We start from the raw sequence: 112,441 nt of genomic DNA, 5'->3' as shown, positions 1-112,441 counted from the left end.
GGCCTTTCACTTCCCTGGCAGCACTGCTAGCGCTGGACGGCTCCACAGCGTTCGGCAGCAACAGCCACCGCAGCTGACCGGGCCTCTGAAGCTTCATCTGCCGTCAGGGTACGGTCATCAGCGCGGAAGCGCAGTCCGAAGGCCAAAGACTTCTTACCCTCTTCGATGCCCGGCCCCGAGTAGACATCGAACAGTGCCACGTCTTCCAGCAGCACTCCTGCGCCCTCCCGAAGCGCGGCAAGGACGTCATCGGCGGGCACATCCTGCGGGACCACCAAGGCCACATCCTGGGTGGCCACGGGGAAGCCCGAGATGTGCTTGGCGACGATCACGTCAGCAGCAGCCTCAAAGAGCGCTTCGACGTTGATCTCCATCGCCACGGAGCGCGCAGGCATGTCGTGGGCGGCCAAAAGCTTGGGGTGCAGTTCGCCGGCGTAGCCCACGACGTCACCGCTGCGCAGTGCCAGACGGGCAGCCCGGCCCGGGTGGAAGGCCTGGTGGCTGCCCTGGCTGACTACCAGCTCAACCCCAAGGACGTCGGCAATCAGCCGCGCAACATCCAAGGCATCGGCCCAGTCCCAGGCACGCGGCGTGTGCGTCGCGGCAGCCGGCGAATCATGGCCGGTCAGGACCGCCGCGATGTGCAGCGGCTGGTGCGGAACGCCGTCGAACAATCCCTCCAGAACCTGATCCGCAGGCCTGACGCCCAACGGCGGGATGCTTTCGGTACCGATTTTCCCTTCCGGCAAGAACACCGAACCGGCCTCGTACAACGCTACGTCGCGGAAGCCCCGCGAGTGGTTCCGGCGTGCGACCTCGATCAGTCCCGGCAGGATCGACGTGCGAAGGAAACCCTGCTCTTCGCTGATCGGGTTGGCGAGCTTCAGTGCCGGCCGTTCGGCGCCTTCCTCGGCTACCCCGAAGGTATCGTTGGCGGCCTTGGAGACGAACGGGTAGGACAGAACCTCAGTCAGGCCTGCATCTGCCAGGGCCTGCACCACGCGACGCTTCTGCTGCTGGGTCCGGCTCAGGCCACGGCCCGGAGGTGCCACCGGCAAGGTGGCGGGAATGTTGTCATAACCGACCAGACGGGCGACTTCCTCGGACAGGTCTTCCTTGGTTTCGAGGTCGTGGCGCCAGCTTGGAGCCGTAACCCGGTAGCCGCCGTCGTTCTTTTCCACGGTGGCGCCAAGGTCAACGAGGGAAGTGGTGACCTGCTCCTCCGTGAAATCGATGCCGATCCGCTTCGAGGCATAGTCGGCAGGCAGTTCGATGGTGACGGCGTCCGGCGCGGTTCCGACGTCCGTCCCGGTCGCGTCAGCGGTGCCGCCGGCCAGTTCCACCAGCAGGTCCACGACGCGCTGGGCGGCGACGTCGGCCACGTGCCAGTCCACGCCGCGTTCGAAGCGCTTGGAAGCCTCGGACGGCAGCTTGTGCCGGCGGCGGGAGCGGGCAATCGAAACCTCGTCGAAGTGTGCCGCTTCCACCAGGATGCTGGTGGTTGAATCCGATACCTCGGTGTGGGCGCCGCCCATGACGCCGGCAATGCCGATCGCACCGGAATCGTCGGTGATCAGCAGATCCTCGGGGTGGAGGGTCCGCTCCTTGTCATCGAGCGTGGTGATCTTCTCGCCGGCTACGGCACGCCGCACGACGATGTCACCGGACAACTTGTCTAGGTCATAGCAGTGGTTCGGCTGGCCGAGTTCCAACATGACGTAGTTGGAGATGTCCACCGGCAGGGAGATGCTCCGGATGCCGGCAAGACGAAGCCGGGATGACATCCACGGCGGCGTGGGACGCGTCGGGTCCACACCCCGGACAGTCCTGGCGACGAAACGGTCGCAGCCGGGCTTGCCGTAGATCGGAACGTCGTCGTTGAGCTTGACGCCGTATCCGCCTTGGAGCCCGGCAGGTGCGTTGACCTTGGATGCCGGATCCGTGAAGGCGGTACCCGTGGCGTGGGCGTATTCGCGGGCCACTCCTCGGATGGAAAAGGCATAACCGCGGTCGGGAGTGACGTTGATTTCCGCTGCTTGGTCGTACAGGCCGAGCAGTTCCATTGCGTCGGTTCCAATTTCCGGGTCCAAACCGATCCGGGACAGCACCAGGATGCCGTCGTGGTCGTCGCCGATGCCCAGCTCGCGGACCGAAGCGATCATTCCAGCAGACATGTGACCGTAGGTCTTGCGGGCAGAGATGTGGAAGTCCCCGGGCAGCACGGCGCCCGGCAGGGTCACAACAACCTTGTCCCCCTCCACGAAATTGTGCGCGCCGCAAACAATGCCCTGGACGCCGGAGGGATCGATGCCCTTGCCGGTGAGGGTCTGTTCCTGCCCTTCGGGAACGACCCGGACCTGGCACCAGTTGATGGTCTTGCCGTTGCTCTGCGGTTCCTTGACCAGGCTGAGCACCTGCCCGACGACGACCGGCCCCTTCAGGGTGTCCGTGGGCCGGTGGACCTCTTCTTCTTCGAAGCCGACCTTCACCAGGTCAGCCATGACGTCTTCGGCCGTAGCATCGGCCGGTACCTGTGCGAACTCGCGCAACCAGGAAAGTGGGATACGCACTGTTAGATCTCCATCCCGAAGTGCTCGCTGAAACGTACGTCGCCTTCGATCATGTCGCGCATGTCGCCAACCTCGTTGCGGAACATGAGGGTGCGCTCGATGCCCATGCCGAAGGCAAAACCTGAATAGACTTCCGGGTCGATGCCTGCTGCCCGGAGGACGTTGGGATTGACCATGCCGCAGCCGCCCCACTCAATCCATTGCGGGCCACCCTTGGCGCCCGGGTGCCAGATGTCCAGCTCCGCCGAAGGCTCCGTGAAGGGGAAGTAGTTGGGGCGCAGGCGGATGGAAGCTTCGTCGCCGAACATCTGCCGGGCGAAGTGCTCCAACGTTCCGCGCAAGTCCGCCATGCTGAGGTTCTTGTCGATGGCCAGGCCCTCGAACTGGTGGAACACCGGCGTGTGGGTCGCATCGAGCTCGTCGGTCCGGAACACCTTTCCGGGGCAGAGCACGTAGATGGGAACCTCGCGCTCCAGCATGGAACGCACCTGCACCGGTGAGGTGTGGGTGCGCATGAGGAGATGCGCCTCCGGCGGCTCCACGAAGAACGTGTCCTGCATCTCGCGGGCAGGGTGGTCCGGCTTGAAGTTCAAGGCGTCGAAGTTGAACCACTCGGACTCCACCTCCGGGCCTTCGGCGATTTCCCAGCCCATCCCGACGAAGATGTCCGAGACGCGGTCCTGCAGCGTGGACAGAGGATGGCGGGCGCCTGCGCGACGGCGGCGCGGAGCGGCGGTGACGTCTACTGTCTCTTCCACCAGGATGCGGGCGTCATTCTCCGCTTCGAGGACCTCGTTGCGGGCTGCGAGCGCCTGGTTGACGCGACCCCGGGAGGAGCCCAGCAGCTTGCCGGCGGCCGCTTTGTGTTCCTTCGCCAAGCCGCCGATTTCGCGGTTGGCAAGGCTGAGCGGCGACTTCTCGCCGGTGTGCGCGAGGCGGACGGCCTTGAGTTCTTCGAGGGAGGTTGCGCCGGCAATGGCTGCTAGGGCGTCCTCAACGGCAGCGGTGATGGCGGCTTCGTCCAGAGGGTTCGGGACGGCGGCGCCTGGCAAAGTGTCAGTCATCTACTGTTCTTAGCTACGAGTCGGAAGCGGCCGGCGTGGCGGCTGCAGGACAAACGGTGGTGGACGCCACATGGCGAACACCGCCTTCCAGTCTAGTTGAACCGCTCCGCCTTGCCGGTCTTTGCCCTGCTGCCGGGCAAGGCCCGGGGGTTAGCATGGCTTCATGACTCCCGGGCAGCGCCTGCGCCAGATCGCGAACGTCGTCAATCTCAGCACGCCGCTGGGCCTGGTGATAGCGGTCGCGTCCAAGTCGCCGCGGCGTCCCGGTCCACGCGGACTGATCATCGCTTCCGACTATGCATGGAAACTTCCCAAGGCGGGGGCTTTCACCATGGGGAACGTCGTCCTCTACAGGGCTGGTCGCGACGTAGCCGGCCGCAACGAAGTGTTGCTTGGCCACGAGGAACGTCACAGCACCCAGTACGCCTACTGCCTGGGCCTGCCCTTCCTGGTCTTCTACGGGGCGGCTGCCTGCTGGTCCGTACTGCGTACGGGCAACCCGGGCTTGGCCAATATCTTCGAACGCCAGGCCGGACTTGAGGCCGGCGGCTACATCAGCCCTCCTGGCCAACACCGGCATGCCGGAGAAGGAATCGAGGCAGCATGAAACGCACCATGACGGTAACGGGAACGGGAAGTGCTTCGGCAACTCCGGACACCGTGACATTGACGCTCGGAGTCGAGACCCGCCGTGACACGGCGGAAAGGGCCTATTCCGACGCCGGAGCTGCCGCCACCGCTGTTGCCGCAGCGTTGCGCTCCGAGGGGGTACTGGAGGCCGATCTGCGCACGAGCGGACTCAATCTTCGCGCGGATTCGGTGTGGGCCGAAGGCCAGGGACAGAAGGTGACGGGCTACGTGGCCACGGCGGCCCTGCACGTGGGCCTCCGCTCACCATCAAGCGCTCCCGCCGTCATCGCTTCTGCGGTTGCCGCAGGCGGCGACGCCATCAGGATCAACGGCCTTGAACAGGGCTTCGCCGATGTGTCAGGCCTGATCGCTTCAGCGCAGCAAGCTGCCTGGTCCGATGCCTTGGCCAAAGCACAGCGCTACGCACGGCTGGCGGGAGCTGAGCTCGGCGGGGTCATCTCCGTTTCAGAGCAGGCACCGGCCGGCGCACCCGTCCCGGTGGGTGGGCTGGTACGTGCCTACGCTGCCGAGACACTGCCCGTGGAGGCCGGCACATCGTCGGTGTCCGCAAGTGTCAGGGTGGAATGGGACTTGGTAGCCGGCTAAGGCTTAGTGGATCGCCCCGGCAGCAAACTGCTCATCAACCGTAGTTTGAAGGGCAGTGCGGACAACCACGGAAATCCCCCGCACCATGTCATCCAGGGCCATGGTGGGGATGCTGCTGCCGTTAAGCACCTGCTCCGGCAGGTAGGGAACATGGATAAAGCCCGCCCGGATTCCGGTCTTCCCTGCCGCCGTCTTCATGAGCGAGTAGAACACGTGGTTGCAGACGTAGGTCCCGGCCGTCTGCGAGACCTCCGCCCTGATGCCCTCAATCTGCAGGTTCCGCAGGGCCGCTTTGATGGGCAAGGTGGTGAAGTATGCCGCCGGCCCGCCCCGGACTATGTCCTGGTCGATGGGCCTGTTGCCTTGGTTATCCGGTATTCGCGCGTCATCGACGTTGATGGCCACGCGTTCAAGGGACATCCGTGAACGGCCTCCGGCCAGTCCTACGGCCACGACAATCCGGGGGTGGATCGCATCAATGGTTGCCTCCAGGACGCGCGCCGATTCGCCGAACACGCACGGCAACTCCAGAGTCTCAACATCAAGGCCGTCGCCGCGCAGCAACGCAGCCGCGCCCCCTACTGCCTGCCAGGAAGGATTCACGGAATCGCCGCCAAAGGGTTCGAACCCGGTCAGGAGGATCATGGGGCAACAGTAGCAACCCGGGGATGCTCCTGCGGACGCTTGACTTAAATTCGAACATACCTTCGAATTGAACCCATGAGATGGAACGCACAAGCACTTTCACCTACCAGTGACGGCTTGTCCGGGAACAGTGACGGCGGAACTCCAGGCCCTGCCCCGGTCACGGATGCCCTGCTGCCACTGGCCGGGCTGGTGCGTTCCATCTCAACACCCGAGTTTTCCGGAGTCACCTTCCACGAGGTCACCGCCAAGTCAGTGCTCAACAAGGTGCCATCCGGTTCAAACATGCCCTTCGAATGGACCGTCAATCCTTACCGTGGCTGCAGCCATGCCTGCGTTTATTGCTTTGCCCGCAAGACCCACACCTACCTGGATTTCGACTCCGGCCGGGACTTTGATTCCCAAGTGGTGGTGAAGATCAACGCAGCAGAGGTGCTGCGCAAGGAGTTGGCGAAGCCGTCATGGCAGCGGCATCAGGTTGCGCTGGGGACCAACACCGACCCCTACCAGCGTGCCGAGGGCCGGTACGCGTTGATGCCGGGAATTATCCGTGCCCTGGCCGACTCCGGCACGCCGTTCTCGATTCTGACCAAGGGCACCCTCCTGGCAAGGGACATTCCCCTCCTCAAGCACGCAGCAGCCCAGGTTCCGGTGGACCTTGGGATCTCACTCGCAATGACCAACTCGGACCTCGCCGAACTGATGGAGCCTGGAACGCCGTCGCCCCGGGCACGCCTTAAGCTCATAGCAAGGCTGCGCGACGCCGGCCTGGGCTGCGGCGTCATGGCGATGCCGATCCTTCCATGGCTGACCGACTCCGATGAAGCACTCGACTCCCTTTTTTCGGAACTGGCGGCTGCCGGTGCCACCGGGGTCACAGCCGGCGCCCTCTACCTCAAGCCAGGCACCCGCGAGTGGTATCTGAAATGGCTCGCCGCCAACCATCCGGAGCTGGTGGGCCGCTACCGCCGCCTCTACGGTCAAGGCGCTTACGCCCCGAAAGACTACCGGGTGTGGTTGTCCGGTCGGATCATTTACTTCAAGGCGAAGTACGGATTCAAGGGCACGTCCGGATTCAGTCACCGGAACGCCAAACCGGCGGCTTCCAGCCGCACTGATGCCGAGCATCAGGCTGCACACACTCCGGACCAACAGCCGCTGTTCTAGAACGCCAGTTTTTGCAGACAACCCCGCCTGCGCCGTGGCTAGCCCGCCGCTGCGACCCGGTCCAGCAAGGCCCGGACAATGGGTAGATCCGCGGGGATCCATGGAAGCTCCATGACCTCCTCATGCCCGTCAAGACGCACCCAGCGGAGCTCGTCATGATCCTCGAGCGGTTGCGGCTCCCCCTCTGACACTTCCGCGAACCAGACCCGCATCACCGCCTGCTCGTTCAGTGGCCAGCCGGATGGACTTCCGGAGTCCACTTCACGGCCAAGACGCACGGTGATGCCCAGTTCCTCGCCCAGTTCGCGATGCAGGGCGGCCTCAGCGGATTCGCCCGCCTCGACTTTTCCGCCGGGGAACTCCCACATCCCGGCGAATTTAGGCGGCGCGGTACGCCGGGCGGCCAACAGCCTGGAGGGTTGTTCCAGGGAGTCGACGACGGCCGCCCCCACGACATTGATCATTGCAGTCACCGCACCAGTCTAGGGTGGCCGGGTCCATGGGGATTATCACATAACACGGCTGCGAACCCTCCGAAGCACTAAGCTTGACTCTGGACTTTCTCCACTTTCCCAGGCCCCAAGGCACCCTCAAGAAGCAGGCTCATGACTACAACCATGTCTCCACCCGTCCAGCGATCCGCCAAACGCCACCTTGGTCTGGCCATACTGTCGCTGGCCATGGGCGGATTCGCCATCGGCACCACAGAGTTCGCCATGATGGGCCTGCTGAAGGAAGTTGAAGAAGGGCTTGCGATCAGGACCCCCGAGGCCGGCAACCTGATCTCCGCCTACGCCCTTGGCGTGGTCATAGGAGCGCCGGTCTTTGCGGCCTTCGGCGCCAAACTGCCAAGGAAGCACCTGGCCCTCGGTCTCATGCTGTTCCTCTCGGTGGCCAACCTGACGTCCTTCATCGCTCCCGACTACGGGCTGATGCTGGTGTCGCGCTTCGCCTCGGGACTACCCCACGGCGCCTTCTTCGGCGTCGCGGCCGTGATTGCAGCGAGCCTCGTGGCGCCCACCAAGCGCGGCTGGGCGATTTCCATGGTCATGGCCGGGCTGACCGTCTCCAACGTCATCGGCGTCCCGCTGGCCACGTGGGTTGGTCAGACGTTCGGGTGGCGGCTGCTGTTCGTCATCGTGGGGGCCATCGGCCTCGGCACGGTGGCAATGGTCTGGAAATTCGTGCCCTTCGAACCCGTACATCCGGAGGCGAGCATCCGTCGCGAACTCGGCGCCCTCAAGCGGCTGCAAGTCTGGCTGGCACTGCTGATCGGCATCATCGGCTTTGGCGGGTTCTTTGCCGTCTACACCTACATCGCCCACACCATGACCAGCGTCGCAGGCATACCGGAGAACTTCATACCCGCAGTCGTCGCCCTGTATGGCGTGGGCATGGTGGTGGGCAACATCATCGGCGGGCGCATCGCCGACCGGTCCGTCATGGGCACCATCTACTTCGTGATGCCGGGCATCGCTGTTGCCTTGGTGGTCTACGCGATTGCGGCCAACTGGGCCTGGTCCGCGTTCCTCATGGCCTTCGTCGTCGGTGGCATCGGCTCCATGCTGACTCCCGCCCTGCAGACGCGGCTCCTCGACGCCGCCCCCGGCGCGGCTTCCCTGGCGTCCTCTTTGAACCATTCCGCGCTCAACATCGCCAACGCCCTGGGAGCTTTCCTCGGCGGCACCGTCATCGCCTGGGGGTGGGGCTACGTGGCACCGGCGCTGGTCGGTGCAGTGCTCGCCGTTCTCGGCCTGGGCGTAGCCGTGATCAGCGGGCTCGTGGAACGCAGGAAGCCCCTGGCCTGAGCCTTAGGGCCTCCGAACCCCGGCATCTTGCTGGGAGCGGGCGCTGGCGTAGAGGCAGACGGTAGCTGCAGTACCCAGGTTCAAGCTCTCTGCCGCCCCGTAGACCGGCACAGCAACCCTGTGGTCAGCCAAGGCCAGCTCGGCGTCGGACAGTCCCTGTGCCTCATTCCCGAAGAGCCAGGCGGTGGGCGCTTCCAGCGCGTAGTCGGATGCTACGTCGGTATTGCCCAGGCGACGGGCTGCATTCTCATCCTGCAGCTTGTCAAGGTTGACGGTGCCGTAACCATCAGCGGCCAGGATGCCGATCCCCCGGGCCTTGCACAAGGCCACCACTTGCTCCACGTCAGCGCCCAGCACCACCGGGAGGTGGAACAAAGACCCCGCGGTGGACCGGACGGCCTTGGGATTGTAGATGTCCACGCTTGATCCCGTGAGGATCACCGCGTCGGCCCCCGCAGCGTCTGCTGCGCGCAGTACTGTGCCGGCATTGCCGGGGTCCCGCACCTGGCACATCACGGCGAGGAGGCGTGGACCGGCGTCGAGCACTTCCTCAAGGGGCACGTCCACGAAGCTGCACACCGCAACGATCCCCTGGGGGTTCACGGTGTCCGCCATGGCGGACAGGACCTCATCGCTCGCGAGGCGAAGCAGGGTGCCCTTGGCAAGATCGGCAAGTTCTGGCAGCCGGTCCAGACACGCTTCACTGGCAAAGACCTCATGGACGACGGCGGCGCCCCCTGAGGCGAGCCGCTCACGGTGCAGCGTCAGAGCCTCCCGTACGGCCTGGGGACCCTCTGCGAGGAACCTCTTCCGCTTTAAACGCGCCGGGCGCCCGGCAAGCTTCGCGACATCCTTCACCCGATCGGCTCGGGGGTTGGTCATCGGAAAATCTTGCGGGCGCCCGGTTTCGTTCATATAAAGAACTTTAGTGGCAGTTGCGACTAGTTCTTGATCTGCTGGCGTGCTTCGCCACCGGCAGGCTCAAAGCCTGCAGCCTTTGCAGCTTCAACGGTGGAGAACCAGTACTCAGCAGCGGTGTTGTCGTACCAGGTGGAACCCGGAACGTGGTACTTCTTGGACTCGGCGTTGCCCTTGATGGCGTAACCCTCCGGAGCATCTTCGCCGTCAACGGCAGCAACAGCACCGTCGATGGCCGGCTTCTCGGAAACAACAGCCTTGACAGCCGTAGCGGTAGCGGCGGCCGGAGCAACCTTGGCTGCCTTGGGAGCAGCAACTTCAGCCTTGGCGGCCGGAGCGGAGGTGTCGGACGGCAGTGCAGCCTTGGCAACGTTCACCAGAGCGGTGAAAGCGTTGGCATCGGACACGGCAAGTTCTGCCAGCATGCGGCGGTCAACCTCAACCTCAGCGGCCTTGAGGCCCTGGATCAGGCGGTTGTAGGTGAGGCCGTTGGCGCGGGATGCAGCGTTGATGCGCTGGATCCAGAGGCGACGGAAGTCACCCTTGCGCTTGCGGCGGTCGCCGTAGCTGTAAACAAACGAGTGCAGCAGCTGCTCTTTTGCCTTACGGTAAAGGCGCGAACGCTGACCGCGGTAACCCTTGGCGCGTTCGAGGACAACCCGGCGCTTCTTGTGGGCGTTGACCGCCCGCTTCACACGTGCCACGTGCGTACTCCTTCAGAAATCTTTATCCCAAGCTGCTACTACCGGAATTCCCGGCGGGCCTGAGAAGGCTTTTGGTGTAGTTGGCAACTGCCGGTTGGCAGCCGCCGAAGAACTTGGAACTTAGACGCCGAGCATCTTCTTGATGACCTTGGCATCGCCCTTGAAGACGATCTTGTCGCCTGCAAGGCGACGGGTCAGCGTGGAAGCCTTGTGCTCAAGGTAGTGGCGGCGGTTGGCCTGCTGGCGCTTCAGCTTGCCGGTACCGGTCAGCTTGAAGCGCTTCTTAGCACCGCTGTGGGTCTTCATCTTCGGCATGGGAACCGATCTCCTTACGTCTCCGCGGACAGTATCCGCAGTTCTTTCGTGCAGCCGGCCTACGAGGGCCGGCGTGCTGGTTGCTTGCCCTTGGAAGCAAAGCTCCAAGGGCGTCGAACTAGTTGGTCTTGCGTGATGCAGGCTTCGGCGTGGCCTTGGGAGCCGCCGGGCGTGCTGCCGGCTTCGGAGCTGCAGGCTTGGCCATCGGCTTCGGCGCTGCCGGAACGGCAGGCTTCGGCGCCGCCGGAACAGCCGGCTTGGGTGCTTCCTGGGCCGGGGCCTCAGCTGCGGGAGCTTCCTCGGCCACAGCCGGGGCGGCTTCCTCAACGGGGGCTTCCGCTGCAGGTGCTTCTACTGCAGGGGCTTCCTCGACCGGGGCTTCAGCTGCGGGAGCTTCCTCGGCCACAGCCGGGGCGGCTTCCTCAACTGCCGGAGCCTCAACTACCGGAGCTTCGGTTTCCTGCACCGGCTCTTCACCGGCCGACCGGAGGCCTTCGGGCAGAAGGTCTCCGAGGGACTGGGTCATCGGAGCCTGGCCGCCGGAGGTATCCACGCGGGCAGCTGCCTTGGCTTCGTTCTGGGCCTTGGCCTCGGCACGCTGGGCAGCGCGCCGCGCTTCTGCCTTGGCTTCGGCCTTGTTCTTCAGCGGACCGATCACCATGACCATGTTGCGGCCATCGATGCGCGGGCTGGACTCCACAACGCCGACCTCGGCAACGTCTTCAGCGAAGCGCTGCAGGAGGCGGATGCCCATCTCGGGACGCTGCTGCTCGCGGCCACGGAACTGGATCATGGCCTTGACCTTGTCTCCGGCACCGAGGAAGCGGAGGGCATGCCCACGCTTGGTTTCGTAGTCGTGCTTGTCGATCTTCAGGCGGAAACGGATTTCCTTGAGAACCGTGTTGGTCTGGTTCTTGCGGGCCTCGCGCGCCTTCACTGCGGCCTCGTACTTGTACTTGCCGAAGTCCATCAACTTGCAAACAGGGGGCTTAGCCTGCGGGGCAACTTCAACGAGATCGAGATCGGACTCCGCAGCCAGACGCAGGGCGTCCTCGATACGGACAATTCCTACCTGTTCGCCGGCAGGGCCGACCAGCCGCACCTCGGGGACGCGGATACGCTCATTGATTCTTGGCTCGCTAATGTTAAAGCTCCTGTGGTTGTGGTGATTTCGCCGGCAAAAAGAGAAGGCCTCCAATTGCCGGTGCAATCGAAGGCCTCGAAGATCGGGAGCAGTCCCCCACATAAGGGGGCTACGCATTTCAGGGCAGTGCCCGGAAATGTCCGACCAGGTACCCGGCAACCTCTGGTTCCCGAAGGAAAACGGCTGACGCGGGTGGGAGAGAACTCCGCTTGCAAACTGAAAGTCAATTCTACAGAAATAACCCGCCAAGCGCACATTCACGCGGCGGGAGGACTCATGCTGAATAACGACTTCCAGTCGGTCTGTGACAAGCTTACCAGTATGAGCACTGAAGACAGCAATTCCCGGAACTCCTTCGGCAGCGACGCCGCCGCCGGTGTTTCCCAGCAGATCCGAGACATCGCCGAGGTCCCCGCGGTGGAGGTCATCACCACGGGCGCGGTACACCTCATGAGCGCAGCCGCCGTGAAGGTGGGCCTGGCCGATGATCCACATGCCGAAGACCTCAAGGACCTCGATGAAGCACGCAAGCTCATCACCGCCCTTGCCGGGCTCGTGACCGCCGCCGCTCCCGAGATCGGATCCCAGCATGCCGGACCGTTGCGTGACGGCCTGCGTTCCCTTCAACTGGCCTTCCGTGAGGCCTCCCTCATTCCCGATGCCCCGGGCAAGGGCCCGGGCGAGAAGTTCACCGGACCGGTGAACTGACTCCCCCACAAGGTTGATCACGACGACGGCGACCCCACCTCGCAAGGTGGAGTCGCCGTCGTCGTTAACCCGGCTGCGCTGTCATCGGCAAACGCTGAACCTTCGGAAACGTCCTTCCGGCAGGCGCTCAGCGCGGTACGCGGGCAGCGCGCCGCCGCAGGGAGAGCAGCAGCAGTCCGGTCAGGCAGAGCACAACGCCGCCGATTCCGACGGCGGCGAAACCACCCCCTGGGCCGACAGTGTCAATAAAGATGCCCGCCATTGGTGCGCCCAAGGCAACGCCACCTGTGAGTGCGGAGCCGTACCAGCCCATGGCCTCGCCGCGCCGTTCTTCGTCCACGAGGTCGGCCACTTTTTCCGATGACGCAGACAACACCGGAGCACACAGCAGACCCGGCAGGATAGCCAGGAGTGCCAGCGACCACGTGTCCGTGGCGAAGCCCATGGGAATAGTCAACGCCGCCATCCCCAGCAGCAGGAGCATGGGCGGAATGGGGCGGTTCATGGCGCCGTATACCAGCCCGCCAACAACGGAGGCCGCGCACCAGAAGAAGAAGACAATGCCGATCTGGTTCTCGTGGCCGCCGCGTTCCAAGAGGCCGACGATGCTGACATCCGAACCGCTCAGGACCATTCCGGCGCCGGCTGCTACGGCGAACAGTGCCGCCACGGAAACTGTGAACCACGCGAAGTTCCGCGCAACCCGGCTCCGAAGTCCAGCGTTTCGGGACACCGCGGGGGCCATCTCCGATGCCGCCTCCTGGACGTGGCCGGGCGCCGAGGCAACCATTGCAGCCTCGGCGGCGGAAAGCTCATCAGCCGCACGCTCCGCTGACTCCTCAGGGCTACATGCCGTTTCGCTGCGGGTGGGCGGGTTGAACCAGATGAGGAAGAGTCCCGCGGCTGAGACGGACAGGCCTACCGCAGTCAGGCCCAGGGCCGAAAGGCCGCTCGTGGCGATGACGGCACCCACCGCGGGGCCAATCATGAACACAAGTTCCGTGGCGATGGAATCCAGGGCGAACGCTCCCCTGCGCTGTTCGCCGTCCACCATGACGCCCAGCGACTGCCGTACCACACTGAAGATCGGCAACGTGAAAAGGCCTCCGACAAACACCAGGGGCAACAGCCAGGCGTAGGACACGTGGGGCACCAGCGACCAGATGACAGCTTCGGACACGATCGAAGGGATCAGGGCTTTGCGAAGGCCCACCATGTCCACGCGGCGTCCACGCCACGGTGCACCCAGGGCGATGCCGATGGTCATGATCGCCGCGGCAGCGCCCGCAGCCGCGTAGCCCTGGCCCAACGTGAGGACGATGTGAAGCGTCAACAGCACGCCTGCTGCCGAGTGCGGGATGCGGGCAATCATCCCTACCAGCAGGAGCCTCCGCACAGGGCGGTTGGCCAGCATCTCTTTGTAGAGAGCAAAGTTCACAGCTTGGTTCCTCGTGTTCCCCCGGGGCAGTCCCCGGAGAACGGGTCCTGCCTTTAGTGCAGCCCGGGCTTCTGCGCCGCGCGCTGCAGTTTAACTTCGATGGAATCGACGCCTTCGGCGAATGATTCCAGGTTGGCCCACGCTTCGTTCAATCCGGCCACCAAGGACTGCACGGCCGCTGCGTCGAGTCCGTCCTCGAGGTACAGCACGACGCGAAGTTCGGGGCCGGCACCGCCGCCGGCAACCTGGCGTCCGTCCGCCGTGAATGAGGCGACTCCGGCACCGGGCCGGGTCTCCAGGCCCCGGACAGCCGGGAAAGCGGCCGCAGAAGAAGCGAGAGCCGTCTCCAGTTGATCATCCTGGTACGACGGCGTCCAGTCCCGCTGCTGCGCCAATGCCCACACGGCCGGACGGCGGACCACGAACGTGAATTCCGACCCGGGATCCAGGACCAGCAACTGGGCATCCTCGGAAACTGCGGAAAGGGCAGCACGGGCAGCGTAGACAGCTACCGGCCGTGCCCCCGCATGCCACTTCTCGAGTGCAGCGGACGAGGTGAACACGGGCATTGCCGTGCGCCCGTCCGGCGCCTTGAGGGTGACCAACGCCATGTCGGCCTGCTTGTCGGCGTGGAGGCCATCCACCCCTTCAGCTTCCTCGGCGAGCGTGGCGACCACCGGAACGAAGACCCTCGCGGTCGCGAGCGATGCAACGACGGCCGCCTCGCTGCCCGAACCGTCAAGAAGGGACCGGACAGCGGCAAGGTAGCCGGCGTCGGCTGATCCGTCGTCGTCCTCGAAGTTGTGGATTTTCGCGGCGTCCCCGCTCAGGCTGCGCCCGGCCCACGGTTGCCCTGCGGAATCAGTCGCTCCCCCGGCACCTGCCAGTGCCGCGGCGATGTGGCCCGGCAGTTCGCGTCGGGGTGCTTGGTTTTCCGGCATCAGCGGCGGCCGGCAACGTCCAGGGCTTCGGGCAGGGTGAAGGCGCCGGCGTACAGAGCCTTACCCACGATCGCGCCCTCAACGCCCAGCCGGACCAATTCTCGGAGGACCCGGAGGTCCTCCAGGCTGGAAATGCCGCCCGAGGCAACCACCGGTTTGCCGGTCTTTTCGACCATCTGGCGCAGGAGGTCGACGTTGGGGCCCTGCAAGGTGCCGTCCTTGGTGACATCGGTCACTACGTAGCGCGCGCAGCCGGCATCTTCCAGTCGGCCCAGTACCTCCCAGAGGTCACCGCCCTCTTTGGTCCAGCCGCGGCCTGCAAGGGTGGTTCCGCGGACATCAAGTCCGACGGCGATCTTGTCGCCGAAGCGCTCAATGGCGCGGCGGGTCCACTCCGGGTTCTCAAGGGCGGCCGTGCCGAGGTTGACCCGGGCCACCCCGAGGCCGAGTGCCCGTTCCAGCGATTCGTCGTCACGCAGGCCGCCGGACAGTTCCACCTTTACCGTCAACTGCGAGACAACCTCGCTGATGAGGTCGGCGTTGTTCCCGCGGCCGAACGCGGCATCCAGGTCCACCATGTGAACCCATTCGGCGCCGGCTTCCTGCCAGTTCAGGGCAGCTTCCAGCGGCGTTCCGTAACTGGTTTCGGATCCTGCTTCGCCTTGGAGGAGGCGGACCGCCTGGCCGTCGACGATGTCGACGGCGGGCAGGAGTTCCAGTACAGGCTGGGCGGAGGAAGTCATGAGTGTCCTTGAAGTTGGTGGGAGCGCGGCTTATTTACCGGGGAGCGTCAAGAGATACGCAGCGAGCAGGGACATCCCGGCCAGCACGTAGAAAGATATGGAAACCCAGCGGGGCTTCTTCTGTTGGTGGAAGGAAATGCCGCCACCCACCAGAAGCCCGGCCAGGCCCATGAGGACTACGGACCACATTCAGGCGGCGCCTTCGGATCCGTCGCTGCCCGCGGGCGCGGTGCTTTCGGCCTGCGGCTTCCTCAGGCCGTCCACCCAGTTGCGCAGCAACCGGGCCCCGGCGTCGCCGGACTTCTCCGGGTGGAACTGCGTAGCGCACAGCGGCCCGTTCTCCACGGCGGCAATGAAGCGGGCACCGTGTTCGGCCCACGTCACCTTCGGTGGTGCCATCCGCGGCTGGACGACGTCGAAGTTCCATTCCTGGACGCCGTAGGAGTGGACGAAGTAGAAACGTTCGCCTTCCACGCCGTCAAAAAGCCTGGACCCCTCGGGCACATCCACAGTGTTCCATCCCATGTGCGGAACAACCGGGGCCGGGAGGAGTTCCACCTTGCCCGGCCACTCGCCCATGCCTTCGGATTCGGTGCCGTGCTCCACGCCTGCCTCGAACAGGACCTGGAGGCCAACGCAAATGCCCAGCACGGGACGTCCGCCTGCCACACGACGGCCGATCATGCGGATACCGTCAACGGCCTTCAATTCCTTCATGACGGTTTCGAAGGCACCCACACCGGGGACCACCAGGCCGTCGGCATTAAGGACATCTTCCGGCTTGGAGCTGAGGATCACATGCGCTCCGGCGCGTTCGAGTGCACGCACGGCCGAGCGCACGTTGCCGGAACCGTAGTCCAGTACCGTAACTGTCGGTTTACCCTCGGGAGACTCCGGCTTGGCCGTAGCCGAGGCATCGGCTACGGCTCCGTCCTTGAGGATCTGGTTGCTCATAGTGCTCCCTTCGTGGAGGGTATGCCCTCCACGCGCGGATCGGACTCAACGGCGGCACGCAGCGCGCGGGCGAAGGCCTTGAACTGGGCCTCCACGATGTGGTGGGGATCCCGACCGGCCAGGACGTTCATGTGGAGGCAGATGCCGGCGTGGAGAGTGATGGCCTCGAAGACGTGACGTGTCAGGGATCCAGTGAAGTGTCCGCCGATCAAGTGGTATTCCTGCCCGGCCGGCTCGCCGCCGTGGACGAGGTAGGGCCTGCCGGACACATCCACGACCGCGTGCGCCAGCGCTTCATCGAGGGGAACGGTGGCTTCGCCGAAACGACGGATTCCGGCCTTGTTGCCCAAGGCCGTGCGCAGGACCTCTCCGAAAGTGATAGCCACGTCTTCCACCGTGTGGTGGGCATCAATGTGGGTATCGCCCGTAGCCTTCACGGTCATGTCGATGAGCGAGTGCTTGCACAACGCCGTCAGCATGTGGTCGTAGAACGGCACCGATGTGCTGATATCGGAGACGCCGGAGCCGTCGAGGTTGATCTCCACCAGCACGGAGGATTCGCTGGTGGTGCGCTCCATGCGCGCGGTACGGGCAGCGGACGGCGTTGAACCGGTTTCGCTCATGGGGGGAACGTCCTTCAAACAGAGGGGTGGATCTATGGACAAGTCTAGTTGGGCCAGGGACTACTTGGATTCCAGAAGGGACTCCAGCGCTTCCAGGAAGGCCGTGGTTTCCGCCTCGGTCCCGGCCGTGACGCGCAGGTGGCCGGGGATACCGACGTCCCGGATCAGCACGCCGGCATCAAGCAAGCCCTGCCATACCTCGTGCGGGTTCTCCAAGCCGCCGAAGAACACATAGTTGGAGTCCGACGCCGCGGGCTTGAGGCCCATTCGAAGGAGCTCCGTCACGATCCGGTCCCGCTGCACCTTGATATCCTCGACGTCGGCCATCAGGGCCTCGCGGTGACGCAGAGCGGCGAGGGCAGTAGCCTGCGTGACGGCAGAGAGGTGGTAGGGCAAGCGGACAAGCCTGATCGCATCGGTCACCTCGGGAGCAGCTGCCATGTAACCCAACCGGGCTCCGGCAAGAGCGAAAGCCTTGCTCATGGTCCGGGAGACGATCAAGCGCTCCCTCCCGGGCAACAGGGTCAAGGCGCTCGGGGTGTTGTCGTGGGCGAACTCGTGATAGGCCTCGTCCACGATCACGATTGCCTGGCTGGCTTCACCCGCTTCATAGACGGCCTCCACGACGTCCAGCCCAAGGCCGGTACCCGTCGGGTTGTTCGGGGAGCAAAGGAAGACGATGTTGGCGCCGGTTTCGGCGACCTGCCTGGCCGCTGAGGCTGCATCCAGACCGTAGTCATCCGCCCGGACACCGAGGACGTATTCGGTATCGGTTCCGCTGGCAAGCAACGGATACATGGAATACGTGGGCGGGAAGCCCAACGCTTTACGGCCGGGGCCCCCGAAGGCCTGGAGTATCTGCTGCAGAACTTCGTTTGAGCCGTTGGCCGCCCAGATGTTGCCGGGAGTAAGTCCATGGCCGAGGTACTCTGCCAGCGCTTCCCGGAGTTCGGTGAATTCACGGTCCGGGTAGCGATTGAGCCCGGTGGCCGCCGCCGCGACGGCTTCGGTGATGGCCGCCTGAACATCGGCAGGAACACCATGGGTGTTTTCGTTCACGTTGAGCAAAATCGGGACATCAAGCTGCGGAGCGCCATAGGGGCTTAGTCCACGCAGGTTGGTCCGGAGGGGAAGTCGGTCGAGTCGCTCAAGCTGGTCAGTCACTATAACAGTTTAAGGGTCCGGCCGAAGTGCCCTGTAACTGTGACACCGAGCCTGGCCCTTGGGAACCTTTCCGGTGGGCTAGCCGGCAGGGACTAACAGCTGCTGGCCGGGCTGGATACGGCCTCCGCGGAGATCATTGAGCTCGATGATTTCCGCAATCACGTCACGGGGGTCACGTTCCGGCGCGGCCGCTCCCGCGATTCCCCAGAGGGACTGACCCGGCTGGACGGTCACGCTCACTGCGACAGGAGGCTGAAGCTGCGCCTGGCTGTCCGATGCCTTTGCCGGCGAGTTGAGGAAGCCCGCCAGGCTGAGGAAGGCGGCAACGAGGAGCATTGCGGGAATGCCGAAGAAGACCATCCTGCCGCGCCGCGTCAGCCTGATGCGCGCCGGGGCGGGGATGGAGTGGAAATCGTGGAACGTAACAGCGGACATGAGCCTGAGCCCTCCTGAAGGATTGCCTGCGCCGGCGGAACCGCGCAGGCTTGCCAATTCTCTGTGTGCACTCCGCGCCGGCGTTCGAACATCCTTCGAACATCGACAACGGCTTATAGAACACATATTCGAACCTTGCTATGACATTTTTAGCACTTATCAACGAATGGTGTCGAGACTCGCTAGAACAAATGTTTGATAAACGCCCGTGCCTGACCTACGTTTGAGTGAAGAAACAGGCACAGATTCAGTGCATCAGGAGGGTCTGACATTTTTGGGCCCGGCATCTTCGGGCATCAACGGACCAGGCCCGGGGCGGAACGGAAGGGCATTGGCGAACATGGCAGCAAAAGCCACAGGAGGCAGGGCATCCCTGCGCAGCCAACAGGCCCCCAAAGCCCCGAAGAGCCTCACCGTCAGGCAAAAGAAAATCCTCGAGACCATCCAGCGGTCGGTCAATGACAACGGGTATCCACCCAGCATGCGCGAGATCGGGGATACCGTAGGCCTCGCCAGTCTCTCCAGCGTTACCCATCAGCTATCCCAGCTTGAGAAGCTTGGTTACCTCCGCCGTGATCCCAAGCGACCGCGTGCCATGGAAGTCCTCATGCCCCTGACGTTGGACAGCGGCGCCGGCATTCCCGGGGTGGAGGCTCCCGGCACACTGCTCAGCAGCGGCGGCTTGGATGTCACCTCGCTGGCAACTGCCAGTGACACCGCCATGGTGCCCTTGGTAGGACGGATCGCGGCCGGCGGCCCGATCCTCGCCGACCAATCCGTCGAGGACGTCGTCCCGCTCCCCCGGCAATTGGTTGGCCACGGCGAACTGTTCATGCTCAAAGTCGCAGGCGACTCGATGATCGATGCCGCGATCTGCGACGGCGACTGGGTGGTGGTCCGCCGTCAGAACGACGCCGTCAACGGCGACATCGTGGCAGCCCTTCTCGATGACGAAGCGACCGTTAAGACCTTCCGCCAGCGCGACGGGCACACCTGGCTGCTCCCCCAAAACACCCAGTACGAACCCATCCTCGGCGATCAAGCCACCATCATGGGCAAGGTCGTTTCGGTGCTGCGCTCCCTCTAGGGGTCCTGCTTCGCCAACCGCCCCAACGCTCCCTGCACTACCTTGCGGTCCGTCGTCGTCCAGAATGGCGGGAGTGCGGCACGCAAGAAGCCTCCGTACCTTTCCGTGGAGAGCCGGGAGTCGAGAACGGCAACCACGCCTTTGTCCCCTGTCGACCGGATGAGGCGCCCGGCGCCCTGTGCCAACCGAATGGCCGCATGCGTTGCTGAGACCGCCATGAATCCGTTACCACCGGACTGTGCCACCGCCCGGGAGCGTGCGGTCATGAGTGGATCGTCCGGCCGCGGGAAGGGGATGCGGTCGATGACAACCAGGCGGCAGGAACCACCCGGAACATCCACTCCCTGCCACAGGGACATCGTGCCGAAGAGACAGGTGTCCGGTTCATCGGAGAATTGCTTCACAAGCGCCGCCATGGTGGATTCTCCCTGGCACAGGATGTCCACATCCAAACGCGACCGCATGGCATCAGCCGCTTCTTCCGCCGCGCGCCGCGAGGAGAAAAGGCACAGCGCTCCCCCACCGGATGCCCGAATGAGGTCTTCGAGTTCGTCCAGGGCTTCCGGCGACGTGCCCCTGCCCGGCTTCGGCAGGTGCTGGGCGACATACAAGACACCCTGCTTGGGGTAGTCGAAGGGGGACCCGACGTCCAGCCCTGTCCAGCTGGGCGCACCGTCCCCCACCAGTCCCAATCCGCCGGCGGCCGGTTCGAAGGCCGAGCCGATGGCAAGCGTAGCGGACGTCAACACGACTGTGTGATCGGCAAACAGTCCTTCACGGAGACGCCCTGCGACGCTCAGCGGTGCCACGTTGATGAGCGCAGGTGCGGAGTCATCGGGCTGGGAGTAGCCCTGCTGTGGATCGAAAGCAGCGTTCCTGGAGAACCAGACCACCTCCCGGTTTTCCTTCGCCGTGAGCAGCCTCTCGCAGAGTTCCAGGATGAGCATCAGGCGCGACCGCGCAAGCTGCCGTCCGCCGTCGACGGCGTTGGAGGAGTCCGTTTTCGAATCGGACAGCGCGGCGCGCGTGGCGTCCCGCAGCTGGTCGAGGCAGTCGAGCAGCTCGTCGTTCAGGCCGTTCGGCTGCAAGCCGCTGGGAACCCCCACCAGCGCCAGATCCAGGCGGTCCGCCGCAGCGTTCAGGGCGTCAACGGTGATTGCTGTGTGCTTGCGGGCACTGGACGCAGCGGCGTGGACCATGGCCACCGACAGCTGCCCGGATACCGCTCCGGTAACCCGGTCCTGCAGTTCGTGGGCCTCATCGACCACAACGACGTCATACTCGGGCAGCACGGCCAGGCCCTCGAAAGCACTGACGGCAAGCATCGCGTGGTTGGTGACCACGACGTCCGCCTCCGCCGCCTTGGCCCGTGCCAGCTCGCTGAAGCACTCCTCGGCGAGCGGACACTTCTGCGCACCCAGGCATTCCATGGACGTGACCGAAACCTGTCGCCACGCCCTGTCCGTAACGCCGGGCATGAGCTCATCGCGGTCGCCTGTGGCCGTCTTGCCGGCCCACTCCCGCAGCCGGAGGACTTCCTTGCCCAGCTGCGAAGACGCCCCGCCCACCGAGGCGGCAAAGTGCGGCACGCTGGTGTCCTCTCCTAGCGAGAAAAGCTGCCCCTCGGAGGGTTCCTCGCTGGGGAAGCCACCTTCGAGCTTCTGCAGGCAAACGTAGTTCGCCCGGCCTTTGACGAGCGCCACGTTGACCGGGCGCTCCAAGGCGGGAGTAATGGTCTCCAGCAGGCGGGGCAAATCCCTGCCCACGATCTGGGTCTGGAGGGCCAAAGTGGCGGTGGAAACCAGCGTCGGCTTGTTGCTGTCCATGGAATGGGCAATCAACGGGATCAGGTAGGCCAGCGACTTACCTGTGCCCGTCCCTGCCTGGACCAGCAGATGCTCGCCGGACTCGATGGCCCGGGTCACATGCTTTGCCATTTCCTGCTGCCCGGGGCGGCTCTGGCCACCCAAACCGGCAACAGCCTTCTCCAGCAGTTCGAGGGTAAACCTCTCCCCTGCCGTTTCGGCGGTCTCCGCCGCCACCTGCTCAACCATTGGTGACGAATGACTCCAGCTCGGCGGCCAGGCCTTCGTGGACCATCGCCACCAACCGCGTACCGTTTTCCACGTGTTCGATGCTGAGGATATCGGCATCGGGGCTGTGCAGCCTGTTGATCAGTTCGCCGCGCTCATACGGAATGAGCAGCTCCAAACGCACCCCCGGACGAGGGATGGCTTGGCTGATGGTTTCCAGAAGCTCCTGGATTCCCTGCCCCGTACGGGTGGAAACAACCGCGTGGCGTGGCTCCTTCTGCTTCAGGCGCTCCACCACGAACGGATCAGCTACGTCCACCTTGTTCAGGACGATGATTTCCGGAACCTTGCGGGCGTCGACCTCGCTGAACACGGCCCGAACGGCAGCGATCTGGCCTTCAGGATCCGGGTGTGATGCGTCGACGACGTGCAGGATCAAGTCCGCGTCCGCCACTTCTTCCAGCGTGGAACGGAACGCTTCCACCAACTGCGTCGGGAGGGAGCGGACGAACCCAACGGTGTCCGCCAAGGTGTACCCGATGCCGTCCGGGGTCTGCGCCTTTCGCACAGTGGGGTCAAGCGTGGCGAACAGCGCGTTCTCCACCAGGACGCCGGCGTCTGTCAGTCGGTTGAGCAGCGAGGACTTGCCGGCGTTCGTGTAGCCGGCAATTGCTACCGACGGCACGGAATTACGACGGCGGTTGGCGCGCTTGGTCTCGCGCGCCGGCTTCATCGCGGCGATTTCCCGCCGCAACTTAGCCATGCGTGTCCGGATCCGGCGGCGATCAAGTTCGATCTTGGTTTCACCGGGGCCGCGGGAGCCCATACCGGCCCCGGCGCCACCCACCTGGCCACCGGCTTGGCGGGACATCGATTCGCCCCAGCCACGAAGCCGCGGGAGCAGGTACTCCAGCTGGGCAAGCTCCACCTGTGCCTTGCCTTCACGGCTCTTGGCGTGCTGGGCGAAGATATCCAGGATCAGCGTCGTGCGGTCCACTACCTTGACCTTCACGATGTCTTCAAGGCCTCGGCGCTGTGATGGGGAGAGCTCGGTGTCTACCACAACGGTGTCTGCGCCCGTTGCCGCCACAATAGCTTTCAGTTCCTGGGCTTTTCCGGAGCCGAGGAACGTCCCGGGGTCCGGCTTGGTGCGGCGTTGGACGATTCCGTCGAGGACTTCCGAACCTGCCGTCTCTGCCAGCGCAGCCAGCTCACGGAGCGAGTTCTCGGCGTCAGCCAAGGTGCCTTCGGTCCACAGTCCGGCGAGGACCACCCGCTCGAGGCGCAACTGCCGGTATTCAACTTCGGTGACGTCTTCGAGTTCGGTTGAAAGGCCTGCTGTTCGACGCAGTGCCCGACGTTCGGCCAGGTCTTCCTGCTCACCGTCGTAAACGCTGTGCTCTTCCTCAAGCGCGGAGATCGCCTGGGCCTTGCCAAGGACGCCTTTGGCGTCGGTATCCCCGGATGCGCCTGCGGGTACATCCTTGGACAGAATCCGGTCGATGACGGCCTGGATTTCTTCAGGACTCATGTCCTGGGCGTCGGAATCGGATCCGGAGTGCTTCTGGGTGGTCATGGTCTCCTTAGACTGTTCGGCAATTCCAGAATAGTGCTGATTGGTGTCTTTCGCGTGGGTATTCGCGCTGGGCTGACGGGCCTGGGCCAAAAAGGGCCTCCTGTTGGTTCGTATGGCAGCGGTCACGTGCGCTGCCCGACTCTGTGATGGTCCGCTGTGGAGGGTCCGTCAGGTCCGTGTGAAGAAAGCCTGATACTCCGGCTTACCCGGCGTGGACATCCTGCACCCGTCCGGAGGAACCGGAGGGGCGGCACTGGAGCGCTGGAAAGCGGAGTTGAAGTGATCTTCCGAGGGCCGTGAAACCCGCCGGGCGGAATGGCCATGCGTGTCATGTGTACGCAGGCGGACGTCGCGGGGCGGTGCCGATGATTGGCCGGCTGTTCTGCCGGATAGGCGGCAGGCTACTCAAAGATCAAGAACATGCATCCAAGACTATCAGCCGTGTCAAATTGGCCCGGCCACGCTGGAGGCGACGGCAGGGGCAACGTCGGGCTTGGGCGCAGGCACCACAGTTTCCCATGCCGCCCAACGCCAACTAATCTGGCAAATTATGGAGTCTGCACACTATTTCAGCGCCCAACCGGCCGGACCGTTTACCCGCAAGCCCCTCACCGTGGAACTTGCAGGCGCACCCAGGCATCTGCAGACCTCCACAGGCATCTTCAGCCCGGACGGCATCGACAAAGGAACCGCTGTCCTCCTGGGCGAAGTGCCGGATCCTTCGCCCGAGGGGAACCTGCTGGATATCGGCTGCGGTTGGGGTCCCATTGCGCTGACCATGGCCCTGAAGTCGCCGTCGGCCCAAGTGCATGCGGTTGACGTCAATGAGCGCTGCATCGCGCTGACCAACGAGAACGCAGCATCGCTTGGCCTCGGGAACGTCAAGGCGAGCCTGCCGGAGGACGTGCCGTCCGACGTCGAATTCGACACCATCTGGTCCAACCCGCCGATCCGCATTGGCAAGGAAGAACTGCACCGGCTCCTGCTGACCTGGCTTCCGCGGTTGGCGCCGGGCGGCAACGCCTGGCTTGTGGTTCAAAAGAACCTTGGCTCGGATTCCCTGCAGCGCTGGCTGGCCGGCGAACTGGACGATTCCTTTGCGGTGTCCCGGGAAAGCACGTCCAAGTCCTTCAGGATCCTCAGGGTCAGGCGAGCGTCCCGCTAGCCACAATAACCGCGGGGCCGCTGAGCTCTACGTGCTCGCGGCCGTCCCCGCCCGGGAAGAACTTCACGTCAACCACGCCGCCTGGCACATTGACGTGCCAAGCGTTCGGTGCCGTGTTCCCTGCCCAGTGACGGATGGCGACGGCGGCGGCGCAGGCTCCGGTGCCGCATGACTGGGTTTCGCCCACGCCACGCTCGTGCACCCTCATGGTGATGGTGCCGAAGCCATCGTGAACCAGCGGCTCTGCCGGAACCACGAATTCGACGTTGGTCCCGTTGGCCGGCTTGGGGTCAACCACCGGGGCCTTGAAAAGTTGCGTTGCGGCGAGCTCGCTAAGCTCCGCCAAAGCGACCACCGTGTGGGGGTTGCCCATGCTCACCGAGAGTCCCGGTCGGGCTACTTCCAGGCCATCGGCGCTGACCAGCGCATCCATGGCCTTCGACGTGGCCTCAGTCGGGAAAATGAACTCCCACGGACCCATATCCACTGCGTAGCCGTTGTCCGAGCGTGCGATCTTCTTGATCCCGCCGCGGGTACCGATCGTCAGGGCCTCACCCGGTCCCAGGTCCACCAGGCCCTGGTCAATGAGGAAGTGCACAAATACACGCACTCCGTTGCCGCACATCTCGGACAGGGAACCGTCGCCGTTGCGGTAGTCCATGAACCATTCAGCGGAAGCGTCCTGCTCCAGCAGCGCCCGGCCTTCGGGAAGGTCGCGTGAAGGAACAGCGCGGATCAGCCCGTCCCCACCGATGCCGCGGTGCCTGTCGCACAGGGCGGCCACCTGCTCCGGGGTCATGTCGTGGACAGCACCGGGATCGGCGATCAGCACAAAGTCGTTTCCCGTGCCATGGCCCTTCGAAAACGCCACACCTGACAGGCTGGCGGCGGTCATGGTGAGCTCGGCAGCGGCGGACTGCCGGGCGGAAACTGCGGGGGTCTGATCCATGGGACTAGGCTACCTGCCACGGGTGGACGGCCAGAAATTATCCTGCCTCCGCAAGGGCCACAGCTTTGGCCACCAGGTCGGCGTCCTTCCAGTCAAGCCAGCTGATCCGGGGATCGGCGCGGAACCAAGTGAGCTGGCGACGCGCGAATTGCCGGGTAGCGATGATCGTGGCCTCTGCCGCCTCTGCTACGCTCCAGTCGCCGTCGAGCACTTTCAGGAACTGTGCGTAGCCCAGCGCGCGGGAAGCGGTCCTCCCCCGCCTCAATCCGGCAGCGTCAAGGCGTTCCACTTCCTCCAGGAGTCCCGCATCAACCATCCGGTGGACCCGCGCTGCCAAGCGCTCCCGCAGCTCTTCCCGATCCACGGAAAGCCCGATCTGGAGTGCCGGCTGGAAGTACTGGCGTTGCGGCATGAAGGAACTGAAGGGCCGGCCGGTCAGTTCATACACTTCCAGTGCCCTGATGACGCGCCGGGCATCCCCCAGCCGGCCGGCCGAGTCCGGATCCACCGCCTGGAGCCGTTCCCGTAATGGCATGAGTCCCTGTGCTTCGTATTCGCCTTCCAGGCGCTTGCGCAGCTCCGGATCGGTACCGGGGAACTCCAGTACGTCCAAGGCCGCACGGACGTAGAGACCGGAGCCGCCAACCATGATCGGCTGCTTTCCCCGGCTCCGGATGTCACGAATGGCAGCCCTGCATTCCTGCTGGAAGTCGGCCACGCTGGCTTCTTCAGTCACTTCCATGGTGTCCAGCAGGTGGTGGCGAATGCCTTTGCGTTCTTCCACCGTGATTTTGGCCGTGCCGATGTCCATGCCCCGGTAGAACTGGAGGGCATCAGCATTAATGACCTCCCCGTTTAAGGCCAAGGCAAGTTCCACCCCCAGGTCCGACTTGCCCGAACCCGTGGGGCCCACGACGGCGATGACAGGCAAAGACGGCACATTACTGCCAACGACGGACATGGATCTACCCCTGGCTAGGCCCGGCGGGCCGGAATGGCGGGCATGCCCAGCGAAACACCGGCCTTCCCGGAACCGGCACCTGGCGCCGGTACACCGCAGGACTCGGCCTGCGAACGGTCCCAAGCGTCGCCTGCCCTGGACCGGCGCACGATGTAATCCTCGGGTCCGGCAGGGTCCGCAACCAGATGGAATGCCGCGGCCTCAGTAATGGTGACCGTGACGAAATCGCCGGGACGGGGTGCTTCTGCGCCCTCCGGGACGGAGAAGTGCACCAAGCGTTGGTCCTTGGCGCGGCCGGACAGGCGGTGCGTCTCCCCTGCTTTCCGGCCCGACTGGGCGGTCACCAGGACCTCGACCCGCCTGCCAAGCTGCTTGGCATTCTCCTCGGCTGCAATGCGGTCCTGAAGCGCGGTCAAGCGTTCGTAACGTTCCTGGACCACGGCTTTGGGGAGCTGCGCGGGCAACTCGGCAGCGGGGGTTCCCGGACGCTTGGAGTACTGGAAGGTGAAGGCCGACGCGAAGCGGGACTTTTCCACGACATCCAGGGTGGCTTGGAAATCTTCTTCCGTCTCACCCGGGAAACCCACGATGATGTCCGTGGAGATGGCCGCCTGCGGAATCCGCTCCCTGACCTTGTCCAGGATGCCCAGGAACCTGCTGGAACGGTAGGAGCGCCTCATGTCCTTAAGGACCTTGTCGGAGCCGGACTGGAGCGGCATGTGCAGCTGTGGCATGACGTTGGGTGTCTCCGCCATGGCCTCAATAACGTCATCCGTGAAAGCGGCGGGGTGGGGACTCGTGAAACGGACGCGTTCCAGCCCGGCGATCTGGCCGCATGCACGCAACAGCTTGGAGAACGCCTGGCGGTCACCGAACTCCACGCCGTAGGAGTTCACGTTTTGGCCGAGAAGAGTTACTTCCACGGCGCCGTCGTCAACCAGTGCCTGGATCTCAGAAAGGATCTCGCCGGGGCGGCGGTCCTTCTCTTTGCCGCGGAGCGAAGGCACGATGCAAAACGTGCAGGTGTTGTTGCAGCCGACCGAGATGGAAACCCATCCCGAGTACACGGAATCACGCTTGATGGGAAGCGTGGACGGGAACACATCCAGTGACTCGAGGATCTCGAGCTGGGCTTCATTGTTGTGCCGTGCCCTGTTCAGGAGGGCGGGAAGGGCGCCCACATTGTGCGTACCAAAAACGGCATCCACCCACGGTGCTTTGCGCACAATGGTTTCCCGGTCCTTCTGGGCCAGGCATCCACCCACCGCGATCTGCATTCCGGGGTTGGCTGCCTTGACCTGGCGAAGTTGTCCCAGGTTTCCGTAGAGCTTGTTGTCCGCATTCTCCCGCACCGCGCAGGTGTTGAACACGATGACGTCGGCAAACTCCCCGTCCGCCGGAACATAGCCGGCTTCTTCCAAGAGACCGGACATGCGCTCGGAATCATGGACGTTCATCTGGCAACCGAAGGTCCGGACCTGGTAGGTCCTGGGCTCCACGGAGGATGCCGCCTCCTGAAGCGTCCCAGGTACCAGGGAAGGCTGCGTGGATTCTTGTGCAGGGGATGGAATGGTCAAACTCACTACTCAAGGGTACCGGCTTCTGCCAGCACCTCACCGACGATCCTGAAGGCCAGTGAAGGGGAATAGCCCTTGCGCGCGAGCATGGAGGCCAACCGGCGTGTGTACTTGTCCCGCTCAGCCCGGTCGGTCAAATCCATGCCCGGCCTCAACTTCCGCTGGACAAGCTCGCGCGCTGCAAGTTCCTCGTCCTTGTCCGAGACCTGGGCCAAGGCTTCCTCGGCATCTTCGAGTTCGATGCCTTTGTCAGCCAGTTCCCGTCGCAGGGCGCCCCTGGCGAGCTTCTTGGTCTGCGATCGGCTTCGTACCCACATGCGGGCGAACTCGGCGTCGTCGATGAGCTGGACTTCCTCAAAGCGATCGAGAACAGCCTCGGCAACGTGCTCAGGCACTTTACGTTCGGCAAGCTTCCGTGCCAGTTGGAGCCGGCTCCGCGGCGCCATCGTCAATTGCCTCAAAACGATGGCGCGCGCAACAGATTCCGGGTCCGGTTCCGGATCGGCAGCAACCGGCGAATCCGGATCCGGCCCGTTCCTAACCGTCAACGGCCTTCAGCTTGGGCGATTCCTCTTCGGGCTTCACGCCTACGCCAAGCTTTTCCTTGATGAGGCGTTCCAACTCCTGGGCAAGCTCCGGGTTGTCCCGCAGGAAGCGGCGTGAGTTCTCCATGCCCTGACCGAGCTGATCGCCGTCGTAGGTGAACCAGGATCCCGACTTCTTGATGATGCCGTGTTCCACGCCCATGTCGATGATGCCGCCTTCGCGCGAGATCCCCTGGCCGTAGATGATGTCGAACTCGGCAATTTTAAAGGGCGGAGCCATCTTGTTCTTGACGATCTTTGCCTTGGTCCGGTTACCGACGGAATCGGCGCCTTCCTTCAGCGTCTGGATGCGGCGGACGTCAATACGCACTGAGGCATAGAACTTCAGTGCCTTACCACCGGTGGTGGTTTCCGGCGATCCGAAGAAGACGCCGATCTTCTCACGCAGCTGGTTGATGAAGATCGCGGTGGTCTTGGTCTGGCTCAAGCGACCGGTGATCTTTCGAAGGGCCTGGCTCATGAGGCGCGCCTGGAGGCCAACGTGGGAATCGCCCATCTCGCCCTCGATTTCAGCGCGGGGAACCAGCGCAGCCACGGAGTCAATGACGATGATGTCCAGCGAGCCGGAGCCCACCAGCATGTCCATGATTTCCAGCGCCTGTTCACCGGTGTCCGGCTGTGAAACCAGCAGGGCGTCCGTGTCTACGCCAAGCTTCGCGGCGTAATCGGGATCCAGGGCGTGTTCGGCGTCAATGAAGGCCGCGATGCCGCCGTTACGCTGTGCATTGGCTACAGCATGCAGGGCGACGGTGGTCTTACCGGAAGATTCCGGTCCATAGATTTCCACGACCCTGCCGCGCGGGAGTCCCCCGATGCCAAGGGCCACGTCCAAGGCAATGGAACCGGTGGGAATGACCTCGATCGGAGCGCGGGTGTCATCACCCAGGCGCATGATGGAGCCTTTGCCGAACTGCTTGTCGATCTGGGCAAGCGCTGCCTCGAGCGCCTTCTCACGATCCGGGGTTGCCGCCATGGTTCACACCTCTGATGCTTTCTCGCTGTGGAGTGGCCTGAACGGCCGCTTTCCTGTCACGTCTGACGCTAATGCGGCGCTCTGACATTTTTAGCTGCCCGCCTGGCCTATGTGGAAAACAAGGGTCGCCGGAGCGTGGAATGCGTCCTTCAGGATCAATTTTCCTCTCACAGGAGCATATCCAAATCCGAACAGATATTCGAACAACGCGACGGCGTGTCCCGGCCCGGCGTCGACCAGCTGGACCGGGTTACGGCTAACCGGTGGGTTTGATGTCCCGGCCAAGCCTGCGCTCGGGTGGCACGTCCTGCACGTCGCAAACTGCCAGCCAAACATCGCGGGGGTCGAAACCCGAGGCGAGGGCGTCCGTAGCGGTGCGGCCGCCAACTCCGGCCAGCACCAGGGATCCGGCAAGCACCCGGGAATAGCCCGCCCCGAATTCGTCGTCCATCAACCGCCAGAAATCACTTGCCCTCACGGATAGAGTCTCTCATGTCGCCGGACCCTAGAATGGTTGCCATGAGCAATCCTCTCCCCCATGCACCGGCCACTGCCGTCCAACGCGACGAAGTGGATGATGCCCTTCAGCAGGTTGAACACCAGCTGAGCTTGCTCTGGCGCCGCGCCCGTTCCATCTCGCACCAGCTTTCCCGCCAGGTCCATCCGGACATGGAACCCGCCGCCTATGGACTGCTGACCATCATCCGCCGCGAGGGCCCCATCCGCCTGACAGACCTGGCCTCCTGCGTTGGAGTCGGCAAGCCTTCCGTGAGCCGCCAAATCGCCTTCCTGGAGAGCCTCGGGCTTGTCTATAAGGAGGCAGATCCGCAGGACGGCAGGGCCCAGTCCATCCGGTTGACGGACAAGGGCGAAGAGAAGATGCACCAGGTGCAGGACGCCCGCCGGCAGGCTTTCCGCGAACGCCTGGGGACATGGCCGCTGGAGGACGTGCAGACCCTCGCCGAGTACATGGAAAGGCTCAACGCCGTGTACGGAGAGGGGCTGATCAAGGAGGCCCCAGCCAAAGACGACACCGCCGTAGAAGCCCCCGCCTCGGAAGACACTGCCAAAGACCCCGGGGACGCAGCGCAGTAGCAGATCCGGCGGAACCGCTGTCCGTGCCACCAACGCGAAAGGTCCCCAGCCAGTGGCTGGGGACCTTCGACGTACTAGGGGACGGTTACCGCGCTCCGGACAGCATGCCCTGGCCGAAGTCGTCGGTGAGATCGAGATCCCGACCGTAACGCTGGGAGAATTCCTGCGGAACCGTGTCCGGTACCGCAACTCCCTCTGCAACTGCGACGCGGTCGCTTACTTCGCGCAGCATGCTGGACAACGGTACGTCCAGTGCGGTGCAGATAGAAGACAGGAGCTCGGACGAAGCTTCCTTTTGGCCGCGTTCAACTTCACTCAAGTATCCGAGTGAAACGCGGGCGCTGTGCGAGACCTCGCGGAGGGTGCGGCCCTGACGCTGGCGGACATCGCGCAGTACATCACCGATTTCGTGGCGTAGTACGACCATTTTGCGCTCCTTCTGTTCGCTCTGTGCCTGATCAGCCAAGCCCACATCCTTCCAGCGGACAACGCCGTTCACGGATACGGGCTGCTTTACCATCTGTATCGCCTTGCTCCCTCGTTCTTCCGGTTCGCTGGTTGGCGGACCGGGTTGGTTTCTACATCCTAGGCGCCCCGACCATTCCGAAGCGACACAATGACACAACTATTGGCAATCAGTTTTTGTTCCCGACTACTTTACGAACGGTAACCATCCCCTTCCAACCCGCCAAGCAGCCTCGCCAACGCCGCAACACACGCTTGGTTCCTAATGGATTGCCTGTCCCCTTGGAACGAGTATTCAAACGCCCTTGATCCGGATTCTGCGGCGATTCCGATGAAGACCGTCCCCACTGCCTTGCCGTCATGGGCGTCCGGCCCTGCGACTCCGGTAGTGGAAATGCCGATGTCCGCCCCGCAGGCCCGGCGGGCTCCCGTGGCCATTGCTGCCGCCACGTCTCCATCAACGGATCCAACGGCGTCAAGGAGATCCTGCGGGACGCCCAGGACCGACGCCTTCACGGAGTTCTGATAGGCGACTACACCGCCCTGCAGCATCCCCGACGCGCCGGGAGTATTCGCGAGGGCAGCGGCCACCATTCCGGCCGTCAGCGACTCTGCCGTGGCCACTGTCAGGTGCCGTTCGAGCGCCAGCCGGACAGCCGCCGTCGCGGTTTCCGCTGCGTCGGCACTTACGGCGGCGCTCATGCTTTCCGCCCGGCGGCCCGAAGCTTGAGAGCCTGGATGACGTATTCGACGCCGGTCCAGAGCGTGATGGCCAGCGCAGCCATCATCACCCAGAACGCGACGTCGACGAGCCATGGGGCAATCGCTTTCAGGGGCATGGTGTACAGGAAGATGGCCACGGTCTGCACAACCGTCTTGAGTTTGCCTCCGCGGGAAGCGGGCATCACGCCGTACCTGATGACGAAGAACCGCAGCGCGGTAATACCCCACTCCCTGACCAGGATCAGGATGGTCACCCACCAAGGCAGCTCCCCCAGGACGGAGAGCAGGACGAGCGCTGAACCGATCAGCAATTTATCCGCTATGGGATCGGCGATCTTGCCGAAATTGGTGATGAGACCCCGCGCCCGGGCGATGTCGCCGTCGAGCTTGTCCGTGTAGATCGCCACAGCGAAAGCCACGACGGCGGCCCACCGCCAGAGACCGTGCCGGCCATCGTCCGCGAGCAGGAACCACACGAAAAAGGGCACCAGGACGATGCGGAGCATGGTGAGGATATTGGGCAGGTTCCACACTTCGGAACCCCTAGACGTGGCGTTGTCGCCCTCGGCTGTAGTCACTTCTCTAGGCTACCGTCTGGACTTCAGCGGCCTGTGAGCGACCAAGCGTCTTCGCCGCCTTCGTCGTCATCGGAACCATCGGCCCCGTCGAAATAATCGATCGCCTGGGTGCGGTTGTCGAGGTCTGCGGCAACGACGTCCTCTGCATAGCCGCCGACCGCAATGTTGGCGTTGGCGTTATCGCTCAGGGCGGCGGTCTGGGCGTCGGGAGCCGCAGGGGCCTCCTGGCCCTTCATGGCAGCCAGCACGGCGGCGAGATCGTCCGGCTTCACCAGGACGTCCCGGGCCTTGGAGCCCTCGGAGGGGCCCACGACGCCGCGGGACTCCAGGAGGTCCATGAGGCGTCCCGCCTTGGCGAATCCGACGCGGAGCTTGCGCTGGAGCATGGACGTGGAACCGAACTGCGTGGTAACCACGAGTTCCGTGGCCTGCAGGAGGACTTCGAGATCGTCTCCGATGTCATCATCAATCTGCTTCTTGGGAGCCTCGGCGGCAACGTCGTCACGGTAGACGGCCTGCAGCTGTCCCTTGACGTGTTCCACCACCTTGTGGATTTCCGATTCGGATACCCAGGCGCCTTGGACACGCATGGCCTTGGAAGCGCCCATGGGCAGGAACAAGGCATCGCCTTGACCGATCAGCTTCTCTGCACCCGGCTGGTCCAGCACGACGCGGGAGTCGGTGACGGAGGACGTGGCGAAGGCCATTCGGGAGGGGACGTTGGCCTTGATGAGGCCGGTGACGACGTCCACGGAAGGACGCTGGGTTGCCAGCACCAAGTGGATACCGGCCGCACGGGCCAACTGCGTAATGCGGACGATCGAATCTTCGACGTCACGCGGGGCCACCATCATGAGGTCCGCGAGTTCGTCCACGATCACCAGCAGGTACGGGTAGGGCTTGATGATCCGCTTGGAATCGACCGGCGGCGTGACCTTGCCCGCACGGACCGCCTTGTTGAAATCGTCGATGTGCTTGTAGCCGTAGTTCGCGAGGTCATCATAGCGGGCATCCATTTCACGCACTACCCACTGCAAAGCCTCCGCAGCCTTCTTGGGGTTGGTGATGATGGGCGTGATCAGGTGGGGAACGCCTTCATAGGCGGTAAGTTCCACGCGCTTGGGGTCCACCATGACCATGCGGACTTCATCGGGAGTTGCACGCATCAGGATGGACGTGATCATGGAGTTCACGAAACTCGACTTGCCGGCGCCGGTGGCACCGGCAACCAGGAGGTGGGGCATTTTGGCGAGGTTGGCAACCACGTAGCCACCCTCGACGTCCTTGCCGACGCCCATCACCATGGGATGGTCTGTCCGCCGCGCGTTCTGGCTCCGCAAAACGTCTCCCAGGGACACGGTTTCGCGGTCCGTGTTGGGGATTTCGATGCCAATGGCCGACTTGCCCGGAATGGGGCTCAGGATACGGACATCGCTGGAAGCAACGGCGTAGGAGATGTTCTTGGACAGCGCCGTAACGCGCTCCACTTTTGTTCCCGGGGACAGTTCGATCTCGTACCGGGTGACCGTGGGTCCACGGCTGAAACCCGTCACCGTGGCGTCGACATTGAACTGGGTCAGGGTGTCCGTCAGGGCAGCAACGACGGCGTCGTTCGCTTCCGTGCGTTCCTTCGGAATGGACCCCGGCGTGAGGTAGTCGGAGGCAGGAAGCGTATAGGTGACATCTCCGGCCAAGGACAACTGTTCCGTGCGCTGCGGGATGGGAGTTTGGGGCAGCGGGGCTCCGGCGGGCTTGGCCGGAACCTGTGCCACGGGAGTTGTCATCTCCGGACTCAGTACGGGGATGGCCTCGGTGGGATTGTCGGCACCCGGGGTGGCACCTGCGCCCGGCGCAGCGGCCAGGCCCTGTGCGGCCTTGATCTTTCCGACGGCGATTTCGGCCTGGGTGGGCCGCCGTACGCCCGGCGGGACGCGCGGAGCGGCATCGGCGGGAGATTCGTCGTCGTCCACGATGGCGTGCTCGAAGGCCTCGTCGCCCACGTAGCCTTCCAAGTGTGGATCGGCTTCCTGGTCCTTGCCAAAGAGGCGTGTGCGCTTCTTCTTGCCGGCCTTGGCCGGCTTGTCCTCTCCGTAGAGGTAGCTGCGGTCATGTGCTTCCTGGCTTGCCCGGGCTTCCTCCAGGTCCACGCCCATGAGGTGTTCGTAACCCGAGCGGATGCGGGCAGGAATGGCCCCGAAGGGAGTGGCGGTCACAATCAGCACCGACACAAACGCGAGGAGGCTGTAAAAGAGGACAGGTATGGCTACGTGGATGGCCGCCAGTGGTGAGGCAGCAAGGAAACCCAGCATTCCGCCTGCGCGACGGAGCCCGTCAAATCCTTCGCCCACGGAAGGCTGTCCTCCAATGACGTGCGCCAGGGCCGACCCCGCCAGCGCCATCACCAGGAAACCAATTCCCACGCGGTTGTTTCCGCGGCCGTCCTGCGGTTTCCGGAAAAGCCGGAACGCGCAAATGAAGAGCATCAGCGGCAGGAGCAGGGACATCCAGCCAAACGTGCCATTGACCACGCTGTAGACGATGTCCGGCAACCAGCCCGTCCATCCCCACCAGGCGAAGGTCGCAACAGCAATACCCAGCACCAGGTTGAACAGGGCAGCGCCGTCCCGCCGGTCCTCGGGGTCAAGGTCGCTGACATCCGAACCGATACGGCGCACTCCCGCGCCGACCACGTGTCCGATGCCCTGCCATGCACCGGACAGCATCCGGACCGGGAAAGGCGCTTGGGGTTCGACGGCGGACTGCTTGGTCCGCGTGGATCCACTGCGGCTGCTTTTGGCCGCCGCGCTGGATTTGGTTGCAGCTGAGCCCCGGCCGCTGCCGGTTTTACTGCTTGAGCTGCCTCGTGGCGTGGAGGAGGTACGGGTCGCCATATCTGCCACGCTACCGCAAGGGGGCCTGAAATCCGCGGATTTCAGGCCCCCTTGGGACTGCATGTTGCCTGCTGCTGGTTGCCTGGCAGCCTATGCCTCCAGGACCACGGGAATGATCATCGGGCGTCGGCGCAACTTGCGGTTCACCCACGTGCCGATAACCCTCCGGACCACCTGCTGCAGCTGGTGGTTGGTGTGGTCAGCGTGGTTCAGGACGGCTTCTTCCAGTGCGGCATTGATCTTCGGGATGATCTCGTCGAAGACGGAATCATCCTCAGCCACACCGCGTGCATGGATTTCGGGACCGGAAACGATTTTGCCGGTGGTCCGGTTGATGACGGTGATGACGGAGATGAAGCCTTCATCGCCAAGGATGCGCCGGTCTTTCAGATCGGCATCCGTGATCTCGCCGACGCTCGAGCCGTCGACGTAGACCAAGCCAACCTCCACTTGTCCTACGACTCGTGCCTTCTGGTTCCTCAGGTCGATGACGGTGCCGTTGTCGCTCAGGATGACATTCTCCGCCGGGACGCCGGACGCGGCCGCAATGTTTCCGTTGGCGATCAGGTGCCGGGTTTCACCGTGGACGGGCATGGCGTTCAAGGGCTTGAGGATGTTGTAGCAGTACAGCAACTCCCCTGCTGCCGCGTGACCCGAGACGTGCACCTTCGCGGTTCCCTTATGGATGACCGCTGCACCGAGCTTCAGCAGGCCGTTGATGATGCGGAAGACGGCGTTCTCATTGCCCGGAATGAGGCTCGAAGCCAGGATGACCGTGTCGCCTTCGCCCACCACCACACGGTGGTCGCCGTTGGCCATGCGCGACAACGCCGCCATGGGCTCTCCTTGCGAGCCTGTGGACATGAGGACCACGCGGTTGTCCGGCAGGTCATCGATGTTCTTGATGTCCACGAGGATTCCCGGCGGGACGTCGAGGTATCCAAGCTTGGCGGCGATAGCCATGTTGCGGACCATGGAACGGCCAACAAAAGCCACGTTGCGCCCGTGCTTGGCAGCGGCGTCCAGGACCTGCTGCACCCGGTGGACGTGGGAGGAGAAGGACGCGACAATGATGCGCTTCTGCGCCTGCCCGAACAGCAGGTCCAGCGTTGGACCGATTTCCTTTTCGGCCGTGGTGAAGCCGGGAACATCGGCGTTGGTGGAGTCGGCCATGAAAAGGTCTACGCCTTCTTCACCCAAACGGGCAAAGTGACGCAGGTCGGTGATCCGGCCGTCCAGCGGCAACTGGTCCATCTTGAAGTCGCCGGTGTGGAGCACGGTTCCGCCCTCGGTGCGGATGAACACTGCCAGGGCGTCGGGAATCGAGTGGTTGACCGCCACGAACTCGCATTCGAACGGGCCGAACTGTTCCACCTGCCCCTCGGTGACGGTGAGGGTGTAAGGCTTGATCCGGTGCTCCTGCAGCTTCGCCTCAACCAGGGCAAGGGTCAGCTGGGAGCCAATGAGCGGGATATCGGCCTTGAGGCGGAGCAGATAGGGTACGGCGCCGATGTGGTCTTCGTGTCCGTGCGTCAGGACAACACCGACGACGTCGTCCAAGCGGTCCTCGATGTAGGAAAAATCGGGCAGGATCAGGTCGACGCCGGGCTGTGTTTCTTCCGGGAAGAGTACTCCGCAGTCAACCACCAGCAATTTGCCGCTGATTTCGAAGACCGCCATGTTGCGGCCAATCTCCCCCAGTCCACCGAGCGGAACAATCCGCAGCGTGCCGTGTGGCAGTTTGGGCGGAGTAACCAGTCCAGGAAGGGCGGTTTGGGTCATATTTTGCTTCTTTCCGGCGGAACCGTCCTAGACGTTGAAGTCCATTCCGGCCTCAGCCAAGTCCCCGCGGATGGTGTCGATCTCGGCCTGGTCCGGCTCCACGAGGGGCAAACGGACAACCGAGTTGGGCAGGACTCCCTGCCACTTGAGAATCTGCTTGGCGGCTACTGCGCCTTGGACCCGGGTCATGGTTGCGCGCACCACGGGCTCCAATTCAAAGTTAATGGTCCTCGCTGTCGCGAGGTCGTTCGCGTTCATGGCATCAATGAGCTCACGGAAGCGCCGGGTGGCCACATGCGTGGTGACGCCCACAAGGCCGGCAGCACCCATCGCCATCCACTGGAGGGTCAGGCCGTCATCACCCGAATAGAAGACGAGGTCCGTTTCAGCCATGACCCGCGTGGCGGCGGCGAAATCGGCCTTGGCGTCCTTCACGGCAACGATATTCTGGTGCTGAGCCAGCGCGATCATGGTCTCGGGTGCGATGGCAATTGAGGATCGGCCCGGAATGTCATACAGCATGACGGGCAGGTCCGTGGAAGAAGCGATCGTCTCGAAATGCGCCCGCACGCCGGCCTGGCTGGGCTTGTTGTAGTAGGGAGTGACGATCAGAAGACCATCAACACCCAGCTGGGCGGCACGCTGCGACAAATGCACCGAGTGTGCGGTGTCGTTGGTGCCGGTTCCGGCGATGATGGCGGCCTTGCCGCCAACGGCTTCCTTGACGGCACGGAACATGCCGAGGTTTTCCTCATCAGTGAGGGTTGAGGTCTCCCCCGTGGTGCCGGTGACCACGAGGCCGTCGCAACCGTCCTGGACGAGCTTTTCTGCCAGCGCTGCGGCTCGGTCGTAGTCGACCTTGCCATCCTCGGTGAACGGGGTGACCATGGCGGTCAGCAGGGTACCAAGAGCGGGAATGCGCGCGCGGGAGTCAGACATAGGAAAAACGTTACCCTGTCCCGCGCCGGTTACGGGAATGCGGCCCGCGTGATGGTCGTCATCACCGGACGTTGGGACTCGCGGGGGTTCCCGCGGCCTCCTCCGAGCAGTAGCGCGATACGGCCAACTCCTTGAGGTGCTCAGCCCAGGTCACCAGCCGCTGGGTGGCCCGCACATATTCGAACAGCTCCAAGGGCGTCAGGGCGTCGAGGTCCGTCTCGGTCAGCCTGCGCGCGAGTTCGGCGCCGGGAGCCTGTTCACCGAGCACCACACCCTCGTGGCGCCACTGCACATCCTCCGGCGGTTCGCCTGCCACGAGTTGCCTGAACAGGAAGTCCACCACTCCTGGGCTCATGGCCTTCATGGGCCCGCGCATGCCGTCTGCGGATCGGGAAGCGTCGTTCATGCCGCCATACTATTCGAACATATATTCGAAAACAAGGCCTCGGCGTGGGGAGGCATCATGGCGCGTCCGCGTAGCCGTCGGTAATCCGGGCCGCCGTCGGCCGTGAGACGATCACTTCATGACTTCCCCGGACACGACGCCGAACAACATGGCTTCGCCGGGCCACAACTTCTCTCCGCGCCTCACAGGCATCGACGCGGCGCGCGGTGCCGCGCTTTTGGGCATGATGGCCACCCATCTCCTGCCGACCTTCGGACCTGCACCGGGTTGGGAACCAACATGGATCGGCCTGACCTTCTCCGGAAGGTCGTCAGCGTTGTTTGCGGTCCTCGCCGGAGTCGGTCTTGCCCTTGCCACGGGCAAACAGGCACCGCGCCGAGGGGCTGAGCTGGGTGCCGCCAGGGGTGGCGTAGCGCTGCGCGCGTTGGTGATCGCCGTCGTCGGGCTGGCGCTGGGCGGGCTGGAAGTCAACGTAGCCATCATCCTGGTGCACTATGCAGTCCTGTTCCTGTGCATCCTGCCCTTCCTTGGACTGGGCGTCCGGGCGCTGAGCGCGTGGGCGGCGGGATGGATACTGCTCTCCCCGGTCCTCGGCTACCTCGTCAGACCGGTGCTACTGGAGGCAAACCCGCCCTTGCAGCTAGGGCACAACCCCAACGTCGAAGACCTGCAGACCCCCGGGGCGCTCCTCGCAGACCTCTTCTTCACGGGTTACTACCCCGTGTGCCAGTGGATCTCGTACCTTCTGCTCGGTTTGCTGATCGGCAGGCTCGCGTTGTCCAAGCAGCGGGTGCAAGTCCTCCTGCTTGCCGTCGGAACAGCCGTGGCCATCGTGTCGAAAGTCCTGGGAATCCTGGCCATGGAAGCCTGGGGTGGGCGGGCTGCCTTGAGTACGCTGCCGGGCGTCCGCGGCTACCCCCTGGAGAGCATGCTCCAAGTGAACCTGACGGGCCTGCGCCAAACGGACTCGTTGTGGTGGCTGGCCACCGCATCACCACACGCCGGAACCACGCTTGACCTGCTCCACACCGGCGGAACGGCCGCCGCGGCAATAGGTTTCTTCCTGCTGCTGGGCAGCTGGTCGGAAAGGATTGGCGTACGGTTCCTGCTGGTCCTCAGCGGTCCGGGAGCCATGACGCTGACGCTGTATTCGCTCCATGTGTGGGCGGTGTCCTGGTTTGTGGACCAGCCCCTTCCCAGCGGCTGGACGAACGAAACCATGTACTGGGCGCAGGCACTCACAGTGATCGCCGTAGGTGCCGTCTTTGCACTGCTCCGCCGCCGCGGACCCTTGGAGTGGCTGGCCCACCAGGCCTCACGCCTGGGGAGCTACCGCCCGGCGGCCGGCGACTGATCGCGGAACAGTTTCACGGCGTCGCGCATCGATGCCCGGGCACGCTTCCTGTCACCTGAAGCGTCATACGCACAACTGAGCCGGAACCATGAGCGCCAGTCCTCCGGGGCTGCCTCGGCCTCGGCCTTGTACTTTTCGAATTCAGCGTCCGCCGCGGAGCGGACGATCCTTCCGCCCGGAGTGCGCGGCAGGTTATCCACCGGAAGGCCGCCCTCGGCTTCGAGGACTTTGGCCATCTGTTCAGTCCGTGCACCGAAGAGCAGCTCGCGGATCAGCGCCCACGCACCAACTACAGGCAGGACGAGGTAGGCCGCACCGATCCCCTTGGCCACGGGGTTGGGGTCCCCCAGCAGCAACAACGAGCGTTGCAGGGAAACCACCAAGTACAGCACCAGCAGCAAGGTGATGGCGCCAACCCAGATCTTGGTCCTGTTGTTCTTGAGGGTGTGCCAGAAGTTCGACATGGTCCTAAAGCCCCAGGTCCAGGTACCCGTCAAGGCCCACAGTAAGGCCGGGGTGGGCAGCAACCTTGCGCAGGCCCAGCAGGACACCGGGCATGAAGGACGCACGGTCAAAGGAGTCGTGACGCAAAGTCAGCTGCTCGCCGGGGCCGCCCAGGAGCACCTCCTGATGTGCCACCAGGCCGCGCAGGCGGACGCTGTGCACGCGGACTCCGTCCACTTCGCATCCCCGGGCTCCCTCAAGGGCGGACTCCGTGGCGTCCGGGCTGGACGGCAGACCCGCTTCCTTGCGTGCCTCAGCGATCAACTGCGCTGTCCGTACTGCTGTTCCCGAGGGGGCATCCACCTTGTTGGGGTGGTGCAGCTCAATGATTTCCACCGATTCGAAGTACTTCGACGCCTTGGCGGCGAACGCAGATGCCAGCACCGATCCGAGGGCGAAGTTCGGAGCGATCAGGACGCCGGTGCCCTGCTGCTGCTCCAGCAATTCGCGCAGGGAGTCCAGGCGTGACGCGTCCCATCCCGTGGTTCCAACGACGGCGTGAATGCCGTGCTCGACGGCGAACCGAACGTTGGCTTCGGTGGTGTCGGGGACTGTCAGGTCCACGATGTACTGCGCTCCTGCCTCAAGCAGCGTCTCCAGGGAATCGCCGCGGCCAAGGGCGGCTACCAGCTTCATGTCCTCGGCTGCTTCAACAGCTTTGACGGCTTCGATTCCCATGCGCCCGCGGGCGCCAAGTACTGCTACGGCAAGTTGTTCGGTCATGGCATCAACACTACCGCCGGGGCCCGGACAGGACGGAACCGTTACCAGGCCGGCGAACCACTGCCAGGCAAAGCCCCGGCTACTCCCCCGCGCCGACCCATTCCACGGTGCCGTCGCTGAAGAACTGTTCCTTCCAGATGGGTACCTGGGCCTTGATCCGGTCAACCAGCTCGGCGCAGACGGCAAAGGCCTGCCCACGGTGCGCGGCAGCCACGGCGCACACCAAGGCGGGGTCTCCGACTTCCAAGGAACCCACGCGGTGCGCGGCCCAGATCCGGACGGGTTGTTGGGCCTCGCCGGAATGCTCGGCCACGAGCGCGGCCACTACCTCGGACATGGTGCGGTGGGCAGTGGGATGCGCACTGTAGCTCAAGCGGTCCACGGGTTTGCCGCCGTCGTGGTTGCGTACTACGCCGCTAAAGCTGACGACGGCCCCGGCCGTATCCGATTCGACGGCGGCTATAGCCTGGTCCACGGAGATCGGCTCGGCGCTGAGCACTGCACTGACAACTTCGAAGTCTGTTTCAGTGGCCATGGTTTCCTTCCAATTGTTCACAAAGGTGTCCGAGTAGCGGGTCCAGCACGGACAAACCGTCCATGACCCCTTTCGGCGAACCGGGGAGGTTGATGATGAAGGTCTTGCCGGCGGTCCCGGCATGGCCGCGGCTCAGCATGGCCATGGGTGTTTTTTCGCTGCCTGCACGCCTGATCCCTTCCATGATTCCCGGGATTTCGCGGTCCAGGAGTGGCAGGGTCATCTCGGGCGTGTGGTCGTCCGGGCTGAGTCCCGTCCCGCCGCTGGTGATAATGACCGAGGGCCCCTGGGTCAGGAGCGCACGCAGGGCCGCGCCCACCGGCTCACCGTCCGGCACCACCATGGTCGGAAATACATCGAAGCCGTGCTCCGCCAGCCAATCCTGGATGACCGGGCCGGTCCCGTCACGGTAGGTTCCGGCCGCCGCTCGCGTGGAGGCGATCACGACGCCGGCCTTCCGGGGCCCGTGCGCGCCAGGCTCGCAGGCGCTCATGCCTGTCCTCCAGCGGAAGGGTCGGCAACGGCCCCGGCGCCGGAGGTTGCAGCGTCGGAAGTTCCAGTGACTCCCGGTTGACCCCCAAGGCTCCAACTGCCGCTCTTGCCGCCGCTCTTGGCCAGCACATGGATGTCTGTGAGGACCGCGTGCTTGTCCACAGCCTTGATCATGTCGTAGACGCTCAACGCAGCCACCGAAGCAGCCGTCAGGGCTTCCATCTCGACTCCGGTGACGCCCCGGGTCTTGACCGTGGCGAGGATTTGGACAGCATCCCGCCCCAGTTCAAAGTCCACAGTGACTTTGGAGATGGGCAGTGGATGGCACAACGGAATGAGCTCGGGAGTCTTCTTGGCTGCCATGATTCCGGCGACGCGTGCCACCGCCAGGGCATCGCCCTTGGGCAGTTCGCCCGCACCAAGGAGGGCAAGAACCTCGGGCCTGCTCCGCACTGTTGCTGCGGCTGTGGCTTCGCGGGTGGTGACAGCTTTGTCAGAGACATCAACCATCTGGGCCGTACCGTCGTGGCGCAGGTGTGTCAGGCTACCGGATTCATGGGAAGTTTGGTTCACAGCACCCATACTTCCACTTCGTCTCCTGCTTGTAATTCCGTGACGTCGGCGGGCACCTGGATCAATGCGTTGGAGCGGGCCAGCGCATGGACGAGGTGCGAACCAGCGCCGCCTTCAAGGCGGACTACGCCGTTTTCGATGATCCCGCGCCGCACCTGGTGCTTTCCCTTGGGCGATGTCAACGGTTCGGCGAGCCGTGCCGGCAGCATCTGCCTGGGCCTCGGCGCACCGAGGACTTCCGATAGCGCAGGCCGGAGGAACATTTCGAACGACACGAGGCAACTGACGGGGTTCCCGGGAAAGCCAAGGAAAGGGACGTCGTTGAAGGTCCCGATTCCCTGCGGCCCGCCCGGCTGCATGGCCACGGGCACGAATTCGACGTCTTCGCCTGCCATTGCCTGGCGCACCACCTCGTACGCGCCTTTGCTGACCCCGCCGGTAGTGACCACAAGATCCACGGCACTTCCGTTGTCCGTGTGCTTCCGCAGGACATCGAGCAGCCCGGCAGGATCGTCGTCGGAGATTCCGTTCCGCACCACCTCAAGCCCCGCCTGGCGCATGGACGCCTCCAGAAGCGTTCCGTTGGAGTCGTAGATTTTGCCTGTCACCAGCGGGTTCCCGGGTTCGACGACCTCATCGCCGGTGGTGACCAGCAGTACCCGCAGTGGACTGCGCACTTCCACGCTCGTCAGACCGAGCGCCGCCAGCAAGCCCAGTTGCGCCGGCCCCAGTGATGTCCCGGCTGCCAACGCCAAGGCACCTTCGGCGATGTCGCTTCCGGCATCCCGGACGAAGGTTCCGGGAGCCGTGGCAGGAAGCCGGACCAGCGCATCTACGGCTCCGGCGGCAGGAAACACTGAAGGAACCGCCCGCTCGATCGGGACGACGGCGTCTGCCCCCTTGGGAAGCATGGCGCCGGTCATGATGGGAACGGCAAAGCCACGTTCCAGTGCCGCCGGCCGGGCACCGGCCGGAACCGGCGCCCCCACCCTGAGCTCCGCGCCGCCGTCGGGGATATCCGCCGAGAAAACGGCAAAACCGTCCATCTGCGAGTTGGCGAACGGCGGCAGCGACACCGGTGCCCGCAGGTCTGCTGCGAGCGCTCTTCCTATGGCATCCAGCAGCGGCAGTTCCTCGGTGCCTTTCCGGGCTGCTTGCCTGGTGAGCAGTTCCACGACGGCGCCGCGGTGGGCAGCAACGGATCTTGGCACGGGCGTCCTCCTGTGTTCAGGGTCATTCTCAGGTCCGTACGATCCGGACCTACCCAGCGTAGGGCCTCAGGCGACCTTCACGTTGATGGTGTGGTAACCCGTGGCGCCGTCGGGAGCTACGGGCGAGCGCTTCTCGACCTGCGGTTCGCCGGTGGAGTCCGTCGCCCGGACCTGCACCTCGTAGTCGCCGGGGGCGAGGTCCAGCGCCAACTGCCACTGGTACCAGGTGTCGGCGGAGATCCCGGGAGCAAGCTCAGCCACTTTCCAGTCCCCGCGGTTGACACGCAATTCCACCCGGCTGACGCCCCGGTGCTGGGCCCAGGCGACGCCGCCGAACTGTACAGTCCCTGCTGCGGCGGTCCGCCCGCTGCGTGGCACATCGATCCGCGACTGGGTTTTGATGGGACCCTGGTCGCTCCATCCGCGCGTTGTCCAATAGGCTTTTTCGTCCCCGAAGCGTGTGACCTTCAATTCAGTGACCCACTTGGTGGCGGAGACGAATCCGTACAGGCCAGGGACCACCAGGCGAACCGGGAATCCGTGTTCAAGGGGCAGCGGTTCGCCGTTCATGCCCACGGCGAGGAGGGCGTCCCTGTCATCGGTGAGCGCTTCAAGCGGCGTGCCGGCAGTCCACCCGTCGTTGCTCGTGGACAAGACCACGTCCGCCCCTGGTTTGGGGACGGCGAGTGCAAGCAACTCCCTGACGGGCCAACCGAGCCAGAGCGCGTTGCCAATCAGGTCCCCGCCCACCTCGTTGGATACGCAGGCGATGGTGATGTGCCGCTCCGTCATGGGCTTGGCGAGGAGGGTCGCAAAGTCGATCTCGATCTCGCGTTCAACGAGCCCTGTGACTTTGAGCTTCCAGGACGGCGGGTCAATGGCCGGTATGGTCAGTGCGGTGTCGATCCGGTAGAAGTCGGCGTTCGGCGTCACCAAGGCACTGATGCCCTCCACCGGGAGCGAGGCCCCGGATGGAACCGTTTGCGGCGGTGTGGCCGGCCTCGGGAGGGTCATTGACCCGCGGAACCCGGACGCGACGGCGGTTGCCCGGGTAAGGACGGCCGTCACCGCTCCCGCGGCTACTGCGGCCATGGACCAGCCGCCCAAAGCGTTGAGGAAGCTGCGGCGGGCCAGGGATGTGCGGGGCACAGCCTCCACCGGCCGGTCCCACGCGTCCAAGCGGCGGATCAACGCCCGGAGCACCACCATGGTCACGACCGCCGCAAGCACAGGGGCGAAAGCCGCCGGCGGGGTGGACTGCGCCCGGGTCAGGACGGCCGTCAATCCGGCGACGCCGGCCAGCCCGGCGAGCGCGAGCCCCCACCCGGTCCGCCGGCGTTCGAGCACTCCGGCGGCAGCGGCCAGGATGGCAGCACACACAACGATGGACACCACCAGCACGATCTTGTCCGCCGTGCCGAAAAGCCGGATGACCACGTCTTTGACTACCGGCGGTACCGCGTCGATGACCGCTCCCCCGAGGGCCGTGACCGGTGAGACGAGCGGGCTGAGAAATGCCGCCGTCACCTCGCCTGCCGCGATGCCTGCTCCGCCGGAAACCACGCCGGCGCACACGGCCCACCACGCACTGTTGCCGACGGCGGCCCGGCCCTTCACGGCGTCGCGCCCTTTCGTGGTGCCCGGCCCTTTCGTGGTGCCCGGCCCTGTCGTGGTGTCCATTCCTTTCATGGTGTCCCTCCCTGGTGGGCGCCGGCTCCAGCGGACTCTCCTGCCGGCAGTGCCAGCGCAAAGCGGCAACCGCCGTCGACGTTCTCCACCTGGACCGTTCCGCCGTGCGCCTTGACGATTCCGGCAACCATGCTCAGCCCGATCCCCGCACCGCTGTACGTACCCTGGAGCCCCGCCGGCGCGCCACGTGACGGGTCCCTCTGCCACCCGGTTTCGAACAGGTGCGGGATGTCCTCCTCCGGAATCCCGCCGCACTGGTCCTGGACAGCCACTACGGCGTATCCGTCCTCGCGCCCTACCCAGACGTGGACCTCCGTGCCGCTGCCCGTGTAGATGACCGCGTTATGCAGCACGTTACGCAAGGCCCGGGCCAGGCTGGGACCGTCAGCCACTGCCATGCACTCCCGGTCGCCGCCGCCGTCGAGGGTCACACCGCGGCCGGCCGCCAGGGGCGCGAGATCGGAAAGTGCATCGCTCACGAGGTCGTACAGGTCCAGGGCTTCGGCCCGCAACCGGAGTGACCCTGCCTGGATTTTGGAAAGCTCCAGGAGGTCGTTGACCATCGCCGTCATTTGTTCGGTTTGTCCGATGATCTTCCGGTAGTAACCCGGTACGTCGGCGGCCATGCCATCCTCGAGTGCTTCGGTCATGGCACGGATACCTGCCAGCGGCGTCCGGAGGTCATGCGAAATCCAGGAAACCAGCTCCCGGCGCGCAGCTTCCACGGCCGCTTCCCGGTGCCGTGATTCGGCCAGGCTTCGGCTGCTCGCTTCCAGCTCTTGTGCCAACCGGGCGAGTTCGGAGGTCATGGCCGGAGCAGCGCGCTCCGCACCATCCCCGGCTTCCAACGTTTCACCCCGTCCAATCCTCCGCGCGGCCTCCACCAGACGCGAGGCATTCCTGGAAACCCCCACTCCCAGCATCAAGGACAGCACCACCGCAACCACCGAGGCCATGGCCAGGATGTACCAAATGATTTCGAGGTCCCTGGCCGAGATGACCATGGCGTTGAACGCGCTGACCATGCCGGCCACCAGGACTGCCACGGTGCCCACCACCACCAGGCAGATCTGCGCCAGTACAGACGCACGGCGCAGGAGCCGGAGCAGGAAGAGCGTGAAGGCTCCAATAACCAACGCCCACAAGAGCACCCAGCCAAGGATGGTGGCAAGTTCAGTGCCCTGCATGCCCGTCTCCTGAATCGAACCGGTAGCCAACTCCCCATACAGTCTTCAAGAGTTCAGGCTTGGTGGGATTCTCCTCGACCTTCTCGCGCAACCGGCGAACATGGACCGTCACCGTGGAGAGGTCGCCGAAGTCCCAGCCCCACACCGCTTTGATGAGTTCCTCCCGGCTGAACACCTGGTTGGGTCGCCGCAGGAGGAACGCCAGGAGGTCGAACTCACGCACGGTCAAGGTCAAGGCCGCGCCGTGATGGGTGACTGTGCGGGACGCAGGATCCAGCACGAAGCCGGCCAGCTCCACGGTCGGCTCAGGAGAGTACTCCTTGATGCTGCGCCGCAGCACGGACTTGACCCTCAGCACCAGTTCGCGGGGTGAAAAGGGTTTCGTGACGTAGTCGTCGGCGCCCATCTCCAGTCCCAGGATCCGATCGTCCTCGGTTCCCAAAGCGGTAAGCATGATCACCGGTACGCTCATGGCCACCCTCAGCCGGCGGCACACTTCCACGCCGTCCAGCCCGGGGAGCATTCGGTCCAGGAGCACCAGGTCGGGCTGACGCTCCGCCGCCAGCTTAAGGGCCGTGAACCCGTCAGCGGCGAGGTCCACCTGGAAGCCGGCCCGGGTCAGGTAATCCCGTACGACGCCGGCAATTGTTTCCTCGTCCTCGACCAGGAGGATCCGGCGGTTCCCGGGCTCCGCCGCCGGTGTTGCCGCATTTGTGCTCACATTTTCAGCATAGGTTCGCCGGACCCGCCCGGCACGGGAAATGGCTCCCGGGAGCCAAAGCGTAGGGATTTTGTAAGAACTGGCAAGGTGGCTTGAGCGCTTCCGGAGAGTCCGCTGAGTGGAACTGGTGTCACGCATCACGTCCCGGTGGCGTAGCCTGAATTCATGAGTGTTCAGCTGGGCATGCCGCCGCTTCCCTCGGGCGGCACGGCAGGAACGGGACAGGTTCCGCCCCCACGGCCCGCCGATGTGCCGACGGGGTTGTGGGACCGTTACGGACGCCGCGCCACCGACATGCGGCTTTCCCTGACCGACAAATGCAATCTCCGGTGTACCTACTGCATGCCCGCCGAGGGGCTTGAGTGGCTCTCCAAGCAAGCCGTCATGACCAAGGACGAGATCGTACGGATCGTGCGTGTCGGCGTCGGGGCCCTGGGCGTCCGCGAACTGCGCCTGACCGGAGGCGAACCCTTGGTACGGGCCGATCTGGTGGACATCATCGCCGCCCTTCGCGCAGAACACCCGGACCTCCCTATCTCCATGACCACCAATGGCGTCGGACTGGACAAGAAAGCCGCTGCCCTGAAGGCGGCGGGCCTGACCCGCATCAACGTTTCCCTCGACTCCCTGCACGAGGAAACGTTCACCAAGCTCACCCGGCGGCCCTTCCTGGACCGTGTCCTTGCGGGCGTGGATGCGGCCTGGGAAGCAGGGCTGGGACCGGTCAAGCTGAACGCTGTCCTGATGCGCGGCATCAATGATGCCGAGTCCCCGCACCTGCTGGCATGGGCGTTGGGCTGTGGATACGAACTGCGGTTCATTGAGCAGATGCCGCTTGACGCGGACCACGGCTGGACGCGCCGCGACATGATTACGGCCGCCGAGATCCGGGAGATGTTGTCGACTGAGTTCGTGTTGAGCGCGGATCCGCGCGAACGCGACGGGGCTCCGGCGGAACGTTTTGAAGTACGACGCCGGGATGCGGCTACCGGTGAACCGGCAGGTGAGGTCCTCGGAACAGTCGGCATCATCGCGTCCGTCACCGAACCGTTCTGTGCCGATTGCCGCCGGACCCGGATCACCGCCGAAGGCAAGATCATGAGCTGCCTCTTCTCCCACGAAGAGTTTGACCTCCTGGGCCTCCTCCGCGCAGGAGCAACGGACCAGCAACTCGCCGAACGGTGGCAGGACGCGATGTGGGTCAAGCCCAAGGCCCACGGCATGGACCACACGGGACTGGGTGCACCTGACTTCGTGCAACCTGACCGCAGCATGAGCGCAATCGGAGGCTGATACCTTGCTCGTCCGCTACTTCGCTGCCGCGCGCGCCGCGGCAGGCGTTGAAGAAGAAATCCACCACCTTCCGGAAGGCACCAGCCTGGAAGCCTTGCTGGAAGCGGCGCTCGCCGTCGAACGTCCCCAGCCTCCCGAAGGCACCCCGGCGCTTGCGCGGATCGTGGCAAGAAGCAGTTTCCTGAGGAACGAGGTTGCCGTCAGGGACCACTCCGCGCCGCTGGGAGCGGAGGACGTCATCGACGTCCTGCCGCCGTTCGCCGGCGGTTAGGCCTTCCTGAAGACGCTCTTGAGCAGCGGGCTGAACGCGGTTCTGCCTTCCAGGCGCAGTTCCGCCGTGTGAACCAGGGTTCCTTCTTCCACGCGGAACGTGTGGCGGGCAACACCGTCGGCCGTTCGCCGCTCGAAACCCAAGGTGCCCGATGTCCAGTGGCCCCGGACCGGCGCTGAGGGCGCATGCCCATGGCTGTCCACGTAGTACCACAGGGTGCCGCCGTGCGCCGGATCCACCGTGAACATCCCGTGGCCCTCAAGGTGGGCGCCGCCCGGTTCCTTGTGCCTGTAGCTCTGGACGACGGCATGCCCGCCGGCTGCAGCCGAGAACACAGCCTCGGCCTCAGCCGTACGTGCCGGTCCCCACGCCGAAGACGCTATCTCCGTGATGCCCCGCCAGCGCCCCAGGAAGGGGCGCAGGACCTCTGCGGCGTTCTTTGGTGTGTCCACGGCGACTCCAGCGTTTGCTTTAGAACCCGAACGTTTCGTTCTCTTCGAAGGGTCCCACGACAGTGATGGTTCGCGGCGCTGCGGCGAGCTCTTTGGCGAGTTCCTGGACTTCGTCCACCGTGACCGCCCGGATACGTTCCAGGGTCTCGTCGATATCCTGGAACTCTCCGGAAACCAGCTCGGCCCGGCCAAGGCGGGACATCCGCGAACCGGTGTCCTCCAGGGCCAGGACGATGCCACCACTCAGTTGGCCCACTGCTTTGCGCAGTTCCTCCTCCGTGATGCCGTCGGCCGCGAGCTTGTCCAGCTCCACGCCCAGCAGTTCGAGGACCTGGCGGACCTTGGAGGGGGTGCAGCCTGCGTACATGCCGAAGTATCCGGCATCGGCGTAGGCCGCTGAGAAGGAGTACGTCGAATAGACGAGCCCGCGCTTCTCCCGGATTTCCTGGAACAGCCTGGAGGACATCCCGCCGCCGAGGACGGCGTTGAGCACGCTCATGACGAAGCGGCGGTCATCGGTGGCCACGATCGTAGGGCAGCCCACGATGATGTTGGCCTGCTCCACCGGGCGCTTCACGACATGCAGGCCCGCTGTGCCGGTAATGACGGCACGATCGGTGGGACGGCGGTCGACGGGAGCTGCCGCGGGGTCAAGATTCCACCCCGCGGCCTGCAGCGACTTCAGGACAAGATCGCACACGACGTCGTGGTCCAGGCCTCCGGCAGCGGTAATCACCAGCTCCTCCGGACGGTAGTAGCGCTGGTAGTGCGCCCATACGGAGTCCCGGGCGACGGCCTTGATGGCATCGGGCGTACCCCCGATAGGGCGGGCCAGGGGGTGGCTCCCAAGAACTGCCGCCACGAATTTCTCGTGGGCTACGTCCGTTGGATCGTCACTGTCCATGGCGATCTCTTCGAGGATGACGTCGCGCTCCTGCTCCAGTTCCGCGGGGTCGAGGACGGCGCCGGTGATCATGTCGGCAATGACGTCGATGGCCATGGGCAGGTCTGAGTCCAGCACGCGCGCGAAGTAGCAGGTGCTCTCCTTCGCGGTCGCCGCGTTGGACTCGCCACCCACCTCGTCGAACGCCGAGGCAATTTCCAGTGCGGTCCTGCGCTTGGTTCCCTTGAACAACAAGTGCTCCAGGAAGTGCGTTGAACCATGCTGGCCCTCGGCCTCGTCGCGCGAACCAACTGCGACCCAGAACCCGATGGTGGCAGAACGCTGGCCCGGCATTGCCTCGGTGAGCACCCGGACGCCGCCTGGCAGGACGGAACGCCTCACGACGGAGCCGCCTTCGGCTCCGTGAATCAGTTCGCCGCCGGGAAGTGTTTGCTCCAAGGGCAAGGGTACGACAGTCATTAAAACCTTTCAGATAAGCCGGAAGGGCCGGTGGACTTTACGGCCCACCGGCCCTTTCAGGGTACTGCTTGCAGACTACTCTGCGGACTCTTCAGCGGTCTCCGCCGGTGCGTCGCCGGAAGCTGCTTCTTCCTCGGCCACAACCGGGGAGAGGGAGAGCTTGCCGCGGTCGTCGATCTTGGTGATCTCAACCTGGACCTTCTGGCCCACGGAAACAACATCATCAACGTTGTCCACACGCTTGCCGTTGGCCAGCTTGCGGAGTTCGGAGATGTGCAGGAGGCCGTCCTTGCCCGGAGTCAAGGAGACAAAAGCGCCGAACGTGGTGGTCTTCACCACGGTGCCCAGGTAGCGTTCGCCGACCTCGGGAACCTGCGGGTTGGCGATGGCATTGATAGCCGAGCGTGCTGCGTCTGCAGACGGGCCGTTCGTCGCGCCGATGTAGACCGTGCCGTCGTCCTCGATGGAGATATCCGCGCCGGTGTCTTCCTGGATCTGGTTGATCATCTTGCCCTTGGGGCCGATGACTTCACCGATCTTGTCCACGGGGATCTTCACGGCGATGACGCGCGGTGCGAACTCGGAGAGCTCGTCCGGGGTGTCGATCGCGGCGTTGATGACCTCGAGGATGTGGAGGCGGGCTTCGCGGGCCTGCTTCAGGGCTGCTGCCAGGACCGATGCCGGGATACCGTCGAGCTTGGTGTCCAGCTGGATGGCCGTGACGAACTCGGAGGTACCGGCAACCTTGAAGTCCATGTCGCCGAAGGCGTCTTCGGCACCGAGGATATCGGTCAAGGCTGCGTAGCGGGTCTGGCCGTCAACCTGGTCCGAAACGAGGCCCATGGCAATGCCTGCCACGGGAGCCTTCAGCGGCACGCCGGCGTTCAGCATGGAGAGCGTCGAAGCACACACCGAGCCCATGGAGGTGGAACCGTTGGAGCCAAGGGCCTCGGATACCTGGCGGATGGCGTACGGGAATTCCTCGCGGCTGGGCAGGACCGGAACCAGGGCGCGCTCAGCGAGTGCACCGTGGCCGATTTCGCGGCGCTTCGGGGAACCCACGCGGCCGGTTTCACCGGTGGAGTACGGCGGGAAGTTGTAGTTGTGCATGTAGCGCTTGCGCGTCACCGGCGACAACGAATCGATCTGCTGTTCCATCTTCAGCATGTTCAGCGTGGTGACACCCATGATCTGGGTCTCGCCGCGCTCGAAGATGGCCGAACCGTGCACGCGGGGCAGAACTTCAACCTCGGCGGTCAGCTGGCGGATGTCCGTCAGGCCACGGCCGTCGATGCGGATCTGGTCCTTCAGGATGCGCTGGCGGACGACGTGCTTGGTGACCGAACGGAATGCTGCGGACAGTTCCTTCTCGCGGCCTTCGAATTCGCCGGCGAGCGAGCCCAGGACTTCGTCCTTGAGTTCGTCGGAGGCGTTGTCGCGTTCTTGCTTGTCCGCGATCTGGAAGACGGCGGCGAGCTTCTCGGCCGCAGCGGCCTCGACAGCGGCGTAAGCGTCGTCCTGGTAGTCAAGGAAGACGGGGAACTCAACGGTCGGCTTGGCAGCGCGGGCTGCCAGGTCTGCCTGCGCATCGCACAGTGCCTTGATGAACGGCTTGGCAGCCTCAAGGCCCTCGGAGACAACCTCTTCGGTGGGAGCGGTAGCGCCCTGTTCCTTGATGAGGTCCCAGGAGTTGTCCGTGGCTTCTGCCTCGACCATCATGATGGCGACGTCGTCACCGGCTACGCGGCCGGCAACAACCATGTTGAAGACGGCGTTCTCAAGCTGGGAGTGCTTGGGGAAGGCCACCCACTGGGAACCCTGCTCGTCGGCGATGAGCGCAACGCGGACGCCGCCGATCGGACCGGAGAACGGCAGGCCGGACAGCTGCGTGGACATGGAAGAAGCGTTGATGGCAACGACGTCGTAGAGCTCATCCGGGTTGATGGCCAGGACGGTAACGACGATCTGAACCTCGTTGCGGAGCCCCTTGACGAAGGCCGGGCGCAGCGGGCGGTCCATCAGGCGGCAGGCCAGGATGGCTTCCGTGGAAGGACGGCCTTCGCGGCGGAAGAACGAACCCGGGATGCGTCCGGCAGCGTACATGCGCTCTTCGACGTCAACGGTCAGCGGGAAGAAGTCGAAACCTTCGCGCGGCTGCTTGCCTGCGGTGGTTGCGGAGAGAAGCGCGGTGTCGTCGTCGATGTACACCATCGACGCGCCGGCAGCCTGCTTGGCGAGGCGGCCGGTTTCGAAGCGGATAACGCGCTTGCCGAAGCGGCCGTTGTCGATTGTGGCTTCTGAGAACTGGATTTCGGGACCCTCCATGGGTCACCTCCGTTTCTGTTGGCGGAAGTCGCCGCACCAACCCAGGCCTCTTCTTTATTACTGGCCTGTACGACACCCGGTCATCGATCGAGATCCACGGGCTGCAGCGTCAAACGACGCCCCTCCCGGGAATCACTACCGAGGACCGCGAATGCGCGATGCGGTTGATTCCTGTTTTTAATTGTGGTGAAGAAAGCGGCCCGCTCCGCGAAGGACCGGGCCGCCAAGGCAGACTAGCGGCGCAGGCCGAGACGCTCGATGAGCGAACGGTAGCGGGCGATGTCGGTGTCCTTCAGGTAGGAAAGCATGCGCTTGCGGCGACCAACCAGGGCGAGGAGACCGCGCTGGGTGTGGAAGTCGTGCTTGTGCTGCTTCATGTGCTCAGTCAGATCCTTGATCCGCTGAGTCAGGACCGCAACCTGTACCTCGGGCGAACCGGTGTCGCCTTCAGAGGTTGCGTATTCCTTGATGATGGACTGCTTTACAGCGGCGTCAAGTGCCACGTGAACTCCTAGAGTTGTGCCGTGCTTCCCGCCCAACACTTCGCTGGCGGGTTGTCTTGGGTGCGTCGCCGCACACAAAAACAGGTCCAGCTGCCACGGACTGCGGCCGGAACCACTCATCAGTTTACCGGCAGGGCAGTGTTGTTGTCGAAAGCGCTAACCCCGCACCAGCAACTCGTGCGCTTGGGCGACGTCGAGGTTCATTTGTTCCACCAGGGCTTCCGGCCCTTGGTAGGCCACCATGCCCCGCAGCCGCCGGGTGAATTCCACCGCCACCGTTTGCCCGTAAAGGTCGAAGTCCTCCACCGCTTCCCGGGGGCGGTCTATCACGTGGGCCTCCACCTGGCGGCTCACCCCGTCGAACGTGGGATTGGAACCGACGGAGATCGCTGCGGGCCAACGGGTCCCGGACTCATCGATCAGCCAGCCGGCGTAGATGCCGTCGGCGGGAACGTACCCGGTGGAATCATGGGACAGGTTCGCGGTAGGAAAACCGAGGTCGCGGCCCCGCGCGGCACCATGGACGACCTCGCCGCGCATACGGTGCGGGCGCCCCAGGACCGCTGCGGCGGTGACGACGTCGCCTTGCGACAACGCTTCGCGCACCCACGTCGAGGAGCACCGGCGGTCCGCGTCGCCGTCGTGATGGAGGGGGAAGCCGCCGGCTCCGAACTCGTTGACTACCTGGACGCTGAACCCCAGTTTCTCCCCCAGCTCTTGCATGGTGCCGACGTCTCCGCCGTTACCTGCACCGAAGCGGAGGTCGTGGCCCACCACCACATGTTCGGCATGAAGGCCTTCCGCCAGCACGTCCCGCACGAATTCCAGCGGGGTCATGGCGGCGAGGTCCAAGGTGTACTTCATCACCAACACCGCATCCAAGCCGGTGGAGCCCAAAGCCTCAAGCTTGTCCTGCAGTCCCATGATCAGCTCGGGGGCAGACTCCGGACGGTGGACCTGCGCCGGGTGGGGATCGAACGTCACTGCCACTGCGGGGATATTGTGCCGCCGGGCGGTCTGCGTGACTTGCGCGAGGACATGCTGATGACCGCGATGAACGCCGTCAAAGTTGCCGATGGTAACGACTGTTGGGCCGAAGTCGCGCGGGACCTCGGTGGGATCGTTCCAAATGTGGACCATCAACCTCGCCTTTTACTGCTGATTTTCGTTGCACCCGGCAACCATCCGGCGCCGGAACAATCTAAGGTTACCCGCAATACGCCTCAGGCCCGGGACGGAGAATCCGACGGCCTGCGCCGGTTCAGCCACAGCAGTCCCAGGATGGGCAGCACGAGCGGCACGAAGCCGTAGCCGCGTCCGAAGACCGACCACACGGTGTCATGCGGGAAGGCCACGGGATCGAACAGGCTCATCGCGCCCACTACCAGCACCCCGATAAGTTCAACGAGGACAGCGGCCAGCGAAACCTTGAACCAGGTCCGTCCCGGCTTGGCGAGCGATACGGTGGCCACGATGTACACGACGGCGGCAAACGCCGACAACAGATGGGCCAGCGGAGCTTCGGCAAACTTGGTAGCGATCTGGTAGCCCGCACGCGCCGTCGCCGAGAGGGCAAAGACCCCGTACACGGCAATCAACAACCGTCCTGGGCCGGTGTTACGGGTGTCCTTCTGACCGGTTCCGGCGGTTTCGGACTCTACTCCAGCCACGATGTGTTCTTCCTTCATGTCAGTACCAGATCTGGTTCATGCGGGCAGCCATCACCAAAGCCGTGACGCCCACGGCGGCCAGGACAAAGTTGCTCCAGCGGGTGCGTTCCAGGATGGACCAGTACACAGCGCCTACGGGAACTATGAGGGCTGTTGCGAGGTAGCCCCAGAACTCCCAGGGCTCGCCCGCGATCTGTTCCCCCATGGCCACCCGCACGATGGAACCCACCAGGTAGACCAACAGGGCAAGCTCCACGGCGAGGACGGAGAAAATTGTGGCGTCGTTGGGCGCCTTTTTCATCAGGCCGGCCACAACACACATGATCGTGGAGATGAGGCCCACTATGAGGATGGAGTAAAAGTATCCGTCCATAGTCAGTTGTTGCTCTCCGTTCCCGCGTCAGGGGCAGCAGCCGGGGCCGCCGGGGCCGCAGCCCCGGTTCCCGGCGCGAAGACCAGCACCGGCTTCGCAAAGGCTCCCGTGTCCGCCAGGAGGGCAACCAGTTCGCCCGACGGCGCGAAGGCCGCGGCGGGATTCTCCACCGTGGCAGCCTCCGGGGTCCCCGCGCCGGGTCCGGCGGCGATGCGGCGACCGAAGGAAATCTCCGTTGCCTCGTCTTCGCTCAGGTCGCGGTTGGGCATCAGCGACCGTGCCGCGGCGGACATCTCCAGAACCTCAAGGTCTTCGGCAAGCTGTTCCAGTGTCCGTGCCTGGTCGATCGTGTACGGGCCAACCTGGGTCCGCCGAAGCTTCGTCAGGTGGCCCCCGACCCCGAGCGCATTTCCCAGGTCCCGCGCCAAGGCCCGGATGTACGTGCCGGACGAGCATTCGACCGTGACGTCGACGTCCACTACCCTGCCGCCGTCGATCCTTTCGATGCCGTGGACATCGAAGCGATGGATGGTCACCGGACGGGCGGCAAGCTTGACTTCCTCGCCGGAGCGGACGCGGGCGTAGGACCGTTCGCCGTTGACCTTAATGGCGCTGACGCTGCTGGGCACCTGCTGGATGGGGCCGGTCAGGGCCGAGACGCCGGCAGCGATGGCGGCATCGGTGACGTCGACGGCGGTCCGCGCCTCGGTAACGTCGCCCTCGGCGTCGTCGGTGATAGTGGTTTCGCCCAGTCGGATGGTGGCCGTGTAGGTCTTGGAGGTACCCACGATGTACGTCAGGAGCCGCGTGGCCTTATTGATGCCAAGGACAAGGACACCCGTGGCCATGGGATCGAGCGTGCCCGCGTGCCCCACTTTCCGGGTACCTGCCAGCCGCCGCATCCGGCCAACCACATCGTGGCTGGTCCATCCCTGCGGTTTGTCAACGATCACCAGTCCAGAAAGCACGCTTACCAGTATATCGGTGGCTAGGATGGCTCCCATGCCCCAGCTTGCCGAGCACGTCCGCGATGTCCCCGTCAACCAGATCCGCGAAATCACCGAGGCGGCCTGGGCCATTCCCGGGGCGGTGGTGCTGAGCATCGGCGAACCCGGTTTCCCGCTGGCAAGGCATGTGATCGGGGCGGGCATGGCGTGCCTGGATCGTGACGAGACCAACTACACGCCCAACGCAGGGATCCCCGCCCTGCGGGAGGCGTTTGCCGCACGTTTCCGCGAAACGCAGCACGTAGCCTTGGGATCCGAGCGGGTCTACGTCGTGGACGGGGCGCAGCAGGGCCTGCACTTCGTGATGAGCATGCTGCTCTCCCCCGGCGATGAAATCCTGATCCCGAATCCCGGGTACCCCACCTTCGCCATGACCAGCCGCCTCCTCCATGCCGTGCCGGTCGAATACCCGCTCTACCCGGAGAACGACTTCCAGCCGCACATCACGGATATCGAAGCGCTCATCACCCCGCGGACCAAAGTGCTGATGCTCAACTCGCCGTCGAATCCGCTGGGCGCCGTCATCCAGGAAGACACCATGCGCCAGCTGGTTGACCTGGCCGTACGGCACGATCTCTGGATTATTTCCGATGAGTGCTACGAAGCGTTCACCTTCGACGTCCCGCATGTCAGTCCCGCACGCTTCGATAGCGATGTCCCGGGCCAGGCACGCGTTTTCACGTCGCTGACGTTGTCCAAGACGTACGGACTGACAGGCCTGCGCATCGGCGCCTTGGTGTGTCCCCCGCGCATGGAGAAGCTGATGAACAACGTGATGGAGTCGATCGTCTCCTGCGTGGCGTCGCCATCCCAGTACGCGGCCCTCGCGGCGCTGACCGGGCCCCAGGACTACGTCGACACCGCCCGCGAACATTACCGTAGCAACCGTGACGCCGCCTCGGCCATCCTCGCAGCGAAGGGCATACCGTTCCTGGGGGCGCAGGGAGCTTTCTATCTCTGGGCGGATGTCTCGCACGTCAGCGGCGGGGACGTCCGGGCGTGGACCCGCGCTTTCCTGGCCTCATCCGGCGTGGCTTTCGCCCCGGGCACAGCCTTCGGGTCGATCGGCGAAGGCTGGATCCGCATCGCGCTGTGCGGCAAGCAACAGGACCTGCTCGACGGCGTCGGACGGCTTCCCGCCAAGGCCTGAGGCGGGTGCCCGACGGCGGAGCGCAGCGGCGTCAGTAGTCGACCCGCCCCGCGTAGTTCCGCCACGCCTCGAACGGGGAATCTGACGCCGTCAGCGGGGTGTGCTCCACCGGCAGCAGCTCGGGACGGGTACCGGCAAAGTATTCATAGAAGAGGGCATCGTCAAAGCCAGCACGCGCCGCGCCGTGGCGGTCCGCTGCGTAATAGACGTTCCCGATCCTCGCCCACAACGTCGCCGACAGGCACAGCGGACAGGGTTCGCAGCTTGCGTAGAGCACGGAACCGGTGAGGTCGAAATTCGCCGTATCAGCCGCCGCGCGACGGATGGCCACGACTTCGGCGTGCGCCGTGGGATCGTTGTCCAAGGTCACGCGGTTGACGCCTTCATGAACAGCCCCGTCCGGAGTGACCACCACGGCACCGAAAGGGCCACCGCCGTCGGAGACGTTCCTGATCGCCAACCGGATGGCCTGTTCAAGGTACTCGTTGCGTTGTTCTTCGCTGTGCGCTGGCATGCCTCGATCCTAGCGAGTGCAGAGCCGAAAAATGCCCCCGGGGTACAAGGTCCCGGAGGCATTTTCATTGAGACAGTCCTAGCGGTTGCCGTCTTCGTCCACGTCGTCATCGTCGGTGAGGTCAATGTCCTCTTCGTCGAAATCGTCTTCGTCAACGTCGTGCGCTGAATCGCTCTTGTACGGGTCTGCCTCGCCTGCGTGCTTGGCGCTGGCGCGCAATGCGGCAAGCTCAGCATCACGGCGCTTGGCTTCGCGCAGGAGCTCCTCGAGGTTCGAGGCGTTGACCGGGATCTGGTCGGCAACGAACTCGAGGGTAGGCGTCAGGCGCACGGTGATGTTGCGGCCGACTTCCTGCCGCAGTACGCCTTTGGCCTTCTCCAAGGCCTTTGCGGCATCGGACTGTGCAACCTCGTCGCCGAACACGGTGTAGTACACCGTGGCATGCTGCAGATCATTGGTGACGCGGGCGTCGGTGACGGTGACGGACTCGACGCGCGGATCCTTGACCCGACGCCCGAGGGCCTCGGCAACCACGACCTTAATCCGCTGTGCCAATTTGGCAGCGCGTGCCGGATCAGCCATGACTTCCTCCTGGAAAGTAGTAACGGGAACGGAACGGGTCCGCCGGGATAATCCCGGCGGACCCGCTCCAACGGAACCTTAGACGCGCGGCTTCTCGCGCATCTCGAAGGTCTCGATGATGTCGCCTTCGGCGATGTCGTTGTACGAGCCAAGACCGATACCACACTCGAAGTCGCTGCGGACTTCGGTGGCGTCGTCCTTGAACCGCTTGAGGGTCTCAACGGTGAGGTTGTCACCGATGACCTTGCCGTCACGGCTGACGCGTGCCTTGGCGTTACGGCGGATGATGCCCGTACGGACGATCGAGCCGGCGATGTTTCCGAACTTGGAAGAACGGAAGACTTCGCGAACCTCGGCGGTACCGAGCTGGACTTCCTCGTACTCCGGCTTGAGCATGCCCTTGAGGGCCATCTCGATGTCATCGATTGCTGCGTAGATGACGGAGTAGAAGCGCATGTCCACGCCTTCGCGGTCGGCCAGTTCGGCCACACGCTCGGCAGGCTTGACGTTGAAGCCGATGATGATGGCGTTGTCCACCGTCGCCAGGTTGACGTCATTCTGCGTGATGGCACCCACACCGCGGTGGATGACGCGGAGCTGAACGTCGTCGTCGCCGACGTCGATCTTGAGCAAGGCATCTTCGAGGGCTTCCACGGCACCGGAAACGTCACCCTTGAGGATGAGGTTGAGGGTGTCGATCTTGCCTTCGGCAACAGCCTGGTCGAAGTCTTCGAGGCTGATGCGCTTGCGGCGCTTGGCCAGTGCGGCGTTGCGGTCCGCGGCTTCCCGCTTCTCGGCGATCTGGCGGGCCGTACGCTCGTCCGGCGTCACCAGGAAGGTGTCACCTGCACGCGGTACGTTGGACAAACCGAGGACCTGGACCGGACGGGACGGCAGCGCAACGTCCAGTGCCTCGCCGTTCTCGTCGAACATGGCGCGGACGCGGCCGTGCGCGGTACCGGCGACGATCGTGTCTCCGACAGCCAAGGTTCCGGACTGCACCAGGACGGTGGCAACCGCACCGCGGCCCTTGTCCAGGTTCGCTTCGATGGCAATGCCTCGAGCGTCCTTGTCCGGGTTGGCACGCAGGTCCAAGGCGGCGTCGGCCGTCAGCAGGACAGCGTCGATCAGTTCGTCGATGTTCAGGTTCTGGCGTGCAGAGACCTCAACGAACATGGTGTCGCCACCGTATTCTTCGGGAACCAGGCCGTACTCGGTGAGCTGGCCCTTGACCTTGTCCGGGTTGGCGCCTTCCTTGTCGATCTTGTTCACGGCCACAACGATCGGCACACCGGCCGCCTGGGCGTGGTTGAGCGCTTCAACCGTCTGCGGCATGACGCCGTCATCGGCTGCGACAACCAGGATCGCGATGTCGGTGACCTTGGCACCACGGGCACGCATGGCCGTGAAGGCCTCGTGACCCGGGGTGTCAATGAACGTGATGTCGCGGGCAGTGCCCTCGTGGACGTGGCTGATCTGGTAAGCACCGATGTGCTGGGTGATGCCGCCGTGTTCGCCGGCCACAACATTGGAGTTGCGGATGGCGTCCAGGAGGCGGGTCTTACCGTGATCAACGTGGCCCATGACCGTAACAACGGGTGCACGCGGCTCAAGGACGTCGTCACCTTCGGCATCCAGTTCACCCTGGAGGTCGATGTCGAACGAGTCGAGGAGTTCGCGCTCCTCGTCTTCCGGAGAGACAACCTGCAGCTTGTAGCCGAGTTCCTCGCCGAGCAGGGCGAAGGTGTCCTCGTCCAAGGACTGCGTTGCCGTAGCCATCTCGCCGAGGTGGAACAGAACCGTCACCAGCGAGGCGGGGTTTGCATCAATCTTCTCTGCGAAGTCAGTGATGGAGGAACCACGACGCAAGCGGATGATCGTTTCGCCGTCGCCGCGGGGTACGGTGACGCCGCCCAGCGACGGAGCGCTCATCTGCTCCAGTTCCTGGCGCTTTGCGCGCTTCGACTTACGCTGCTTGCCACGGCCTGCGCCGCCCTTGCCGAACGCACCCTGGGTACCACCGCGACCGCGGCCACCCTTGCCGAAGCCACCGCCGGCGGGAGCTCCGCCACCGGTGCCGCCACCGGGTCCGCCGCCGGGACGGCCCGGACCACCCGGACGACCCGGACCACCCGGGCGACCCCCGGTGGGAGCCGGACGCTCAGTGCGGTTGGGCATCATGCCCGGAGTAGGACGGTTTCCGCCAGGGCCGCCGCCGGGACGGGGAGCACCGGGACGGGGAGCGCCGGGGCGCGGAGCACCCGGACGCGGACCGCCTGAGCCTGCAGCGGGACGGGGACCACCGGAACCGGCTGCCGGACGGGGACCGCCGGCGCCTGCTGCGGGGCGGGGACCGCCGGAACGCTCGCCGTCAGTGCGGCCACCCGGACGGGGCATGCCCTGGGACGTTGCAAAGGGGTTGTTGCCCGGACGCGGCGGACGTTCACCATCGCCACCACGGCCGCGGGGCATGCCCTGGGACGTAGCGAAGGGGTTGTTGCCCGGACGCGGACCGCCCGGACGGGGTGCCTGTCCACCCGGACGGGCAGAGGACGAGTCCGACTTTGGAGCAGGCCGGGCACCGGGCTTTGCCGCAGACGGAGCGGATGCAGCCGGAGTGGATGCAGCCGGAGCCGCGGGCGCCGCCGGAGCAGACGTGGAGGCAGCCGGAGCTGCCGGAGCCGGAGCAGCCGGAGCCTTCGGTGCTGCAGGTCCCGGAGTCGGCGCAGCCGGACGGGATGCTGCCGGTGTTGAGGGACGTGCTGCAGGTGCAGCTGAGGGGGCGGCGGACTTTGCAGCGCCGGCACCCGGGAAAGCGTCGCGAAGCTTCTTCACGACGGGGGCCTCAATGGTGGAAGAGGCGGAGCGAACGAATTCGCCCAATTCCTGCAGTTTGGTTACTGCATCTTTGGAAGTAATACCGAGCTCTTTGGCGAGCTCATGTACGCGGACCTTGGCCACATTTCTCCTGTCTCGGTCCGCACCGAGCCAGGCACGAACCGTCTACTTCTTACTGCGGGCCCTTACCGCTTCCACGGCGGACAGGCCCATTGCAGAGCGCAACAAAGTTGTCATCGTTACGCACTCATCGCTGGGAACTCATCGGGTTTCCATCAGATTTCTGACCCGCTTTCAGGTTTGGACGGTTTTCCTGCGGAGGCCGGGGCCTCCGCAAGTGGCATACCCGGCATGAAATAGCGTTCGACGGCGGTCGTTTCGGCAGCGCCCGCAAGGGCCCTTCCGAAAGCGCGCCGCTTGATCGCCAATGCCAGGCACTTTTCGTCGGGGTGCAGCCACGCACCCCTGCCGGCCATCCGGCGTCGTTCATCCACTACGACAACGGACGAACCGTTGCCTTGGGCGACCAGCCGGAGGAGCTCGGACCGGGAGCCTTGCTTCCGGCATCCAATGCAGGTGCGGACAGGGCCAGGGCCATGTCCGGGCAGTTCAGCCACTATGTGTCCCAACCTGCCTTACGCACCTCTACGAACGGATACCGGACGTAAGCCCGGTTCCATCTATTCTAGCCCCCTGCTCCTGACAGCCGAAACCGGAGCCCCCGCCGGGAATGGCGGGGGCTCACGGCACAGGCCTTATTCAGTCAGTTTTAGTGCCGGCGGCGTCGGACACGATGTCGATCCGCCAGCCGGTCAGCTTGGCGGCGAGCCGCGCATTCTGGCCCTCCTTGCCGATGGCCAGTGACAGCTGGTAGTCCGGCACAACCACACGTGCCGAACGCGTGGCCTCATCAGTGATGGTGACCGAACTCACCCTCGACGGCGACAACGAGTTCGCAATGAACGTTGCGGGATCCTCGCTGTAGTCGACGATGTCGATTTTTTCGTCGTTCAGCTCGGTCATGACCGCGCGGACACGGGAGCCCATCTCGCCGATGCACGCACCCTTGGCGTTGACGCCGGGGGCGTTGGCCTTGACTGCAATCTTGGTCCGGTGCCCGGCTTCGCGGGCGAGTGCCACGATCTCCACGGAACGGTCAGCGATCTCCGGAACTTCCATTTCGAAGAGCTTGCGGACCAATCCGGGGTGCGAACGGGACAGGGTGATGGACGGACCCTTGGCGCCACGGTGCACATCGACGACGAAGGCACGCAAGCGGCTTCCGTGCAGGTACTTCTCCCCCGGAACCTGTTCGGGCGGCGGCAGCAAAGCCTCCACCGTGCCCAGGTTGACCTGGATCATGTGCGGGTTGTTGCCCTGCTGGATCATGCCGGCCACGAGTTCGCCCTCACGGCCCTTGAACTCACCAAGAACGTTGTCGTCCTCGACGTCGCGAAGGCGCTGGAGGATGATCTGGCGTGCGGTGCTGGCCGCAATACGGCCGAACCCGGCAGGGGTGTCCTCGAACTCGCCAACGGCCTCGCCGTCGTCGTCGATTTCGGTTGCCCAGATGGTCACGTGCCCGCTCTTGCGGTCAAGCTCTGCGCGGGCCCGTTCGAAGGCGCCGGGCGTCTTGTGGTAGGCCACCAGGAGCGCCTGCTCGATGGTGGGGATCAGGAGGTCCAGCGGGATTTCACGCTCACGCTCCAGAAGTCTCAGTGCGCTCATGTCAATATCCATTAGGCCTCCTCGGAAGGTCCATTGTGTTCGTCTGCCAGCCCGGCCTCCTGGAGGTGGCTGAATTCAATCTCGACTTTTCCTTGGCGGATCCTGTCGAAAGGAATAGTGATGGGGTCACCCTGCTTGGGCTTCATGCCCTTCTTTACCTCGTGCTCGGGGATAAGGGTCACACCCGAATCATCCACGGATGCGATGCGCCCGAGGATGTTTTCTCCCTGGATGACGTTGACCTTGACCATGCGGCCACGTGCGCGGTGCCAATGCCGCGGTTCGGTCAACGGGCGTCCGACGCCGGGCGAGGACACTTCGAGGTCATAGGGACGGCCGTCGTCGTGGGGATCGTTGTCAAGGATATCGGACAGCCCACGGGACACATCGGCGATCGCGTCAAGGCTGACGCCGCCGGTCTCCTCCTGGGGCAGGTCCACCACCACATGAACGGTCCGGTGCGAACCGGCGACATGGATGGAGACGTCCTCAAGGTAGAGCCTGTTGGCCAGGACAGCCGGCTCCAGCAGGGCCTTGAGCCTGCTTTCTTCCGGGTTGTGGACGGTGGCCGATGAGTCCGTGCCAGCACGGTCTGTTGAAGTAGTGGCTTCCGAGTCACTCACGCTGCCCGCCGCCTCCCGATAGATGTTGTTGTGACTACTAGCCTAACGATTTTCGCGGCAACATGGTGCACCGGCTTCACCCGCCGCATGACACCATGGTGATTTGTGAACAAGCTGATGAGCCCAAAAAAGACGCCGCGTCATTGGCCGCGCATCGTGCTCGTTGGCTTGGTTGCGCTGCTGGTGGCCGCTACCGGAATGGTCATCCTTCCGCGGGATTCCGGGGATCCTGAGCCGGTTCCGTTTTCTGAAAGTGCACGCGCGGCCGCCTATGAAGACGCGGTAGCCCTGCGGGAATCCGCCGGCCGGCTGGTGGACGCGCAAGGAAGCAACGCTGCGGATACCGCGCTGGCCGACGCTGTGACATTGCTGACAACCCATGCGCGGGCCCTGCTGAAGGCCGGGGACCGTCCACCCGTGGAATCCCCGACACGGGCCGGCGTTACGGACCCGGACACCCCGGCTGACGTGGTTACCCGCCTTTCCGCCAGCGGAGGACAGCGCCTCCGCGATGCAGAGAAGGCCGACGGCGGGACGTCCCGGCTGCTGGCCGCCGTCGGAACCGCCCAGGTCCTGGAAGCCGAAAGAATCGCAGCCCGGCTCAAGCTGCCCGCCCCCGCTCCTGCAGGACCCGCTGCTTCTCCAGTTCCCCCTGGTTCTCCAGTGCCCGCTGCTTCGGACTCCGGCGGACAGGACGCGGCCTGCGCATCGGCCGGCCCTGCGACGGATCCGGCCGCCGCGACCACGGCGTCGGCCTTGGCTGCTGCCGTGCGGTTGGAACACGAATCGGTCTACGTCTATCAGGTAGCACTGAAGCGGCTCCCGGAGGCGGAGGCAAGCGAAGCCGCGAAGTCCTTGGAGGCACATCAGCAACTGCTCAAGGAAGCCGAGCTGCTGACGCGTGCCAACTGCGCGGATGTTCCCCGGCGCGAGGCAGGCTACCGCCTCGGCGAGCACTTCACGGAGGACCCTGCCGCCGCCCTGGGCACGATGGAAATCGGCTCCCTGCCCGCGTTTGGTGACCTGATCGCCCTCTCCGACGGACGGACCCGGGCGTGGGCCGCCGAAGCCCTGATGGCAGCCACACGGCGCGCCCTGGCCTGGGGTGCTGCGGGGCCCGCGCTGCCGGGCCTGGCGGTGGACGTTGAGGACCTGCCTGCACTGCCGACGCCTGCTCCCACCGCGGCGGGCAATTAGCGGGGCGTGTCCCGGCCAGGAACGGCAACAACCCGGGTGCGGGAGCTAGGCTGAGGACGTGGGACCACACGCTGCGATTCCGATCCCGGGCGAGCTGCACGCCCGGTACAACCGCGACTCCGCCGGGCGGGATTGGCTGGCAAGCCTCCCCGGGCTCATCCGGGGCGCAGTGGACCGCTGGGACCTCCAAGTGGACCTAGGACCAGGGAACCAACCATGGAACGGCCACGGGGCAGTGGTGATCCCCGTTCTCCGCAACAGCAAGCCGGCAGCCCTGAAGATCGCCTACCCACACGACGAAGCCCTTGCCGAGCCCCTCGCCCTGGCACTCTGGAACGGAAACGGCGCGGTGCGGCTCCTCGAGGTGGACAGCCGGAACTGTGCAATGCTGCTGGACCGCTTGGACGCATCGGCGTCGCTGCAGGATGTACCGGTGGACCAGGCGCGCGAGGTCTGGGCCGACGTCGTCCGTCGATTGTCGATCACCCCGGACGACAGGCCGGAATGGCTGGCCATGGATCACATTGCAGCGACTGCCGAGCGATGGAGTGATGAGCTCCCGCAGGACTGGGCACTCCTGGGCATGCCCTTCCCCCGCTGGCTGCTGGAAGCGGCACTGGAGGTCTGCCAGACCCGCGGCGCAGTGGGCCGCCGCTCAGGCAAGGACGTCCTGGTCCACACTGACCTTCATTTCATGAACATTCTGGCCACAGAGGACGGAAAGGGCTACCTGGCCATCGATCCCCAACCGCAGATCGGCGAGGCCGAGTTTGCCGTGGCACCTGTTCTGTGGAACCGGCTCCCGGACCTGCCGCCCGCAGACCCGGAGACGGGATTACGTGAGCGGTGCCTGGAGTTCAGCATCGCAGCCGGACTCGATCCCGAGGCCGCCCGGCAGTGGAGCATCGCCCGCGAGGTCCAAAACGCCCTGTGGTATGCCCAAAAACACGGCCACAGCGGCGACGTGGCGCGTTCCCTGTGGGTGGCCAGCACGCTGGCAGGCAAGACCCTGGACGGTCTCCCCCGCGCCCACGAGCTTCCGGTTCCAGGAGCGGCCCGGAGCTAGGCGAAGTTCTCGTTCCACACGTCGATGCCAAGCTTGATGACCAGCGCGGCGACGACCACAAGGAAGACCAGCCGAACAAAACGGCTCCCCCTGGCTACGGCCGTGCGGGCTCCGAGGTAGCCGCCGGCCATGTTGGAGAACCCCAGGACGAGGCCCACGCCCCACATCAAGGAGCCGTGCGGGAGGAAGAAGAGCAGAGCACCGGCGTTGGTGGCCATGTTGACGATCTTCGACTTGGCGCTGGCTTCCAGGAACGCATAACCGAGCGCGGACACCAAGGCGATGACCAGGAACGATCCCGTCCCGGGTCCGATCAGGCCGTCATAGAAACCGATGACGCCGCCAATCAGGCAGGCAATGACGTAATGCCTGTGTCCGTCGTGGCGTAACGCCGTCAACTCACCTGCGTTCGGGCGCACGGCAGTAAAAACGGCGACGGCGATGAGCGCCAGCACAATGATGGGCTTGAACACGCTGGCCGGCAGCGACGAAGCAAGGACCGCCCCGCCGAAACTGCCTGCGAGGGCGATGACTGCCATGGGAACGGCCGTCCTGAGGTCAGGACCCACCCGTCGGTAATACGTGGCCGCGCTGGTGGCAGTACCAAAGATGGATCCCATCTTGTTGGTGGCCAGCGCCTGGACAGGGGTGATCCCCGGTACCAGGAGCAATGCGGGCAACTGGATCAGTCCGCCGCCGCCCACCACTGCGTCAACCCAGCCGGCTGCGAATCCAGCCACCACAATCAAGATGAGCGTGGTGAGCTGGATTCCTTCGAAGCCGGAGATCAACGGCTGCGGACAGCGTTGACCACGTAATCGACGGCCTTGTCCACCGGGACATTTTCAGCCTCGCCGCTGCGGCGGTCCTTGACCTCAACGACGCCGTCAACCAGGCCGCGGCCGACAGCGAGGATGGTGGGAACGCCCAGGAGCTCCGCGTCCCCGAACTTCACACCCGGAGAGACCTTGGGACGGTCGTCGAAGATGACGTCCAGCCCGGCGTCCTGCAGCTCGGCGGACAGCTTTCCGGCAGCCTCGAAGATCTCGTCACCGCGGCCTACAGCCACAACGTGGACGTCAGCCGGAGCAACCGAGCGCGGCCACACCAGGCCACGGTCGTCATGGTTGGCCTCGGCGAGGGCAGCCACGGCACGCGTGACGCCTACACCGTAGGAGCCCATGGTGACCACCACCTGCTTGCCGTTCTGGTCCAGTACCTTCAGGTCCAGGGCTTCGGCGTACTTGCGGCCGAGCTGGAAGATGTGGCCCATCTCGATGCCGCGGGCAGTTTCCAAGGGACCGGAGCCGTCCGGAGCGGGATCTCCCGCGCGGACCTCCGTGCTTTCGATGACGCCGTCCCACGTGAAGTCGCGGCCGGCAACGAGTCCAAAGACGTGCTTGCCGTCCAGGTTGGCGCCGGTGATCCAGGTGGTACCGGAGACGACGCGCGGGTCCACCAGGTAGAGGAGCTTGGAGGAACCCTCGAGCCCCAGGACAGCTTCATCAAGGGAAAGGCCCGGACCAATGTAGCCCTTGACCAGCCACGGCAGCTTCTTGAGGTCTTCCTCGTTGGCAGCTTCGAGTCCCACCTCTCCGCCGATGGGCAGGAAGGCGCCGATATTGGCTTCAACGCGCTTGAGGTCAACCGCGCGGTCGCCGGGGACGCCGATGACTACGATCTGGCGCTCACCCGTGGGCAGGGTGACGGCAAGGACGACGTTCTTGAGCGTGTCGGCGGCAGTCCAGGCGCCGCCGTCGGACCCGCTCCGGGGAGCGAGCTGGTTGGCAGCGTCCACCAGGGTTTCGATGGTGGGCGTATTCGGGGTGTCCAGCACCTCGGCAGCCGGGGCGTTGGTGAAGTCGATCTCCGCCGGGACCACGGTGGTGACTGCTTCGACGTTGGCAGCATAACCGCCGGCCGACCGGACGAAGGTGTCCTCGCCGATCTCCGTGGGGAAGAGGAATTCTTCGCTCTTGGAGCCGCCCATGGCGCCGGCGGTGGCCGCTACCGGAACAACTTCCAGGCCCAGGCGCTCGAAGATCTTGAGGTAGGCGGCACGGTGGGCGGCGTAGCTGGCGTCCAGGCCGGCGTCGTCAACGTCGAAGGAGTAGGAGTCCTTCATGATGAACTCGCGCCCGCGCAGCAGGCCGGCCCGCGGACGTGCCTCGTCCCGGTACTTGTTCTGGATCTGGTAGAGGCTCAGCGGCAGGTCCTTGTAGGACGAGTACAGGTCCTTGACCAGCAACGTGAACATCTCTTCGTGCGTCGGCGCAAGCAGGTAGTCCGCGCCCTTGCGGTCCTGGAGGCGGAAGAGGCCTTCGCCGTACTCGGTCCAGCGGTTGGTGGCCTCATAGGGTTCCCGGGGCAGCAGGGCAGGGAAATGCACTTCCTGGGCGCCGATGGCGGCCATTTCCTGGCGGATGATCTCTTCCACCTTGCGCAGCACGCTCAACCCCAGCGGCAGCCAGGTGTAGATGCCGGGAGCAGCCCGTCGAATGTAGCCGGCGCGGACCAAAAGCTTGTGGCTGGCCACCTCGGCGTCGACGGGATCTTCGCGCAAAGTGCGCAGGAACAACTGGGAGAGGCGAAGGACCACGGGTACTTATCCGTTTCTATGGCAGCAGGGCAAAAAGAACTCCTACTAATCTACCGGCTGGCGGGAGCGCCTTTGGAACGTGGAAACAGATGAGCCACGCCTTCGCGTTTGGAAGCCCCTGGCCGAACCGGCTGGTCATCCTGCAATGGCGTGGCTCAACGGCCGGCCGGCCGCAGACTCCGTATGGAAACTAGACTCCTGTTCCCTCCAGCGGAAAAGGACCTCCTGCGACTGGGAAGCATTGGTCACTGCCGAGCTTACGGATGGACGGAGGGCACCACACACCCTGTGAGGTAAGTTCCATGGTTTCCCCCTATGCCACCCTTGCCCCCAACGACACGGCTAGGGACGAATGTATGTGATTGGAGACACCTTTTCAAGGAACCAGCCGCCCCGGGGCATTGACGGGTGGCCTGTCCCGGCCTAGCTTCAATTCACCGGTTGGTGAATCAGCTATGCGTCGGGAGGCACGCAATGCCGCGCGGAACAGCCCCTTCCCAAGACCCGGACACTGCCGCAATCGCGGCCTCAGGGTTGCACGTCTCCAGGGGGCGGACCACAATCCTGCGCGGGTTGGAGTTCAGCATCATGCCGGGGCGGATTACGTGCTTGATTGGCCCCTCCGGCAGTGGCAAGACCACTCTCATGCGAGCGATCGTCGGCGTGCAGAAGATCAGCAGGGGAACCTTGAGCGTCCTTGGCCGCCCGGCGGGCAGCGCAGCGTTGAGGCACGACGTCGGATATGTCACCCAGGGTGCCAGCGTGTACGGAGACCTGAGCGTGGCAGCGAACGTCAAGTACTTCGGCGCCATGCACGGCGCGACGGCGGCGGACGTCGCCCAGGCGATTGCCGCCGTCGGGCTTGAATCCCACATGCGTCGGAAGGCCGCGGACCTCTCGGGCGGGCAGTTCAGCCGCGTGTCGCTGGCCTGTGCCTTGGTGTCGCATCCCGCGCTGTTGGTGCTCGATGAACCGACAGTGGGCCTGGACCCGGTGCTGCGGGCCGAGCTGTGGGGACGGTTCGCGGCAATGGCTGCTGCAGGAACCACGTTGCTGATCTCCTCCCACGTCATGGAGGAGGCGTCCCATTGTTCGTCGTTGCTGCTGCTGCGCGAGGGACAGTTGCTGGCACAGCTAACGCCGGAGGAACTGGCCCAACGCGGCCGGAACAAGGACCTGGAACGGGCGTTCCTGGCCATAATCACCGATACCCAACAGACTGGTGCCGCATCATGAACCCGCGCATGACCTTGGCCACCGCCGCACGCGTCCTGGGCCAGCTGCGGCACGATCACCGCAGTATTGCCCTCATCCTGGTGGTTCCGGCACTGCTGCTGGCAGCCGTCTATTTCCTGTTCGAAAACGAGACGATGCCGCCAGGGATTCCAAGGACCTTCGACCGTGTGGGCCTGATGATGCTCGCCATCTTCCCGTTTGTAGTGATGTTCCTCGTCACGTCAATCACCATGCTCCGCGAACGGACCTCGGGAACGCTTGAGCGGCTGCTGACCACCCCCATCCACAAAGCGGACCTGCTGTTCGGCTACGCTCTGGCCTTCTCCCTCATGGCTGCCTTGCAATCCCTGGTGGCTACAGCCGTTGCCTACTGGATTTTCGACTTGGACATCAAAGGAAGCCCCGGCCTGGTGGTGATGATCGCCGTCATCAATGCCGTCCTCGGCGTGGCACTGGGGCTGCTGTGTTCGGCGTTTGCCCGGACCGAGTTCCAGGCCGTCCAGTTCATGCCGGTGGTCGTAGTGCCGCAGATCCTGCTGTGCGGACTCTTTGTGGCCCGGGAGAACATGAACGATGTCCTCGACGGCATCTCAGGCGCGCTCCCGTTGACTTTCTCGGTCGATGCCCTGCAGGAAATCGCAGCCCACACCGACGCCACGGAAGCCCTGTGGCAGGATACGGCCGTGATGGGTGGAATCGTGGTGGGAGTCCTGGTGCTCGCTTCCCTGACGCTGCGGAGGCAGACCACCTAAGCCAGGGGCGGAAGGTGCTTGCCGCAGCAGACACGCGGCGGGCAGTTGTGGCTGTTCCCGGCTTGGGAGCGACCACAACTGCCCGGTGGCTGCGTGCTACTTGATGAGTGCCGCGGCCTGGTCCATCAGGGCGCCTGCTGCGGCAACCCCTTCGCTCTCAGCGTTGGCACCGGAGGCGGTTGCCGAAATCAGCACGCCGTCCTTGATGGCAAAGCCCATGTACGTGGACTGGCTCCGGCCGTCGGGCAGGACCATTGCGGTCTTGAAACCCTTGGCCCCGGGCACGGAGCTGATGCCGTCGAACTTCTCGGTGCTGACCTTCAGGGTGGAACCGCCCATGGTCATGGTCATGTTCGCGCACTTGGCAGCCTGGTCCTCGTTGTCTTCCAGGCTCTTCGTCAGAACTTCCTTGTCAACGCCGGAAATGAGCGAGATGCCGGTGACCACCTGGGCATCCGTGTCAATCTTGGCTCCTGCTGCGGCCGTGGAGCCCTCGATCGACTGGGACGCACCCAGGGTGCTGAGCTCTTTGCACTCTGCCGGTTCGATGGTCATCTGGCCGATGAGTTCCTTGAGCGGGTTCTGCTGGCTGGCGAGATCGTCAATGGCAGAGACCGTAAGTTCGGACCCGTCGTCGGCCTTGATCTGCTTCACGAGGTCTACGAGCTCCTGCGTGGTGTACTGCTTTGCCTCGGTGGGAGTGGGTGTGGCGGACGGGGTTTCGCCGGCCGGAGCCGAGGACGCAGCGTCCGTCGATGCGCCGCCGCCGCCACATGCAGTAAGTCCCATGACCAAAAGTCCTGCTGCGGCAAATCCGCGCAGAGCGTTCCTCTTCATTTTTTCCCCAATGAGTTCGAGCGATGAGCCGACAGTTGTTGGCCGGGACAAGCCTACAAGCCCGAACAGGGGTTCTCCGGCACCCCGCGCTAGAAGAGCACCGTGGCAAACGTGCCCGCCTGCGTGAAGCCCACCCGCTCATAGGTTGCCCGGGCCTTGGCATTGAAGTCGTTGACGTAGAGGCTTGTGACGGGGGCGAAGGTCTTGGCGAGGTTGACGACGGCGGCCATGTAGCCGGCGCTCTCACCCCTGCCGCGGAGACCGGGGTTCATCCATACGCCCTGCACCTGGGTGACGTCCCGGGTGACCGCGCCGAGTTCGGCTTTGAACACCACGGTGCCGTCCGCATCGATGTGGACCAGGGAGTGGCCTTGCCGGATCAGGCCGGCAACGCGCCGGCTGTAGAAGTCCTGGCCGCCAAGGAACGGCGAATACCCTACTTCCTCTTCGAACATGGCAGCACACGCGGGAAGTATCCGATCGAAGTCCGCCATGGTGCCGAAGGTCAATGAAGGGTTGGCTGGAATGGCCGGTGCGCCCGAGATGGTGAGGAGGGGCTGCCGCTCACGGACTTCATGGGCAAAGTGCCCGAGTTGCTCAAACTTCGAGTAGAGGGCCAGGACGCTTTCGGCCGGGCCGAAGATGGAGGCGTAGCGACGGCCCGCTTGGTGTGCCGCTGCGGCTATGTGCTCCACCAGTGCGGGGTCCAGCTGAACAGGGACCATGTTGGCTCCTGCCCAGCAAGCCCCGATGAGCCGGTCGTCGTCGAAGACGCCGTAGACCTTCGCGCCGCCGCTGGTGGGCGCCGCTGTTCCCACGCTGTCCAAGTGCGCGAGGATGAAGACGTTCGCAACAGGATCTTCATTCGCAAGCGCGCGAAGGGCCAGGGTGTCGGCAGCGCCGAGCACCCTGACTCCCAGGCCGGCCTCGTTACGAGACGCTAACCACGGGGCTACCTTTGACAGCATCTTCGCCATCGGCCTCCCCCATCTCTTCGGCGATGCGCATCGCCTCTTCGACCAGTGTCTCAACAATTTGGCTTTCGGGCACGGTCTTGATGACTTCGCCCTTCACGAAGATCTGCCCCTTGCCGTTGCCGGAAGCGACGCCGAGGTCCGCTTCACGGGCCTCACCGGGTCCATTCACTACGCAACCCATCACCGCTACGCGAAGGGGAATCTCCATGCCTTCCAGCCCAGCCGTCACTTCCTCGGCGAGGGTGTAAACGTCCACCTGGGCACGGCCGCAGGACGGGCAGGACACGATTTCCAGCTTGCGCGGGCGAAGGTTGAGCGACTGCAGGATCTGGTTGCCCACCTTGATCTCCTCGACGGGAGGAGCGGACAGGGACACACGGATGGTGTCACCGATGCCGCGGGACAGGAGCGCGCCGAAAGCCGTGGCCGACTTGATGGTTCCCTGGAAGGCAGGGCCGGCTTCTGTGACGCCCAGGTGCAGGGGCCAGTCACCTTTTTCTGCGAGCATCTCGTAGGCGGCAACCATGACCACGGGGTCGTTGTGCTTCACGGAGATCTTGAAGTCATGGAAGCCGTGTTCCTCAAAGAGCGAAGCTTCCCATACGGCTGATTCCACCAGGGCTTCTGGAGTGGCCTTGCCGTACTTCTTGAGGATGCCGGGCTCCAGCGAACCGGCGTTGACGCCGATGCGGATGGAAGTGCCGTGGTCCCTGGCAGCAGCGGCGATTTCCTTGACCTGGTCATCGAACTTCCGGATGTTGCCCGGGTTCACACGGACAGCGGCGCACCCTGCCTCAATGGCGGCGAAGACGTACTTGGGCTGGAAGTGGATGTCCGCGATCACCGGGATCTGCGACTTGCGGGCAATGATCGGCAAGGCCTCGGCGTCATCGGCAGAAGGGCACGCAACACGGACGATGTCGCAACCGGACGCGGTCAGCTCGGCGATCTGCTGGAGCGTGGCATTGATGTCCGTGGTGGGAGTGGTGGTCATTGACTGCACGCTGATGGGGTAATCAGAGCCAACACCTACCGAGCCGACCTTGATTTGCCGCGTTTTGCGGCGCGGAGCGAGGACGGGTGGAGGGGCGGCTGGCATTCCCAGGCTGACCGAGGTCACGTGGACTCCTTGGGTTGGGTGTATCTGGTGGTGGGTACCTGAATCAGGAGGCGTGCTCCGAAAGAAGCCCAATAATGGGCGACCATTCGGTAGTGCGGATTCCGGCGATGGCGCCGGCGTCAGCGAACGGATCCTGCTTCAGGAGGTCAGTGAGTTCAGCTTCGTCGCGGGATTTGAAGATCAGCAGCGCGCCTGCGCCGTCACCGTACGGACCGCTGGCAAGCAGCGCACCTTCGTCAGCGAGGTCGCTAAGCCAAGCGCGGTGTGCGGGACGGGTCTCGTCGCGGATGGCCCCGGAGTCGGCCGCGTAAACATACTCAACAGCGAAAACAGTCATGGTGTTAGCCTATCCCGCCGGGTGCGGATGCTCTGCCACCGGGAGGCCGCCGGAGACGCTCCTAGCCAAAGATGTTCACCGGCTTCACGATGTCCGCGTAGATCAGCAAAGCGCCCATGGCCATCAGGAGCGCAGCCACCACATACGTTGCGGGGAGGAGCTTGGCAATGTCGAAAGCGCCGGGGTCCGGCTTGCCGAGCAGCTTGGCCACCCGACGCCGGATTCCCTCGTACAGGGCACCGGCCACATGCCCGCCGTCAAGCGGGAGCAAGGGGATGAGGTTGAAAATCGCCAAGGCAAAGTTCAGGCCTGCCAGCAAGCCCACCAGCGTGCCGATTCTGGCCTCCAAGGGCACCTGCTCCATAGCGGCTACTTCACCGGCCACCCGGCCGACGCCCACCACGCTGATGGGGCCGTTGGGGTCGCGGGGCTCTTCGCTGAAGGCTGCCTTGGCCACGCCAACCACCCTGGCGGGCAGGTTGAAGATCACACCGGAGATCTGCTTGATGTTCTCCCCCGCCATGGGCAAAACGCTCGACGCCGGCTGCGGCACCAGGACGCTTTGGGCACCTATGCCCAGGAACCCGACTTCCTGGTACTTGAGGACGCCGTCGGCATCCTGTTCCTGCCGGCCATCGGAACCGATGACGGGCCGCGCAGAAAGTACAGGCGTGACGGTGGTGGACACGAGGGCCCCGTTGCGCTCCACCGTAATAGGGACCTCACGCCCTGCGGATGCACGGATCCAACTGGTCAACTCGTCCCACTCCGTGACCTGTTTTCCATCGAAGGACTTGATGGTGTCATTGGGCTGCAGGCCGGCAGCCGCGGCTGGGGTGGGCTTGCACTCCGCGGAATCGGGATCGACGGTCTGGCCGGCTGCCACTTGGCATTTGGAAACATCGGCGATCGTGGTGGTGGCCTGGGCCGTACCGAAGCCCATCAGCAGCACGGCCGTCAGCACGAGTCCGATGAGCATGTTCATGGCCGGACCACCCAGCATGACGATGATCTTCTTCCAGACCGGCAGCTTGTAGAACACCCGGTTTGCGTCGTCCGGGCCCACTTCCTCGTGGGCTGCCGAGCGGGCCTCCGAGGCAAGCGTCTGGAACATACCCGTGCTGGAGGGGCGGACGCCGCCGTCCTCCTTGTTCGGCGGGTACATGCCGATCATGGCGACGTAGCCGCCCAGCGGCAGGGCCTTGAAACCGTACTCGGTCTCACCCTTCTTGCGCGACCACAGCGTGGGACCAAAACCGATCATGTACTTGGTCACCCGCACCTTGAACAGCTTGGCAGGAACCAGGTGCCCCACCTCGTGAAGCGCGATGGAGACCGCGACGCCGATGGCGACGAAGATGACTCCGAGGATGAAGAGAAGGACGGGGCTCATTCGGGCGGTACTGCTTCCATCAGGTGGGGTGGGGCGGGCTATAGGGGGCTGGTGGCTAAACGATCGTGGGTACGGCTGCGTGCCCACGCTTCAGCATCCAACACGGATTCCAGCGTTAGCTCCGAAGAGCCTGTATGTTCGCTGAGGACGGACTCCACGGTATCGACGATGTCGGTGAAGCGGATGCGGCCGGCGTGGAACGCTTCCACAGCTTCCTCGTTCGCTGCGTTGAACACCGCGGGGAAGGTGCTCCCCTGCTTGGCTGCTTCCTTGGCGAGGTCCACGGCGGGAAACGCCTCCGAATCCAGCGGTTCGAAGGTCCAGCTTGTGGCTTGGCTCCAGTCACACGCCCGGGCAGCGCCGGGAACCCTGTCCGGCCAGCCGAGCCCCAGCGCGATCGGAAGGCGCATGTCAGGCGGGGAAGCTTGCGCAATGATTGAGCCGTCCACGAACTGCACCATTGAATGCACCACGGACTGGGGATGCACCACGACGTCGATCCGGTCCAGGGGCACGTCGAACAGCAAGTGCGCTTCGATCACTTCCAAGCCCTTGTTGACCAGGCTGGCGGAGTTCGTGGTGACCATCAGCCCCATGTCCCAGGTGGGGTGCGCCAACGCCTCCTGGGGGCTGACGTCCTGCAACTGTTCGCGCGTCCGACCCCGGAAAGGACCGCCCGAAGCCGTAAGTATCAGCTTGTGGACTTCCGCTGCCGCGCCTGAACGGAGGCACTGTGCAATTGCCGAATGTTCGGAGTCGACGGGAACAATCTGGCCTGGACCCGCGGCCGCCTTAACCAGAGCGCCGCCGACGATCAGCGATTCCTTGTTGGCGAGCGCCAGGGTGGCCCCGGACTCCAGGGCCGCCAAGGTAGGAGCAAGACCGATGGATCCGGTGATGCCGTTGAGGACAACGTCACTGGGGATGCCCGCGACCCGGGCTGAGGCATCGGGCCCCACGAAGATTTCCGGAGCAAAGCCTTTCAGCCCGGCGGTTGCGGCAAAGCCGGCGATGAGCTGTTGCAGGGCAGCAGCGTCGCCCCGGGCAACTCCCACTGCCTGCGCGCGGGTGTGCACAGCCTGCTGCGCAATGAGTTCCGGATTTCCGCCTCCTGCGCTGAGTGCCACTACCTCGAAAAGGTGGGGAGCGGCATCGATCACCTCAATTGCTTGCGTGCCGATGGAACCGGTGGACCCGAGGATGACGATCTTGCGCGGCTGCATGAGTCAAGTATCCCAGCCGCCGCAGGGCAGGGCGAACACGGCGGACCCATATGTGCAAACGTCTGTTGGCCCCTCCGTCCCATGGTTAACGTGGAAATCGTGGAGTGGCTCTCTTGGTTCGACGCCCGGGACTACGAATTCGCCCGTCAGGTGCTGCAGCGCGGCACGGCTGCGCTCTACTTCCTTGCGTTCCTTTCGACGCTGAACCAGTTCCCGGCGCTCCTGGGCGAGCGGGGCCTGCTTCCCGTCCCGGATTTCCTTGGGGTCGTCCGGCGGATGGGGCGGCCTACGCTGTTCCGTTGGCGCTACTCGGACAGGCTGCTGCGGGCCGTCTGCATCTTTGGGCTGGCGGTGTCTGCGTTGTTGGTCCTCGGACTTCCGCAGACAGGGCCGCCGTGGTTGCCGATGATTGCTTTCCTGGCCCTCTGGTTCCTCTACATGTCCATTGTCAACGTGGGACAAACCTTTTACGGCTTCGGCTGGGAAGTGCTGCTCTTGGAAGCAGGGTTCACGGTAGCCTTCCTGGGATCCGACCAGACTCCCCCGCCCGCCACCATCCTGGTACTGGTCGTGTGGCTGGTGTTCCGGCTTGAGTTCGGCGCCGGCATGATCAAGATGCGCGGGGGCAGGGAATGGCGGGACCTGACAGCGATGTTCTACCACCACGAGACCCAGCCGATGCCCGGTCCTCTCAGCCGCCAAGCCCACCTCCTCCCCCGGCCGCTGCACAAAGTCGAGGTGCTGGGGAACCATTTCGCCCAGCTGGTGGTCCCCTTCTTCCTGTTCGCACCCCAGCCCGTGGCCGGCATTGCCGCCGGCATCATCATCCTGACCCAGTTATGGCTTGTGGGCTCGGGCAATTTCGCGTGGCTGAACTGGGCCGCCATCATCCTTGCTTTCGCAGCGGTGAGCGATCCCGTGGCACACGCGGTCTTCCCGTTCATCCCGCTTGAGTGGCACTCCGGTGCCACCACACCGGTGTGGTGGCTCGTCGTCGTACTCGCCGTGACGTTGCTGTTGCTGGTGTTCAGCTACCGGCCATTGCTGAACCTGTTCTCGCGGGAGCAACTCATGAATGCAAGCTTCAACCGCTGGAGGCTGGTCAATGCGTATGGAGCTTTTGGCACGGTCACCAAGCAACGCATCGAAGTAGTGGTGGAAGGAACCTCCGACGAAGACCCCGACTCCCCGGACGAGGCCTGGCTGGAGTACGGGTTCAAGGGGAAACCGGGAGATGTCCGAAGAATGCCGCGTCAATGGGCGCCCTACCACCTTCGGCTGGATTGGATGATGTGGTTCCTGCCGCTGCGCACCGTGCACGAGGAATGGCTGTACCGCTTCCTGGACAAGCTCCTCACAGCCGATCCGCCGACGCTTCGGCTGCTTGGCCATGACCCGTTCGACGGCGGCCGCCCCCGTTGGGTGCGCGTGCAGACGTACCTCTACCGTTTCGCCAACCGCGCCGAGTTCAGGACGACGGGTGAGCGCTGGGTGAGGGTACCGCTGTACGAGGCCATTCCGCCTATGTCCCTCGATTCCCGGCGCCGGCTTCCTTGGCAGTGAAGCGGTGGGCAGCCGGCCTCGGGGCCGCCGTGGACTCCCGAACCACCAGGTGGGTGGCCAGCTCGACCCGCCGCGAATCAATGTCCTCCCCGTTCATTTGCCGGAGGATGAAGTTCACTGCGGACCGCCCCATGTCCTGCAGCGGTTGGGACACCGACGTGAGCGGAGGCACTGATTCCGCTGCCTGGTGGGTTCCGTCGAAGCCCACAAGGCTCAGCTCCTCGGGGATGCGCACATTCTGCCGCCGGGCCTCGGCCAGAACACCCAAAGCGATGCTGTCGCTGGCGGCGAAGATGGCCGTGGGCGGATCATCCAACGCCAGCAACGACTTCATCGCCTGAACTCCGTTGCTGGGGCGGAAGGGCCCGGCAAGGACGTATTCCTCTTGCACGCTGATGCCCTCGGCCATCAGCGCAGCCATGTAGCCGTGGAGCCGCGCCTGGCTGCACTCCGCCGACTCCGGCCCTCCAATGTAGGCGATCCTGCGGTGGCCGAGCGCCAGCAAGTGGGCAGCGGCAGCTTTGCCGCCGGCCCAGTTGCTGGCACCCACGCTGAAGACATCGCCGGGCGGCGGATTGAGCGGATCAACCACCACAATGGGGATCCTTCGGCGCTGGAAAGCGTTGAGCTGGCCTGAGTTGAAGGCGGAGGTGACCACAATCATGCCGCTGCGCCCCTCATCGATCAGCCGTTGGGCGCGCTCTTCAGGCCCCAAAGGCGACCCTGATTGCCGGCTGGTCACGGAGAGGACCACCTCCATGTCGGCAATCGCGGCCTGTTCGAGCACGCCGTTCAGCACCTCGACCGCGTAGGCGGAGTTGAGGGAATCGAACACGGCCTCCACGGCGCGGCGGGAAGGGACACTCCTGCGCTGGGAAGGGGTTTTGTAACCGGTCCTCTCCAGCGCCGCGAGGACCCGGGCGCGTGTCTCGTCGGCTACGTCTTCACGGCCATTGATCACTTTGGAAACGGTCGGCGTTGAGACGCCGGCCTCTTGGGCCACGGCGGCCAGGGTTGGCTTGGACGGCTTTGTCCCGATAGTCATATCCCCCACTTTCGAAATTGTTTCGGCAGTTTCGAGAATGCGCCGGTTCGCAAAAAAGTGCAAGTTCGGCTCAGGAACGAGTCAAAATGCGTCTTGACGGATCACTCAATTAGCTTTAGTTTAGACCGTGATCTTAATCACGGTTGCGAAATATTTCGATTTTTTTCGGAGCCTTCCTGTTCAACCTAGCGAAAACTCATGGAGAAGCAATGAAGCAATTCCAGTCCTCCCGGCGTTCCTTCCTGGCCCTCGCTGCACTCACACCCTTCGCAGCCATGGCAACCACTGCCTGCGGAACGTCAGGACCGGGCGGGAGCGGCGGTGGTGGCGGGGCCAGCATGTGGTTCCTCACCGGCGAGCCCAACCAGACCACCATGCAGAACGCCGTTGACGCATTTGTCGCCGCGAACCCGGACAACAAGATCAACGTCACTTACTTCCAGAACGACGCCTACAAGACCAAGATCAAGACGGCCATCGGTGCAGGACAGGCACCCACCATCGTGTACGGCTGGGGCGGCGGCGGGTTGAAGACCTACGCGGAGGCCAACCAGGTGGAGGACCTGACTCCCTGGTTCGATGCCAACCCGGATGTGAAGGAAAAGTTCTTCCCCTCCTCGTTCGGCGCTGCGACGGTCAACGGCAAGATCTACGCCCTTCCTAACCAGTACGTGGCTCCGATCGTGCTCTTCTACAACAAGGAACTCTTCGAAAAAGCCGGAGTCCAGCCTCCCAAGACCTGGGACGACATCATGTCCCTGGTCAAGACCTTCAATGACATGGGCGTGGCACCGTTCTCGCTCGGCGGCCAATCCCGTTGGACTTCGATGATGTGGCTCGAATACCTGCTTGACCGCATTGGCGGTGCCGAGGTCTTCAACGCCATCTTCGAGGGCAAGCCCGATGCCTGGATGCACCCGGCAGTCATCGAAACCGGCACCAGGATCCAGGAACTGGTCTCCGCTGACGGCTTCATCAAGGGCTTCTCCTCGATCACGGCAGACTCCAAGGCCGACCAGGCACTGTTGTTCACCGGCAAGGCTGCGATGATGCTCCACGGTTCCTGGACCTACGGTGCCATGAAGAAGGAAGGCCAGAACTTCGTCCAGGACGGAAAGCTCGGCTTCGTCCATTTCCCCACGGTCGCCGGCGGCAAGGGCGATCCGAAGAGCGGCGTCGGAAACCCCGCCCAGTACATGTCCATCTCCGCCAAGGCCAGCGACAAGGAAAAGGAGACCGCCAAGAAGTTCTTCAAGGAGGGCATCCTGACGGACAAGGTCATCGATGCCTACATCAACTCCGGCTCCGTGCCGATCGTGAACGGCATCGAGGACAAGCTTGCATCCTCACCTGACAAGGACTTCCTGAACTTCGTTTACGACCTTGCCAAGAACGCACCAACGTTCCAGCAATCCTGGGACCAGGCGCTGAGCCCCACCGCTGCCGAGGCGCTCCTGAACAACATCGACCAGTTGTTCCTGAAGTCCATCACGCCCAAGCAGTTCGCCGAGAACATGAACGCAACGCTTGGCAAATGAGCAGCTCAACGTTGACCAGGACGGCCGCCCACCGGACTGGCGAGAAGACCAAGGGGCAGAAAAATTCCGCACTCGCATGGCTGACGGTTCCGGCGCTGCTGTTCTTTGTCCTGTTCGCCGTTGTTCCCCTGGCCGGGGTCCTGGTCCTCAGCTTCGCCGACTGGGACGGCATCGGCGCAATCGGCGTCGCCGGGATGGACAACTGGACTTCGGTCCTCGCCGATCCCGGACTGTACAACGCGCTGGGGCTGACCTTCGTGATCATGATCGTGTCCTGGCTGGTCCAGACTCCGATCAGCCTGCTGTTGGGAGTCTTCACTGCGGGTAGCCAAAAATACCGTGCGGCCCTGGCCGTGTTGTACTTCCTGCCCCTCCTCCTGTCATCGGCAGCGGTGGCCATCGCCTTCAAAGCCCTCCTGGATCCGAACTTCGGCCTGGCCATGGGCCTGGGGTTGCCTTTCCTGGCGCAGGACTGGCTGGGGGTTCCGCAGCTGGCACTGGGACTGGTCATCTTCGTCATCGCCTGGCAGTTCGTACCGTTCCACACGTTGATCTACCAAGGCGGGGTGCGCCAGATACCAAAGTCCCTGTATGAGGCGGCCCAGATCGACGGCGCCGGCACCATCAAACAGTTCTTCCACATCACGCTCCCGCAGTTGAAGTACACCATCATCACGTCCTCCACCTTGATGGTGGTGGGATCCCTGACCTACTTCGACCTGATTTTCGTGCTCACAGGCGGTGGCCCGGGCAACTCCACCCGGATCCTGGCCCTGGACATGTACCTCAGGGGCTTCCGGGCCAACCTCATGGGCCCGGCAAGCGTCATCGCCGTAATCCTGGTCGTCATCGGCCTCGCACTGGCCTTGTTCCTCCAGCGCCTTGGAGGCAAGGACAAGCAGGGCAGCCAATTGGAAGGTATGTAGGGTGAGCACCGTTCTGACGAACACAGAAGAGACACCGGCAACCGGCACCAAGGCCGACCCGCCCGTGGTTAAGCTGAGCCTGGCCACACGCATCCGCCGCCTCAACATCCCCGGCGGCCTGGGCGGATGGATCTGGCTGGCCATCATCATCATCCCCGTCTACTACATCGTGATCACCAGCCTGAAGACGGCGGAGGGCTACTTCGGGCAAAGTCCGCTGGCTCCGCCGACGTCTCCGACCCTGGAGAACTACCAGCTGGTCCTGGAATCGAACTTCGCGACGTACTTCATGAACAGCGCGATCGTGACGCTCGGTTCCGTCATCCCGACGGTCCTGATTTCCTTCATGGCGTCCTTCGCGATCGTCCGCGGACGTGGCAGGTTCCTGAAACTGGTCAACGGAATGTTCCTGATGGGCCTCGCCATTCCCCTGCAGGCGACCATCATCCCCATCTACCTGATGATCATCAGGCTGAACCTCTACGACAGCCTGCTGGCCATCATGCTCCCGTCCATCGCCTTCGCAATCCCGCTGACCGTGCTCATCCTGTCCAACTTCATTCGGGACGTTCCCAATGAGCTGTTCGAATCCATGCGGCTGGACGGGTGCAGCGAATGGCAAACCATGTGGCGCCTGGCGCTGCCCCTGACCCGTCCGGCGATCGTGACGGTCTCCATCTACAACGGCCTGCACGTGTGGAACGGGTTCCTGCTCCCGCTGGTGCTGACCCAGAACCCGGACCTTCGCGTCCTCCCTTTGGGACTCTGGACGTTCCAAGGCGAATTCAGCGTGAACATCCCGGCGGTCCTGGCCTCGGTGGTCCTGAGCACCCTGCCAATCCTGGTGCTGTACGTCGTAGGACGGCGCCAGCTCCTCAGCGGCCTAACCGCCGGATTCAGCAAGTAACCGGATCAGGCAGACAAGAAAGGATCAGTTGTGACTGAACCACGACCCCTGCGTGTAGGCATGGTGGGCTATTCCTTCATGGGCGCCGCCCACTCCCACGCGTGGCGTACCGCCCCCCGCTTCTTCGACCTGCCCCTCGCACCGCAGCTCACCGCGGTGGCCGGCCGCAACGAAGAAGGAGTCCGGGCGGCGGCAGCCAAGTACGGCTGGGACTCGGTGGAGACGGACTGGCGGCGGTTGATCGAGCGCGACGACATCGACCTCATCGATATTTGCACTCCCGGCAACACCCACGCCGAGATTGCGATCACCGCCCTGGAGGCAGGAAAACACGTCCTGTGCGAAAAGCCTCTGGCCAACTCCGTGGAGGAGGCCGAAAAAATGACGGCTGTGGCCAGGGCCGCGGCCGAACGCGGAGTCCTCTCCATGTGCGGCTTCAGCTACCGCCGTACGCCCGCGCTCGCCTTGGCCAAGCGGATGGTTGACGAAGGGCGCCTGGGCGATATCCGCCACGTCCGTGCCCAGTACCTTCAGGACTGGCTCTCGGATGCCGACGCTCCCCTCACGTGGCGCTTGGACAAGTCGAAATCAGGCTCCGGCTCCCTGGGCGACATCGGTGCCCACAGCATCGACGCGGCCCAGTGGATCACCGGACAAGCAATCACCGGGGTCTCCGCCCTGATGGAAACCTTCGTCAAGGAACGCCCGGTGGGTGGTGACTTCGTGGGACTCGGCGGCCACGGTGGCTCCGACGGCCCCAAGGGCCCGGTAACCGTTGACGACGCCGCCATCTTCACTGCCCGGTTCAGCGGAAAGCACGACGGCGGCACTGGTCCCGTTGGCATCTTCGAGGCCACCCGCTTCGCGCTGGGCCGAAAGAACGCAATGCGACTGGAACTGAACGGCACCAAGGGTTCGCTGGCCTTCGACTTCGAAGACATGAATTCCCTGCAGTTCTACGATGCCTCGCTTGAACCCGATGCGGGCTTCCGCAAGATCATGGTCACCGAACCGTCCCACCCCTACACGGGCAACTGGTGGCCGACCGGACATGGCCTGGGGTATGAGCACGGCTTCACCCATCAGGTGGTGGACCTCGTGGATGCCATCGGCGCCGGTGAGCAGCCGTCGCCGTCGTTCGCTGATGCTTTGCAGGTCCAGAAGGTATTGGCCGCCGTAGAGGCGAGCGCTGCGGCGGAAAGCCGTTGGCAGAACGTTGACAAGGAGCACTGATGAACCGACCCATCACACTTTTTACCGGTCAGTGGGCAGACCTTCCCTTTGAGGAAGTTGCCCGGTTGGCAGGCGAATGGGGCTTCGACGGCCTGGAGATCGCCTGCTGGGGCGACCACCTCGATCCGGTACGGGCAGTGGAAGACGATGCCTACCTCCGGAACAAGCTGGAGATCCTGGACAAGCACAACTTGTCGGTCCATGCCATCGCCAACCACCTCACGGGGCAGGCAGTCTGCGACGATCCCATCGACGAACGGCACCGGGATATCCTGTCCGCCGATGTCTGGGGTGATGGTGATGCGGAAGGCGTCCGCCGGCGCGCAGCAGAGACCATGAAGGCTACGGCCCGCGCTGCGGCCAAGCTGGGGGTTAAGACCGTCACCGGATTCACGGGTTCCTCCATCTGGAAATGCGTTGCCATGTTCCCTCCCGCCTCTGATGCCATGATCGAGCGCGGCTACCAGGACTTCGCCAACCGCTGGAACCCCATCATGGACGTCTTCGACGAGGTGGGGGTCCGGTTCGCACTGGAAGTCCACCCCTCCGAGATTGCCTACGATTACTGGACTGCCAAGCGGACGCTCGAAGCCATCGGGCACCGGGAGAACTTCGGGTTGAACTTTGATCCGTCCCACTTCATATGGCAGGACCTGGACCCTGTCATGTTCCTGCAGGACTTCGCCGACCGGATCTTCCACGTCCACGTGAAGGAGTCTGTCCGGCAGTTGAACGGACGCAACGGACGCCTGGGGTCGCATTTGCCATGGGCGGATCCCCGCCGCGGCTGGGATTTCGTCACGGCCGGCCACGGAGACGTGCAGTGGGAACCGATCTTCCGGACCCTCAACGCCATCGGCTACGCAGGACCCACCAGCATCGAGTGGGAAGACGCGGGCATGGACCGCCTGGTCGGTGCTCCGCAGGCACTGGCCATGGTCAAGGAACTTGCCACTATCCAGCCACCCGCAGCGGCCTTCGATGCCGCCTTCGCAACACGCTGAACGACTCAACGGATACGCCCCGAAAAAACTAAGGAAACCATGTCGAGCAATAACAAAACCGCCCTGGTGGTACGCGGGGGCTGGGACGGACACCAGCCTGTGGAGGCCACCGAACTCTTCATCCCGTACCTCAAAGCCCAAGGCTTCGAGGTACGGGTGGAGGAATCGCCCAAAATCTACGCAGACGCCGACTACATGGCAACTGTGGACCTGATCGTGCAGTGCATGACCATGTCCACCATCGAGAAGGACGAGTTCGAGGGACTTCGTGCCGCCGTCGAGAACGGTACGGGCCTGGCAGGCTGGCACGGCGGCATCGCCGACTCCTACCGCAACAACTCCGACTACCTCCACCTGATCGGGGGCCAGTTCGCCTGCCATCCCGGCAAGCACCCGGACGAAAGGATCGGCGAGCAGTCGGACAACTACGTTCCTTACACGGTGAACATGCTCCCTGCGGCCGCAGAACACCCCATCACTGCCGGATTGTCCGACTTTGACCTGGTCACCGAGCAGTACTGGGTCCTGGCCGACGACTACATCGACGTCCTGGCCACCACCACCCAGAAGGTGCGCGAATGGGACCCCTGGAACCGGGAGGTTACTTCCCCTGCCATCTGGACGCGCCAGTGGGGCAAGGGCAGGATCTTCGTCTGCACCCCGGGACACCGTGTGGAAGTTCTCCAGGACTCCAACGTCCGCACCATCATCGAGAGGGGCATGCTGTGGGCAACCCGCTAGAAAACACCAAGCAGCTTAACGTCGGAATCATCGGCTGCGGCGCCATCATCGCCCAGTACCTGAGCAATTTCCGGCGCCTTGATTCGGTCAACCTCGTGGCCGTGGCGGACCTCGATCCGGCCCGTGCCCAGGCAGTGGCGGACTCCTACGAAGGCGTCCGGGCAATGCAGGTGGAAGAGCTGTTGGCGGCGGACGACGTCGACCTGGTGCTCAACCTGACTATCCCGGCGGCGCACGCCGACGTGGCCCTCAAGGCCATCGCCAACGGCAAGTCCGTGTACGGGGAGAAGCCGCTCGCCGCTACCTCCGAAGAGGCCCGGCAGGTCCTCGACGCTGCACGGGCCGCCGGAGTGGTGGTGGGCTGTGCGCCGGATACGGTCCTGGGCACGGGCATCCAAACGGCCCGCAAAGCGATCGACGACGGCCTGATCGGTACCCCGATCTCGGCGACGGCCACCATGGCCACGCCCGGCCACGAACGCTGGCATCCGAACCCGGACTTCTACTACCAGCCCGGCGGCGGACCGCTGCTGGACATGGGCCCGTACTACGTCTCGGCATTGGTCACTCTCCTGGGTCCGGTCGTCTCCGTGGTGGGCGCCGCGAGCCACACGAGGAATGAACGCACCATCGGTTCCGGTCCCCGCGAGGGCCAGAAAGTACCGGTGGACATCGACTCGCACGTGACAGGAGTATTGGTCCATGCCTCTGGTGCGCTGTCAACGCTCTTCATGAGCTTCGACGCCGTCAAGACCAAGAGTCCCAACCTGGAAATCCACGGCGAGAAGGGTTCCCTGGTGGTTCCGGATCCCAACCATTTCGACGGCGAGGTCCAGTTGTTCGCGCTCGGCGCCGAGGATTGGGAAACACTGCCCGTCTCGGCCGGCTATGTGGATTCGGGCCGGGGCTTTGGCATTGCCGACCTTGCGGCAACTCCCGCAGGCCAGGAACCGCGTGCCGGGGGCGGGCTCGCCTTCCACGCCCTTGAGGTGATGGAGTCGGTCCTTGAGTCTGCGAAGTCGGGGCATTCGGTATCGATCAAGAGCACGGCACAACGGCCGCCGGCAGTGCCGCTGACTGAGCTGGCCACCAAGGTCTCAGCCTAAGACGCACACACGAGGTGGCATTTGATGACAGTGTTTCCGGGAAACATTGGCATTAAATGCCACCTCGCGCCTGTAACGGGCCTTAAAGGGCCCTCCGCAGCACCGATTCAGCGTGTTTGAGGATGGGGCCGTCGATCATCTTCCCTTTGAACTGGAACACACCGCTGCCCGCAGCGGAGGCGGCATCCAACAACTCGCGCGCTTCCTCCACGGCTTCAGGCACAGGCGCATAGGCTTCCCGCACCGCAGCCACTTGGGACGGATGGATGCAGGCTTTCGCCCCGAAACCGCTCGCCACGGCATCCCGCGATTCCACGGCCAGGCCGTCAAGGTCCGGAATGTTCACGTAGACAGCGTCGATGGCTTCCTTGCCCGCGGCTTTTGCGGCAAGCAGTACAGCGGAACGGGCGTGCAGGGCAACAGCCCGGTACCCGCCGTCGTCGTTCCTGCTGGAAAGCCCGCCCAGGGATGCCAGCAGGTCCTCCGCGCCCCACATGAGCGCCACCACATTCGGTTCCGCCGCGATGGCAGCGGCATTCAGCACACCGGCGGCCGTTTCGCAGAGGGCAATGACCCGGTAACCGTCAAGGGCCCGCATGTCCTCTGCGCTCTCCGCCTTGGCAACCATCACAGTGCGGTATGGCGTGTGGGCCAGGCTGTGGAGGTCCTTCCCGAACTCAGCCGAACCCACCGGGTTGACCCTCACGATGGTGCGGCTGGGTTCCAGCTCCGGCGTATCTCCCGCCGCGCCCAGCTGGGCCAGGATGGCACCCCGGGCACGCTGCTTGTCAGCAGGCGCAACGGCATCTTCCAAGTCCAGGATCACCGCATCGGAGCGGTCGGCCGCCTTGCTGTAGCGTTCCGGGCGGTCCGCAGGGCAGAACAGGAGGGCAGGACCCATGGTGAAGGGAAGGTCGGCAGGAGTGGGCATCGGGTTCCTTGCTGCTGGGCGTGACTAGTGCTTGGAGACGTCGGTTTGGGAGGCGTGCGCTTCCTTGGTCCACATCAAACACGTCCGCGTTGCCAGCGCCACTTCCTTGCCGTCCTGGTTCCGGCCGATGTGTTGCATGGTCACCAACCCTTGGCCGGGACGGGACGATGAAAGCCTCTTCCCGGTGACCTCTGTCTCCGTGTACAGCGTATCGCCGTGGTAGAGCGGGTGCGGGAAAGCAACATCCGTCAGCCCCAACTGCGCCACGATGGTGCCCTGCGTCAGCTGGGTCACGGACTGGCCCACCATGACCGACAGCGTGAACATGGAGTTCATCAGGCGCTGGCCGAATGGCTGCGTCGAACTCCAGGCTGCGTCCAGATGAAGCGCCTGGGTGTTCATGGTCATAGTGGTGAAGAGGACGTTGTCCGCTTCGGTCACTGTGCGGCCGGGCCTGTGCGCATACACGACGCCCTCTTCCAGTTCGTCAAAATAGAGACCGCGCTGCACCACTACCCGGGTCATACGGTGAGTTCCTGGTCTTCTTCGAACAGTTCCGCGCCAGTTGCCGCCACGACGTCGTCCAAGGTGACGTTTGGCGCAAGTTCCCGCAGGACCAGCCGGGGTTCGCCTTCGTCCTTCACGACGTCGATCACGGCAAGGTCAGTGATGATGCGGTCCACGCATCCCTTGCCGGTCAGCGGAAGGGTGCAGTCCTTCACGATTTTCGGGCGGCCGTTACGGTCAACGTGTTCCATCATGACGATCACCTTCTTGGCGCCGAACACCAGGTCCATGGCCCCGCCCATGCCCTTGACCATCTTTCCCGGGATCATCCAGTTGGCGAGGTCGCCGTTGGAGGCCACCTCCATGGCGCCCAGGACGGCGACATCCACGTGGCCGCCGCGGATCATCCCGAACGACGACGCGGAATCGAAGAAAGCCGCACCGGCGTTCACTGTGACCGTCTCCTTGCCGGCATTGATCACATCGGGGTCGATTTTGTCCTCGGCCGGGTAGGGACCCACGCCCAGGATGCCGTTCTCCGAGTGCAGGATGACCTCTACTCCGTCAGGGATGTGGTTGGGAATCAGTGTGGGCATGCCGATCCCCAGGTTGACGTATTGCCCGTTCTCCAGTTCGCGGGCCACCCGGGCGGCCAGTTCATTCCGCGTCCAGCCTTTGGCCTCGTGGTGGTCGACGTCGGCCCTGCGGTATTCGTGCCGCACGGCTTCGGGACGTGGCGGCACATCGTGATACGTGTTCGATTCCATGGTTAGGCTCCTCCCGCCTGCTGCTCCGCCGTGCCTGCGCCGGATGTGTCCGTGACGGATACCGTGCGCTTCTCGATCCGTTTCTCCGGCGTCGGCGATACCACCACGCGCTGGACGAAGATGCCCGGAGTGTGGATGTGTTCGGGATCGAGCTCCCCCGGCTCCACCAGTTCCTCCACTTCGGCGATGGTGGTCTTTGCTGCCATGGCACACAGCGGGTTGAAGTTCATTGCCGTTGCATGGAAGACGAGGTTGCCGTGGCGATCGCCCTTCCAGGCGTGGACAAGTCCAAAGTCCGGGGTCAGGGACTCCTCAAGGACAAAGTCGGCACCGTTGAAGGCGCGCACCTCCTTGGGCGCCGACGCTTTCTCAACGTTCCCGTCGGCGTCGTACTTCTGCGGCAGCCCGCCTTCGGACACCTGGGTGCCCACGCCGGCTTTGGTATAAAAAGCGGGGATCCCGGCGCCGCCGGCACGCAGCTTCTCCGCCAGGGTTCCCTGCGGGGTGAGGACCACCTCCAGTTCACCGGCGAGGTACTGGCGGGCGAACTCCTTGTTCTCCCCCACGTAGGAACTGATGGTTCGCCGGATGCGGCCGTCCTTGAGGAGGATGCCAAGGCCCCAGTCGTCCACGCCGCAGTTGTTGCTGACCGTCTCCAGTCCAGTGGTGCCCTGTTGATGCAGGGCGTCTATCAGCGCGACCGGAATTCCGCACAGTCCGAACCCGCCGACGGCCAGCGAGGCACCGTCCGGGATGTCCTTCACCGCTTCCGCGGCGCTGGCAACAACCTTGTCAATCATCCTTGATCCTTCCCCTGCGGTTAAAGACCCAGCTCGCGGGCGATGAGCATCAATTGAACCTCCGTGGTGCCCTCCCCGACCTCGAGGATCTTGGAGTCCCGGTAATGCCGGGCCACGGTGAATTCGTTGATGAAGCCATACCCGCCGAATACCTGGGTGGCATCCCGCGCGTTGTCCATGGCAGCCTCGCCTGCGACCATCTTAGCGATGGCCGCCTCGGTCTTGAACGGCTTCCCCGCGAGCATCCTGGCCGCTGCGTCGTAGTAGGCAAGACGTGCCGTGTGGGCCCTGGCCTGCATCCGCGCGATCTTGAATTGGATGGCCTGGTACTTGGCGATGTTCTGCCCGAAGGCACTGCGTTCCTTGGCGTATTTCACGGACAGGTCCACGCATCCCTGGGCGGCTCCTGTACCCAAAGCCGCGATCGCGATGCGGCCTTCGTCAAGGATGGAAAGGAAGTTGGCGTAGCCGCGTCCGCGCTCGCCGAGCAGGTTGGATTCGGGAACCCGGACGTTGTCCAGTGTCAACGGGTGGGTGTCCGAAGCGTTCCAGCCCACCTTGTTGTAGGCCTTTTCCGCTTTAAAGCCGGGGGTTTCCGTGGGCACCAGGATGGTGGAGATCTCCTTCTTGATACTGCCGTCCGGGCGTTCTTCCTTGCCGGTGACCGCGGTGACCGTGACCAGCCGGGTGATATCCGTGCCGGAGTTGGTGATGAACTCCTTGTTACCGTTGATCACCCATTCGCCGGCTTCCAGGTGGGCGTGGGTCTTGGTGCCCCCGGCATCGGATCCGGCTTCGCGTTCGGTCAGCCCGAACCCGGCGAGCGCCTGCCCGGAGGCAAGGGGCGGAAGCCATTGTTCCTTCTGTTCTTCGGTCCCGAACCGGTAGACGGGCATCGCACCGAGGGACACTCCGGCTTCCAAGGTGATGGCTACCGACTGGTCCACGCGGCCCAGTTGTTCCAGGGCCAGTGCGAGCGCGAAGTAGTCCCCGCCCATGCCGCCGTGCTCTTCGGGGAAAGGCAGGCCGAAGAGTCCCATCTCCCCCATCTGCTTGATGACCTCGTAGGGGAAGCTGTGTTCTTCGTCGTGCTTGGCCGAGACTGGGGCCACTACTTCATCGGCGAACTCGCGGACGGAGTCACTGAGGTCCTGGTATTCCTCGGAAAGGTCGAAAGTGCTCACGGCTGGGTTTCCTTAGTGGTTGGGACGGCACTGGTTGGGGTGGCATGGATGCTGGCGAGTACCTGGTCTGCCTTGACGAGGTCGCCTGTTGCTACGGTGAGGTGGACTGTTCCATGGACGGAGGCCACCAGTTGGTGCTCCATCTTCATGGCCTCGACGGCGAGGAGTATCTGCCCTTCGGCGACCGTTTCGCCGTCGGAAACGGCCACGGAGACCACCGTTCCGGGCATGGGCGAGCGCACCTCGGGGTCCGCGGTTCCCTCCTCCTGCTGGATTCCTGCCAGCATGCGCTTGAGCTTTTCGGCGCGGTTCAAAACCTCCAGGCGGCAGGACCAGCCGGCGTTTCCGAGGTGGATTCCCCGGTTGTCCCGGCCCAGCGCGTAGGTGAGGTTCACGCCGTCGACGTCCAGGCTGATCCGGTCGTCGGTCCGCTCCACCCCGGTCACTGTGACGGCCTGGCGCCCGACGCCGGGACCGCCGTCGAGCATTACTCTCACCTGGCCGCCGTGGTCAGCTATCGAGGCGGTGGCCACAGAGCCGTCCGGCAGCCCGAACGCGGCGGTCCAAGCCGCTGGCTGCCCTACGCGCCAGGAGTCCGGCAGCGCCCAGGCATCCCCGGCCCGCGGGAAACCGGTCCGCTCAAGCCAGAGCGCAACTCCGGCCGCCGCCACTTGCTCCGGTCCGATGTGGCGGAAGGTCATGCCCGGCAGTTTCCGCTCGATCAGTCCGGTGTCCAGGTGGCCCCCACGGACGTCGGGTTCGTTGATCAGCAGCCGCAGGTACTCCACATTGGTGTCCAGGCCGAGCAGCGTGTAGCGGCCCAACGCGGCATCCAGTTCGTCAAGGGCGGCCGCGCGGTCAGGGCCCCAGGCGATCACTTTGGCGAGCATCGGATCGTAGTCGCCCGTGATGTCGAGCCCTTGCCGCATGGCCGAATCGATCCGGACCGTTGCATCGTCCACCCGGGCTCCGGAGATCCGCCGATCCGGCAGTCCCCGCTCGGCCAGCTGCACAACCCGCCCCATGGACGGCATGAAGTTCCGTTCGGGGACCTCCGCGTAAACCCTCGCCTCTACTGCGTGCCCCTTAAGTACGACGTCGGACTGCGCCAGGGTGAGGACCTCACCTGCAGCGATCCGCACCTGCCATTCCACCAGGTCGATGCCCGTCACGAGTTCCGTCACGGGGTGTTCCACCTGCAGGCGCGTGTTCATCTCCATGAAAAAGAACTCGTCAGGATGGTCATCGGACACCAGGAATTCCACGGTGCCGGCGCCGCTGTAGTTGACTGACCGGGCCGCGTTGCAAGCGGCTTCTCCGATCCGTGCCCGTTGCGCTTCACCGTCCGGCATGGAACGGAAAAGTGCCGAGGGGGCTTCTTCGATCACCTTCTGGTGCCGGCGCTGCAAGGAACATTCGCGCTCGCCCACATGGATGACGTTCCCGTGGTTGTCTGCCAGGATCTGGACTTCGATGTGGCGGGGGGAACGGACCAGGCGTTCCAGGAAAAGGGTGTCGTCGCCAAAGGCGGCCGCTGCAACCCGCCGGGCTGCGGCCAGGGCTGCAGGAAGGTCTTCGGGCCGTTCCACCGCCTGCATGCCTTTTCCGCCGCCACCGGCCGACGGTTTGATGAGCAGGGGGAAGCCCACCGATGGTGCGGCGTCAATCAGGTCCTGGTCCGTCAGCCCGGCCTTTGCGATACCCGGCGTGCAGGGAACGCCGTAGGACATTACGTGGTTCTTGGAACGGATCTTGTCGCCCATCAGTTCGATCGCTTCGATCCCGGGCCCAATGAACACGATGCCGGCGGCATCCAGCGCCTTGGCGAACTCAACGTTTTCGGACAGGAAACCGTATCCCGGGTGCACGGCTTCGGCGCCTGTTTGGCGGCAGGCCTCAATGATCGCGTCGATCTTCAGGTAGCTCTCCGCCGGGGCCGTTCCACCGATGCCCACGGCAGCGTCTGCCATGGCCACGTGCTTGGCGTCCTTGTCCGCATCTGAGTAGACAGCCACGGCCCGGATGCCCATGTGCTGCAGCGTCCGGATGACCCTGCAGGCGATCTCTCCCCTGTTGGCTACCAGGACTGATGTGAAGGAATGCCGCTCGGCCGGCTCTGCCGGCGCATTCCGGGTTGTTGTGGGCACGGTCATGGTCACATCCTGAAAAGGCCGAAGGAAGTTTCGGGCAGCGGTTGGCGGGAAACGACGTCCAGGGCCATCCCCAGGACCCGGCGGGTGTCGGCGGGGTCGATGATGCCGTCGTCCCAGAGCCGCGCCGTTGAGTAGTAAGGGCTCCCCTGGTCCTCGTATTGCTTTTTGATGGGCGCCTTGAAGGCTTCCTCGTCTTCGGCGGACCACTCCTGGCCCGCGGCCTCCAGCTGTTCGCGTTTGACGGTGGCAAGGACACTGGAAGCCTGGTTTCCGCCCATCACGGAGATACGGGCTGCCGGCCACATCCACAGGAACCGTGGCGAGTAGGCACGGCCGCACATGGAGTAGTTGCCCGCCCCGAAGCTGCCGCCGATCACTACCGTCAATTTGGGAACCCGGGCTGTGGCAACCGCAGTGACCATCTTGGCGCCGTTCTTCGCTATGCCGCCCTGTTCATAGTCCTTGCCCACCATGAACCCGGAAAGGTTCTGCAGGAAGATCAGGGGAATTCCACGTTGGTCACACAGTTCAATGAAGTGCGCCCCTTTGAGTGAGGACTCGCTGAACAGCACTCCGTTGTTGGCCACGATGCCCACGGGGTGTCCGTACAGATGCGCAAAGCCCGTCACCAACGTTGTCCCGTAGTCCTTCTTGAACTCATGGAATTCGGAACCGTCCACGATCCTGGCAATGACTTCGCGAACGTCGTACTGCGCGTTGACGTCGGTCGGAACCACGCCGTAGATACCGGACGGTTCGACGACGGGCGGCAGGACGACGTCGAGCACGTCCCAGGCCGGCGGGGCCGGCTGTGGCAACGTCGCCACGATGTCGCGGACAATTTCCAGCGCGTGCTGGTCGTTCTCGGCCAGGTGGTCCGCTACTCCGGATACCTTGGCGTGAACGTCGCCGCCACCGAGTTCCTCCGCCGTGACGATCTCTCCGATGGCTGCCTTCACCAGCGGCGGTCCGCCAAGGAAGATGGTGCCCTGGTTCCGCACAATGACCGTCTCATCGCTCATGGCCGGGACGTAGGCGCCACCGGCCGTGCAGGAACCCATCACTGAGGCGATCTGTGGAATCTTGGCAGCCGACATGCGCGCCTGGTTGTAGAAGATCCGGCCGAAGTGCTCCTTGTCGGGGAACACCTCGTCCTGCTTGGGAAGGAAGGCGCCCCCGGAGTCCACGAGGTAGATGCACGGCAGCTTGTTCTCCAAGGCAATCTCCTGCGCCCGGAGGTGCTTCTTCACCGTCATGGGATAGTAGGTTCCGCCTTTGACGGTGGCGTCGTTGGAGATGACCAGCACATGCCGGCCATGGACCAGCCCGATGCCTGCGATGACCCCGGCTCCAGGTGAATCGTCGCTGTACATGCCGTTGGCCGCCAGCGGCGCAATCTCCAGGAACGGGCTGCCCTCGTCCAACAGGTAATCGATGCGCTCCCTGGGAAGGAGTTTTCCACGGGAAATGTGGCGCTCGCGGGACTTGGGCGGGCCGCCCAGCGCAGTGGTTGCGAGGCGCTCCTTAAGTTCATCCACCAGCTTGCGCTGGGCTTCCTCGTTGGCCGCAAAGGTGCTCGTGGCAGCCCCTGCAACGCTGGCTATCGTCTCCATCGACTACTGTCCCATTCCGGTCCGAACGGTGTCAGATCCACGTCATTTCGGTTAGTGCCTCATAACTGAAATTTAGGTTAGTCTTGATTAACTGTGATGTCCAGCACGTACAGCGGGTGGCGAGGAGGAAACTGTGACCCAGCATGCTCAAACAACCCAGCGCAGCCAGGCAACACAGCGCAGCCAGGCCAAGGAAGAGCGGCGCGTGGCGTTGCTTTCCGCCGCTGCCGGCCTCTTCGCGGAGAACGGATTCGCCAGGGTTTCCCTTGAGGACCTTGGCGCCGCCGCGGGCGTCAGCGGACCTGCCGTGTACCGGCACTTCCCCGGTAAGCAGGCCGTGTTGGGCGAGCTCCTCCTGAGCGTCAGCCGCGAGCTGCAGGACGGTGGGCTCAAGGTGGTGGCCGAGGCCGGGAATGCGCTTGCAGCCTTGGAGGGCCTGGTTGCTTTCCACGTGGACTTTGCCCTGCGGAATCCGGACGTCATCAGGGTCCAGGACCGCGACTTCGGAAGCCTCAGCGAAGCTGACCAGGCGGAGGTGCGGGCCCTCCAGCGTGGCTATGTGGAGACGTGGGTTGATGTCCTCAAGGAGGTGCATCCCGGCAGTGATCCCGCCGAGCTTCGGGTCCGCGCGCATGCCGCTTTCGGCCTGATCAACTCCACCCCGCATTCCGTCCGCCAGCATGGCAGGAAGATCGCCGTGAAGTCTGCCCGGCCGGTTCTTGAACGGATGGCACTGGCGGCCTTGACTGTTGGAACGCCGGCAGGCTGACGAACTGCCTTCCCGGGACCCGCCCTGCCTTCCCGGGACCCGTCCTGCCTTTCCTAGGACTCACAGGGCCAGCTTGAAGTATGTCCCCGCCCATGGGCCGCCCCCTAGGGTTGGAAACAGCTTTGAAACGTCACACCTGATCATCGAAGGAGAACCCCATGAAGATTGCTGTCACCGGTGGAAGCGGAAAGTTGGGCAGGAGCGTCGTGCGGAGGCTGGCAGAGGATGGCCACCAAGTGTTCAACCTCGACCGGGACGGCGAGCGGGGCCCTGGATACGTCAGCGTCGACCTGCGCAACTACGGCCAGGTGGTGGACGTGATCCTTGGGCTCGACGACCGGCACGACGGTCTGGATGCGATCGTCCACCTAGGGGCCATCCCGGCCCCCGGGCTGGCCCCCGACTCCGCGATCTTCGAGAACAACATGCTCTCCACCTACAACGTGTTCCAGTCAGCACGCCGTGCAGGCATCAAGAAGGTCGTCTACGCCTCCAGCGAGACAGTGCTTGGCCTACCCTTCGATGCGCCGCCGCCCTACATCCCGGTGGATGAGGAATACGACGCACGGCCCGAAAGCACGTATTCGCTGGTCAAGCACCTGGAAGAGCAGATGGCCATCCAACTCACCCGATGGGACCCCGAGCTCAGCATCACGGCCCTGCGTTTTTCGAATGTCATGGATCCTGAAGACTACGGCGCGTTCCCGTCCTTCGACGCTGACGCGACCCGGCGTAAGTGGAACCTTTGGGGCTACATCGACGCCCGCGACGGCGCCCAGGCCGTGGCCCGCGCCCTCGAGGTTGCCCCGCCAGGGTTCGAACGGTTCATCATCGCCGCGGCAGACACCGTCATGAGCCGGAGCAGTGCCGAACTTGCCGCGGAAGTCTTTCCCGGCGTCGACGTCGTCAAGGAACTGCAGCAGCACGAAACGATGCTGTCCATCGACAAGGCCCGGAGGCTACTGGGATTCGAACCCGAACACAGCTGGCGGGACACCCGCCAGGCAAGCTAGACCATGGTCAGCACTATCGCCGGGTCGGAAAGGATCGCACCGAGGTCGGCCAGGAACCGCGACCCCTGTTCCCCGTCCACCAGGCGGTGGTCGAAGGACAGGCTGAGCGACATCACCTGGCGGACCACCAGTTCGTCGTCCACCACCCACGGCGCTTTCCGCACAGCCCCCAACGCCACAATGGCAGCTTCGCCCGGGTTGAGGATGGGCGTCCCGGCGTCAATGCCGAAGACACCTATGTTGGTGATCGAGATCGTGCCGCCCGACAGGTCCGCCGGGGATGTCTTCCCTGCCCGGGCAGTGTCCGTCAGTTCGGACAACTGAACGGCGAGTTCTCGCAGCGGCAGCTGCTCCGCATCCTTAATGTTCGGCACCGTCAGGCCGCGTGGAGTAGCGGCCGCGATGCCGAGGTTGACGTAGTGGTACTGGACAATCTCCTGCTTTTCATCGTCCCAGTGCGTATTGAGGGTGGGGTTGTTCCGCAGAGCAATCAGCACGGCCTTTGCCGCGATAGTGAGCGGGGTCAACTTCACGCCGTCGAAAGCTTTGTTGCTCTTTAGCCGGGCCAACAACTCCATGGTGGGAGTGACATCCACGGTCAGGAACTCCGTGACGTGCGGTGCGGTGAAGGCGCTTTGCACCATGGCAGCCGCGCTGAACTTGCGTACGCCCTTGACCGGGGTCCTGGTTTCCCGGTCAAGGGCGGCCGGCGCCGTGGGGGCCTGTGCGTCCGGTGCCGATGCGCCCGCAAAGTTTTGTACATCCTCGCGGGTGATCAGCCCGTGCGGGCCGGTTCCGGTGACGCGCTCCAGATCGACGCCGAGGTCCCGGGCCAGTTTGCGGACGGGCGGCGTGGAACGCGGCCTCTCCCCGACGGCCGTTTCCTCTGCCCGGGGAGCAACCGCCGGGGCAGCAGCGCGGGCACGCCTCGCGGGCCGCCCTGAATGCTCGACGACGGCGCCGTAACCTACCAGGTTCGGCTCGCGTTTGGCGGGACCGGCCGGAGATTCGGCGTCCGTCGCCTCTGCGCCCTGGGCAGCTCCGGCGTCGTCCACTTCGAACGAGACAATCGGCTTGCCCACCTCAACCACCGTGCCGGGTTCCTCATGCAAAGCCGCTACCACTCCCGCAAACGGGGACGGAAGCTCCACCACTGCCTTGGCCGTCTCAACCTCGGCAATGACCTGGTTGAGGCTGACGGTATCCCCCACCGCCACTTTCCAGCTAAGGATCTCGGACTCAGTGAGGCCCTCGCCGAGGTCCGGAAGTTTGAATTCCTTGATCATGGTGGCGCTCATCCTTCCAGTCCACTCAACGAGTTGGGGCGGCCCAGCGCGCGATCAACGCCATCCAGGATCCGGTCCAAGTCCGGCAGATGGTGCATTTCGAGCTTGGAATAGGGGTAGGGAACGTCGAAGCCAGTGATCCGCACCGGCGCTGTTTCTAGGTAGTTGAAGCAGCGCTCCGTGATGCTGGCCGCGATCTCGGCACCCAGGCCGCCGGATTGGGCTGCCTCATGCGTGATGACCAGGCGGCCGGTCTTGCGGACCGACGCCTCGACCACGGGGTAGTCCACCGGCGCCAAGGACCGAAGATCGATGACTTCCACCGAGGTTCCCTCGTCCGCCGCGGCCTGCGCGGCATCCCTGGCCGTCTTGACCAAGGGACCGTAGGCCACCAGAGTGACGTCCGTGCCGGCGTTCACCACGGCTGCCTTGTCCATGGGAAGTGCCGATGAGAGGTCCGCGGCCTCATCCACATCGCCCTTGTCGTGATAGCGGCGCTTGGGTTCGAAGTAGAGCACGGGGTCATCCGAGGCGATGGCCTGCTGGATCATGGTGTAGGCATCCTGCGGATTGGATACGGCCACCACCCGCAGCCCGGACGTGTGGGTGAAATAGGCCTCCGGGGACTCCGAATGGTGCTCCGGAGAGCCTATACCGCCACCAAAGGGAACCCGGATGGTGATGGGCATTTTGACCCGGCCCTGCGTCCGATAGTGCATCTTGGCCACCTGGCTGACGATCTGGTCGAAAGCAGGGTAGATAAAACCGTCGAACTGGATCTCGCACACAGGGCGGTAGCCGCGGTAGGCAAGGCCGACTGCCGTGCCTACGATGCCTGACTCCGCCAGCGGGGAATCGATGACGCGGTGCCGCCCGAAGTCTTTCTGGAGTCCGTCGGTGACCCGGAAAACACCTCCGAGGGTACCGATGTCCTCGCCGATGAGAACTACCTTGGGATCGCTTTCCAATGACTTGCGGAGCCCTGCGTTGATGGCCCGGGCAAAAGTGAGCTTGGACATCAGCGGGCACCTTCCTCGACGGTGTTGAAGCTGTTCAGGTAGCGCGAATAGTGGTCCTTCTGCCGTTCAATCCAAGGATTGGGCGTGCTGTAGACGTGGTTGAACACATCCAGGGGTTGGGGATCCGGCATGGTGATGCAACTGGTCCTCAATTCGGTTCCCACGGCGTCGGCCTTCGCTTTGACCTGTGCTTCAAGTTCCTCCGTCAGCAGGCCTTTGGCATCGAGCAGCCTGCGAATGCGGAGGATGGGATCCTTCGCCGCCCAGTCTTCCAGTTCGTTGGCGTCCCGGTAACGGGTGGGGTCGTCCGCCGTCGTGTGCGGACCCATGCGGTACGTGACCGCTTCTATGAACGTCGGCCCACCGCCCTTGCGTGCCCTGTCCAGCGCCACCCGGGTGGCTGCCATGACGGCCAGGACGTCGTTGCCGTCAACCCGCATGCTGGGAATGCCGAAACCGGTGGGACGGTCCGCCAGCTGGACGTGGGACTGTACGCGCACGGGTTCGGAAATGGCCCAGTGGTTGTTCTGGCAGAAGAACACCACCGGGGCCTGGAAGCTGGCGGCGAAGACCATGGCCTCGTTGACGTCGCCTTCACTGGTAGCTCCGTCGCCGAAGTAGGCCATGACCGCGGAGCTGGCGCCGTCCAGTTGAACGCCCATCGCATAGCCGGTGGCGTGCAGGCTCTGGGACCCGATGATGATCTGGGGGGTGGCCATGTTGATCCGCTGCGGATCCCAGCTGTATAAAGCGTTGCCGCGCCAGACCTTGGCGATCTCGGACACGTGGGCGCCGCGCACATACGCCACGCCGCTCTCGCGGTAGCTGGGAAAGACGAAGTCTTCGTCACGAAGGGCCCGGCTGGAACCGATCTGCGATGCTTCCTGGCCGAGCAGGGGCGGCCACAGGGCCAGTTCACCTTGGCGTTGCAGGGCGGTGGCCTCGGCGTCGATGCGGCGGATGACAGTCATGTCCTCAAAGAGGGAACAAAGCTGTTCGTCTCCGACGTCCTTGATCCAGAGATCGAACTCGGGATGGCTTATCCGCTCCCCCTCCGGGGAGACCAGTTGCAGCATCCCGCCGCCGGTCCGTAAGGGATTGTGTCCGCTGAGTCCCGGGTCCGGAGCAGTGGTGCCTGCGTCCGTTCCCGCCTTATCCGTCAACATTGGTGATCGCGACCTTCCGGCTCGTATTCGTCGGCCCGCGCGGGACTTGTGATCCAGCCGCAGACCGGCCCCCGGGCTCCTTCGCCCGGGTTATTTGTGACCCTACTCACAAAGGGCATGGGGTACAACTACCCTGCTGGAAATTGAGCATCCTGCCATGTTTGTCCCTTCAGGCCCGTGCTAATCTTGCGCATTATGCAACCACTGGATGGCACCGATACCCGTCTCCTCTCGGCCATGGCGAAGGACCCGCGGGGAACAGTGGTCGCCCTGGCCCAAAAGCTCGGCCTCTCCAGAAACACCGTCCAGGCGCGCATGGCACAGCTTGAGAAGAAGCACGCCTTCCTGTCCTTCGAACGGCGGATCAATCCGGTCGCGCTGGGGTACCCGCTCACAGCCTTCATCAGTGTCCACGTGCAGCAGCAGAAACTGGCAACGTTGGCAAAGGACCTGGCCGATATCCCGGAAATCCTGGAAGGCTTCGGCCTGACCGGTTCGGCTGACCTGCTGTTGCGGGTGGTGGCCTTGGACGCGGAGGACCTCTTCAGGATCAACGGCAAGATCCTGGCCTGCGACGGCGTTGAGCGCACGGATACAGCGCTGGCCATGCGGGAGATGATTCCCTACCGGGTCCAGCCGCTTCTGGGAAGGCGCTCGGAAGGGTAGCAGTCACTCTTGCCCGGACTGTCAGGATGCTGTTTGATTCAAAGGAAAGCATCGGGGGCTGCCGGAAGTTCCCGGCCACAAAGGTGGCGCGGAAGCAGGCTGCTGAAAGGGGTCCGAGAGTGAGTAATCCACAAGAGCCCAACGGACAGGGCGATGTTCCACGCAATCCCGATCCGGCGGGTCCGTACCCGCCGCCGTCGGGCAACCCCGCACAGTCCGGGACGCCTCCGCAGTGGCAACAGCCGCCGTCGTACGCAGCTCCGCAGGGAAGTCCCGCGGGAGGCGCACCTAACTACGGCAGTCCAAACCCCTACCCCCAACAAGGGCAAGGGCAAGGGCAATACCCGCCCCAACCAGGCCAGTACCCGCCAGGGCAGTACGGGCAGCCGTCCACTCCTCCTGCCAAGAAGCGGAAGACGCTATGGATCGTCCTGGGCATCGTAGCCGGCGTGATCGTCCTCGCCGTGGTGGGGGTGTTGGTGCTCGTGAACGTCGTGGGCAACGCGACGTCCAAGGCGCGCGGGCTGGCCGACGAGTTCACCAAACTGGTTGTGGCCGGCGATACCGAGGAAGCCTACGACGACTACCTCCACCAGGCCCTCAAGGACGAACTGGACAAGCAGTCGTTCATTGACGGCATTGCAAGCCTGGAACTGGATAACTCCTGCAAGCCCAACTACAACTCCGTCAGCGTGAACAACAACAACGGAAACAACAAGGCCGATCTCTCCGGGACGCTGCAGTGCGACGGCAAGACGATCAACCTCCACTATGTCTTCGAGGGCACGAACGACCTCAAAATGAGCAGTATCCGCCTGCGCCCATAGCATCGGGGATCATGGAGCCATGGATCCCGTTGAGGCGCTCGATGAAATTTCCTTCTGGCTGGAACGCAGCCTCGCACCGACGTTCAAAGTGCAGGCCTTCAGGAAAGCGGCCGACGTCGTGCGGCAGCTGCCGCCCGGCGAGTTGCCGCGCCTGATCGCGTCCGGCCGGCTGACGAGCCTGAAGGGGGTTGGCAACCGCAGCGCGGAAGTCATTTCGCAGGCCATGGAAGACCGCGTTCCGGACTACTTGGCCGACCTCCGCGAGCGGGGCAGCGAACCGCTCGCCGCCGGTGGCCATGGGCTTGCTTCGGCCTTGCGCGGCGACCTGCACAGCCACAGCAACTGGTCCGACGGCGGATCGCCGATCGAAACGATGGTGGCGGCAGCCCGCACCCTGGGCCGCGAGTACCTCGCACTGACGGACCACTCCCCCAACCTCACGATTGCCAACGGCCTCAGCGCGGAACGCCTCGAGCAGCAATTGGGCATAGTGGAGGAGGTCAACGCCGGCCAGGACGGGTTCCGGCTGCTCCAGGGCATCGAAGTGGACATCCTGGAAGACGGAACCCTGGACCAGACGCCGGAAATGCTGGAACGGCTGAATGTGGTGGTGGCAAGCGTCCATTCCAAGCTGCGCTCCGATTCGAAGACCATGACACAGCGCATGCTCGGCGGCATCAGCGACCCCCACACCAACGTCCTGGGCCATTGCACCGGACGGCTGGTCCAGGGTTCGCGCGGCACCAGGCCCGAATCCGAGTTCGACGCCGCAAAGGTTTTCAAGGAATGTGCCGAATGGGGAGTAGCGGTGGAGATCAATTCCCGGCCGGAGCGCCAGGACCCGCCCGAACGGCTCATCCAGATGGCCCTTGATGCAGGGTGCTTCTTCAGCATCGACAGTGACGCCCATGCTCCCGGCCAACTGGACTTCCTGCAATACGGTGCGGAGCGGGCAGAGGCCGCCGGTGTACCCCGGGAAAGGATCGTAACAACCTGGCCGCTGGCGCAGTTGCAGGAATGGCTGGCCCTCAAGAAGTAGCGACCCTCAAAGAAGCAGTGCCCCTCCGCCCGAAGGCATGAGGGGCACTGCTTCCACAGCGTGACCGCGATGGTTTAGCGGATCAGTGGTCTACCGCTTTCTCGGCTCCGACGCCGGTCAGCGAGCGCACCTCCATTTCGGCCTGCTTGGCAGCGTCTTCACGCCGCTTGTCCAGGACTGTACCCAACCAGCCCAGGAAGAAAGCCAACGGTATGGAGACGATACCGGGGTTGCTGAGCGGGAAGAACGCGAAGTTGGCTCCCTGGATCATGGAGGTCTTGGCACCGGACACCACCGGCGAGAAGGTGATCAGCAGGATGGCTGAGGCCAGGCCGCCGTACATGCTCCACACCGCACCTTGCGTGGTGAACTTCCGCCAGAACAGGGAGTAGACAATGGTGGGCAGGTTGGCCGAGGCCGCGACCGCGAAGGCCAGTGCCACCAGGAAGGCAACGTTCTGTCCGTTGGCAAAGATCCCGCCGAGGATTGCCAGGATGCCGATGACCACTACGGTGCGCCGTGCAACCTTCACTTCCGTAGTGGCGTCGGCTTTGCCCTTGGAGATGACGTTGGCGTAGATATCGTGGGCGAACGATGCCGCCGCGGTGATGGTGAGGCCGGCAACCACCGCGAGGATGGTGGCGAAGGCGACAGCCGAGATGAAGCCCAGCAGCAGCGGCCCGCCCAGGTGGAAGGCCAGCAGCGGAGCCGCGGAGTTCACGCCGCCCGGGGCAGACTTGATGGTCTCCGCGCCCACCAGGGCTGCGGCACCATACCCCAGTACCAGGGTGAAGAGGTAGAAGAGGCCGATCAACCAGATGGACCACACCACGGACTTGCGCGCTTCCTTGGCCGTGGGAACGGTGTAGAAGCGCATCAGGACGTGCGGCAGTGCTGCCGTGCCAAGGACCAACGCCAGGCCAAGGGACATGAAGTCGAGCTTGGAGGTGTCCGACTTGCCGTATTGCAGGCCCGGGTTCAGGATTGCGGGGTTGTTGGCGGCTTCCGCTGCCGATCCCAGGAGGTTGGACAGGTTGAAGCCGTAGATGGAAAGTACCCAGGCTGTCATGACGGCCGCGCCGGCGATGAGCAGGATGGCCTTGATGATCTGCACCCAAGTGGTGCCCTTCATGCCGCCGATCAGGACGTACATGATCATGAGGGCGCCGACGACGATGATCACCAGTGCCTGGCCGCCCCAGTCGCTGATGCCCAGCAACAGCGAAATCAGGCTGCCCGCTCCCGCCATCTGGGCCAGCAGGTAGAAGAAGCAGACCGCCAGCGTCGAGAGCGCAGCGGCAATCCGGACCGGCCGCTGCCGGAGGCGGAAGGACAGGACGTCGGCCATGGTGAACTTACCGGTGTTCCGCAGCAGCTCTGCCACAAGCAGCAGGGCAACCAGCCAGGCCACGAGGAACCCGATCGAGTAAAGGAATCCGTCATAGCCGTTGATGGCGATCGCGCCGGTGATGCCGAGGAACGAGGCCGCCGAAAGGTAGTCGCCGGCGATGGCAGTTCCGTTCTGGGAGCCCGTGAAGGAACGTCCGGCGGCGTAGTAGTCAGCCGCAGTCTTGTTGTTCCTGCTGGCACGGAAGACGATCACCATGGTGACCGCAACGAAGAGGGCGAAGATGCCCATGTTCAAGAGTGTGGTGTCTTTGAGTGCAGCAACTTCCACTGCAGGGACCATGGTGTTCACTGCGCTCCCCCACGGGTCAGGCTGCCGGACTTATCAAACTCATGGCCTTCGATTTCGTTCCGGATTTCGGCGGCGATGGGGTCGAGTTTCCTGTTGGAGTAGCTGACGTACCACGCGGTGATCCCGAAAGTGGTGACGAACTGGAGCAGCCCCAGGATCAGGCCGACGTTGATGTTTCCCCACACTTTGATGGACATGAAGCCGACCGCGTAGTCGGCCAAGAGAACGTAGGCGAAGTACCACAGCAGGAACGCTGCTGCCATGGGAAAGACGAAGCTCCTGTGCCGCTTGCGCAACTTCTTGAACCGCTCCGTCTGCTGGACTTCCTGGAAGTCCACGGACGCTGTCGCGTCCTGGGGTTGGGCATCATTACCCATGGTTCCTCCTGGTTGTTGTGCCCACATCGGCTCCACACAGCCGGCCAATGTGACTGCAATCACTATTGACGGGCCGGGGCGGTCATTCCAGCACATTGCCCGCCGTCGTCGCCCAACGGTCCCTATGCTGCGCCAAACGGCAAGCGGCGGACCGGCCGTCGTCGTGCCCGCGCATTGGCTACTCTTGCTCCATGCCCGATTCCCCGCTTTTCACAGCAGCCGCGATCGCCGTGATCGTCCTGGCGGTGGCCGTCGTCGTGGGTGTCGGCCTGAAAGTGGTGCGCTCCTTCCGGGACCTCGGCACGGACGCCGAGCAGGCAACCTACAAGACGCTGCACGCCGCATCGCGGGCGGGACAGCACCTTCGCGGCGGTCTGGAACCCGCCGGGGCGGGGAAGGCCAGCAAGCAGTTGCGGGCGCTCCTTGGCTGCGAGGCCTTGGCGATCACGGACACTGAAGCAGTGGTGGCGTGGGACGGAACGGCCGAGGACACCAGGCCGGCGCTCATGGGCATTGTCCGCGGGGTGCTGGAAAGCGGACGCACCGCGGTGGTTCCCCACGCGACAGGCCAACCGGGCAGTTTCAGTGCCGTCATCGCCCCCATCCGCGCCGGTTCCAAGGTGGTGGGGACAGTTGCGGCCCTGGCGCCGTCGGCGGGCGCCGGGTTGGTCCGGGCCACCAGCGAAGTGGCCGATTGGATCGGCGCCCAGCTGGAACTCGCTGAGCTCGAGGCATCCCGGACCCTCCTGATGGAGGCCGAAGTCCGCGCCCTCAGGGCCCAGATCAGCCCGCACTTCATCTACAACTCCTTGAACGCCATCGCCTCCTTCATCAACACGGACCCCGCCCGGGCACGTGAACTGGTAGTGGAGTTTGCCGACTTCACCAGGTATTCCTTCCGGCGCCACGGCGACTTCACCACGCTCGCCGAGGAACTTCGCTGCATTGACCGCTACCTCCTGCTGGAACGGGCCCGGTTTGGCGAGCGTGTCCAGGTCAGCCTGCGGATCGCGCCGGAGGTGCTGAGTACTGTCATCCCGTTCCTCAGCCTCCAGCCGCTGGTTGAGAACGCGGTCCGTCACGGTCTCGAGGCGAAGGAAGGGCCCGGACACATCACCATTTGTGCCAATGATTCCGGCGCGTTTGCGGAGGTCACCATCGAGGACGACGGCGTGGGGATGGACCCGGAGCACCTGCGGCAAGTGCTCGCCGGGCACAGCGACGGCGACCACGTCGGCCTTCGCAACGTGGATGCACGGCTTCGGCAGGTCTACGGCGACGAGCACGGCCTGGTGATCGACACAGCCCCCGGTGAAGGCACCCTGATCACCATGCGCGTGCCCAAGTCCCAACCTCGCCACGACGCATAAGGCTAATCTGGAAGCATGATCAACGTGCTCGTCGCCGATGACGAACTGCCCGCAGTTGAGGAGCTCGCCTTCCTGCTGGGGCGGGACGGCCGCATTGGCACAATCCACCGCGCTTCCTCCGGCGGTGAGGCGCTGCGGACCCTGGAAACCGAGTCCGTAGATGCTGTTTTCCTCGACATTCACATGCCGGCCTTGTCCGGTTTGGACATCGCAAGGGCCATCTCCCGCAGCAGCAACCCTCCCGCCGTCGTCTTTGTAACGGCCGACGAGGACTGCGCTTTGGAGGCGTTCGACCTTGCCGCCGTCGATTATCTGCTGAAGCCGCTCCGGGCCGAACGGCTGGCCAGGTCCGTGGACCGGATCAGCGAGCTCATCAAGGACGGCGCCCCGGCGCCGGAGATGATCACCGTTGACCTCGGCGGCACCACCCGCATGATCCGCCGCGACGACGTCAGCTACGTCCAGGCCCAGGGCGACTATGCCCGGCTGCACACCGCCGAAGCGAGCTACCTCATCCGCGTTCCCCTCAGCGACCTTGAACAGCAGTGGGCGGAGGCGGGCTTCATCCGGATCCACCGCAGCTACCTGATTGCGCTCAACCACGTGGGACACCTTAAACTTTCGGCTTCGTCCCCCAGCGTCACCGTGGCCGGTGCCGAGCTGCCCATCAGCCGCCGCCACCTTCCCTCCGTCCGGGACCGGCTGGAAGCCACCCGTCCCCGGCCGCAAGGATGACGCGGGTCCGTGTCACCGCGCCGCGCCATTCGGTACCGGTACCCCGGGGCCGGCTTGCGTACGGTGACGTCAGCGAAGAGTCCGACGCCGGCAGGGTCTTTATCCGTTCACTCATCCGCTCGCAATTGCGCCTGGCGCTGGTGGTAGCCTGCGGTTTTCTGCTGATCCTCGCCGCTTTCGCGGCCTTCCTGGTGTTTGGACCCGGGGTTGCGGAGACAACTGTGCTGGGGATCCGTCTGGACTGGCTTCTGCTGGGCGTTGGGGTGTATCCGGTCATAGGGCTCAGCGCGTGGGTCTTCACCCGCGCGGCGGCCCGCAACGAGGCCCGCTACCGTGATTTGACGGAGGAGCGGTGAACCCGGCGGTCGGTCTGTTCGCTTTCGTCGCGGTCTCCCTCGCGACGGCGGCCATCGGTTTCTACGGCCTCCGCATTTCGCGGACCACCGGGGATTTCTACGTCGCGTCCCGGACCGTCCGGCCATGGTGGAACGCCTCGGCCATCGGGGGCGAATACCTGTCGGCCGCCAGCTTCCTGGGGGTTGCCGGCCTCATCCTCCTGTCCGGTACTGACGCCCTGTGGTTCCCGGTTGGATACACGGCGGGCTACCTGATGCTGCTGTTATTCGTCGCGGCTCCCCTGCGCCGGTCCGGGGCCTACACGATTCCCGACTTCACCGAAGCCCGCCTGGACTCCAAGATGGTCCGGCGCGTCACGAGCCTGGTGGTAGTCGCCGTGGGGTGGCTGTACATCGTGCCGCAACTCCACGGTGCGGCACTCACCATCCGCATCACAACGGGCCTGCCGTCGTGGATAGGCTCGACGGCGGTGGTGCTGGTTGTGTGCCTGACGGTTGTGGCAGGCGGGATGCGTTCAATCACGTTTGTCCAGGCTTTCCAGTACTGGCTCAAACTCACGGCCCTGGCTGTTCCGGTGGTCTTTATCCTCCTGGCCGTGACGGGCAATGACACGGCTCCCGTGGCGGCGCTTCCCATCAACCCTACGGAAACGGCCACCGCCGGCGTCTACCACAACGTGTCCTTGCTGGTTGCCCTGCTGTTCGGGACGCTGGGCCTGCCCCACGTGCTCGTCCGGTTCTACACCAATCCCGATGGGCAATCCGCCCGGCGTACAACATTGATTGTGCTGGGCCTGTTATCGGTCTTCTACCTCTTCCCTACCCTGGCAGGTGCCCTCGGGCGGATCTACGCTCCGGAGCTGGCTCGAACCGGCCAGGCCGACGCCTTGGTATTGCTGCTTCCGGGCAAGCTTGTGGGTGGCCCGGCCGGCGACCTTCTCTCCGCGCTCGTCGTGGCAGGCGCGTTTGCGGCTTTCCTGTCCACCACGTCCGGGTTGGTGGTTTCGCTGTCGGGCGTCATCAGCCAGGACCTCTTCGGAGGCAGCGTCCGCGGCTTCCGGCTCGCGGCGCTGTTGGCCGCCGTCGTCCCCTTGGGTTTTGCCTTGACCACCGATTCCCTGGCGTTGGCAGGCAGCGTCGGTTTGGTCTTTGCCTTCACGGCATCCACCATCTGCCCGGTGCTGCTCCTGGGCATCTGGTGGCGGGGCTTGACGGACGCGGGCGCCATCGCAGGAATGGTCACGGGTGGCGTGTTGTGCGGCGGTGCGATGGTGGCTGGCACTGTCCTGGGCGCAAGTGCAGCCCCCTTCTGGTTGGCCCAGCCTGCAGCCTGGACGGTTCCGGCAGCGTTCGCCGTGACCGTTGGCGTGTCCGTGGCCACCAAAGGACGGGTACCTGCCTCGGTGAACCGCGTGATGTCCAGGCTGCACGTACCGGAACGGCCGGTAGTCACCGAACGCCAACTGCCCTGACCGGTTGTCCGCAGCTCCTGCGGGGTGGACAATGGCGCCATGTCCCACGAAGCGGGCCCTGCGGACATCCAGCCACCAGCTGATCCGGCAGCCGCCCCCGGTGTCCGGGCCCAGTTGCTGGCCACTGAGCATTGGAGCCTGCTCGCTTCACGAAGTACCACCCAGGGCGAGGTCCTCACCCGGATCAGCATGTTCCTGACGTTTACCTCGGCGAGCCTGCTCAGCGTGGCCTTGGTGGGCAACGCAACGCAGTTCTCGGATGCGTTCCGGGCTTTCGCGTTGACCATCCTCAGCATCGACGTGCTGGTAGGCCTGCTGACCCACGTCCGCGTCATGAGCGTCGGCATGGAAGACCTCATGTACGTCATAGCCATGAACAGGCTGAGGGCTGCCTACGTTGACCTGGATCCCGGTGTTGCCCCCTACCTCATGGCCGGCTTCACCGATGACGAGGAAGGCGCTAAACGGACGTATTACTTTTTCGGCGGTCGGCGGGACTTCAGCCAGGTGGCAGGCAGCAGCATGGTGTTCATGGGCACGGTCAACGCCGCACTGATCGGCCTGCTGGTGGGGTCGGCTTTGTTGGTGGCCGGGTTGGCAGCACCATTCGCCGTGGGCGCAGGAGTGATGGCCGGGCTGGCCTTCCTGGTGACGTCCTTGTTCCGCGGTAAACGCCGCTACGACGGCGTCTGGCGGAAGCTCACATCGATCTCCCCTGCCGGGGGCGGCCCTACCGGGGACAGCCGGAAGACCCCCTAATCGATGGCGGCCATCAACTCCACAACGCGGTCCAGGAAGACGTCCACCTGTGCTTCGTCGTAGCCTTCATCGCCCTTCGCCGCCCGGAAGACAGCCCTCCGGACCGTATCTACGCTGAGCGGCTGATCGTTTTCGAGGTAGTCGATCAACTGGACGCACAGTGCGTCTACGTCCTGGACGTTGTAGCTGCGGGTCCGCTTCCTGGCCGGCCGGCGGAACCGCTCGCCGTCGGGACGGTGAAGCCGGCCACGCAAAATGCCGGAGAGCTTACCGATCTGCCGAAGCCAGGCTTCCTCGCCCTGCTGGTTGATCAGGTCATCCCGCTCGCGGCGCGCAAAGGCATCCTCCAGCCTGTCCAAGGCGGCATCGACGCTTTGGGCGTCATACCCGCCCTTGACGGGATCGAAGGCCACATCCCTGACGTCGGCACTGGCCACGGGGTCGGCCGTGTTGCCCGGGTTCTCGAACGAGTTCCGTGCACGGCTGAGGAACGCGTCTACTTGCTTGGCGTTGTAGCCGTACTTGTTGCGCTCCACGCGCTCGAACGTTGCCGGGATCTGGCGTCGTATATCCAATGCCATCAACTATCCTTCGTCGGGGGTGTCAGACGCCGCTCAGCAGCGCGAACAGAACAAAAGCCACGGGGGCTGCGAACACGATTGAATCCAGGCGGTCCATGACGCCGCCGTGGCCGGGGAGGATGCTGCTCATATCCTTCACCCCGAGTTCACGCTTGACCATGGACTCGGCAAGATCGCCGGCAGTGGCTGCGGCAACCATGCCGGTGGCCAGGATCAGCCCGACCCACCAGGGCTTGTCCAGGAACAGCAAGCAGGCCAGCACGCCAATGACCATGGCACCGGCAACCGATCCGGCGAAACCCTCCCAGGACTTCTTGGGGCTGATTTTGGGCGCCATGGGGTGCTTCCCGAACGAGGCACCAACGATGTAGCCGAAGGTGTCGTTGGCCACCACCAGCAGGAGCATCGACGCGATCTGCCATGCCCCGGCGGGGATTCCGTTCGGCCACAGGCCCACGGGAGTCGCACCGCCCGCGGCATGGAGCGGCAACGCCGCGAAGCTGATCAGGAAGGGCACCCATGCCAGCGTGAACACCCCGGCAAAGACACTGCGGGGCGCCCCGGCGGCACTTTCGATGGAACGCCACAAGAGCACGGCAACACTGCTGGCCACCATGGTGAAGAGGAGCCCCTCAAGTCCGCCGAAGTAGGCGGATACGGGCATCGCCAGGGCTCCCACCACCACCGGGATCACCGGCATGCGGGTGCCTTGGGCCTCAAGGGCACGGAATACTTCCCACACACCCAGGACAGCGAAAGCGGTAACCAGCAGGACAAAGCCCAGCGGCAGGAAAAGCAGTCCGCCAAGGACGGCAAACAGCATGGCAAGCCCGACGCCGATGGCGGCGGGCAGATTGCGGCCCGCCTTCGGCGTCGGGTTACCTTGCAGGCGCCTGGCCAGTCTGCGCGCCCCTGACGTCGGGACCTGCCCGGCGGGCGCCGGCTCTGGCTGACTCATCAGACCTCGAGCAGCTCGGCTTCCTTGCGCTTCAGCAGGTCATCGATGCTGTCGACGTGTTGCTTGGTGATGGCGTCGAGTTCCTTTTCGGCGCGGGCACCCTCGTCTTCACCGGCTTCGCCGTCCTTGACCAGCTTGTCCAGGGCGTCCTTGGCCTTGCGGCGGATGCTGCGGACGGACACCTTGGCGTCCTCGCCTTTGCCCTTGACGATCTTGACGTATTCCTTGCGGCGTTCCTTGGTGAGCTCAGGAATGGTCACGCGGATGACGTTGCCGTCGTTGGAGGGGTTGGCACCCACCTCGGAGTCGCTCAGGGCCTTCTCAATGTCGCGGAGCGCGCTCTTGTCGTAGGGCGTGATGAGGATGGTGCGTGCGTCCGGAACGGCGAAGGAAGCAAGCTGCTGGAGCGGCGTGGGGGTGCCGTAGTACTCCACGATCACTTTGTTGTAGAGTCCGGGGTTCGCCCGGCCCGTACGGATCGAGGCGAAGTCTTCCTTGGCTACCTCAACCGCCTTGTCCATCTTCTCGCCGGCTTCGAGCAAGGTCTCTTCGATCACGGGGTTCTCCTCAGTAATAGTCGCTGCCCTGCTACGGGCGGCCATGCACAGTAAAGATCCGCCACTGCGGGCGGACGGTCCTAGAAATATCCTAGCCGCTGCTAGGGGGTAACCAGGGTTCCGAGGGTTTCACCGCGGATGGCGCGGGTTACGTTGCCTTCGCCCTCCATGCCGAAGACCACCATGGACAGGTTGTTGTCCTTGCACATGGTCATAGCCGTCTGGTCCATGACACGGATATCGCGGCGGAGGGCATCGTCGTAGCTGAGCACATCCAGCTTTTCCGCGGTGGGGTCCTTCTTGGGATCGGAGGTGTATACGCCATCCACGCCGCTCTTGGCCATCAGGACGACGTCGGCGTGCACTTCAAGGGCACGCTGCGCGGCTACGGTGTCGGTGGAGAAGTACGGCAAACCGGCGCCGGCACCGAAGATGACCACGCGGCCCTTCTCCATGTGGCGGATGGCGCGGCGCGGAATGTAAGCCTCGGCCACCTGGCCCATCGTGATCGCGCTCTGCACCCGCGTCTCCACACCGGCCTGCTCCAGGAAGTCCTGAAGGGCCAGGCAGTTCATGACCGTACCAAGCATGCCCATGTAGTCCGCACGGGAGCGGTCCATGCCGCTCTGGGAGAGTTCGGCGCCGCGGAAGAAGTTACCTCCACCCACCACGATCGCCACTTCAACGTCGGAGACAGCGGCAGCGATCTGCTTCGCGATCGCCCGGACGGTTTCAGGATCGACGCCGAGCTTGCCCCCGCCGATGACCTCGCCGGACAGCTTCAGCAGTACACGACGGCGGCTCTTCTCGGGCTGGATTGCAGTGTTGACGGTTTCCATGGTGCCTTCCCGTTGGTGGACTTGGGCTAGATTATCGTGCTGTTGGTCCGCCCAGGTACTACCCTGACGGATGCATGAAAAAGGGGCGGCCACCGAAGTGACCACCCCTCTTCATGACTTGCTAGTTTCCGACGC

General features: G+C 64.3%; 115 protein-coding genes (1 of these 115 only partly in view). 35 read left to right on the top strand and 80 right to left on the bottom strand.

What is annotated here, in order from left to right; all coding sequences use genetic code 11:
* Positions 1-26: 26 nt before the first annotated feature.
* Together pheT and pheS are read right to left on the bottom strand one after the other, a co-directional pair.
* The gene (pheT, locus tag QN084_RS19335) at positions 27-2,570 is read right to left on the bottom strand and encodes a phenylalanine--tRNA ligase subunit beta (RefSeq protein WP_069694528.1); all 2,544 of its coding nucleotides are present in this window, start codon (positions 2,568-2,570) and stop codon (positions 27-29) included.
* 2 nt (positions 2,571-2,572) lie between these two features.
* Complete coding sequence (pheS, locus tag QN084_RS19330; protein ID WP_062096013.1) at positions 2,573-3,634, bottom strand: phenylalanine--tRNA ligase subunit alpha; 1,062 nt, start codon at positions 3,632-3,634, stop codon at positions 2,573-2,575.
* 163 nt (positions 3,635-3,797) lie between these two features.
* On the opposite strand from pheS, the gene QN084_RS19325 reads away from it, so the two are divergent.
* The gene (locus tag QN084_RS19325; protein WP_021474302.1) at positions 3,798-4,241 is read left to right on the top strand and encodes a hypothetical protein; all 444 of its coding nucleotides are present in this window, start codon (positions 3,798-3,800) and stop codon (positions 4,239-4,241) included.
* Positions 4,238-4,870 carry an SIMPL domain-containing protein gene (locus tag QN084_RS19320; protein WP_069694527.1) on the top strand — a complete coding sequence of 211 codons (633 nt, stop codon included), beginning with the start codon at positions 4,238-4,240 and terminating at the stop codon, positions 4,868-4,870. Before QN084_RS19325 ends, QN084_RS19320 begins: the two co-directional genes overlap by 4 nt.
* A gap of 3 nt (positions 4,871-4,873) precedes the next feature.
* On the opposite strand, the gene pcp is transcribed toward QN084_RS19320, so the two are convergent.
* Complete coding sequence (gene pcp, locus QN084_RS19315; RefSeq protein WP_021474304.1) at positions 4,874-5,515, bottom strand: pyroglutamyl-peptidase I; 642 nt, start codon at positions 5,513-5,515, stop codon at positions 4,874-4,876.
* Positions 5,516-5,590: 75 nt separating this feature from the next.
* On the opposite strand from pcp, the gene QN084_RS19310 reads away from it, so the two are divergent.
* Positions 5,591-6,682, top strand: coding sequence for an Rv2578c family radical SAM protein (locus QN084_RS19310; protein WP_069694526.1), 1,092 nt, complete (start codon positions 5,591-5,593; stop codon positions 6,680-6,682).
* 38 nt (positions 6,683-6,720) lie between these two features.
* Here QN084_RS19310 and QN084_RS19305 read toward each other — a convergent pair whose 3' ends face one another.
* On the bottom strand, positions 6,721-7,155 hold the full coding sequence (locus QN084_RS19305; RefSeq protein ID WP_031217146.1) for a (deoxy)nucleoside triphosphate pyrophosphohydrolase: 435 nt from the start codon (positions 7,153-7,155) through the stop codon (positions 6,721-6,723).
* Between the two features lie 132 nt (positions 7,156-7,287).
* Here QN084_RS19305 and QN084_RS19300 point away from each other — a divergent pair, with 132 nt between their 5' ends.
* Positions 7,288-8,490 carry an MFS transporter gene (locus tag QN084_RS19300; protein ID WP_021474307.1) on the top strand — a complete coding sequence of 401 codons (1,203 nt, stop codon included), beginning with the start codon at positions 7,288-7,290 and terminating at the stop codon, positions 8,488-8,490.
* A gap of 3 nt (positions 8,491-8,493) precedes the next feature.
* On the opposite strand, the gene QN084_RS19295 is transcribed toward QN084_RS19300, so the two are convergent.
* From QN084_RS19295 to infC, 4 genes are all read right to left on the bottom strand, one after another.
* Positions 8,494-9,405, bottom strand: coding sequence for a TrmH family RNA methyltransferase (locus QN084_RS19295; RefSeq protein WP_021474308.1), 912 nt, complete (start codon positions 9,403-9,405; stop codon positions 8,494-8,496).
* Positions 9,406-9,431: 26 nt separating this feature from the next.
* Positions 9,432-10,112, bottom strand: a complete 681-nt coding sequence (gene rplT, locus QN084_RS19290) for a 50S ribosomal protein L20, sunset domain variant (RefSeq protein WP_069694525.1) — start codon at positions 10,110-10,112, stop codon at positions 9,432-9,434.
* Positions 10,113-10,232: 120 nt separating this feature from the next.
* Positions 10,233-10,427 carry a 50S ribosomal protein L35 gene (rpmI, locus tag QN084_RS19285; protein WP_021474310.1) on the bottom strand — a complete coding sequence of 65 codons (195 nt, stop codon included), beginning with the start codon at positions 10,425-10,427 and terminating at the stop codon, positions 10,233-10,235.
* Positions 10,428-10,545: 118 nt separating this feature from the next.
* The gene (infC, locus tag QN084_RS19280) at positions 10,546-11,529 is read right to left on the bottom strand and encodes a translation initiation factor IF-3 (RefSeq protein WP_021474311.1); all 984 of its coding nucleotides are present in this window, start codon (positions 11,527-11,529) and stop codon (positions 10,546-10,548) included.
* A 363-nt stretch (positions 11,530-11,892) separates the two neighbouring features.
* Between infC and QN084_RS19275 the strand changes: the two genes are divergently transcribed.
* Positions 11,893-12,279, top strand: coding sequence for a DUF1844 domain-containing protein (locus QN084_RS19275; RefSeq protein WP_031217149.1), 387 nt, complete (start codon positions 11,893-11,895; stop codon positions 12,277-12,279).
* A gap of 127 nt (positions 12,280-12,406) precedes the next feature.
* Here QN084_RS19275 and QN084_RS19270 read toward each other — a convergent pair whose 3' ends face one another.
* The 8 genes from QN084_RS19270 to QN084_RS19235 all read right to left on the bottom strand — a co-directional run bounded on the left by QN084_RS19270 (position 12,407) and on the right by QN084_RS19235 (position 18,577).
* Positions 12,407-13,717 carry an MFS transporter gene (locus QN084_RS19270; RefSeq protein WP_021474313.1) on the bottom strand — a complete coding sequence of 437 codons (1,311 nt, stop codon included), beginning with the start codon at positions 13,715-13,717 and terminating at the stop codon, positions 12,407-12,409.
* A gap of 53 nt (positions 13,718-13,770) precedes the next feature.
* Positions 13,771-14,658 (bottom strand): SseB family protein, encoded by an 888-nt coding sequence (locus QN084_RS19265; protein ID WP_069694524.1) that lies wholly within the window; start codon positions 14,656-14,658, stop codon positions 13,771-13,773.
* Positions 14,658-15,401 carry a bifunctional 1-(5-phosphoribosyl)-5-((5-phosphoribosylamino)methylideneamino)imidazole-4-carboxamide isomerase/phosphoribosylanthranilate isomerase PriA gene (gene priA, locus QN084_RS19260; RefSeq protein ID WP_069694523.1) on the bottom strand — a complete coding sequence of 248 codons (744 nt, stop codon included), beginning with the start codon at positions 15,399-15,401 and terminating at the stop codon, positions 14,658-14,660. Before priA ends, QN084_RS19265 begins: the two co-directional genes overlap by 1 nt.
* A gap of 30 nt (positions 15,402-15,431) precedes the next feature.
* Positions 15,432-15,590, bottom strand: coding sequence for a CG2302 family histidine operon protein (locus QN084_RS19255; RefSeq protein ID WP_021474316.1), 159 nt, complete (start codon positions 15,588-15,590; stop codon positions 15,432-15,434).
* Positions 15,591-16,355, bottom strand: coding sequence for an imidazole glycerol phosphate synthase subunit HisH (gene hisH, locus QN084_RS19250; RefSeq protein WP_021474317.1), 765 nt, complete (start codon positions 16,353-16,355; stop codon positions 15,591-15,593).
* A complete protein-coding gene (gene hisB, locus QN084_RS19245) occupies positions 16,352-16,978 on the bottom strand; it encodes an imidazoleglycerol-phosphate dehydratase HisB (protein ID WP_021474318.1) in 627 nt (208 codons plus the stop codon). Before hisB ends, hisH begins: the two co-directional genes overlap by 4 nt.
* A 60-nt stretch (positions 16,979-17,038) precedes the next feature.
* Complete coding sequence (locus tag QN084_RS19240; RefSeq protein WP_031217151.1) at positions 17,039-18,142, bottom strand: histidinol-phosphate transaminase; 1,104 nt, start codon at positions 18,140-18,142, stop codon at positions 17,039-17,041.
* A 78-nt stretch (positions 18,143-18,220) separates the two neighbouring features.
* Positions 18,221-18,577: a LysM peptidoglycan-binding domain-containing protein gene (locus tag QN084_RS19235; protein ID WP_069694522.1), complete on the bottom strand. Its 357-nt coding sequence runs from the start codon at positions 18,575-18,577 to the stop codon at positions 18,221-18,223.
* 340 nt (positions 18,578-18,917) lie between these two features.
* Here QN084_RS19235 and lexA point away from each other — a divergent pair, with 340 nt between their 5' ends.
* On the top strand, positions 18,918-19,664 hold the full coding sequence (gene lexA / locus QN084_RS19230) for a transcriptional repressor LexA (RefSeq protein WP_021474321.1): 747 nt from the start codon (positions 18,918-18,920) through the stop codon (positions 19,662-19,664).
* Here lexA and QN084_RS19225 read toward each other — a convergent pair.
* Positions 19,661-21,718 carry an ATP-dependent DNA helicase gene (locus QN084_RS19225; RefSeq protein ID WP_021474322.1) on the bottom strand — a complete coding sequence of 686 codons (2,058 nt, stop codon included), beginning with the start codon at positions 21,716-21,718 and terminating at the stop codon, positions 19,661-19,663. The two genes, lexA and QN084_RS19225, sit on opposite strands and share 4 nt — an antisense overlap.
* Entirely contained in the window at positions 21,711-23,273 is a 1,563-nt protein-coding gene (gene hflX / locus QN084_RS19220; protein WP_069694521.1) for a GTPase HflX, read from the bottom strand. Before hflX ends, QN084_RS19225 begins: the two co-directional genes overlap by 8 nt.
* A gap of 550 nt (positions 23,274-23,823) precedes the next feature.
* On the opposite strand from hflX, the gene QN084_RS19215 reads away from it, so the two are divergent.
* Positions 23,824-24,438 carry a class I SAM-dependent methyltransferase gene (locus QN084_RS19215; protein WP_021472664.1) on the top strand — a complete coding sequence of 205 codons (615 nt, stop codon included), beginning with the start codon at positions 23,824-23,826 and terminating at the stop codon, positions 24,436-24,438.
* Here the strand turns inward: QN084_RS19215 and dapF are convergent.
* The 6 genes from dapF to QN084_RS19185 all read right to left on the bottom strand — a co-directional run bounded on the left by dapF (position 24,419) and on the right by QN084_RS19185 (position 29,981).
* Complete coding sequence (dapF, locus tag QN084_RS19210) at positions 24,419-25,387, bottom strand: diaminopimelate epimerase (RefSeq protein ID WP_069694520.1); 969 nt, start codon at positions 25,385-25,387, stop codon at positions 24,419-24,421. The genes QN084_RS19215 and dapF overlap by 20 nt on opposite strands.
* 37 nt (positions 25,388-25,424) lie before the next feature.
* Positions 25,425-26,348 (bottom strand): tRNA (adenosine(37)-N6)-dimethylallyltransferase MiaA, encoded by a 924-nt coding sequence (miaA, locus tag QN084_RS19205; RefSeq protein WP_069694519.1) that lies wholly within the window; start codon positions 26,346-26,348, stop codon positions 25,425-25,427.
* A 14-nt stretch (positions 26,349-26,362) separates the two neighbouring features.
* The gene (miaB, locus tag QN084_RS19200) at positions 26,363-27,931 is read right to left on the bottom strand and encodes a tRNA (N6-isopentenyl adenosine(37)-C2)-methylthiotransferase MiaB (RefSeq protein WP_502920606.1); all 1,569 of its coding nucleotides are present in this window, start codon (positions 27,929-27,931) and stop codon (positions 26,363-26,365) included.
* Positions 27,931-28,371, bottom strand: coding sequence for a regulatory protein RecX (locus QN084_RS19195; RefSeq protein WP_228145612.1), 441 nt, complete (start codon positions 28,369-28,371; stop codon positions 27,931-27,933). The genes miaB and QN084_RS19195 overlap by 1 nt, the downstream gene beginning before the upstream one ends.
* A gap of 91 nt (positions 28,372-28,462) precedes the next feature.
* Positions 28,463-29,503, bottom strand: coding sequence for a recombinase RecA (recA, locus tag QN084_RS19190; protein WP_021472659.1), 1,041 nt, complete (start codon positions 29,501-29,503; stop codon positions 28,463-28,465).
* 256 nt (positions 29,504-29,759) lie between these two features.
* Positions 29,760-29,981: a DUF3046 domain-containing protein gene (locus QN084_RS19185; RefSeq protein ID WP_043426191.1), complete on the bottom strand. Its 222-nt coding sequence runs from the start codon at positions 29,979-29,981 to the stop codon at positions 29,760-29,762.
* Between the two features lie 41 nt (positions 29,982-30,022).
* Here QN084_RS19185 and QN084_RS19180 point away from each other — a divergent pair, with 41 nt between their 5' ends.
* Positions 30,023-30,598, top strand: coding sequence for a MarR family winged helix-turn-helix transcriptional regulator (locus QN084_RS19180; protein WP_052474103.1), 576 nt, complete (start codon positions 30,023-30,025; stop codon positions 30,596-30,598).
* 85 nt (positions 30,599-30,683) lie between these two features.
* On the opposite strand, the gene QN084_RS19175 is transcribed toward QN084_RS19180, so the two are convergent.
* The 7 genes from QN084_RS19175 to QN084_RS19145 all read right to left on the bottom strand — a co-directional run bounded on the left by QN084_RS19175 (position 30,684) and on the right by QN084_RS19145 (position 38,382).
* The gene (locus QN084_RS19175) at positions 30,684-31,118 is read right to left on the bottom strand and encodes a helix-turn-helix domain-containing protein (protein WP_021472656.1); all 435 of its coding nucleotides are present in this window, start codon (positions 31,116-31,118) and stop codon (positions 30,684-30,686) included.
* 137 nt (positions 31,119-31,255) lie between these two features.
* Positions 31,256-31,765 carry a CinA family protein gene (locus tag QN084_RS19170; RefSeq protein ID WP_069694518.1) on the bottom strand — a complete coding sequence of 170 codons (510 nt, stop codon included), beginning with the start codon at positions 31,763-31,765 and terminating at the stop codon, positions 31,256-31,258.
* Positions 31,762-32,364: a CDP-diacylglycerol--glycerol-3-phosphate 3-phosphatidyltransferase gene (gene pgsA, locus QN084_RS19165; protein WP_031216628.1), complete on the bottom strand. Its 603-nt coding sequence runs from the start codon at positions 32,362-32,364 to the stop codon at positions 31,762-31,764. The genes QN084_RS19170 and pgsA overlap by 4 nt, the downstream gene beginning before the upstream one ends.
* Before the next feature lie 23 nt (positions 32,365-32,387).
* A complete protein-coding gene (locus tag QN084_RS19160) occupies positions 32,388-35,255 on the bottom strand; it encodes an FtsK/SpoIIIE family DNA translocase (protein ID WP_069694517.1) in 2,868 nt (955 codons plus the stop codon).
* Positions 35,256-35,345: 90 nt separating this feature from the next.
* Positions 35,346-37,037, bottom strand: a complete 1,692-nt coding sequence (locus QN084_RS19155) for a ribonuclease J (RefSeq protein WP_021472652.1) — start codon at positions 37,035-37,037, stop codon at positions 35,346-35,348.
* A 27-nt stretch (positions 37,038-37,064) separates the two neighbouring features.
* Entirely contained in the window at positions 37,065-37,976 is a 912-nt protein-coding gene (gene dapA, locus QN084_RS19150) for a 4-hydroxy-tetrahydrodipicolinate synthase (protein ID WP_069694516.1), read from the bottom strand.
* 61 nt (positions 37,977-38,037) lie between these two features.
* Positions 38,038-38,382, bottom strand: a complete 345-nt coding sequence (locus QN084_RS19145; protein ID WP_069694515.1) for a hypothetical protein — start codon at positions 38,380-38,382, stop codon at positions 38,038-38,040.
* Positions 38,383-38,500: 118 nt separating this feature from the next.
* Between QN084_RS19145 and QN084_RS19140 the strand changes: the two genes are divergently transcribed.
* Complete coding sequence (locus tag QN084_RS19140) at positions 38,501-39,736, top strand: heparan-alpha-glucosaminide N-acetyltransferase domain-containing protein (RefSeq protein ID WP_069694514.1); 1,236 nt, start codon at positions 38,501-38,503, stop codon at positions 39,734-39,736.
* On the opposite strand, the gene QN084_RS19135 is transcribed toward QN084_RS19140, so the two are convergent.
* From QN084_RS19135 to QN084_RS19095, 9 genes are all read right to left on the bottom strand, one after another.
* Positions 39,712-40,200, bottom strand: coding sequence for a hypothetical protein (locus QN084_RS19135; protein WP_069694513.1), 489 nt, complete (start codon positions 40,198-40,200; stop codon positions 39,712-39,714). The two genes, QN084_RS19140 and QN084_RS19135, sit on opposite strands and share 25 nt — an antisense overlap.
* Positions 40,201-40,204: 4 nt before the next feature.
* Positions 40,205-40,963 (bottom strand): 4-hydroxy-tetrahydrodipicolinate reductase, encoded by a 759-nt coding sequence (gene dapB, locus QN084_RS19130; RefSeq protein ID WP_069694512.1) that lies wholly within the window; start codon positions 40,961-40,963, stop codon positions 40,205-40,207.
* Between the two features lie 79 nt (positions 40,964-41,042).
* Entirely contained in the window at positions 41,043-41,498 is a 456-nt protein-coding gene (locus tag QN084_RS19125; RefSeq protein WP_021472646.1) for a molybdenum cofactor biosynthesis protein MoaE, read from the bottom strand.
* Entirely contained in the window at positions 41,488-41,991 is a 504-nt protein-coding gene (locus QN084_RS19120; RefSeq protein ID WP_021472645.1) for a MogA/MoaB family molybdenum cofactor biosynthesis protein, read from the bottom strand. The genes QN084_RS19125 and QN084_RS19120 overlap by 11 nt, the downstream gene beginning before the upstream one ends.
* Positions 41,988-42,572 (bottom strand): cyclic pyranopterin monophosphate synthase MoaC, encoded by a 585-nt coding sequence (gene moaC / locus QN084_RS19115; protein ID WP_021472644.1) that lies wholly within the window; start codon positions 42,570-42,572, stop codon positions 41,988-41,990. Before moaC ends, QN084_RS19120 begins: the two co-directional genes overlap by 4 nt.
* Complete coding sequence (locus tag QN084_RS19110; protein WP_021472643.1) at positions 42,560-43,774, bottom strand: molybdopterin molybdotransferase MoeA; 1,215 nt, start codon at positions 43,772-43,774, stop codon at positions 42,560-42,562. Before QN084_RS19110 ends, moaC begins: the two co-directional genes overlap by 13 nt.
* A 66-nt stretch (positions 43,775-43,840) precedes the next feature.
* Positions 43,841-45,454, bottom strand: a complete 1,614-nt coding sequence (locus QN084_RS19105; protein ID WP_083262069.1) for a molybdopterin-dependent oxidoreductase — start codon at positions 45,452-45,454, stop codon at positions 43,841-43,843.
* 5 nt (positions 45,455-45,459) lie between these two features.
* A complete protein-coding gene (locus QN084_RS19100) occupies positions 45,460-46,650 on the bottom strand; it encodes a sensor histidine kinase (protein ID WP_069694511.1) in 1,191 nt (396 codons plus the stop codon).
* A complete protein-coding gene (locus QN084_RS19095; protein WP_021472640.1) occupies positions 46,637-47,371 on the bottom strand; it encodes a response regulator transcription factor in 735 nt (244 codons plus the stop codon). The genes QN084_RS19100 and QN084_RS19095 overlap by 14 nt, the downstream gene beginning before the upstream one ends.
* Positions 47,372-47,536: 165 nt before the next feature.
* Here QN084_RS19095 and moaA point away from each other — a divergent pair, with 165 nt between their 5' ends.
* Positions 47,537-48,664, top strand: coding sequence for a GTP 3',8-cyclase MoaA (gene moaA / locus QN084_RS19090; RefSeq protein WP_083262068.1), 1,128 nt, complete (start codon positions 47,537-47,539; stop codon positions 48,662-48,664).
* A 4-nt stretch (positions 48,665-48,668) separates the two neighbouring features.
* A complete protein-coding gene (locus tag QN084_RS19085; protein WP_021472638.1) occupies positions 48,669-48,935 on the top strand; it encodes a MoaD/ThiS family protein in 267 nt (88 codons plus the stop codon).
* Here QN084_RS19085 and QN084_RS19080 read toward each other — a convergent pair.
* The 8 genes from QN084_RS19080 to truB all read right to left on the bottom strand — a co-directional run bounded on the left by QN084_RS19080 (position 48,932) and on the right by truB (position 56,589).
* Entirely contained in the window at positions 48,932-49,387 is a 456-nt protein-coding gene (locus QN084_RS19080; RefSeq protein ID WP_069694509.1) for a DUF1579 family protein, read from the bottom strand. The genes QN084_RS19085 and QN084_RS19080 overlap by 4 nt on opposite strands.
* A gap of 19 nt (positions 49,388-49,406) precedes the next feature.
* Positions 49,407-50,750, bottom strand: coding sequence for a M16 family metallopeptidase (locus QN084_RS19075; RefSeq protein WP_021472636.1), 1,344 nt, complete (start codon positions 50,748-50,750; stop codon positions 49,407-49,409).
* Positions 50,751-50,825: 75 nt separating this feature from the next.
* Complete coding sequence (locus tag QN084_RS19070; protein WP_021472635.1) at positions 50,826-53,075, bottom strand: polyribonucleotide nucleotidyltransferase; 2,250 nt, start codon at positions 53,073-53,075, stop codon at positions 50,826-50,828.
* A gap of 233 nt (positions 53,076-53,308) precedes the next feature.
* Positions 53,309-53,578, bottom strand: coding sequence for a 30S ribosomal protein S15 (rpsO, locus tag QN084_RS19065; RefSeq protein WP_021472634.1), 270 nt, complete (start codon positions 53,576-53,578; stop codon positions 53,309-53,311).
* A 156-nt stretch (positions 53,579-53,734) separates the two neighbouring features.
* On the bottom strand, positions 53,735-54,718 hold the full coding sequence (locus QN084_RS19060; RefSeq protein ID WP_069694508.1) for a bifunctional riboflavin kinase/FAD synthetase: 984 nt from the start codon (positions 54,716-54,718) through the stop codon (positions 53,735-53,737).
* A gap of 83 nt (positions 54,719-54,801) precedes the next feature.
* Positions 54,802-55,266, bottom strand: coding sequence for a hypothetical protein (locus QN084_RS19055; RefSeq protein WP_021472632.1), 465 nt, complete (start codon positions 55,264-55,266; stop codon positions 54,802-54,804).
* Position 55,267: 1 nt separating this feature from the next.
* Positions 55,268-55,621, bottom strand: coding sequence for a hypothetical protein (locus QN084_RS19050; RefSeq protein WP_021472631.1), 354 nt, complete (start codon positions 55,619-55,621; stop codon positions 55,268-55,270).
* 2 nt (positions 55,622-55,623) lie between these two features.
* On the bottom strand, positions 55,624-56,589 hold the full coding sequence (gene truB / locus QN084_RS19045) for a tRNA pseudouridine(55) synthase TruB (protein WP_043426914.1): 966 nt from the start codon (positions 56,587-56,589) through the stop codon (positions 55,624-55,626).
* A gap of 34 nt (positions 56,590-56,623) precedes the next feature.
* Between truB and QN084_RS19040 the strand changes: the two genes are divergently transcribed.
* Entirely contained in the window at positions 56,624-57,778 is a 1,155-nt protein-coding gene (locus QN084_RS19040) for a pyridoxal phosphate-dependent aminotransferase (protein ID WP_170828602.1), read from the top strand.
* 31 nt (positions 57,779-57,809) lie between these two features.
* Here QN084_RS19040 and QN084_RS19035 read toward each other — a convergent pair whose 3' ends face one another.
* The 4 genes from QN084_RS19035 to QN084_RS19020 all read right to left on the bottom strand — a co-directional run bounded on the left by QN084_RS19035 (position 57,810) and on the right by QN084_RS19020 (position 62,242).
* A complete protein-coding gene (locus QN084_RS19035; RefSeq protein WP_062095976.1) occupies positions 57,810-58,292 on the bottom strand; it encodes a nucleoside deaminase in 483 nt (160 codons plus the stop codon).
* Positions 58,293-58,370: 78 nt separating this feature from the next.
* Positions 58,371-58,874: a 30S ribosome-binding factor RbfA gene (gene rbfA, locus QN084_RS19030; RefSeq protein ID WP_021472627.1), complete on the bottom strand. Its 504-nt coding sequence runs from the start codon at positions 58,872-58,874 to the stop codon at positions 58,371-58,373.
* A 78-nt stretch (positions 58,875-58,952) separates the two neighbouring features.
* The gene (infB, locus tag QN084_RS19025; RefSeq protein WP_069694506.1) at positions 58,953-61,835 is read right to left on the bottom strand and encodes a translation initiation factor IF-2; all 2,883 of its coding nucleotides are present in this window, start codon (positions 61,833-61,835) and stop codon (positions 58,953-58,955) included.
* A gap of 152 nt (positions 61,836-61,987) precedes the next feature.
* Positions 61,988-62,242 (bottom strand): YlxR family protein, encoded by a 255-nt coding sequence (locus QN084_RS19020; RefSeq protein ID WP_370583585.1) that lies wholly within the window; start codon positions 62,240-62,242, stop codon positions 61,988-61,990.
* Between QN084_RS19020 and QN084_RS24200 the strand changes: the two genes are divergently transcribed.
* Positions 62,162-62,380 carry a hypothetical protein gene (locus QN084_RS24200; protein WP_370583593.1) on the top strand — a complete coding sequence of 73 codons (219 nt, stop codon included), beginning with the start codon at positions 62,162-62,164 and terminating at the stop codon, positions 62,378-62,380. The genes QN084_RS19020 and QN084_RS24200 overlap by 81 nt on opposite strands.
* A 91-nt stretch (positions 62,381-62,471) precedes the next feature.
* Here QN084_RS24200 and nusA read toward each other — a convergent pair whose 3' ends face one another.
* Together nusA and rimP are read right to left on the bottom strand one after the other, a co-directional pair.
* Positions 62,472-63,452: a transcription termination factor NusA gene (nusA, locus tag QN084_RS19015; RefSeq protein WP_062095972.1), complete on the bottom strand. Its 981-nt coding sequence runs from the start codon at positions 63,450-63,452 to the stop codon at positions 62,472-62,474.
* On the bottom strand, positions 63,452-64,063 hold the full coding sequence (rimP, locus tag QN084_RS19010; RefSeq protein ID WP_062095970.1) for a ribosome maturation factor RimP: 612 nt from the start codon (positions 64,061-64,063) through the stop codon (positions 63,452-63,454). The genes nusA and rimP overlap by 1 nt, the downstream gene beginning before the upstream one ends.
* 117 nt (positions 64,064-64,180) lie before the next feature.
* On the opposite strand from rimP, the gene QN084_RS19005 reads away from it, so the two are divergent.
* Together QN084_RS19005 and QN084_RS19000 are read left to right on the top strand one after the other, a co-directional pair.
* Entirely contained in the window at positions 64,181-65,260 is a 1,080-nt protein-coding gene (locus tag QN084_RS19005; RefSeq protein ID WP_164888697.1) for a DUF4439 domain-containing protein, read from the top strand.
* Between the two features lie 58 nt (positions 65,261-65,318).
* The gene (locus QN084_RS19000) at positions 65,319-66,326 is read left to right on the top strand and encodes an aminoglycoside phosphotransferase family protein (protein WP_069694505.1); all 1,008 of its coding nucleotides are present in this window, start codon (positions 65,319-65,321) and stop codon (positions 66,324-66,326) included.
* Here QN084_RS19000 and QN084_RS18995 read toward each other — a convergent pair.
* Together QN084_RS18995 and QN084_RS18990 are read right to left on the bottom strand one after the other, a co-directional pair.
* Complete coding sequence (locus tag QN084_RS18995; RefSeq protein ID WP_062095962.1) at positions 66,323-67,117, bottom strand: sulfite exporter TauE/SafE family protein; 795 nt, start codon at positions 67,115-67,117, stop codon at positions 66,323-66,325. The two genes, QN084_RS19000 and QN084_RS18995, sit on opposite strands and share 4 nt — an antisense overlap.
* Positions 67,114-68,925, bottom strand: a complete 1,812-nt coding sequence (locus QN084_RS18990; RefSeq protein WP_062095960.1) for a proline--tRNA ligase — start codon at positions 68,923-68,925, stop codon at positions 67,114-67,116. Before QN084_RS18990 ends, QN084_RS18995 begins: the two co-directional genes overlap by 4 nt.
* Positions 68,926-69,399: 474 nt before the next feature.
* Between QN084_RS18990 and QN084_RS18985 the strand changes: the two genes are divergently transcribed.
* Together QN084_RS18985 and QN084_RS18980 are read left to right on the top strand one after the other, a co-directional pair.
* A complete protein-coding gene (locus QN084_RS18985; protein WP_069694504.1) occupies positions 69,400-70,161 on the top strand; it encodes an ABC transporter ATP-binding protein in 762 nt (253 codons plus the stop codon).
* A gap of 8 nt (positions 70,162-70,169) precedes the next feature.
* Positions 70,170-70,913 carry an ABC transporter permease gene (locus tag QN084_RS18980; RefSeq protein WP_083262067.1) on the top strand — a complete coding sequence of 248 codons (744 nt, stop codon included), beginning with the start codon at positions 70,170-70,172 and terminating at the stop codon, positions 70,911-70,913.
* A gap of 96 nt (positions 70,914-71,009) precedes the next feature.
* On the opposite strand, the gene QN084_RS18975 is transcribed toward QN084_RS18980, so the two are convergent.
* The 6 genes from QN084_RS18975 to dxr form a co-directional block, all read right to left on the bottom strand.
* A complete protein-coding gene (locus QN084_RS18975) occupies positions 71,010-71,750 on the bottom strand; it encodes a hypothetical protein (protein ID WP_069694502.1) in 741 nt (246 codons plus the stop codon).
* Positions 71,751-71,839: 89 nt separating this feature from the next.
* Complete coding sequence (locus tag QN084_RS18970) at positions 71,840-72,718, bottom strand: GNAT family N-acetyltransferase (protein WP_069694533.1); 879 nt, start codon at positions 72,716-72,718, stop codon at positions 71,840-71,842.
* Positions 72,681-73,847: a flavodoxin-dependent (E)-4-hydroxy-3-methylbut-2-enyl-diphosphate synthase gene (gene ispG, locus QN084_RS18965; protein ID WP_069694501.1), complete on the bottom strand. Its 1,167-nt coding sequence runs from the start codon at positions 73,845-73,847 to the stop codon at positions 72,681-72,683. Before ispG ends, QN084_RS18970 begins: the two co-directional genes overlap by 38 nt.
* A 43-nt stretch (positions 73,848-73,890) precedes the next feature.
* A complete protein-coding gene (locus QN084_RS18960) occupies positions 73,891-74,184 on the bottom strand; it encodes a YciI family protein (RefSeq protein ID WP_021472613.1) in 294 nt (97 codons plus the stop codon).
* A gap of 61 nt (positions 74,185-74,245) precedes the next feature.
* The gene (locus QN084_RS18955) at positions 74,246-75,577 is read right to left on the bottom strand and encodes a M50 family metallopeptidase (protein WP_069694500.1); all 1,332 of its coding nucleotides are present in this window, start codon (positions 75,575-75,577) and stop codon (positions 74,246-74,248) included.
* 38 nt (positions 75,578-75,615) lie between these two features.
* The gene (gene dxr, locus QN084_RS18950) at positions 75,616-76,800 is read right to left on the bottom strand and encodes a 1-deoxy-D-xylulose-5-phosphate reductoisomerase (protein WP_069694499.1); all 1,185 of its coding nucleotides are present in this window, start codon (positions 76,798-76,800) and stop codon (positions 75,616-75,618) included.
* 99 nt (positions 76,801-76,899) lie between these two features.
* On the opposite strand from dxr, the gene QN084_RS18945 reads away from it, so the two are divergent.
* Positions 76,900-78,363: a lipase maturation factor family protein gene (locus QN084_RS18945; protein ID WP_069694532.1), complete on the top strand. Its 1,464-nt coding sequence runs from the start codon at positions 76,900-76,902 to the stop codon at positions 78,361-78,363.
* On the opposite strand, the gene QN084_RS18940 is transcribed toward QN084_RS18945, so the two are convergent.
* Positions 78,323-79,408: a LacI family DNA-binding transcriptional regulator gene (locus QN084_RS18940; RefSeq protein WP_021472609.1), complete on the bottom strand. Its 1,086-nt coding sequence runs from the start codon at positions 79,406-79,408 to the stop codon at positions 78,323-78,325. The genes QN084_RS18945 and QN084_RS18940 overlap by 41 nt on opposite strands.
* Positions 79,409-79,617: 209 nt before the next feature.
* Here QN084_RS18940 and QN084_RS18935 point away from each other — a divergent pair, with 209 nt between their 5' ends.
* The 7 genes from QN084_RS18935 to QN084_RS18905 are packed head-to-tail and all read left to right on the top strand — an operon-like array spanning position 79,618 to position 86,863.
* Complete coding sequence (locus QN084_RS18935; protein ID WP_021472608.1) at positions 79,618-80,946, top strand: extracellular solute-binding protein; 1,329 nt, start codon at positions 79,618-79,620, stop codon at positions 80,944-80,946.
* Positions 80,943-81,872, top strand: coding sequence for a carbohydrate ABC transporter permease (locus QN084_RS18930; protein ID WP_062095951.1), 930 nt, complete (start codon positions 80,943-80,945; stop codon positions 81,870-81,872). Before QN084_RS18935 ends, QN084_RS18930 begins: the two co-directional genes overlap by 4 nt.
* 1 nt (position 81,873) lies before the next feature.
* Entirely contained in the window at positions 81,874-82,779 is a 906-nt protein-coding gene (locus tag QN084_RS18925) for a carbohydrate ABC transporter permease (protein WP_021472606.1), read from the top strand.
* A 30-nt stretch (positions 82,780-82,809) separates the two neighbouring features.
* Complete coding sequence (locus QN084_RS18920) at positions 82,810-84,012, top strand: Gfo/Idh/MocA family protein (RefSeq protein ID WP_069694498.1); 1,203 nt, start codon at positions 82,810-82,812, stop codon at positions 84,010-84,012.
* Entirely contained in the window at positions 84,012-85,016 is a 1,005-nt protein-coding gene (locus QN084_RS18915) for a sugar phosphate isomerase/epimerase family protein (protein WP_069694497.1), read from the top strand. The genes QN084_RS18920 and QN084_RS18915 overlap by 1 nt, the downstream gene beginning before the upstream one ends.
* Positions 85,017-85,055: 39 nt before the next feature.
* A complete protein-coding gene (locus QN084_RS18910) occupies positions 85,056-85,757 on the top strand; it encodes a ThuA domain-containing protein (RefSeq protein ID WP_021472603.1) in 702 nt (233 codons plus the stop codon).
* On the top strand, positions 85,742-86,863 hold the full coding sequence (locus QN084_RS18905; RefSeq protein ID WP_069694496.1) for a Gfo/Idh/MocA family protein: 1,122 nt from the start codon (positions 85,742-85,744) through the stop codon (positions 86,861-86,863). The genes QN084_RS18910 and QN084_RS18905 overlap by 16 nt, the downstream gene beginning before the upstream one ends.
* Positions 86,864-86,945: 82 nt before the next feature.
* On the opposite strand, the gene QN084_RS18900 is transcribed toward QN084_RS18905, so the two are convergent.
* The 7 genes from QN084_RS18900 to QN084_RS18870 are packed head-to-tail and all read right to left on the bottom strand — an operon-like array spanning position 86,946 to position 94,818.
* Positions 86,946-87,794 carry an HpcH/HpaI aldolase/citrate lyase family protein gene (locus tag QN084_RS18900; protein WP_069694495.1) on the bottom strand — a complete coding sequence of 283 codons (849 nt, stop codon included), beginning with the start codon at positions 87,792-87,794 and terminating at the stop codon, positions 86,946-86,948.
* A 24-nt stretch (positions 87,795-87,818) separates the two neighbouring features.
* Positions 87,819-88,319, bottom strand: a complete 501-nt coding sequence (locus QN084_RS18895) for a MaoC family dehydratase (RefSeq protein WP_069694494.1) — start codon at positions 88,317-88,319, stop codon at positions 87,819-87,821.
* Positions 88,316-89,068, bottom strand: coding sequence for a CoA transferase subunit B (locus QN084_RS18890; RefSeq protein WP_069694493.1), 753 nt, complete (start codon positions 89,066-89,068; stop codon positions 88,316-88,318). The genes QN084_RS18895 and QN084_RS18890 overlap by 4 nt, the downstream gene beginning before the upstream one ends.
* Before the next feature lie 2 nt (positions 89,069-89,070).
* Positions 89,071-89,868, bottom strand: coding sequence for a CoA transferase subunit A (locus tag QN084_RS18885; RefSeq protein WP_021472598.1), 798 nt, complete (start codon positions 89,866-89,868; stop codon positions 89,071-89,073).
* A gap of 20 nt (positions 89,869-89,888) precedes the next feature.
* The gene (locus QN084_RS18880; protein WP_021472597.1) at positions 89,889-91,052 is read right to left on the bottom strand and encodes an acyl-CoA dehydrogenase family protein; all 1,164 of its coding nucleotides are present in this window, start codon (positions 91,050-91,052) and stop codon (positions 89,889-89,891) included.
* Positions 91,049-93,205, bottom strand: coding sequence for an acetyl/propionyl/methylcrotonyl-CoA carboxylase subunit alpha (locus QN084_RS18875; RefSeq protein ID WP_021472596.1), 2,157 nt, complete (start codon positions 93,203-93,205; stop codon positions 91,049-91,051). The genes QN084_RS18880 and QN084_RS18875 overlap by 4 nt, the downstream gene beginning before the upstream one ends.
* Positions 93,206-93,207: 2 nt before the next feature.
* A complete protein-coding gene (locus tag QN084_RS18870; protein ID WP_069694492.1) occupies positions 93,208-94,818 on the bottom strand; it encodes a carboxyl transferase domain-containing protein in 1,611 nt (536 codons plus the stop codon).
* A 133-nt stretch (positions 94,819-94,951) separates the two neighbouring features.
* On the opposite strand from QN084_RS18870, the gene QN084_RS18865 reads away from it, so the two are divergent.
* Together QN084_RS18865 and QN084_RS18860 are read left to right on the top strand one after the other, a co-directional pair.
* Positions 94,952-95,587 carry an SACE_7040 family transcriptional regulator gene (locus QN084_RS18865; protein ID WP_021472594.1) on the top strand — a complete coding sequence of 212 codons (636 nt, stop codon included), beginning with the start codon at positions 94,952-94,954 and terminating at the stop codon, positions 95,585-95,587.
* Between the two features lie 158 nt (positions 95,588-95,745).
* A complete protein-coding gene (locus tag QN084_RS18860; protein WP_021472593.1) occupies positions 95,746-96,600 on the top strand; it encodes an NAD-dependent epimerase/dehydratase family protein in 855 nt (284 codons plus the stop codon).
* Here the strand turns inward: QN084_RS18860 and QN084_RS18855 are convergent.
* From QN084_RS18855 to pdhA, 3 genes are read right to left on the bottom strand one after another with little or no spacing between them, the layout of a single operon-like run.
* Positions 96,597-97,898 carry a dihydrolipoamide acetyltransferase family protein gene (locus tag QN084_RS18855; RefSeq protein WP_069694491.1) on the bottom strand — a complete coding sequence of 434 codons (1,302 nt, stop codon included), beginning with the start codon at positions 97,896-97,898 and terminating at the stop codon, positions 96,597-96,599. The two genes, QN084_RS18860 and QN084_RS18855, sit on opposite strands and share 4 nt — an antisense overlap.
* Positions 97,895-98,905 (bottom strand): alpha-ketoacid dehydrogenase subunit beta, encoded by a 1,011-nt coding sequence (locus QN084_RS18850; RefSeq protein ID WP_021472591.1) that lies wholly within the window; start codon positions 98,903-98,905, stop codon positions 97,895-97,897. The genes QN084_RS18855 and QN084_RS18850 overlap by 4 nt, the downstream gene beginning before the upstream one ends.
* Positions 98,905-100,071 carry a pyruvate dehydrogenase (acetyl-transferring) E1 component subunit alpha gene (gene pdhA / locus QN084_RS18845; protein ID WP_069694490.1) on the bottom strand — a complete coding sequence of 389 codons (1,167 nt, stop codon included), beginning with the start codon at positions 100,069-100,071 and terminating at the stop codon, positions 98,905-98,907. The genes QN084_RS18850 and pdhA overlap by 1 nt, the downstream gene beginning before the upstream one ends.
* A gap of 195 nt (positions 100,072-100,266) precedes the next feature.
* Between pdhA and QN084_RS18840 the strand changes: the two genes are divergently transcribed.
* The 3 genes from QN084_RS18840 to QN084_RS18830 all read left to right on the top strand — a co-directional run bounded on the left by QN084_RS18840 (position 100,267) and on the right by QN084_RS18830 (position 102,603).
* Positions 100,267-100,737 (top strand): Lrp/AsnC family transcriptional regulator, encoded by a 471-nt coding sequence (locus tag QN084_RS18840; protein WP_031216615.1) that lies wholly within the window; start codon positions 100,267-100,269, stop codon positions 100,735-100,737.
* A gap of 119 nt (positions 100,738-100,856) precedes the next feature.
* Entirely contained in the window at positions 100,857-101,564 is a 708-nt protein-coding gene (locus tag QN084_RS18835) for a hypothetical protein (protein WP_225740047.1), read from the top strand.
* Between the two features lie 19 nt (positions 101,565-101,583).
* Entirely contained in the window at positions 101,584-102,603 is a 1,020-nt protein-coding gene (locus QN084_RS18830) for a PHP domain-containing protein (protein ID WP_069694489.1), read from the top strand.
* A gap of 82 nt (positions 102,604-102,685) precedes the next feature.
* On the opposite strand, the gene QN084_RS18825 is transcribed toward QN084_RS18830, so the two are convergent.
* Both QN084_RS18825 and QN084_RS18820 read right to left on the bottom strand, forming a co-directional pair.
* Positions 102,686-104,293 (bottom strand): monocarboxylic acid transporter, encoded by a 1,608-nt coding sequence (locus QN084_RS18825; protein ID WP_031216614.1) that lies wholly within the window; start codon positions 104,291-104,293, stop codon positions 102,686-102,688.
* A 5-nt stretch (positions 104,294-104,298) separates the two neighbouring features.
* Positions 104,299-104,679, bottom strand: a complete 381-nt coding sequence (locus QN084_RS18820) for a DUF485 domain-containing protein (protein WP_021472585.1) — start codon at positions 104,677-104,679, stop codon at positions 104,299-104,301.
* Between the two features lie 191 nt (positions 104,680-104,870).
* Between QN084_RS18820 and QN084_RS18815 the strand changes: the two genes are divergently transcribed.
* Genes QN084_RS18815 through QN084_RS18795 form a run of 5 tightly spaced genes read left to right on the top strand, consistent with a single transcriptional unit; the run spans position 104,871 to position 109,371 of the window.
* Positions 104,871-106,049 (top strand): histidine kinase, encoded by a 1,179-nt coding sequence (locus QN084_RS18815; RefSeq protein WP_069694488.1) that lies wholly within the window; start codon positions 104,871-104,873, stop codon positions 106,047-106,049.
* Between the two features lie 15 nt (positions 106,050-106,064).
* Entirely contained in the window at positions 106,065-106,784 is a 720-nt protein-coding gene (locus QN084_RS18810) for a LytR/AlgR family response regulator transcription factor (protein ID WP_021472583.1), read from the top strand.
* Complete coding sequence (locus tag QN084_RS18805; RefSeq protein ID WP_069694487.1) at positions 106,781-107,140, top strand: hypothetical protein; 360 nt, start codon at positions 106,781-106,783, stop codon at positions 107,138-107,140. The genes QN084_RS18810 and QN084_RS18805 overlap by 4 nt, the downstream gene beginning before the upstream one ends.
* Entirely contained in the window at positions 107,137-108,612 is a 1,476-nt protein-coding gene (locus QN084_RS18800; RefSeq protein WP_021472581.1) for a sodium/solute symporter, read from the top strand. The genes QN084_RS18805 and QN084_RS18800 overlap by 4 nt, the downstream gene beginning before the upstream one ends.
* 39 nt (positions 108,613-108,651) lie before the next feature.
* Complete coding sequence (locus tag QN084_RS18795) at positions 108,652-109,371, top strand: hypothetical protein (protein WP_062095917.1); 720 nt, start codon at positions 108,652-108,654, stop codon at positions 109,369-109,371.
* Here QN084_RS18795 and QN084_RS18790 read toward each other — a convergent pair.
* The 5 genes from QN084_RS18790 to tsf all read right to left on the bottom strand — a co-directional run.
* Positions 109,368-109,952 carry a DivIVA domain-containing protein gene (locus QN084_RS18790; protein WP_021472579.1) on the bottom strand — a complete coding sequence of 195 codons (585 nt, stop codon included), beginning with the start codon at positions 109,950-109,952 and terminating at the stop codon, positions 109,368-109,370. The genes QN084_RS18795 and QN084_RS18790 overlap by 4 nt on opposite strands.
* Positions 109,953-109,974: 22 nt before the next feature.
* Positions 109,975-110,910, bottom strand: coding sequence for a phosphatidate cytidylyltransferase (locus QN084_RS18785; protein WP_069694486.1), 936 nt, complete (start codon positions 110,908-110,910; stop codon positions 109,975-109,977).
* The gene (gene frr, locus QN084_RS18780; RefSeq protein WP_021472577.1) at positions 110,910-111,467 is read right to left on the bottom strand and encodes a ribosome recycling factor; all 558 of its coding nucleotides are present in this window, start codon (positions 111,465-111,467) and stop codon (positions 110,910-110,912) included. The genes QN084_RS18785 and frr overlap by 1 nt, the downstream gene beginning before the upstream one ends.
* 101 nt (positions 111,468-111,568) lie before the next feature.
* Positions 111,569-112,306, bottom strand: coding sequence for a UMP kinase (gene pyrH / locus QN084_RS18775; protein ID WP_021472576.1), 738 nt, complete (start codon positions 112,304-112,306; stop codon positions 111,569-111,571).
* Positions 112,307-112,427: 121 nt separating this feature from the next.
* Positions 112,428-112,441 carry the end of a translation elongation factor Ts gene (tsf, locus tag QN084_RS18770; RefSeq protein WP_021472575.1) on the bottom strand. 823 nt of this gene lie beyond the right edge of the window, so 14 of the gene's 837 nt are visible here — the last part of the coding sequence; the start codon falls outside the window, past its right edge; it ends in the stop codon at positions 112,428-112,430.

This window comes from Paenarthrobacter sp. R1, from assembly GCF_030264015.1.
Lineage (GTDB): Bacteria > Actinomycetota > Actinomycetes > Actinomycetales > Micrococcaceae > Arthrobacter > Arthrobacter ureafaciens.
This window is presented reverse-complemented; position numbering and strand designations above follow the sequence as displayed.

Excerpts from the sequence above, each read along its gene's own strand:
- pheS (WP_062096013.1), bottom strand. The coding sequence starts at position 3,634 with ATGACTGACACTTTGCCAGGCGCCGCCGTCCCGAACCCTCTGGACGAA.
- QN084_RS19325 (WP_021474302.1), top strand. The coding sequence starts at position 3,798 with ATGACTCCCGGGCAGCGCCTGCGCCAGATCGCGAACGTCGTCAATCTC.
- QN084_RS19320 (WP_069694527.1), top strand. The coding sequence starts at position 4,238 with ATGAAACGCACCATGACGGTAACGGGAACGGGAAGTGCTTCGGCAACT.
- pcp (WP_021474304.1), bottom strand. The coding sequence starts at position 5,515 with ATGATCCTCCTGACCGGGTTCGAACCCTTTGGCGGCGATTCCGTGAAT.
- QN084_RS19310 (WP_069694526.1), top strand. The coding sequence starts at position 5,591 with ATGAGATGGAACGCACAAGCACTTTCACCTACCAGTGACGGCTTGTCC.
- QN084_RS19300 (WP_021474307.1), top strand. The coding sequence starts at position 7,288 with ATGACTACAACCATGTCTCCACCCGTCCAGCGATCCGCCAAACGCCAC.
- QN084_RS19295 (WP_021474308.1), bottom strand. The coding sequence starts at position 9,405 with ATGAACGAAACCGGGCGCCCGCAAGATTTTCCGATGACCAACCCCCGA.
- rpmI (WP_021474310.1), bottom strand. The coding sequence starts at position 10,427 with ATGCCGAAGATGAAGACCCACAGCGGTGCTAAGAAGCGCTTCAAGCTG.
- QN084_RS19275 (WP_031217149.1), top strand. The coding sequence starts at position 11,893 with ATGAGCACTGAAGACAGCAATTCCCGGAACTCCTTCGGCAGCGACGCC.
- QN084_RS19265 (WP_069694524.1), bottom strand. The coding sequence starts at position 14,658 with ATGCCGGAAAACCAAGCACCCCGACGCGAACTGCCGGGCCACATCGCC.
- priA (WP_069694523.1), bottom strand. The coding sequence starts at position 15,401 with ATGACTTCCTCCGCCCAGCCTGTACTGGAACTCCTGCCCGCCGTCGAC.
- QN084_RS19255 (WP_021474316.1), bottom strand. The coding sequence starts at position 15,590 with ATGTGGTCCGTAGTCCTCATGGGCCTGGCCGGGCTTCTGGTGGGTGGC.
- hisH (WP_021474317.1), bottom strand. The coding sequence starts at position 16,355 with ATGAGCAACCAGATCCTCAAGGACGGAGCCGTAGCCGATGCCTCGGCT.
- hisB (WP_021474318.1), bottom strand. The coding sequence starts at position 16,978 with ATGAGCGAAACCGGTTCAACGCCGTCCGCTGCCCGTACCGCGCGCATG.
- QN084_RS19235 (WP_069694522.1), bottom strand. The coding sequence starts at position 18,577 with ATGTCCGCTGTTACGTTCCACGATTTCCACTCCATCCCCGCCCCGGCG.
- lexA (WP_021474321.1), top strand. The coding sequence starts at position 18,918 with ATGGCAGCAAAAGCCACAGGAGGCAGGGCATCCCTGCGCAGCCAACAG.
- QN084_RS19225 (WP_021474322.1), bottom strand. The coding sequence starts at position 21,718 with ATGGTTGAGCAGGTGGCGGCGGAGACCGCCGAAACGGCAGGGGAGAGG.
- hflX (WP_069694521.1), bottom strand. The coding sequence starts at position 23,273 with ATGACCACCCAGAAGCACTCCGGATCCGATTCCGACGCCCAGGACATG.
- QN084_RS19215 (WP_021472664.1), top strand. The coding sequence starts at position 23,824 with ATGGAGTCTGCACACTATTTCAGCGCCCAACCGGCCGGACCGTTTACC.
- dapF (WP_069694520.1), bottom strand. The coding sequence starts at position 25,387 with ATGGATCAGACCCCCGCAGTTTCCGCCCGGCAGTCCGCCGCTGCCGAG.
- miaA (WP_069694519.1), bottom strand. The coding sequence starts at position 26,348 with ATGTCCGTCGTTGGCAGTAATGTGCCGTCTTTGCCTGTCATCGCCGTC.
- QN084_RS19195 (WP_228145612.1), bottom strand. The coding sequence starts at position 28,371 with ATGGCGCCGCGGAGCCGGCTCCAACTGGCACGGAAGCTTGCCGAACGT.
- recA (WP_021472659.1), bottom strand. The coding sequence starts at position 29,503 with ATGGCGGCAACCCCGGATCGTGAGAAGGCGCTCGAGGCAGCGCTTGCC.
- QN084_RS19180 (WP_052474103.1), top strand. The coding sequence starts at position 30,023 with ATGAGCAATCCTCTCCCCCATGCACCGGCCACTGCCGTCCAACGCGAC.
- QN084_RS19175 (WP_021472656.1), bottom strand. The coding sequence starts at position 31,118 with ATGGTAAAGCAGCCCGTATCCGTGAACGGCGTTGTCCGCTGGAAGGAT.
- QN084_RS19170 (WP_069694518.1), bottom strand. The coding sequence starts at position 31,765 with ATGAGCGCCGCCGTAAGTGCCGACGCAGCGGAAACCGCGACGGCGGCT.
- QN084_RS19160 (WP_069694517.1), bottom strand. The coding sequence starts at position 35,255 with ATGGCGACCCGTACCTCCTCCACGCCACGAGGCAGCTCAAGCAGTAAA.
- QN084_RS19155 (WP_021472652.1), bottom strand. The coding sequence starts at position 37,037 with ATGACCCAAACCGCCCTTCCTGGACTGGTTACTCCGCCCAAACTGCCA.
- dapA (WP_069694516.1), bottom strand. The coding sequence starts at position 37,976 with ATGTCTGACTCCCGCGCGCGCATTCCCGCTCTTGGTACCCTGCTGACC.
- QN084_RS19145 (WP_069694515.1), bottom strand. The coding sequence starts at position 38,382 with ATGAACGACGCTTCCCGATCCGCAGACGGCATGCGCGGGCCCATGAAG.
- QN084_RS19140 (WP_069694514.1), top strand. The coding sequence starts at position 38,501 with ATGACTTCCCCGGACACGACGCCGAACAACATGGCTTCGCCGGGCCAC.
- QN084_RS19135 (WP_069694513.1), bottom strand. The coding sequence starts at position 40,200 with ATGTCGAACTTCTGGCACACCCTCAAGAACAACAGGACCAAGATCTGG.
- dapB (WP_069694512.1), bottom strand. The coding sequence starts at position 40,963 with ATGACCGAACAACTTGCCGTAGCAGTACTTGGCGCCCGCGGGCGCATG.
- QN084_RS19125 (WP_021472646.1), bottom strand. The coding sequence starts at position 41,498 with ATGGCCACTGAAACAGACTTCGAAGTTGTCAGTGCAGTGCTCAGCGCC.
- QN084_RS19120 (WP_021472645.1), bottom strand. The coding sequence starts at position 41,991 with ATGAGCGCCTGCGAGCCTGGCGCGCACGGGCCCCGGAAGGCCGGCGTC.
- moaC (WP_021472644.1), bottom strand. The coding sequence starts at position 42,572 with ATGGGTGCTGTGAACCAAACTTCCCATGAATCCGGTAGCCTGACACAC.
- QN084_RS19105 (WP_083262069.1), bottom strand. The coding sequence starts at position 45,454 with ATGGACACCACGACAGGGCCGGGCACCACGAAAGGGCCGGGCACCACG.
- QN084_RS19100 (WP_069694511.1), bottom strand. The coding sequence starts at position 46,650 with ATGCAGGGCACTGAACTTGCCACCATCCTTGGCTGGGTGCTCTTGTGG.
- moaA (WP_083262068.1), top strand. The coding sequence starts at position 47,537 with ATGAGTGTTCAGCTGGGCATGCCGCCGCTTCCCTCGGGCGGCACGGCA.
- QN084_RS19075 (WP_021472636.1), bottom strand. The coding sequence starts at position 50,750 with ATGACTGTCGTACCCTTGCCCTTGGAGCAAACACTTCCCGGCGGCGAA.
- QN084_RS19070 (WP_021472635.1), bottom strand. The coding sequence starts at position 53,075 with ATGGAGGGTCCCGAAATCCAGTTCTCAGAAGCCACAATCGACAACGGC.
- QN084_RS19060 (WP_069694508.1), bottom strand. The coding sequence starts at position 54,718 with ATGGTCCACATTTGGAACGATCCCACCGAGGTCCCGCGCGACTTCGGC.
- QN084_RS19055 (WP_021472632.1), bottom strand. The coding sequence starts at position 55,266 with ATGAAGGAAGAACACATCGTGGCTGGAGTAGAGTCCGAAACCGCCGGA.
- QN084_RS19050 (WP_021472631.1), bottom strand. The coding sequence starts at position 55,621 with ATGGACGGATACTTTTACTCCATCCTCATAGTGGGCCTCATCTCCACG.
- QN084_RS19040 (WP_170828602.1), top strand. The coding sequence starts at position 56,624 with ATGCCCCAGCTTGCCGAGCACGTCCGCGATGTCCCCGTCAACCAGATC.
- QN084_RS19035 (WP_062095976.1), bottom strand. The coding sequence starts at position 58,292 with ATGCCAGCGCACAGCGAAGAACAACGCAACGAGTACCTTGAACAGGCC.
- rbfA (WP_021472627.1), bottom strand. The coding sequence starts at position 58,874 with ATGGCTGATCCGGCACGCGCTGCCAAATTGGCACAGCGGATTAAGGTC.
- nusA (WP_062095972.1), bottom strand. The coding sequence starts at position 63,452 with ATGGATATTGACATGAGCGCACTGAGACTTCTGGAGCGTGAGCGTGAA.
- QN084_RS19005 (WP_164888697.1), top strand. The coding sequence starts at position 64,181 with ATGAGCCCAAAAAAGACGCCGCGTCATTGGCCGCGCATCGTGCTCGTT.
- QN084_RS18985 (WP_069694504.1), top strand. The coding sequence starts at position 69,400 with ATGCCGCGCGGAACAGCCCCTTCCCAAGACCCGGACACTGCCGCAATC.
- QN084_RS18980 (WP_083262067.1), top strand. The coding sequence starts at position 70,170 with ATGACCTTGGCCACCGCCGCACGCGTCCTGGGCCAGCTGCGGCACGAT.
- QN084_RS18975 (WP_069694502.1), bottom strand. The coding sequence starts at position 71,750 with ATGAAGAGGAACGCTCTGCGCGGATTTGCCGCAGCAGGACTTTTGGTC.
- QN084_RS18970 (WP_069694533.1), bottom strand. The coding sequence starts at position 72,718 with ATGCTGTCAAAGGTAGCCCCGTGGTTAGCGTCTCGTAACGAGGCCGGC.
- QN084_RS18960 (WP_021472613.1), bottom strand. The coding sequence starts at position 74,184 with ATGACTGTTTTCGCTGTTGAGTATGTTTACGCGGCCGACTCCGGGGCC.
- QN084_RS18955 (WP_069694500.1), bottom strand. The coding sequence starts at position 75,577 with ATGAGCCCCGTCCTTCTCTTCATCCTCGGAGTCATCTTCGTCGCCATC.
- dxr (WP_069694499.1), bottom strand. The coding sequence starts at position 76,800 with ATGCAGCCGCGCAAGATCGTCATCCTCGGGTCCACCGGTTCCATCGGC.
- QN084_RS18940 (WP_021472609.1), bottom strand. The coding sequence starts at position 79,408 with ATGACTATCGGGACAAAGCCGTCCAAGCCAACCCTGGCCGCCGTGGCC.
- QN084_RS18935 (WP_021472608.1), top strand. The coding sequence starts at position 79,618 with ATGAAGCAATTCCAGTCCTCCCGGCGTTCCTTCCTGGCCCTCGCTGCA.
- QN084_RS18930 (WP_062095951.1), top strand. The coding sequence starts at position 80,943 with ATGAGCAGCTCAACGTTGACCAGGACGGCCGCCCACCGGACTGGCGAG.
- QN084_RS18915 (WP_069694497.1), top strand. The coding sequence starts at position 84,012 with ATGAACCGACCCATCACACTTTTTACCGGTCAGTGGGCAGACCTTCCC.
- QN084_RS18910 (WP_021472603.1), top strand. The coding sequence starts at position 85,056 with ATGTCGAGCAATAACAAAACCGCCCTGGTGGTACGCGGGGGCTGGGAC.
- QN084_RS18900 (WP_069694495.1), bottom strand. The coding sequence starts at position 87,794 with ATGCCCACTCCTGCCGACCTTCCCTTCACCATGGGTCCTGCCCTCCTG.
- QN084_RS18895 (WP_069694494.1), bottom strand. The coding sequence starts at position 88,319 with ATGACCCGGGTAGTGGTGCAGCGCGGTCTCTATTTTGACGAACTGGAA.
- QN084_RS18890 (WP_069694493.1), bottom strand. The coding sequence starts at position 89,068 with ATGGAATCGAACACGTATCACGATGTGCCGCCACGTCCCGAAGCCGTG.
- QN084_RS18885 (WP_021472598.1), bottom strand. The coding sequence starts at position 89,868 with ATGATTGACAAGGTTGTTGCCAGCGCCGCGGAAGCGGTGAAGGACATC.
- QN084_RS18875 (WP_021472596.1), bottom strand. The coding sequence starts at position 93,205 with ATGACCGTGCCCACAACAACCCGGAATGCGCCGGCAGAGCCGGCCGAG.
- QN084_RS18870 (WP_069694492.1), bottom strand. The coding sequence starts at position 94,818 with ATGGAGACGATAGCCAGCGTTGCAGGGGCTGCCACGAGCACCTTTGCG.
- QN084_RS18860 (WP_021472593.1), top strand. The coding sequence starts at position 95,746 with ATGAAGATTGCTGTCACCGGTGGAAGCGGAAAGTTGGGCAGGAGCGTC.
- QN084_RS18855 (WP_069694491.1), bottom strand. The coding sequence starts at position 97,898 with ATGAGCGCCACCATGATCAAGGAATTCAAACTTCCGGACCTCGGCGAG.
- QN084_RS18850 (WP_021472591.1), bottom strand. The coding sequence starts at position 98,905 with ATGTCCAAGCTCACTTTTGCCCGGGCCATCAACGCAGGGCTCCGCAAG.
- pdhA (WP_069694490.1), bottom strand. The coding sequence starts at position 100,071 with ATGTTGACGGATAAGGCGGGAACGGACGCAGGCACCACTGCTCCGGAC.
- QN084_RS18840 (WP_031216615.1), top strand. The coding sequence starts at position 100,267 with ATGCAACCACTGGATGGCACCGATACCCGTCTCCTCTCGGCCATGGCG.
- QN084_RS18830 (WP_069694489.1), top strand. The coding sequence starts at position 101,584 with ATGGATCCCGTTGAGGCGCTCGATGAAATTTCCTTCTGGCTGGAACGC.
- QN084_RS18825 (WP_031216614.1), bottom strand. The coding sequence starts at position 104,293 with ATGGTCCCTGCAGTGGAAGTTGCTGCACTCAAAGACACCACACTCTTG.
- QN084_RS18820 (WP_021472585.1), bottom strand. The coding sequence starts at position 104,679 with ATGGGTAATGATGCCCAACCCCAGGACGCGACAGCGTCCGTGGACTTC.
- QN084_RS18815 (WP_069694488.1), top strand. The coding sequence starts at position 104,871 with ATGCCCGATTCCCCGCTTTTCACAGCAGCCGCGATCGCCGTGATCGTC.
- QN084_RS18810 (WP_021472583.1), top strand. The coding sequence starts at position 106,065 with ATGATCAACGTGCTCGTCGCCGATGACGAACTGCCCGCAGTTGAGGAG.
- QN084_RS18805 (WP_069694487.1), top strand. The coding sequence starts at position 106,781 with ATGACGCGGGTCCGTGTCACCGCGCCGCGCCATTCGGTACCGGTACCC.
- QN084_RS18795 (WP_062095917.1), top strand. The coding sequence starts at position 108,652 with ATGTCCCACGAAGCGGGCCCTGCGGACATCCAGCCACCAGCTGATCCG.
- QN084_RS18790 (WP_021472579.1), bottom strand. The coding sequence starts at position 109,952 with ATGGCATTGGATATACGACGCCAGATCCCGGCAACGTTCGAGCGCGTG.
- QN084_RS18785 (WP_069694486.1), bottom strand. The coding sequence starts at position 110,910 with ATGAGTCAGCCAGAGCCGGCGCCCGCCGGGCAGGTCCCGACGTCAGGG.
- pyrH (WP_021472576.1), bottom strand. The coding sequence starts at position 112,306 with ATGGAAACCGTCAACACTGCAATCCAGCCCGAGAAGAGCCGCCGTCGT.